This is a genomic window from Tessaracoccus sp. MC1679 (assembly GCF_014164775.1).
Taxonomy (GTDB): domain Bacteria; phylum Actinomycetota; class Actinomycetes; order Propionibacteriales; family Propionibacteriaceae; genus Arachnia.
Genome location: NZ_JACJGB010000005.1, coordinates 1 through 112,939, shown reverse-complemented (window position 1 = coordinate 112,939; position 112,939 = coordinate 1). Strand labels below are relative to the sequence as shown.

The 112,939-nt window shown below is 69.4% G+C and carries 104 protein-coding genes, 1 tRNA gene and 1 pseudogene (1 of these 106 cut by a window edge); 39 read left to right on the top strand and 67 right to left on the bottom strand.

Features of this window, described 5'->3' with window-relative positions; genetic code table 11:
* Window positions 1-267, bottom strand: the 5' portion of a protein-coding gene (locus tag H5398_RS09425) for an ABC transporter substrate-binding protein (protein WP_220489303.1). It extends 1,239 nt beyond the left edge of the window; 267 of the gene's 1,506 nt are visible here — the first part of the coding sequence; its start codon is at window positions 265-267; its stop codon lies off the left edge, out of view.
* Window positions 268-385: 118 nt separating this feature from the next.
* Here H5398_RS09425 and H5398_RS09420 point away from each other — a divergent pair, with 118 nt between their 5' ends.
* Window positions 386-1,552, top strand: a complete 1,167-nt coding sequence (locus H5398_RS09420) for an aromatic acid exporter family protein (RefSeq protein WP_182799823.1) — start codon at window positions 386-388, stop codon at window positions 1,550-1,552.
* Between the two features lie 13 nt (window positions 1,553-1,565).
* Here the strand turns inward: H5398_RS09420 and H5398_RS09415 are convergent, their stop codons facing one another.
* On the bottom strand, window positions 1,566-2,543 hold the full coding sequence (locus H5398_RS09415) for a LacI family DNA-binding transcriptional regulator (protein WP_182799822.1): 978 nt from the start codon (window positions 2,541-2,543) through the stop codon (window positions 1,566-1,568).
* A 532-nt stretch (window positions 2,544-3,075) separates the two neighbouring features.
* Between H5398_RS09415 and H5398_RS09410 the strand changes: the two genes are divergently transcribed.
* On the top strand, window positions 3,076-3,474 hold the full coding sequence (locus H5398_RS09410) for a hypothetical protein (RefSeq protein WP_182799821.1): 399 nt from the start codon (window positions 3,076-3,078) through the stop codon (window positions 3,472-3,474).
* A gap of 687 nt (window positions 3,475-4,161) precedes the next feature.
* On the opposite strand, the gene H5398_RS09405 is transcribed toward H5398_RS09410, so the two are convergent.
* On the bottom strand, window positions 4,162-4,473 hold the full coding sequence (locus tag H5398_RS09405) for a hypothetical protein (protein ID WP_182799820.1): 312 nt from the start codon (window positions 4,471-4,473) through the stop codon (window positions 4,162-4,164).
* A gap of 175 nt (window positions 4,474-4,648) precedes the next feature.
* Here H5398_RS09405 and H5398_RS09400 point away from each other — a divergent pair, with 175 nt between their 5' ends.
* The gene (locus H5398_RS09400) at window positions 4,649-6,067 is read left to right on the top strand and encodes a plasmid pRiA4b ORF-3 family protein (RefSeq protein WP_182799819.1); all 1,419 of its coding nucleotides are present in this window, start codon (window positions 4,649-4,651) and stop codon (window positions 6,065-6,067) included.
* A gap of 10 nt (window positions 6,068-6,077) precedes the next feature.
* On the opposite strand, the gene H5398_RS09395 is transcribed toward H5398_RS09400, so the two are convergent.
* From H5398_RS09395 to H5398_RS09365, 7 genes are all read right to left on the bottom strand, one after another.
* Window positions 6,078-7,229, bottom strand: a complete 1,152-nt coding sequence (locus tag H5398_RS09395; RefSeq protein WP_182799818.1) for a hypothetical protein — start codon at window positions 7,227-7,229, stop codon at window positions 6,078-6,080.
* 162 nt (window positions 7,230-7,391) lie between these two features.
* Window positions 7,392-9,686 carry an ATP-dependent DNA helicase RecQ gene (locus H5398_RS09390; RefSeq protein ID WP_182799817.1) on the bottom strand — a complete coding sequence of 765 codons (2,295 nt, stop codon included), beginning with the start codon at window positions 9,684-9,686 and terminating at the stop codon, window positions 7,392-7,394.
* Between the two features lie 79 nt (window positions 9,687-9,765).
* Window positions 9,766-10,968, bottom strand: a complete 1,203-nt coding sequence (locus H5398_RS09385) for a glycoside-pentoside-hexuronide (GPH):cation symporter (RefSeq protein ID WP_182799816.1) — start codon at window positions 10,966-10,968, stop codon at window positions 9,766-9,768.
* Window positions 10,947-11,141, bottom strand: a complete 195-nt coding sequence (locus H5398_RS09380; protein WP_182799815.1) for an MFS transporter — start codon at window positions 11,139-11,141, stop codon at window positions 10,947-10,949. Before H5398_RS09380 ends, H5398_RS09385 begins: the two co-directional genes overlap by 22 nt.
* An 81-nt stretch (window positions 11,142-11,222) precedes the next feature.
* Complete coding sequence (locus H5398_RS09375; RefSeq protein ID WP_182799814.1) at window positions 11,223-11,855, bottom strand: AAA family ATPase; 633 nt, start codon at window positions 11,853-11,855, stop codon at window positions 11,223-11,225.
* A gap of 271 nt (window positions 11,856-12,126) precedes the next feature.
* Window positions 12,127-12,200: transfer RNA gene (locus tag H5398_RS09370), tRNA-Met, on the bottom strand.
* 63 nt (window positions 12,201-12,263) lie between these two features.
* A complete protein-coding gene (locus tag H5398_RS09365) occupies window positions 12,264-13,265 on the bottom strand; it encodes an aldo/keto reductase family protein (RefSeq protein ID WP_182799813.1) in 1,002 nt (333 codons plus the stop codon).
* Between the two features lie 48 nt (window positions 13,266-13,313).
* Between H5398_RS09365 and H5398_RS09360 the strand changes: the two genes are divergently transcribed.
* Genes H5398_RS09360 through H5398_RS09350 form a run of 3 tightly spaced genes read left to right on the top strand, consistent with a single transcriptional unit; the run spans window position 13,314 to window position 16,520 of the window.
* The gene (locus H5398_RS09360; RefSeq protein ID WP_182799812.1) at window positions 13,314-13,898 is read left to right on the top strand and encodes a DUF1349 domain-containing protein; all 585 of its coding nucleotides are present in this window, start codon (window positions 13,314-13,316) and stop codon (window positions 13,896-13,898) included.
* 31 nt (window positions 13,899-13,929) lie between these two features.
* Complete coding sequence (locus H5398_RS09355) at window positions 13,930-15,201, top strand: pitrilysin family protein (RefSeq protein ID WP_182799811.1); 1,272 nt, start codon at window positions 13,930-13,932, stop codon at window positions 15,199-15,201.
* Window positions 15,198-16,520: a pitrilysin family protein gene (locus tag H5398_RS09350; RefSeq protein WP_182799810.1), complete on the top strand. Its 1,323-nt coding sequence runs from the start codon at window positions 15,198-15,200 to the stop codon at window positions 16,518-16,520. Before H5398_RS09355 ends, H5398_RS09350 begins: the two co-directional genes overlap by 4 nt.
* 9 nt (window positions 16,521-16,529) lie before the next feature.
* Here the strand turns inward: H5398_RS09350 and H5398_RS09345 are convergent, their stop codons facing one another.
* The 3 genes from H5398_RS09345 to H5398_RS09335 are packed head-to-tail and all read right to left on the bottom strand — an operon-like array spanning window position 16,530 to window position 20,969.
* Window positions 16,530-19,403 carry a UPF0182 family protein gene (locus H5398_RS09345; protein ID WP_370586102.1) on the bottom strand — a complete coding sequence of 958 codons (2,874 nt, stop codon included), beginning with the start codon at window positions 19,401-19,403 and terminating at the stop codon, window positions 16,530-16,532.
* The gene (locus H5398_RS09340) at window positions 19,400-19,915 is read right to left on the bottom strand and encodes a PPA1309 family protein (RefSeq protein ID WP_370586101.1); all 516 of its coding nucleotides are present in this window, start codon (window positions 19,913-19,915) and stop codon (window positions 19,400-19,402) included. Before H5398_RS09340 ends, H5398_RS09345 begins: the two co-directional genes overlap by 4 nt.
* The gene (locus H5398_RS09335; protein ID WP_182799809.1) at window positions 19,908-20,969 is read right to left on the bottom strand and encodes a PDZ domain-containing protein; all 1,062 of its coding nucleotides are present in this window, start codon (window positions 20,967-20,969) and stop codon (window positions 19,908-19,910) included. The genes H5398_RS09340 and H5398_RS09335 overlap by 8 nt, the downstream gene beginning before the upstream one ends.
* A gap of 88 nt (window positions 20,970-21,057) precedes the next feature.
* On the opposite strand from H5398_RS09335, the gene H5398_RS09330 reads away from it, so the two are divergent.
* The 3 genes from H5398_RS09330 (at window position 21,058) to H5398_RS09320 (ending at window position 23,498) form a co-directional block, all read left to right on the top strand.
* Window positions 21,058-22,392: a zinc-dependent metalloprotease gene (locus H5398_RS09330; RefSeq protein WP_182799808.1), complete on the top strand. Its 1,335-nt coding sequence runs from the start codon at window positions 21,058-21,060 to the stop codon at window positions 22,390-22,392.
* 206 nt (window positions 22,393-22,598) lie between these two features.
* Window positions 22,599-22,760 carry a DUF5679 domain-containing protein gene (locus H5398_RS09325; RefSeq protein ID WP_182784204.1) on the top strand — a complete coding sequence of 54 codons (162 nt, stop codon included), beginning with the start codon at window positions 22,599-22,601 and terminating at the stop codon, window positions 22,758-22,760.
* A 225-nt stretch (window positions 22,761-22,985) separates the two neighbouring features.
* Window positions 22,986-23,498: a hypothetical protein gene (locus H5398_RS09320; RefSeq protein WP_182799807.1), complete on the top strand. Its 513-nt coding sequence runs from the start codon at window positions 22,986-22,988 to the stop codon at window positions 23,496-23,498.
* On the opposite strand, the gene H5398_RS09315 is transcribed toward H5398_RS09320, so the two are convergent.
* Window positions 23,489-25,513, bottom strand: coding sequence for an ATP-dependent DNA helicase UvrD2 (locus H5398_RS09315; RefSeq protein ID WP_182799806.1), 2,025 nt, complete (start codon window positions 25,511-25,513; stop codon window positions 23,489-23,491). The genes H5398_RS09320 and H5398_RS09315 overlap by 10 nt on opposite strands.
* Before the next feature lie 89 nt (window positions 25,514-25,602).
* Between H5398_RS09315 and H5398_RS09310 the strand changes: the two genes are divergently transcribed.
* Genes H5398_RS09310 through recD form a run of 3 tightly spaced genes read left to right on the top strand, consistent with a single transcriptional unit; the run spans window position 25,603 to window position 33,528 of the window.
* Window positions 25,603-28,653, top strand: coding sequence for an exodeoxyribonuclease V subunit gamma (locus H5398_RS09310; protein WP_182799805.1), 3,051 nt, complete (start codon window positions 25,603-25,605; stop codon window positions 28,651-28,653).
* Complete coding sequence (locus tag H5398_RS09305) at window positions 28,650-31,811, top strand: UvrD-helicase domain-containing protein (protein WP_182799804.1); 3,162 nt, start codon at window positions 28,650-28,652, stop codon at window positions 31,809-31,811. The genes H5398_RS09310 and H5398_RS09305 overlap by 4 nt, the downstream gene beginning before the upstream one ends.
* Window positions 31,804-33,528 carry an exodeoxyribonuclease V subunit alpha gene (gene recD, locus H5398_RS09300; RefSeq protein WP_182799803.1) on the top strand — a complete coding sequence of 575 codons (1,725 nt, stop codon included), beginning with the start codon at window positions 31,804-31,806 and terminating at the stop codon, window positions 33,526-33,528. The genes H5398_RS09305 and recD overlap by 8 nt, the downstream gene beginning before the upstream one ends.
* Before the next feature lie 14 nt (window positions 33,529-33,542).
* Here recD and H5398_RS09295 read toward each other — a convergent pair whose 3' ends face one another.
* Window positions 33,543-34,748 carry an amino acid aminotransferase gene (locus tag H5398_RS09295; protein ID WP_182799802.1) on the bottom strand — a complete coding sequence of 402 codons (1,206 nt, stop codon included), beginning with the start codon at window positions 34,746-34,748 and terminating at the stop codon, window positions 33,543-33,545.
* A 150-nt stretch (window positions 34,749-34,898) separates the two neighbouring features.
* Here H5398_RS09295 and H5398_RS09290 point away from each other — a divergent pair, with 150 nt between their 5' ends.
* Complete coding sequence (locus H5398_RS09290; RefSeq protein ID WP_182784218.1) at window positions 34,899-36,041, top strand: YbdK family carboxylate-amine ligase; 1,143 nt, start codon at window positions 34,899-34,901, stop codon at window positions 36,039-36,041.
* Window positions 36,038-36,772, top strand: a complete 735-nt coding sequence (locus H5398_RS09285; RefSeq protein WP_182799801.1) for a glutamine amidotransferase — start codon at window positions 36,038-36,040, stop codon at window positions 36,770-36,772. The genes H5398_RS09290 and H5398_RS09285 overlap by 4 nt, the downstream gene beginning before the upstream one ends.
* Here H5398_RS09285 and H5398_RS09280 read toward each other — a convergent pair.
* Window positions 36,760-38,160 (bottom strand): RNA polymerase sigma factor, encoded by a 1,401-nt coding sequence (locus H5398_RS09280; protein ID WP_370585803.1) that lies wholly within the window; start codon window positions 38,158-38,160, stop codon window positions 36,760-36,762. The genes H5398_RS09285 and H5398_RS09280 overlap by 13 nt on opposite strands.
* 184 nt (window positions 38,161-38,344) lie before the next feature.
* On the opposite strand from H5398_RS09280, the gene H5398_RS09275 reads away from it, so the two are divergent.
* Window positions 38,345-39,277 carry an RNA polymerase sigma factor RpoD/SigA gene (locus H5398_RS09275; RefSeq protein WP_182784224.1) on the top strand — a complete coding sequence of 311 codons (933 nt, stop codon included), beginning with the start codon at window positions 38,345-38,347 and terminating at the stop codon, window positions 39,275-39,277.
* Between the two features lie 77 nt (window positions 39,278-39,354).
* Here H5398_RS09275 and H5398_RS09270 read toward each other — a convergent pair whose 3' ends face one another.
* The 5 genes from H5398_RS09270 to H5398_RS09250 are packed head-to-tail and all read right to left on the bottom strand — an operon-like array spanning window position 39,355 to window position 46,243.
* Window positions 39,355-40,203, bottom strand: coding sequence for an acyl-CoA thioesterase II (locus H5398_RS09270; RefSeq protein ID WP_220489319.1), 849 nt, complete (start codon window positions 40,201-40,203; stop codon window positions 39,355-39,357).
* Window positions 40,204-40,224: 21 nt separating this feature from the next.
* Window positions 40,225-44,034, bottom strand: coding sequence for an ATP-dependent RNA helicase HrpA (gene hrpA / locus H5398_RS09265; protein ID WP_182799799.1), 3,810 nt, complete (start codon window positions 44,032-44,034; stop codon window positions 40,225-40,227).
* Window positions 44,031-44,903 carry a universal stress protein gene (locus tag H5398_RS09260; RefSeq protein WP_182784230.1) on the bottom strand — a complete coding sequence of 291 codons (873 nt, stop codon included), beginning with the start codon at window positions 44,901-44,903 and terminating at the stop codon, window positions 44,031-44,033. Before H5398_RS09260 ends, hrpA begins: the two co-directional genes overlap by 4 nt.
* A gap of 9 nt (window positions 44,904-44,912) precedes the next feature.
* Entirely contained in the window at window positions 44,913-45,317 is a 405-nt protein-coding gene (locus H5398_RS09255; RefSeq protein ID WP_182784232.1) for a pyridoxamine 5'-phosphate oxidase family protein, read from the bottom strand.
* Between the two features lie 38 nt (window positions 45,318-45,355).
* Entirely contained in the window at window positions 45,356-46,243 is an 888-nt protein-coding gene (locus tag H5398_RS09250; protein ID WP_182784371.1) for a hypothetical protein, read from the bottom strand.
* 73 nt (window positions 46,244-46,316) lie between these two features.
* On the opposite strand from H5398_RS09250, the gene H5398_RS09245 reads away from it, so the two are divergent.
* From H5398_RS09245 to H5398_RS09235, 3 genes are read left to right on the top strand one after another with little or no spacing between them, the layout of a single operon-like run.
* A complete protein-coding gene (locus tag H5398_RS09245) occupies window positions 46,317-47,222 on the top strand; it encodes an AEC family transporter (protein ID WP_182784234.1) in 906 nt (301 codons plus the stop codon).
* A 44-nt stretch (window positions 47,223-47,266) separates the two neighbouring features.
* Entirely contained in the window at window positions 47,267-47,752 is a 486-nt protein-coding gene (locus H5398_RS09240) for a DedA family protein (protein WP_182784236.1), read from the top strand.
* Between the two features lie 35 nt (window positions 47,753-47,787).
* Window positions 47,788-48,930: a magnesium and cobalt transport protein CorA gene (locus H5398_RS09235; protein WP_182784238.1), complete on the top strand. Its 1,143-nt coding sequence runs from the start codon at window positions 47,788-47,790 to the stop codon at window positions 48,928-48,930.
* Window positions 48,931-48,948: 18 nt separating this feature from the next.
* On the opposite strand, the gene ilvD is transcribed toward H5398_RS09235, so the two are convergent.
* The 8 genes from ilvD to H5398_RS09195 form a co-directional block, all read right to left on the bottom strand.
* On the bottom strand, window positions 48,949-50,787 hold the full coding sequence (ilvD, locus tag H5398_RS09230) for a dihydroxy-acid dehydratase (RefSeq protein WP_182784240.1): 1,839 nt from the start codon (window positions 50,785-50,787) through the stop codon (window positions 48,949-48,951).
* A 95-nt stretch (window positions 50,788-50,882) separates the two neighbouring features.
* Window positions 50,883-51,680 carry a sulfurtransferase gene (locus tag H5398_RS17790; protein WP_182799798.1) on the bottom strand — a complete coding sequence of 266 codons (798 nt, stop codon included), beginning with the start codon at window positions 51,678-51,680 and terminating at the stop codon, window positions 50,883-50,885.
* A gap of 77 nt (window positions 51,681-51,757) precedes the next feature.
* Entirely contained in the window at window positions 51,758-52,168 is a 411-nt protein-coding gene (locus H5398_RS09220) for a pilus assembly protein CpaE (RefSeq protein ID WP_182784244.1), read from the bottom strand.
* 28 nt (window positions 52,169-52,196) lie between these two features.
* Window positions 52,197-52,919: an amino acid ABC transporter ATP-binding protein gene (locus H5398_RS09215; protein ID WP_182784375.1), complete on the bottom strand. Its 723-nt coding sequence runs from the start codon at window positions 52,917-52,919 to the stop codon at window positions 52,197-52,199.
* Between the two features lie 17 nt (window positions 52,920-52,936).
* A complete protein-coding gene (locus tag H5398_RS09210) occupies window positions 52,937-55,123 on the bottom strand; it encodes an amino acid ABC transporter substrate-binding protein/permease (RefSeq protein ID WP_370586100.1) in 2,187 nt (728 codons plus the stop codon).
* A 131-nt stretch (window positions 55,124-55,254) separates the two neighbouring features.
* Window positions 55,255-58,113, bottom strand: a complete 2,859-nt coding sequence (locus H5398_RS09205) for a vitamin B12-dependent ribonucleotide reductase (protein ID WP_182799797.1) — start codon at window positions 58,111-58,113, stop codon at window positions 55,255-55,257.
* A 40-nt stretch (window positions 58,114-58,153) separates the two neighbouring features.
* Window positions 58,154-58,669, bottom strand: a complete 516-nt coding sequence (gene nrdR / locus H5398_RS09200) for a transcriptional regulator NrdR (RefSeq protein ID WP_182784377.1) — start codon at window positions 58,667-58,669, stop codon at window positions 58,154-58,156.
* 163 nt (window positions 58,670-58,832) lie between these two features.
* Complete coding sequence (locus H5398_RS09195; RefSeq protein ID WP_182784248.1) at window positions 58,833-59,171, bottom strand: hypothetical protein; 339 nt, start codon at window positions 59,169-59,171, stop codon at window positions 58,833-58,835.
* Window positions 59,172-59,374: 203 nt separating this feature from the next.
* Between H5398_RS09195 and lexA the strand changes: the two genes are divergently transcribed.
* Entirely contained in the window at window positions 59,375-60,112 is a 738-nt protein-coding gene (gene lexA / locus H5398_RS09190) for a transcriptional repressor LexA (protein ID WP_182784250.1), read from the top strand.
* A 16-nt stretch (window positions 60,113-60,128) separates the two neighbouring features.
* Here lexA and H5398_RS09185 read toward each other — a convergent pair whose 3' ends face one another.
* The 4 genes from H5398_RS09185 to miaA all read right to left on the bottom strand — a co-directional run bounded on the left by H5398_RS09185 (window position 60,129) and on the right by miaA (window position 65,362).
* On the bottom strand, window positions 60,129-62,039 hold the full coding sequence (locus tag H5398_RS09185; protein ID WP_182799982.1) for an ATP-dependent DNA helicase: 1,911 nt from the start codon (window positions 62,037-62,039) through the stop codon (window positions 60,129-60,131).
* A gap of 67 nt (window positions 62,040-62,106) precedes the next feature.
* A complete protein-coding gene (hflX, locus tag H5398_RS09180; RefSeq protein WP_255443657.1) occupies window positions 62,107-63,531 on the bottom strand; it encodes a GTPase HflX in 1,425 nt (474 codons plus the stop codon).
* A gap of 75 nt (window positions 63,532-63,606) precedes the next feature.
* Entirely contained in the window at window positions 63,607-64,422 is an 816-nt protein-coding gene (gene dapF, locus H5398_RS09175) for a diaminopimelate epimerase (protein WP_182799795.1), read from the bottom strand.
* Complete coding sequence (gene miaA / locus H5398_RS09170) at window positions 64,361-65,362, bottom strand: tRNA (adenosine(37)-N6)-dimethylallyltransferase MiaA (RefSeq protein ID WP_370586099.1); 1,002 nt, start codon at window positions 65,360-65,362, stop codon at window positions 64,361-64,363. Before miaA ends, dapF begins: the two co-directional genes overlap by 62 nt.
* Before the next feature lie 89 nt (window positions 65,363-65,451).
* On the opposite strand from miaA, the gene H5398_RS09165 reads away from it, so the two are divergent.
* Complete coding sequence (locus tag H5398_RS09165; protein WP_182784258.1) at window positions 65,452-65,649, top strand: antitoxin; 198 nt, start codon at window positions 65,452-65,454, stop codon at window positions 65,647-65,649.
* A gap of 4 nt (window positions 65,650-65,653) precedes the next feature.
* Here H5398_RS09165 and miaB read toward each other — a convergent pair whose 3' ends face one another.
* Complete coding sequence (gene miaB, locus H5398_RS09160) at window positions 65,654-67,144, bottom strand: tRNA (N6-isopentenyl adenosine(37)-C2)-methylthiotransferase MiaB (RefSeq protein ID WP_182799793.1); 1,491 nt, start codon at window positions 67,142-67,144, stop codon at window positions 65,654-65,656.
* A 66-nt stretch (window positions 67,145-67,210) separates the two neighbouring features.
* Here miaB and H5398_RS09155 point away from each other — a divergent pair, with 66 nt between their 5' ends.
* Complete coding sequence (locus H5398_RS09155) at window positions 67,211-68,089, top strand: aldose 1-epimerase family protein (RefSeq protein ID WP_182799792.1); 879 nt, start codon at window positions 67,211-67,213, stop codon at window positions 68,087-68,089.
* Window positions 68,090-68,095: 6 nt separating this feature from the next.
* Here the strand turns inward: H5398_RS09155 and rny are convergent, their stop codons facing one another.
* From rny to H5398_RS17360, 4 genes are all read right to left on the bottom strand, one after another.
* Window positions 68,096-69,703 carry a ribonuclease Y gene (gene rny, locus H5398_RS09150; RefSeq protein ID WP_370585806.1) on the bottom strand — a complete coding sequence of 536 codons (1,608 nt, stop codon included), beginning with the start codon at window positions 69,701-69,703 and terminating at the stop codon, window positions 68,096-68,098.
* A gap of 254 nt (window positions 69,704-69,957) precedes the next feature.
* Window positions 69,958-70,479: a regulatory protein RecX gene (locus tag H5398_RS09145; protein ID WP_182784264.1), complete on the bottom strand. Its 522-nt coding sequence runs from the start codon at window positions 70,477-70,479 to the stop codon at window positions 69,958-69,960.
* Entirely contained in the window at window positions 70,469-71,512 is a 1,044-nt protein-coding gene (gene recA / locus H5398_RS09140) for a recombinase RecA (RefSeq protein ID WP_182799791.1), read from the bottom strand. The genes H5398_RS09145 and recA overlap by 11 nt, the downstream gene beginning before the upstream one ends.
* Before the next feature lie 163 nt (window positions 71,513-71,675).
* Entirely contained in the window at window positions 71,676-71,870 is a 195-nt protein-coding gene (locus H5398_RS17360; protein WP_370585807.1) for a DUF3046 domain-containing protein, read from the bottom strand.
* A 163-nt stretch (window positions 71,871-72,033) separates the two neighbouring features.
* On the opposite strand from H5398_RS17360, the gene H5398_RS09130 reads away from it, so the two are divergent.
* Window positions 72,034-72,792 carry a DeoR/GlpR family DNA-binding transcription regulator gene (locus H5398_RS09130; protein WP_182799981.1) on the top strand — a complete coding sequence of 253 codons (759 nt, stop codon included), beginning with the start codon at window positions 72,034-72,036 and terminating at the stop codon, window positions 72,790-72,792.
* Window positions 72,793-72,805: 13 nt separating this feature from the next.
* Here the strand turns inward: H5398_RS09130 and H5398_RS09125 are convergent, their stop codons facing one another.
* The 10 genes from H5398_RS09125 to H5398_RS09080 all read right to left on the bottom strand — a co-directional run bounded on the left by H5398_RS09125 (window position 72,806) and on the right by H5398_RS09080 (window position 83,013).
* Complete coding sequence (locus H5398_RS09125) at window positions 72,806-73,081, bottom strand: helix-turn-helix domain-containing protein (RefSeq protein WP_370585808.1); 276 nt, start codon at window positions 73,079-73,081, stop codon at window positions 72,806-72,808.
* A gap of 86 nt (window positions 73,082-73,167) precedes the next feature.
* Window positions 73,168-73,647: a CinA family protein gene (locus H5398_RS09120; protein ID WP_182784271.1), complete on the bottom strand. Its 480-nt coding sequence runs from the start codon at window positions 73,645-73,647 to the stop codon at window positions 73,168-73,170.
* A gap of 26 nt (window positions 73,648-73,673) precedes the next feature.
* Entirely contained in the window at window positions 73,674-74,291 is a 618-nt protein-coding gene (pgsA, locus tag H5398_RS09115) for a CDP-diacylglycerol--glycerol-3-phosphate 3-phosphatidyltransferase (RefSeq protein ID WP_182784273.1), read from the bottom strand.
* On the bottom strand, window positions 74,288-75,706 hold the full coding sequence (gene rimO, locus H5398_RS09110; RefSeq protein WP_182784275.1) for a 30S ribosomal protein S12 methylthiotransferase RimO: 1,419 nt from the start codon (window positions 75,704-75,706) through the stop codon (window positions 74,288-74,290). The genes pgsA and rimO overlap by 4 nt, the downstream gene beginning before the upstream one ends.
* 14 nt (window positions 75,707-75,720) lie before the next feature.
* The gene (locus H5398_RS09105; RefSeq protein WP_182784277.1) at window positions 75,721-78,234 is read right to left on the bottom strand and encodes a DNA translocase FtsK; all 2,514 of its coding nucleotides are present in this window, start codon (window positions 78,232-78,234) and stop codon (window positions 75,721-75,723) included.
* A 69-nt stretch (window positions 78,235-78,303) separates the two neighbouring features.
* Window positions 78,304-79,227, bottom strand: a complete 924-nt coding sequence (locus H5398_RS09100) for a thiamine-phosphate kinase (RefSeq protein ID WP_182784279.1) — start codon at window positions 79,225-79,227, stop codon at window positions 78,304-78,306.
* 1 nt (window position 79,228) lies between these two features.
* Window positions 79,229-80,344, bottom strand: a complete 1,116-nt coding sequence (locus tag H5398_RS09095; RefSeq protein ID WP_182799790.1) for a D-alanine--D-alanine ligase family protein — start codon at window positions 80,342-80,344, stop codon at window positions 79,229-79,231.
* 31 nt (window positions 80,345-80,375) lie between these two features.
* Entirely contained in the window at window positions 80,376-81,170 is a 795-nt protein-coding gene (locus tag H5398_RS09090) for a 1-acyl-sn-glycerol-3-phosphate acyltransferase (protein WP_182799789.1), read from the bottom strand.
* Between the two features lie 26 nt (window positions 81,171-81,196).
* Window positions 81,197-82,312, bottom strand: a complete 1,116-nt coding sequence (locus tag H5398_RS09085; protein WP_370585809.1) for a cytochrome P450 — start codon at window positions 82,310-82,312, stop codon at window positions 81,197-81,199.
* Window positions 82,313-82,383: 71 nt separating this feature from the next.
* Complete coding sequence (locus H5398_RS09080) at window positions 82,384-83,013, bottom strand: helix-turn-helix domain-containing protein (protein WP_182799787.1); 630 nt, start codon at window positions 83,011-83,013, stop codon at window positions 82,384-82,386.
* Window positions 83,014-83,081: 68 nt separating this feature from the next.
* Between H5398_RS09080 and H5398_RS09075 the strand changes: the two genes are divergently transcribed.
* Entirely contained in the window at window positions 83,082-84,389 is a 1,308-nt protein-coding gene (locus H5398_RS09075; protein ID WP_182799786.1) for an MFS transporter, read from the top strand.
* 36 nt (window positions 84,390-84,425) lie between these two features.
* Here the strand turns inward: H5398_RS09075 and H5398_RS09070 are convergent, their stop codons facing one another.
* A complete protein-coding gene (locus H5398_RS09070; protein ID WP_182784289.1) occupies window positions 84,426-84,638 on the bottom strand; it encodes a hypothetical protein in 213 nt (70 codons plus the stop codon).
* A gap of 85 nt (window positions 84,639-84,723) precedes the next feature.
* Between H5398_RS09070 and H5398_RS09065 the strand changes: the two genes are divergently transcribed.
* Both H5398_RS09065 and H5398_RS17785 read left to right on the top strand, forming a co-directional pair.
* Window positions 84,724-86,463: a histidine kinase gene (locus H5398_RS09065; protein ID WP_182799785.1), complete on the top strand. Its 1,740-nt coding sequence runs from the start codon at window positions 84,724-84,726 to the stop codon at window positions 86,461-86,463.
* On the top strand, window positions 86,460-87,134 hold the full coding sequence (locus tag H5398_RS17785; RefSeq protein WP_182784292.1) for a response regulator transcription factor: 675 nt from the start codon (window positions 86,460-86,462) through the stop codon (window positions 87,132-87,134). Before H5398_RS09065 ends, H5398_RS17785 begins: the two co-directional genes overlap by 4 nt.
* A 42-nt stretch (window positions 87,135-87,176) precedes the next feature.
* Here the strand turns inward: H5398_RS17785 and H5398_RS09055 are convergent, their stop codons facing one another.
* On the bottom strand, window positions 87,177-87,632 hold the full coding sequence (locus H5398_RS09055) for a MarR family winged helix-turn-helix transcriptional regulator (RefSeq protein WP_182784294.1): 456 nt from the start codon (window positions 87,630-87,632) through the stop codon (window positions 87,177-87,179).
* Between the two features lie 90 nt (window positions 87,633-87,722).
* Between H5398_RS09055 and H5398_RS09050 the strand changes: the two genes are divergently transcribed.
* Together H5398_RS09050 and H5398_RS09045 are read left to right on the top strand one after the other, a co-directional pair.
* Window positions 87,723-88,370, top strand: coding sequence for a maleylpyruvate isomerase family mycothiol-dependent enzyme (locus H5398_RS09050; RefSeq protein WP_182784296.1), 648 nt, complete (start codon window positions 87,723-87,725; stop codon window positions 88,368-88,370).
* 4 nt (window positions 88,371-88,374) lie between these two features.
* Entirely contained in the window at window positions 88,375-89,016 is a 642-nt protein-coding gene (locus H5398_RS09045) for a disulfide bond formation protein DsbA (RefSeq protein WP_182784298.1), read from the top strand.
* Here H5398_RS09045 and H5398_RS09040 read toward each other — a convergent pair.
* From H5398_RS09040 to H5398_RS09030, 3 genes are all read right to left on the bottom strand, one after another.
* The gene (locus H5398_RS09040; protein WP_182799784.1) at window positions 89,010-89,810 is read right to left on the bottom strand and encodes an MOSC domain-containing protein; all 801 of its coding nucleotides are present in this window, start codon (window positions 89,808-89,810) and stop codon (window positions 89,010-89,012) included. The two genes, H5398_RS09045 and H5398_RS09040, sit on opposite strands and share 7 nt — an antisense overlap.
* Before the next feature lie 176 nt (window positions 89,811-89,986).
* Entirely contained in the window at window positions 89,987-90,634 is a 648-nt protein-coding gene (locus tag H5398_RS09035) for a response regulator transcription factor (protein ID WP_182784302.1), read from the bottom strand.
* Entirely contained in the window at window positions 90,631-91,752 is a 1,122-nt protein-coding gene (locus H5398_RS09030; RefSeq protein ID WP_182784304.1) for a sensor histidine kinase, read from the bottom strand. Before H5398_RS09030 ends, H5398_RS09035 begins: the two co-directional genes overlap by 4 nt.
* 129 nt (window positions 91,753-91,881) lie before the next feature.
* Between H5398_RS09030 and H5398_RS09025 the strand changes: the two genes are divergently transcribed.
* Window positions 91,882-92,604: an ABC transporter ATP-binding protein gene (locus tag H5398_RS09025; protein ID WP_182799783.1), complete on the top strand. Its 723-nt coding sequence runs from the start codon at window positions 91,882-91,884 to the stop codon at window positions 92,602-92,604.
* Window positions 92,601-93,464 carry an ABC transporter permease gene (locus H5398_RS09020; RefSeq protein ID WP_182799782.1) on the top strand — a complete coding sequence of 288 codons (864 nt, stop codon included), beginning with the start codon at window positions 92,601-92,603 and terminating at the stop codon, window positions 93,462-93,464. The genes H5398_RS09025 and H5398_RS09020 overlap by 4 nt, the downstream gene beginning before the upstream one ends.
* A gap of 32 nt (window positions 93,465-93,496) precedes the next feature.
* Here the strand turns inward: H5398_RS09020 and H5398_RS09015 are convergent, their stop codons facing one another.
* Entirely contained in the window at window positions 93,497-93,832 is a 336-nt protein-coding gene (locus H5398_RS09015) for a YnfA family protein (protein ID WP_182799781.1), read from the bottom strand.
* A 136-nt stretch (window positions 93,833-93,968) separates the two neighbouring features.
* Here H5398_RS09015 and H5398_RS09010 point away from each other — a divergent pair, with 136 nt between their 5' ends.
* Window positions 93,969-94,499 carry a dihydrofolate reductase family protein gene (locus H5398_RS09010; protein ID WP_182799780.1) on the top strand — a complete coding sequence of 177 codons (531 nt, stop codon included), beginning with the start codon at window positions 93,969-93,971 and terminating at the stop codon, window positions 94,497-94,499.
* 521 nt (window positions 94,500-95,020) lie between these two features.
* Here H5398_RS09010 and H5398_RS09005 read toward each other — a convergent pair.
* The 4 genes from H5398_RS09005 to H5398_RS08990 all read right to left on the bottom strand — a co-directional run bounded on the left by H5398_RS09005 (window position 95,021) and on the right by H5398_RS08990 (window position 98,255).
* A complete protein-coding gene (locus tag H5398_RS09005) occupies window positions 95,021-96,118 on the bottom strand; it encodes an AI-2E family transporter (protein WP_220489302.1) in 1,098 nt (365 codons plus the stop codon).
* A 168-nt stretch (window positions 96,119-96,286) separates the two neighbouring features.
* On the bottom strand, window positions 96,287-96,925 hold the full coding sequence (locus H5398_RS09000; protein WP_182799778.1) for a DUF2461 domain-containing protein: 639 nt from the start codon (window positions 96,923-96,925) through the stop codon (window positions 96,287-96,289).
* 86 nt (window positions 96,926-97,011) lie between these two features.
* Entirely contained in the window at window positions 97,012-97,329 is a 318-nt protein-coding gene (locus tag H5398_RS08995) for a hypothetical protein (protein WP_182799777.1), read from the bottom strand.
* A gap of 275 nt (window positions 97,330-97,604) precedes the next feature.
* Window positions 97,605-98,255 carry a GNAT family N-acetyltransferase gene (locus H5398_RS08990; protein WP_182799776.1) on the bottom strand — a complete coding sequence of 217 codons (651 nt, stop codon included), beginning with the start codon at window positions 98,253-98,255 and terminating at the stop codon, window positions 97,605-97,607.
* Window positions 98,256-98,372: 117 nt separating this feature from the next.
* Between H5398_RS08990 and H5398_RS08985 the strand changes: the two genes are divergently transcribed.
* Together H5398_RS08985 and H5398_RS08980 are read left to right on the top strand one after the other, a co-directional pair.
* Entirely contained in the window at window positions 98,373-98,612 is a 240-nt protein-coding gene (locus H5398_RS08985; protein WP_220489301.1) for a ribbon-helix-helix domain-containing protein, read from the top strand.
* Complete coding sequence (locus H5398_RS08980; RefSeq protein WP_182799775.1) at window positions 98,599-98,946, top strand: type II toxin-antitoxin system PemK/MazF family toxin; 348 nt, start codon at window positions 98,599-98,601, stop codon at window positions 98,944-98,946. The genes H5398_RS08985 and H5398_RS08980 overlap by 14 nt, the downstream gene beginning before the upstream one ends.
* A 52-nt stretch (window positions 98,947-98,998) precedes the next feature.
* Here H5398_RS08980 and H5398_RS08975 read toward each other — a convergent pair whose 3' ends face one another.
* From H5398_RS08975 to H5398_RS08965, 3 genes are all read right to left on the bottom strand, one after another.
* Window positions 98,999-99,883 (bottom strand): alpha/beta fold hydrolase, encoded by an 885-nt coding sequence (locus H5398_RS08975; protein ID WP_182799774.1) that lies wholly within the window; start codon window positions 99,881-99,883, stop codon window positions 98,999-99,001.
* Between the two features lie 126 nt (window positions 99,884-100,009).
* Entirely contained in the window at window positions 100,010-101,143 is a 1,134-nt protein-coding gene (locus H5398_RS08970; RefSeq protein WP_370586098.1) for an ankyrin repeat domain-containing protein, read from the bottom strand.
* Between the two features lie 179 nt (window positions 101,144-101,322).
* Complete coding sequence (locus H5398_RS08965) at window positions 101,323-102,162, bottom strand: gluconolaconase (RefSeq protein WP_220489300.1); 840 nt, start codon at window positions 102,160-102,162, stop codon at window positions 101,323-101,325.
* Window positions 102,163-102,301: 139 nt separating this feature from the next.
* Here H5398_RS08965 and H5398_RS08960 point away from each other — a divergent pair, with 139 nt between their 5' ends.
* The 4 genes from H5398_RS08960 to H5398_RS08945 all read left to right on the top strand — a co-directional run bounded on the left by H5398_RS08960 (window position 102,302) and on the right by H5398_RS08945 (window position 105,283).
* A complete protein-coding gene (locus H5398_RS08960; protein ID WP_182799772.1) occupies window positions 102,302-103,522 on the top strand; it encodes a sensor histidine kinase in 1,221 nt (406 codons plus the stop codon).
* Window positions 103,519-104,145, top strand: coding sequence for a response regulator transcription factor (locus H5398_RS08955; protein WP_182799771.1), 627 nt, complete (start codon window positions 103,519-103,521; stop codon window positions 104,143-104,145). The genes H5398_RS08960 and H5398_RS08955 overlap by 4 nt, the downstream gene beginning before the upstream one ends.
* Before the next feature lie 92 nt (window positions 104,146-104,237).
* Window positions 104,238-104,612 carry a DUF5655 domain-containing protein gene (locus H5398_RS08950; RefSeq protein ID WP_182799770.1) on the top strand — a complete coding sequence of 125 codons (375 nt, stop codon included), beginning with the start codon at window positions 104,238-104,240 and terminating at the stop codon, window positions 104,610-104,612.
* Window positions 104,613-104,749: 137 nt separating this feature from the next.
* Entirely contained in the window at window positions 104,750-105,283 is a 534-nt protein-coding gene (locus tag H5398_RS08945) for a heme-binding protein (RefSeq protein WP_220489299.1), read from the top strand.
* Between the two features lie 73 nt (window positions 105,284-105,356).
* Here H5398_RS08945 and H5398_RS08940 read toward each other — a convergent pair whose 3' ends face one another.
* Complete coding sequence (locus H5398_RS08940) at window positions 105,357-105,872, bottom strand: AAA family ATPase (RefSeq protein ID WP_370586113.1); 516 nt, start codon at window positions 105,870-105,872, stop codon at window positions 105,357-105,359.
* A 133-nt stretch (window positions 105,873-106,005) separates the two neighbouring features.
* Between H5398_RS08940 and H5398_RS08935 the strand changes: the two genes are divergently transcribed.
* Window positions 106,006-106,272, top strand: coding sequence for a hypothetical protein (locus H5398_RS08935; RefSeq protein ID WP_182799769.1), 267 nt, complete (start codon window positions 106,006-106,008; stop codon window positions 106,270-106,272).
* Window positions 106,273-106,663: 391 nt separating this feature from the next.
* On the opposite strand, the gene H5398_RS17780 is transcribed toward H5398_RS08935, so the two are convergent.
* Genes H5398_RS17780 through H5398_RS08915 form a run of 4 tightly spaced genes read right to left on the bottom strand, consistent with a single transcriptional unit; the run spans window position 106,664 to window position 108,829 of the window.
* Window positions 106,664-107,002: a type II toxin-antitoxin system PemK/MazF family toxin gene (locus tag H5398_RS17780; RefSeq protein WP_182799768.1), complete on the bottom strand. Its 339-nt coding sequence runs from the start codon at window positions 107,000-107,002 to the stop codon at window positions 106,664-106,666.
* Window positions 106,986-107,183, bottom strand: coding sequence for a hypothetical protein (locus H5398_RS08925; protein WP_182799767.1), 198 nt, complete (start codon window positions 107,181-107,183; stop codon window positions 106,986-106,988). The genes H5398_RS17780 and H5398_RS08925 overlap by 17 nt, the downstream gene beginning before the upstream one ends.
* 33 nt (window positions 107,184-107,216) lie before the next feature.
* Window positions 107,217-107,822, bottom strand: a complete 606-nt coding sequence (locus H5398_RS08920) for a hypothetical protein (protein WP_182799766.1) — start codon at window positions 107,820-107,822, stop codon at window positions 107,217-107,219.
* A gap of 53 nt (window positions 107,823-107,875) precedes the next feature.
* Entirely contained in the window at window positions 107,876-108,829 is a 954-nt protein-coding gene (locus H5398_RS08915) for a GlxA family transcriptional regulator (protein ID WP_182799765.1), read from the bottom strand.
* Between the two features lie 104 nt (window positions 108,830-108,933).
* Here H5398_RS08915 and H5398_RS08910 point away from each other — a divergent pair, with 104 nt between their 5' ends.
* Together H5398_RS08910 and H5398_RS08905 are read left to right on the top strand one after the other, a co-directional pair.
* Window positions 108,934-109,569 (top strand): isochorismatase family protein, encoded by a 636-nt coding sequence (locus H5398_RS08910; protein WP_182799764.1) that lies wholly within the window; start codon window positions 108,934-108,936, stop codon window positions 109,567-109,569.
* A gap of 299 nt (window positions 109,570-109,868) precedes the next feature.
* A complete protein-coding gene (locus H5398_RS08905) occupies window positions 109,869-111,854 on the top strand; it encodes a VWA domain-containing protein (protein WP_182799763.1) in 1,986 nt (661 codons plus the stop codon).
* A gap of 189 nt (window positions 111,855-112,043) precedes the next feature.
* Here the strand turns inward: H5398_RS08905 and H5398_RS08900 are convergent.
* A pseudogene (locus tag H5398_RS08900) lies at window positions 112,044-112,814 on the bottom strand (transposase); the annotation flags it as partial.
* Between the last annotated feature and the right edge of the window lie 125 nt (window positions 112,815-112,939).

The following is a 112,939-nucleotide window of genomic DNA, read 5'->3' as shown; positions in this document are numbered from 1 at the left end:
GGAGGTGAGCCACTCTGAGGCGAGCAGCGGCCGGATCGTTCCCTCGCCGTCGAGCTTCACCAGGGTCTCGTAGACGTTGTAGAGGAGCACGAAGGGCGTGCCCGCGCCCGAGACGGTGATCATGTCCAGACCGGCGGGCTCACCGGTGGCCCCGATGGTGAGGGTGCGCGCCTCCTCCTCTTCCTCGACGGGCGGGCGGGTGCAGGCCCCCAGTGCCGTCGACAGCAGAAGGACCATGACGATCCCCAGGGTGCGGGCTCGGCGCATTTCTTGGGTTCCCTTCCGGCAACGGTCAACGGCTGGTTCAGTCTACCCACCGGGCACCTCTCACACCCGCGACGCTCTCCACGGGCGCAAACATGGCCGAGACGGCAGGATAGGCGCCATGGCGGAGGAGCAGGGGCACGGGTTCTCGTGGCACGACACGGGGCGCGCGCTGCAACGGGCCTCGATCAGGGCCTTCGACGTGTCGGAGCGCACCGCCAGGCGGGGGTGGCGCTCTCAGCAGCGGCGCGTGGGACGGTGGCGGTCGCGGCTGTTCATGATCCTGCAGATCTCGCTGGCCGCCGGAGCATCGTGGTGGATCGCCCGGCGTCTTCTGGACCATGAGGAACCGTTCCTCGCCACGGTGGCCGCCATCATCTGTCTGGGTTTCTCCTTCGGCCAGCGTCTGGGCCGCGTGGTCGAGGTGGCCGTTGGGGTCACCATCGGGGTGTTCGTGGGCGACGTGTTCGTGCACTACTTCGGCACCGGCGTCTGGCAGATCATCCTGGTGGTGGCCGTAGCGATGTCCATCACCACCTGGCTGGGGGCGCGCACCCTGATGGTGACGCAGTCGGCGGTCCAGGCGGCGGCGGTCCTCACGGTGCTCCCCGGCGTCGACGCCGGCATCTCCCGGTGGCAGGACGCTCTGGTGGGATGCGCCGTGGCGCTCCTGTTCGCCACGGTGGCGCCCACCTCACCGATCGATCGTCCGAGGATGATCGCGGCCAAGGTGCTCCACGAGGCGGCCATCACGGTGCGCGCGATGGTGGGCGCCCTGCAGAGGCACGACGTCGACGCGGCGGAGCAGCTTCTGACCCGGGCACGCGCCACGGAGGGTGAGCTGTCCGCGCTGCTTGCCGCGTCGTCGGAGGGCATGGCCGTGGTCCGCACCTCACCCTTCCTCCGACGGCATCGTGACGCCGCGCTGCAGGTGGCGGACCTCGTCGTCCCGCTGGACCGGTTCATCCGCAACCTGCGGGTGCTGGCGCGCCGGTGTGCGGTGGCCGCGCACCGGGGTGAGACAGTGCCGGAGGAATACCTGGAGCTCTTGGCCGAGTTCGCGCAGGTGATCGACGAGTGTGCGGCCGAGCTGTTCGCCCGCAGGCTCCCCACAGCCAAGCTGGACGCGCTGCGCGAGCTGGCCGAGCGGTCGGCCCACGTGCCGATCCTGCCGAAGCTCTCCTCCACCGTGGTGCTGGCCCAGGTCCGCTCGATGCTGGTGGACCTGTTGGAGCTGTGCGGGGAGGACTACACCGACGCCAGGGACGCCGTCCCTGACATGGACTGACGCAGCCCTCGACTCAGTTCCCGCGGGCCTCCAGGACCGGCTTGACCAACACGCCGGCCGACTCGTCGTCCACCCCTGTCATCTGCGCCAAGGCCTTCTCGAAGACCAGCCGGGCCAGTTCATCCACGGGCTGCCGGAGGCTGGGGATTCCGATGGCCCGCGCCACCGGGCTGTCGTCGAAGCCCACCACATGCGTCCGGGTGACGCCCTGGTTCGCGAGGAAGGCCCCCAGCGCCAACGCGTCTGAGGCGCAGACGGCGGCCGTCGCGCCGCGGGTCAGAAGCTCGGCCATGCCCGCGCCTCCCGCGTCGACCGAATCCTCGCCCTCGACGGTGAGCTGACGGGCGTCGTCGTCGCTCAACGCCATGGCAGCCTGCCAGCCGGCGTGGCGATCGGCCCCCACCGGCGACCCGTCGGACCAGCCGATGAATCCGATCCGCTCGTGCCCGCGGGCCTGCAGGAAGCGCACGGCCTCCCCCGCCCCGGCGCGACCGTCGACGTCCACCCACTGGCCGTGGTCCTCTGCGCCCCACGGCCGCCCGAACGCCACGAAGGCCACACCCGCTTCGGCCAGGCAGGCGGGGCGATCGTCGCCCGTCCAGGTGTCGGTGAGAATCCCCCCGTCGATCGCGAGGGTGGCGCGCAACTCCACAAGCCGCTCCACCTCCTCGTCCCTGGAGTCGGCGGGGAATACGACGACGCGGTAGCCGCGCTCGTCCGCCACCGTGACGAGCGCGCGCAGGAAGTCGTCCATGAAGGCACCGGAGATGCCGTTGCGGGGCGGGCTGAGCCGGATGCCCACCGCCATGGCGCGTTGGTTGCGAAGCGCTCGCGCCGCGGCGGAGGGCCGGTAGCCGGAGTTGTCGATCGCGGCCTGGACCCGGGCCCTGGTTTCGGCCCTGACTCTGTCAGGGAAGTTGATGACGTTCGAGATGGTCTGGCGTGAGACCCTCAGCTCCGCGGCCAGGCTGGCGAGCGTCGGCTTCTTCATTGGGCCTCCGTTGATCGTTCAAGGTGCCGCCATGCTCCAACCCCCGCCGCTCGGGTGTCAACGACAACGACCGAATCGTTACCGTTCTGACACCCACCGACGATGCCATCAGGCACCTGGTCCTGCCACCCCACACTCGCAGTGACCGTCACGCACTGCTGGCCGAGAAGGTGGCGATCAACCGTTGGCTGAGGTGCCGCGAAGGAACTGGAACCCTTCCCGTTGGCTGAGGAGCCGCGCAGCGGCTCGAGCCCTCCCCGACGGCTGAGGTGCCGCGAAGCGGGCTCGAGCCCTCCCCGACGGCTGAGGAGCCGCCGATCGGCGGCGAGGGCATTCACCGTTGGCTGAGGTGCCGCGCAGCGGCCTCGAAGCCTAAGAAACGCTAGCTGGCAAGCCAACTCACCCGACGCATCGAGGCCTCGACACCGTCGCCGCCCCCCCAGCAACCACCAGAAAAACTTCTCAAAGAATTTCTGCCCGGCGCCCCTGCTGGGAGCCAAAAATGTCAGTGGTCGGACATAGCGTGGAACCCATGAAGGACAAGGCGCGTGAGATCGCGGAGCAGTTGCGCTCCGCCGACGAGTTGCGTCGTTTCGCCGAGGCCCAGATCCTGACCCTGCTGTGTGATCTGGCGGACCACTACGAGGTGGACTACGACCAGGTGCTGGAGGTGCTCGCTGAGCGCAGGGTGGTGGTCGGGGGTATCGGGACCCCGGCGGTGTCGGAGTTCATCGGCTTGGAGCTGGCCGGGTTGCTGCGCTGCCCACCGATCGTGGCTGCCTCGAAGCTGGCTGATGCTTTGAGCTTGAAGCATCGTCACCCGCGGCTGTATGGGGCGGTGCAGGAGGGCCGGATCGAGGCGGCCAGGGCCTGTAAGGCGGCCGACCTGTGCCGCGAGCTACCCGCCGAGGGGGCCGACGCCGTCACCTGAGGCAACTGGAGAGGGGACGGCCCTCGCCCGCGTCGCGAAGCAACCGCAGGACGTCTCCAAGGATCGAGAACCCGCGGCCAAACGCAAGGGTGAGGGACGGCAGGGCGGCACCGCGCCGCGGTGCCCAACCCGACGATCACCCCGCTGGCATCCCGCTCAAGCAGACCCAACCCCAACGCCGCCCTTCCGGCCCGCACCCGGACAAGACCACGCCACAGGCACGACGAGTGCGGGGAGACGGGAGACGATGCCCGGTCGGCCTCAACCACCCGACCACGGTGTGACCAGTAGCCCACAACCAGACTCTGGATCACGGCCGACCGGGCATCGTCTCCCGGCTCACCGCACCCGACCACCAGATCCCGTGAAGGTGGTAGTCACGACCCTTCGAGACGGGCCACGCCGCTCCGCGGGCGGCCCTCCTCAGGGACCGGGAAAGGACCGGCCACTAGAAAAGCTGGAGCTCGCCGTCCACCTCCACACCGACGCCCTCGGCCACCTCACCGGCACCGCCCGCACCTGGCGCGCCGACCAACCCAGACCAAAGCCAGCTCCACTGGTCCAGCCCACTGGGCTACCGCTATGAAGTCACCCCCACCGGCACCCGCATGCTCGCCTAACGGCGGGACGACTCGCTCGGCCACGAGCAACCACCAGCACGGCGACGGGGACCACCCGTCGCGTACTTCACACGCCCAGAACCCGCCAGGTGGCGGTGGTGGCCAGGATCATGACCGCTGGGACGATCGGCCACCATTTCCCCAGGCCTCTCCAGGCCAGCCACGCAGGGATCCCAAGACTGCTGGCGATTCCCATGCCCAGAAGGAGCAGATATCCGAGCCGCGGCGCAGTGTCCCGCGGGCGCCCGAGCCCTGTCAGCTCCAGCCTGATGGCCAGTAGGCATGCCGCGACGATTGCCGCGCCCAGCAGAGCTGAGCCGATTGCCGCCACAGCCCACGCGTGACGTCGTGCAGGCGCCATCACCGCTGAATCGTCCATTGCCTTCTCACAAGGCAGCAGCCTACGCACGTGAGTCAGTGCATACCTCGGTTCGTCGGGCGAGACGACCGTCTCCCGATAGGCATCGCGGCCCGGATGAGCCGACGGCGCTGCGGGCGGGTAGTGGCTGCCCTTCCGCATCGGAGGAGCTTCCACGAGCCGCTAGCGTTGAGCCATGACCGGAACCGACCCAGCAGAAGCCGAGTTTCGCCGCCGATTCGAGCAGGCGGTCTCGGGAACCGAGCTGGCCGACCTACGACGGCTCGCCACGGTCCTGACCAGCGATCTCGCCACGCCTGTGCGCCCAGAACTCCGGCGGCCGCCGCTCGCGGGGCCCATGATCTATCACGTCCGCGCCGAGCTTCGCGATTCGAACCCGCCGATCTGGCGAACCATCGCGCTCCGCTCAGATCTGCCTCTTGAGATGGTCCATCACACGCTGCAGATGGCGTTTGTGTGGAGTGGCGCCCACCTGTATCGGTTCTCGCTCGGCGGCGATCCTTTCGATCGCTCGGCCCAGATCTTCCTGTGCGAGTTCGACGTCGAGGAGGAGGATCCGGCCGACGGCGAATCCGCGGCCGCCGCCGACGTCAGGTTGGACGAGGTCCTCCAGCAGCCCGGCGACGTCCTGAACTACGTCTACGACTACGGCGACCACTGGGACATCACCCTCCGCCTGGAGCAGGTTCTGCCGATGCTGCCGGGCGATGCCCCCGCGCTGGTGGTCGACGGTGCGCGAGCAGCCCCGCCCGAGGACTGCGGCGGGCTGCGCGACGCTGAATCGCTGGCCGAGTTCCTCTACGACCCCGAACTCTTCGACGCCGCCGAACTCAACGCCTGGCTGCTCGATCCCGGATTCAGGGCCACGATGACCTCGCTGCCGCACCGATTGGTGATCATGCTGATGAGCTTGTCGCACGACGAGGCGGCGCTTCAATTGCTCGAACGCCTCATCGATCTGCCGGAGATAGACGACGACCCGGTCCCGGTCGAGGCGTTGGCCCCGATCCAGTGGTTCCTCGACGCCGCGGCGGGCAACGGGTTGGAGATGACGAGCGCCGGCTACCTGAAGCCGGCGCGCGTCTCGGAGGCCGCGGCCATGCTTCCCGGCATGAGTGGATGGATCGGTGCGGTGAACCGGGAGGGATCGGCCCTCCCCCTGTTGCGCTTCCGTCTCACGCTGCAGCGCCTGGGGCTGCTAAGGGTGTACAACGGCAGGCTGAAGTCCACGAGGCTGGGGAAGAAGCTTCAGAAGGACCCGGCCGCACTGTGGGCGGGCCTGGCGGGACTGGTCATCCCGTCGGCCGAGGGCTTCGAACGCGACGCGGCCCTCCTCATGTTGGCCTACGCGGCCACCGATGAGAGGGGCGCCGTCCCCGCCGATGAGGTGGCCTCGATGCTGACCCGGCTGGGCTGGCAGCTCGGCGACCATGGACCAATCCTGGGCCACCACCTCTACCAGGAGCTCTCACCGGTGCTGCAGAACCTGGGTGACTCCCCCACGCTCCGTCAGCGCATTTCGGGCCTGGCGACGGGACCCTCAGGTTCCCGGCTCGCCAGGGCGGCCCTCATGGCCGACGGGCGCAAGGAGTGACCCGCCGGGCTCAGTAGCGCAGGATCGCGGCCAACTCGCTGTCCGCCACCACCTCCTGCGACGTGGCGTGGACCATGCCCCCGTACGCGAGCGTGTGCCTGGCCGCGGACTCCACCTCCTCGCACACGGCGAAGCGGTCGTCGGTCCCGAGACGGACGACGGGAGGGTCGCCGCCGTCCTCGACCCGCTCCCAGCACCACGGATCCGAGCGGATGAACAGCGTCTCGACGCGGCCCTGCTCCGCAGCGTCGCTCACGGCATCCACATCGCTGGACACCTGGCCGCCGGTGCCCTGCAGGTCGTGGAAGCGCGAAATGAGCCGGGTCCGGTCGGCTCGAAGTCGGCCCTCGACCAGTGGCCACGCCACCTGGTGCAGCTCGTCGACCGACAGCTCGTCGGGGCTGCGGAGCACGGCCTCGTCAAGCACCTCGGCATAGGTGTTGAGTTCCCGATAGGCCGACACGTTCTGCTCCAGGCCCACGAGCACCAGCGGGGCCGTCTGGCCGGCGAGCACCTCGCGGAGGCCGGCCTCCACCTCGCGGAAGAACCGGATCACGTCGTCCTTCTTCGCCTCGTCCGCGCCGACGCCGTGGCCGTAGAAGACGGCCCTGCCGCCGCGACCGGCGGTCAGAGACCGGGCCATGGAGTCTGAGCGTCCGCTGGGCTCTACGACGTCTGCCAGGCTCGTGGGCACGTCGTCGAGCTCGATCTGACGCACGGGGTGGCGGCTGCCGTCCATGAGCCTCACGGAGCCCTGGCTGATGGCCAGCAGCAGGAAGTGCGCGTCGCCCGAGAGGAGCCGCATGAGCGGGCCGGTCACGAAATGCTCACCGACTGCGGCGAGGGTGGGCAGGGATGCGGGGATGCGGACCATCTGGGAACCGGCCGGGGTGAGGAACATCGCCAGGCCGTCGCTCATGTACTGCCAAGGCAGATTGTTGTTGAGCAGTTCGCGCGCTGGGGCCAGGAGCGCCTCCACATCCGGCCGACGCATCTCCTGGAGCAGCACGGACTCTGCCCCCTGCACGAGGTTCTTCCACTGCAGCTGATCGGCCTGGATTCCACTGCCGAAGCGGTGGGTGGGCAGCATCAACGACACGTGGATTCCGTCGGCCTCGGATGCGGCGAGCGACTGGATGTCCGAGCGGTTGAGTAGGTCCATGGATCCTCCTGAAGTCGGGATTCTTCCAGCCTACGACCATCGCCGAGGCTCCGTTCCGCCCTTGCCAAGTTCACCAGCGTGGGCCCGCGGACGCCCTCCATCCGTCCTCGCGAGCCCCACCCTCGCACCGGTGCGATGGGCGCACCGGATTGTCTCCCTTCGTCAGCCCACCGACCCGAGTGCGAGCGGAAGCACGGCACGGGCCCCTGCCCTGCGAAGGAGTCGTCCGGCCACGGTCATGGTCCAGCGCGAGTCGACGAGGTCGTCCACCAGGAGGATCGGGCCGTCGAGACTCTCGAGGCGCTCCGACATGGCCGGCGGCACGACGAAGCGGTCCCACACATCGCGGACGCGGTACGCGCTGTTGGTGGAACCCCGAACCCGCTGGGCCCCGGGGCTGAGCCCGAGCGGACCGAGGACCTCCAGACGCCCGGCTGCGGCGATGCCCGTGGCGACCGACTCAACCAGACGGGGACGCCCGAGGCTCGGCACCCAGGCCACCGCGACCGGACGCGCGTCCCACCCCCACTCCTTGAGGACGCGGAGACATGCCCTGCCCAACTCGGGCGGCACCTCGGCGTCCACGGGGTTCCCGTCACGGTCGGAGGCGAACAGCTCACGCAGCGGCCCACCCCAGCCCAGGTCGGAGAGACGCGCGACGGCCCGCCCCACCGCGAGCTGCTCCTCGGGAGGGATCTTGCCCTTGACGGGACGACCGTCGATCCAGACGCTCAGCCTGTCGAGCCCCGTGGGCCACAACACTCGGGGCGCCAGCGGGACACCGACCCGATCCAGTGCCGTCTGGGCGCCCTGGCTGGCGGTCAGCGTCACCCCGGTCGGGTACCACGGGCCGGAACAGGAATCGCAGCGACCGCAGGCTGCGGCGTGCGGGTCGTCCAGCTCCGCGGTCAGGAACGCCATGCGGCACTCGTCGAGCTGCTCGTAGGCCAGCATGGCGCGCTGTTCCTGCTGACGGGCGGCGGCGATGCGCCCGTAGCGGTCGGCATCGTAGGTCCACGGGGCCCCCGTCGAGACCCACCCGCCCTTGACCGATTCCACCGCACCGTCGACCGCCAGCACCTTGAGCAGCAGCTCGAGCGGACCCCGCTTGATGTCCACGCGGGCCTCCAGGGCAGCCACTGACAGCGGGCGGTCAGCGTCGGCGAGGGCCGCCAGTGCCGCGTCGGCCTTGCGCTGGGTTGGCATCGCGTTCGTCGCGAAGTAGTGCCAGATCGCCTGATCCTCGGCGCCAGGCAGCAGCAGCACGTCAGCGCTCTCGGTGGCGCGGCCGGCCCGGCCGACCTGTTGGTAGTACGCCACAGGCGAGCTCGGAGCGCCGAGGTGGACGACGAAGCCGAGATCAGGCTTGTCGAAGCCCATCCCGAGGGCCGAGGTGGCGATCAGCGCCTTGACCTCGTTGCGCTTCAACGCCTCCTCGGCGACCAGACGCTCAGCCGGATCCGTCCGACCGGTGTAGGCGAGGACGCGGTGGCCTGCCTTCGCGAGCAGCGCGGCCGTGTCCTCGGCGGCAGCGACGGTGAGGCAGTACACGATCCCGCTCCCCGGGAGCGCCGCGAGATGCTCGCTGAGCCAGGCCAGGCGGCGCCAGGGCGTGCCGAGATCGAGGACGCCGAGCCGCAGCGAGTCGCGGCCCAGCGCGCCACGGAGGGTGAACACCTCCCGCCCACCGGCGGCCATCTGCTCGGCCACATCGTCGACAACCCGGGCGTTGGCTGTCGCGGTGGTGGCAAGGACGGGGACGCCATCGGGCAGGTCGGCGATGAGGTCGCGGATGCGCCGGTAGTCCGGCCTGAAGTCGTGACCCCAGTCGCTGATGCAGTGTGCCTCGTCGATCACCAGAAGGCCACAGGTCGCGACGAGCCGGGGCAGCTGTTCCGCCCGGAAAATCGGGTTGACGAGGCGCTCAGGTGAGACGAAGAGAACGTCGATCGAGTCTGCGGCCAGCAACTCCTCGATGTCGCGCCACTCGGTCACGTTGGCCGAGTTGATCGCCGAGGCTCGGACGCCTGCCCGTTCAGCTGCTGCCACCTGGTCACGCATCAGCGCCAGGAGGGGCGACACGATCAGCGCCGGCCCCGACCCGGCCCTGCGCTGCAGCAGGGCGGAGATGAAGTAGACCGCCGACTTTCCCCATCCCGTGCGCTGGACCACTAAGGCCCGACGGTGATCCGCCACCAGGGCTTCGATCGCCTCGTACTGCCCGGGGTGGAAATCGGCCTCCGCGCTCCCGGTGAGGGCCTTCAGGATCTGCAGAGCCTCGTCACGAAGACCGGCCGCCGATCGTTGCACCGCCCGGGCGGGCTCCCTGCGTCCCGCGTCAGGCCGCCGTCGGGTGGGCGCCACGGGCTCACGCGCCCACGCCTCGTCGAGGTCGTCCGGCGGGAGGGTCTCCGGGTCTGGTGGTGGCTCGTCCAACCATGCGGGCGGCTGCGTCATGCCACCACCCTCCCATCCTGCGCCGACACTTTGCACATGGCTGCTCCCGCAGTGGAGGACGCTCGCCGAGGGGTCAGCCCTACGCGTCGACCCTGGCCGCGCGCCGCGCGGCGATCTCGCCGACGATCTCGAGGTACTTCTTCTCCGTCAACGGATAGAAGAACATCGCGAGCTGGGTCAGGAGGGTGGAGCCGATCAGGAAGACCGCGGCCCACATGCGGATGTTGCCGGCCACCTCGTCGGAGACCTCGCCACCCGCCGCGACCTCGGCTGCGACGAAGCCCGCCCACCCGAGCGCCCAGCCGCCGACGAATCCACCCAGCGCCTGGCCCATCTTGCGGGTGAATGAGAACACCGCGTAGGTGGTGCCCTCGGTGCGCTGCCCGATCTTCCACTCGCCGAACTCCACACAGTCCGCCTCGAGGGCCCACATGAGCGTGTTGACGCCGAACATGGCGATGCCCATAACGAAGAACGCCACCGACCCGAGCCACGGGTAGGTACCGAGGGGGGCGAGCCACAGGATGAGGGCGCCGATGTACATGAAGGACGCGACGACGACGTAGCCCAGGCGCTTGCCCATGGTGCGGACGAGCACGGGGATGATGGGGCCGACAAGGAACAGCGCCGCCACCTGGGCCGTCTGGTTGATGGCGATGTAGTTGGCGTCGTTCTGCACGTAGATCGCGATGTAGGCGCCCAGGGTGCCCATCACGGTGGTCCCGAGCAGGAAGAAGACCGCGGCGACGGAGAGGACCTGCAGCGGACGGTTGACGGCGAGGGAGCCGAAGCTCTCCTTCATCGTCACCGGACGCGGGTCGCGGGCGACCTGCTCCTTCGTCCCCCACACCGTGAACAGGTACAGCCCGGCGCCGATGATCGACAGGATGCCGACGGAGATCGCGATCGAGTTCTGCAGCGCGTCGGCGTTGCCCACGTTCGCCCGGATCTGCGGTGCGATGACCCAGGACAGCGCCAGGATCATGAGGGCCGCGCCGTACATCCGGAAGCTGGCCAGCTTCGCCCGCTCCGTGGGGACCTGCGTCAACGAGGGGGCCATGGAGCCGTACGCGATGTTGACGGCGGTATAGAACACCGAACCCATCAGGATGTAGAAGGCGTACATGTAGATGGTGTAGGCCGTGGTGCTCGCGTCGGGCATGATCCACTTCGCGGCGTAGAGCATCCAGCTCGAGACAAGCAGCGGGACCGAGAACCACAGGATGATCGGACGGAACTTGCCGAGTCTGCCGGGCTTCTTCATGTCGATGATGCGGCCCATGAAGACATCCGTGATGGCGCGTCGATGAAGCGCAGCACCAGGAACATGGTGCCGATGACGCCACCCTCGATACCAACCACGTTGGTGTAGTAGAGGATGAGGAACATGCCCGCCATGGTGAAAGACACGTTGTTGGCCGCGTCACCCGCCGCGTAGGCGAGGTAGTTCTTCATGCTGAGGGGCTGGGCCGTGACAGCCGGCGCCGAGACTGAGCTTGCAGACATGGTGTCGATTCCGTTCTGTTCAGGCGCCGGTCAGGCGGTCTGGTGCTGGATCGCGTCGACGATGGCGTTCACTGCTGCATCGACGGAGACACGGCTGGTGTTGAGCAGCATGTCGTAGCGGTCTGGGAGCGCAGGGTCCCAGCCGTACAGGGTCCTTGACATCTGCCGACGAAGGTCCTCCTCGTGGGCTCGGCGCTTCGCTGACTCGGCCTCCGAGATGCCCAGGCTCTGGGCAGCCCGCTTGACCCGGTCCGCGACGTCGCCGGTGAGCAGGACGTGCAGGGTATTGGGACGGTCGGCCAGGATCACGGTGGCGTTGCGACCCACGATGACTCCGCCCTCCTGGGCGAACTGCTTCACGTTCTGGGTGTTGTCCTCGATGAGCGAGTACTTGTCACCTTGGGTGCGCACGATCTCGCGGTCCTCCAGCGCACTGTAGGCACCCCCGAGGAGGGCGAGCACATTCGCGAGCACCGCACGGTTCTCCTCGTCGTCGCCGGTTGCCTGTCCGGCGATCGCACCGGACGTGAACGCCTGGCCGTGGAACGGCAGGCCGAGTCTCTGGGAGACCCTCTCGCCGATCGTGACGACGCCCGCGCCGTACAACTCGAACATCGTGACGACGGGCGGGTATTCGCTGGCCCTGTTGCTGGCCTCTGACATGAAGTCACCTCTGCTTCTTTGCTGAGATTGTTTCCGCACCTTGCTGGGAGCGGAGCCCTGCCCGACGAGGCATGGAGCGATGGCGCGAGGAAGGAGAAGCCGTGTCCGGTTGCCGCTACTGGCCTTGCCGCCGTCGGCACGCTCACGCCCGGACTCCAGGTCCGTGCCAGCCGGAGGGCGTCTTCGCGTCGCCGGTGGGGAACAAGTAGGGAACAAGCCTGGAAAAGCCAGTGGCCCTGACAGCATTTCTGCTTGTCAGGGCCACTTTTCGTAGCGGGGACAGGATTTGAACCTGTGACCTCTGGGTTATGAGCCCAGCGAGCTACCGAGCTGCTCCACCCCGCGTCGCTCTGATAACTATAGGGATTGTCCGCGGACAATCCAAATCGACGAGCGACGCGGGGGGGATCAGGGGCGCCCCTCCGGCACGGTGGTCTTCGCGGGATCGCGCTCGACGATGCCCTCAAGCGCCTCGTCGATGCGCGCCATCAGCTCATCGGGGATCTCCACCCCGCTGGCCTTGACGTTCTCGGCGATCTGCTCCGGGCGCGAGGCCCCGATGATGGCCGCCGCGACATTGTCGTTCTGCAGCACCCACGCCACAGCCAGTTGCGCCATGGTGAGGCCCAGCTCGTCGGCGATCGGGCTCAGGTTCTGCACCTTGGTCAGCACGTCGTCGCGCATCCAGCGGCTGATCATGCCCTGGCCGCCCTTGGTGTCGGTGGCCCGCGACCCCTCCGGCGCCGGCTGCCCCGGCAGGTACTTGCCGGTGAGCACGCCCTGCGCGACGGGCGACCACACGATCTGCGAGACGCCCACCTCCTCGGATGCGGGCACCACCTGGTCCTCGATCACCCGCCACAGCATGGAGTACTGCGGCTGGTTGGACACGAACGGGATCCTGAGCTCCTTGGCGTAGCGCGCAGCCTCGCGGATCTTGTCAGCCGGCCACTCCGACACGCCGATGTAGAGGGCCTTGCCCTGCCGGACGACGTCGGCGAAGGCCACCATCGTCTCCTCCAGCGGCGTCTCGACGTCGTAGCGATGGGCCTGGTACAGGTCCACGTAGTCCGTCTGCAGCCGTTGCAGCGAGCCGTTGATGCCCTCCATGATGTGCTTGCGTGAGAGCCCGACGTCGTTGGCGCCCTTGGGCCCGACCGGCCAGTAGACCTTGGTGAAGATTTCCAAGGATTCCCGACGCTCACCCTTGAGAGCCTCCCCCAGCACCACCTCGGCGGCGGTGTTGGCGTAGACGTCAGCCGTGTCGAACGACGTGATGCCGTGGTCCAGCGCCGCGCGCACGCAGGCTGTCGCGGTGTCGGCCTCCACCTGCGAGCCGTGGGTCAGCCAGTTCCCGTAGGTGAGTTCGGTGATCTTGAGTCCAGAATTGCCCAGATAGCGATACTTCATACAACAAAACCTACTCCGGTCGGCCAGCCCACCGATAGCGTCATCGCCATGGACACCTTGCCACTGCCGTGGACCTCCGGCACCTGGACCACCCAACCCGTCGACGTCCACGAGGACGGACCCGATCTCGTGGTCACCGCCGAGGAGGGCTCGGATGCGTGGCGTGTCACGTCCTACGGCTTCACCCACGACACGGAGCACGCTCTCGTCGCCCCCTTCCCGACGGACAGCGCCATGGAGGTGGTGTTCACCGCCGGATACTCCGAGCAGTTCGATCAGGCCGGCCTGTTCGTCGTGTCCGCGGCCGACTGCTGGGTCAAGGCGGGCGTCGAGTTCGCCGACGGCCATCCGCAGCTGGGTGCGGTGGTGACCAACCCGCTCTCCGACTGGTCATCCGCCCCCGTCGACGCCTGGCACGGACGCCGGGTCCGGGTGCGCGTCTCGCGCTCCGGCGACGCGCTCACCATCCGCGCCGGCCTCGACGGCGACCCCCTCAGCCTCGTCCGCCTCGCCCCGTTCCCCCGCGACGCACGCGCCGCCGCAGGGCCGTTCACCTGCGCCCCCACGCGTTCCGGGCTTGTCGTCCGATTCCACGAATGGACCACGGGACCAGCCGATTCCACGCTGCACTGACCCCTCGACGGCGTCGGCTACCCTTGCGCGCATGACCGAGGCCCTCCAGTACGAGCTCACCCAAGCGCGCCTCGACAACGGCCTCCAAGTGGTGGTGGCGCCTGATCCGGACGCGCCGGGTGTCGCGGTGAACCTGTGGGTGGAGGTGGGATCGGCCGACGAGGCCCCCGGCCGGACCGGGTTCGCGCACCTCTTCGAACACCTCATGTTCCAGGGCTCGGCCAACCTGGCCAGCGGCGAGCACATGGCCACCGTCGAGTCCCTCGGCGGCACCGTCAACGCCACCACGTCCACGGACCGCACCAACTACTTCGAGACGGTGCCCCGCGGGGCGCTGGAGCTGGCGTTGTGGATGGAGGCGGACCGGTTCTCGTCCCTGGCCATCACGCCTGAGAACTTCGAGGCCCAGCGCCAAGTGGTCAAGGAGGAGAAGCGCCAGCGCTACGACAATCAGCCCTACGGTGACCTCCTGCAGCTGCTCACGGCGCAGCACTTCCCGGAGTCCCACCCCTACGGACATCTCACGATCGGGTCGATGGCGGACCTGGACGCCGCATCACTGGAGGACGTGTCCGGGTTCTTCGACGCCTGGTACCGGGCGTGCAACCTGCGCCTGGTGGTGTGCGGCCCGGTCCGCCCCGACGAGGCGCTCGAGCTTGCCGGGCGGTACTTCGCGGACCTTCCCGCCCTCCCGAAGCCCGAGCGCCGGTCCATGGTTGAGCGCCCCGTCGCGCAGGCCTCGACTGTCGCGGTGAGCCGGCAGGTCCCCCACTCGCTGGCCTATCTCTCCTGGCCCACTCCCCCGGCCTCGGACGCGGATCAGCCCGCGATCGACCTGGCACTGTCGATCCTGGCCGACGGCCACTCCTCCCGGCTCCACCGCGCCCTGGTCAAGCACGCCGACGTGGCCAACGAGGTCCACAGCGCCTCGCTGACCCACCGCTCGGCGGCGTCGATCGCCGCCATCCTGGGACGACCCGCCGACGGAGTCTCGTTGGAGGCCATGTCGTCGGCCATCCTCGACGGGGTGGGCCGTCTCGCGGCCGAGGGCCCCACCGATGCCGAGCTGGCCCGCGCCGTCGCCCAGTACGAGAGCGACTGGCTGTGGGAATTGGCCACCACCAGCGGCCGGGCCGACGCCATCAACGAGGCCTGGCTGATGCACGGATCGCCGCACCAGATCAACACCCACCTCGCGGACGTGCTGGCGCTCACCCCGGAACACATCGCCACCGCCGCCGGACGTTGGCTGGCACCATCGTCGGCCCACCAGCTCCACTACGCAGCCGAGGAAACCCGATGAACCGCCCCGACGTCACCCTCGGCATTCCCTGGCACTTCCCCACCCCCACCGTCAGCACGCTCGGCTCGGGGCTCACGATGTGGCACTTCGAGCTCCCCGGGCAGCACATCGCCACCTTCGAGGTGATGATTCCTGCACCGCTGGCCGCGGAACCCGCCGATCGGGAGGGCGTGGGCACCGTGGCGCTGCACGCCATCGACGAGGGCACCCGCACCCATCCGGACGGCGCCATCGGCGAGCTGCTCGAGGACCAGGGCGCCACCCTGCACGGCACCGCCCGCCAGCGCTACACCACCCTCGGCGGGCAGGCACCATCCCGTCGGCTCCCCCAGGTGCTGCCCCTCTTCACGGAGGTGCTCAGCGAGCCCACCTTCGACGATCGCGACGTGGCCCACCACGTCGAGGCGCAGGTGGCCGGCTACGAGTCCACGCTCGCCTCCCCCTCCTCCGCGGTGAGGATGGCGCTTCGCCGCGAGCTGTTCGGGACCGGGGATCGCGGTGGGCGCCCCGCCGCAGGCACCCCGGCCACCCTCGCCGCCGTGACACCGGCAGATGCCCACGGCTGGCACCGGGCGCACTTCTCCCCCCAAGGGGCGACCCTGGTGGTCGCGGGGAACCTCACGGTGACGCAGGCCGAGGCCGCGCTTGGACCCTGGACGGCTCCGCCACCTCAGCCCACCCTGCTGGCGGCAGCCCCGGCGCGGGAGCCCCGGATCGTCGTGGTGGACCAGCCGGGGGCAGTTCAGGCGACGGTGGTGGTGGGCCGACGGACCGTCACCCGATCCGACCCGCGCTGGGCCTCCCTGCGGCTGGCCGGCCACGCGGTCGCGGGGGCCTTCGCGAGCAGGCTCAATCTCGAACTCCGGGAGCGCCTCGGCTACAGCTACGGCATCGGTGGCGGCTTCTCCCCCGGCCCGGACGAGGGACTCTTCACCGTCGGCGGCAGCGTCCGCACCGAGGTCGCGGCCGACGCCGTCGCCCGACTGCTGGAGGGCGTTGCGCTGCCAGAGGCGTTCGGCGACGACGAGATCGACGACGCGCGCAGGTACCTGATCGGCGTGGCACCCCTTGCCACCGAAACCTCCGCCGACATCGTCGCGCAGGCCTCCGCCCTGGCCGCGGCGGGTCTGGACCCCGGCTACATGAACCGCCACTTCTCAGACCTGGCGGCGGTCACTCCCGCCGACGCGACGGCCGCCTTCAAGGCGCTGGTGTCGCCGCGGAACGTGACTGTCGCGGTGATGGGAGACGCCTCCGCGTTGCTTCCGGCCCTGGCCGCCGTCGGGTTGGTCGCGGAGGTGGTAGACCTGCGCCGCTGAGGCGCCGGCTCAGCCGAGCGCCTCCGCGGCCTCCGCGATCTTCGCCTCCGCGGCCTTGACCTGGGCCTGATAGTCGGCGAGGTCGCCGTCGCGGAGCGCCTGCTCCGCCGCCTCGAACAGGGACTGAGCCTCATCCAGCATATTCCGGGCGCGCTGTTGGACGTCCGCGGGAACCGTCGGTTGTGACGGATCGACGGTGGGTTGCTCCTCCGTGGGCTGTTCACCGGTGTCCGCACCGGCGTCTCCTTGGAAGACCTGATCAAGCGCCGACTGCAACGTCTCGCCGATACCGATCTGCTCACCGAAGCGCACCACGATGAATCGCAGCGCCGGGTAGGCGCCGGTGGTCCCGGTGGTCTGGGTGAAGATGGGCTGCACGTACAGCAGCCCGCCGCCCAGTGGCAGGGTTAGCAGATTGCCGTAAATGGCGGCGGCCGAGGCTCCCTGACGGTTGAAGGGCAACAGCTTGTCCGCGACCAACGGGTTGGTGGCGATGAAGTTGTACGTCTGTCCGGGGCCGGCGATCTGTTCGGCGTCCGAGAGCTTCAGCACCCTCATCCGGCCGTAATCCTCGGTCGTGGCGTCCGCGTTGACCGACATGTAGACGCTGAGGTTCTCGCGGTCCTTCGGCACGAACACGGTGGTGTTGGCGAAGTGGGGTGATTCGTCGCCGGGCCAACGGATCGTGAGGAAGTACGGCGGCTCCTTGAGGCCCTGCTGCCCGGCACGGACCGGGTCGTTGGGCACCTGCCAGATGTCGGTCTGCCGGTACCACGTGTCTGGGCTGATGGTGTGGTAGCGCCCCAGGATCTCGCGCTGCGCCTTGAACAGGTCCTGAGGATAGCGGAGGTGTTCAAGGAGCTCCTGCGAGATCTCCGACTTGGGCGTGACCACACCCGGGTAGACCTTCTCCCAGGTCTTCAGGATGGGATCTGTCTCGTCCCACTCGTACAACGTGACGGTGCCGTCGTAGGCGTCCACGGTGGCCTTGATCGAGTTGCGCACGTAGTTGACCTGCTGACCCATCAGCAGCCTGTCGGCCGAGGTGCGCGAGTCGGAGATGGACTGGGTCCAGTCGCTGCGCATCGAGTTGGGGAAGTTGTCCGTGGTGGTGTAGGCGTCGATGATCCAGACCACCCGCCCGTCGACCACGCTGGGGAAGGGATCCGAATCCACCGTCAGCCACGGCGCAGCCTCCTGGACGCGCTGCACCGGCAGGCGGTCGTAGAGGATCTTCGACTCCTCGTTGACCCGGTCTGAGAGCATGAGGTTGATGTCGCCGAACCGCAGCGCGTAGGCAGCGCGCACCGCGATGTTGCCGATGCCCACGCCTCCGTCGCCGGTGTAGGTGTAGAGCGATTCCGTGCGGCCCTCACCGCCCGACGGGGTGTCCAGCTCAACGGGGTCCATGCCCTCCGGCGCTCCGACCACGACGTAGTAGTCGGTCTTCTCGCCGAAGTAGATGCGGGGTTCGTGCTCCGGCAGCGTCCCCACGGTGGGGATCCCGCCGGAGAAGAACACCGGCTCGCCGTTGGCCTCGCGCTGGTTGCCGTACGCCGCCACCATGCCGTAGCCGTGGGTGTAGACGGTGCGACGGTTGTTCCACGTGTCGCCGGACTCGACGGAGTCGAGGTCCAGTTCCCGGACGGCCACCACCGAGTCCGTTGCCTTGCCGTCGATGACGTAGCGGTCGATATCCAGGGTGTCGGGGAAGGTGTAGTAGCCGCGCACCTGCTGGAGCTGCTCGAACGCTGCCGGCACCACCGCGGGGTCGATGAGGCGGATGGCGGGCAGCGCCTCGGCGTCCTGCCGCAGCTGCCCCGCGCCGGCCGTGGTGGTGGCCTCGTAGTCCTCGATCTCCACGTCCTCGATGCCGTAGGCGTACCTGGTGGCCGCGAGGTTGTTGGCGATGTAGGGGCGCTCCTTCTCCTGCTCGTCCGGGATCACCTCGAAGCTCTGCACGATCCACGGGTACAGCATGGAGAGCAGAAGGGTGGACACCACCAGCAGCGCGATTGAGGCGCCAGGAACACTCCACCTGACCTTCCAGGCGTTGATGAACGCCAGGATCGCCGTGATCACGCAGATGGCGGCGATGATGGCGGCCACAGGCACGCGCGTGGTCACGTCGGTGTAGGAGAGCCCGGTGAAGATCCTGTTGGCGGTGATGCTCAGCGCGTAGCGGTCCAGCAGTGTGCTGGCGGCGATGAGCAGCATGACGATGCCCAGGAGGATGGACAGGTGCCGCTGGGCGCCCAGCCCGGCGGCGGTGTTGCCCCGGCCCCTCAGGGCCGACGAGGTCAGCGCCCCGGTCATGAAGTGCACGGCGGCCGCCGCGACCATCCCGACGATCATGGTGAACAGGAGGAACCCGACCACGAACCCCAGCCAGGGCAGCGTGAAGACGTAGAAGCTGGCGTCCAGATCGAAGTAGGGATCGGCCCATCCGAACGGGGTCGCGTTCCACCAGGCGAGGAACACCTCGATCACGCCGGCGGCCGCCATCCCACCGAGGAGCCCGAGCACCACGGAGGGCACGGCCATGAGGACCTTCGACCTGCGGTCCAACGCGTCCCTCAACTGGATGAGGAACTCCGAGTCCAGGTTCGCCCGCCGCACCTTGGGGCGCAGCCGGTAGGCGATCACCATGTTGAAGAAGACCACCGAGAACATCAGCAGCCCGAACACGGCGAACAAACCGGCCCGCGCCGCAAGTTGGGTGGTGAAAACCGTCTGGAAGTTGATGCTGCGGAACCACAGATAGTCGGTGACGGCCCGGGAGGCGATGACGGCCACCAGCAGTAGGCCGCCCACGATCATGACGGTCCACAGGATGGGCCCGCGCCCGGCCGGGGCCTCGGGGTTGGCGGTGGTGGCGCTCACAACTCACTCCTGAAGGTATTGACGAGGGCGTCTGCCAGGCCGGGGACGAGGTCCTCGGCTGCCAGCAGATCATCGGGGTTGCTCACCAGCCGGGCCAGGCCGTGGCGGGTGCCATCGCGGAGGACCCCGACGACGATGCGTACATCAGTCTTCTCCGGATGGGCGGCCACGAACTCGGCAGCAGCCTCAGGCTCCTGAGGCAGCTCGGCCTCGTGCTCGGGGGGAAGGAAGGCGCGTTCCATCGCCAGCGCGCAGCCCTCGACCGTGTCCGGCCAGAAGATGCCGGCCAGGCGCTCGACGACGTTCTCCGTGGCGTGGAACTCGTCCTGCTCGATGGCGGTGAGCGCGTCTGGGCTGCTCTCCGGCACCCGGCCGCGCAGCTGCGGCTCGACATCGAGCAGCGTGCGGGTGGTGACCAGGGCGAACAGGCGGGCCGGCTGGTCCCACCCTGAAGATGAGACGTGTCGCTCCACGTCCATGAGGGCGGCGATGAGCTTCGACGAGTCAGCCACAGGTGGGCACCTCCGCAGTCTTTCCTTCGTTGATGAGCTGGAGCGCCGCAATGGAGTCCTTCAGGGTGCCTACCCTGACCAGCATGACGTCTGTGGCCAGGTTGCCGACGTCCGAGCAGTTGTCCTCGGGCACGAGGAAGATGGTGGCTCCGTCGCGCTCCGCCCCCTTGATCTTTTCCCGCACGGCCCCGATCCTCGAGACCCGCCCATCGGGATCGATCTCTCCGGTGCCGGCCACCACCCCGTCGGCGATCAGGTGTCCTTCGGTGATCCGGTCATAGAGACCCAACGCGAACACCAGCCCCGCACTGGGGCCGGTGACGCCCTGGTCCACGCCGAAGTCCACCTGGGGCGCGTACTGGAAGCCCGTGTCCAGGGAGATCCCCACCACTGGACGGCGGGCGTCGGTGTTGCTGGCGCTGGAGGTGACGCTCTCTGTGAGTTCCTGCCCGTCGCGGAGCAGCGTGAAGACGATCACGTCGCCGACGGCGTGAGTGGCCACCTGGGCGATCACATTCTCACGGGTCTTCATCTCGATGTCGTCAACGGCGGTGATCAGATCCCCGGGCTGAAGACGGTCGACACTGGGGCCCGAGAGCACCACGCTTTCCACCCGGGGCAGTTCGGTCACGGCTACGCCGGCCGCCCGCAGTGCCGCGACGGTGGCGTTGATGCGCGACTTGTCCATCATCGCCACCGCCTCGTCCTGCACCTGCGACGACGACTTGCCAGGCGGGTAGATGACCTCCCTGGGCATCGCGTCCGAATCGTTGGCTGTGAAAACGAAGACAACCTCGGGAAGGCTGAGAGTGGAGTCCACCCGGGTGGTGGACACGGTGGTCATGAGCAGTTGACCGGCGGTGTCGAACGTGGGAAGGCCGGAGATCTCGATGACGGCGCCACCCTCCTCGGTGGTCTCCAGGACGTCGACGGTCTGCCCCGGGCGCCACGCCACATAGGGGACCGGAATCACGACCAGAGCCGCCGCCAGCATCACGAAAAGCAGGGAGGAAACGATCGCCATTGCGTTGCGCGACACCGAGACTCCCTTCATCGTCTTCCGCTTCACCCTAGCAACCGGCGGCAAGCCGTCGCGCGGCGCTTGCACGATGGGGAAGAATGGGCATCAAGGAGGTCTCCTGATGTCAAACCCTGACCCGTTCGGAGCGTTCGACTTCGAGCAACTACGCAAAATGCTGGAGTCGATGGGATTCGCCGACGCAGACCAGCTGAACCTTGAGGAGTTGCTCGCCCACGTCCAGCGGATGCAGCAGTCGGGATCCGGAATGTTCGGGATGACCAACGCCGATCTGGACCCGGACGCCGCGTGGCGCACCACGTTGACCGCGGCCAAGCAACTCGCGTCGGCCGCCGGCGCTGATCCGCTGCTCAAGCCGGAAGAGAAGGCCGCCATCGTCGATGCCGAGCGGCTCGCCCAGGCGTGGCTCACCCCGCAGACAGCCTTCCCCGAGACCGGTCGGCCTGCGCGTGCCATCACCCGCGGAGCATGGCTCGACGAGACGGGGGACGGGTGGCGAGCGGTGATCGAACCGATCATCGACGGCCTGGCGGAGGCACTCAAGCGCGGCACCGTCGACGACTCGGGCGGTGAGCTGGAACCGATGGGCAAGTTCCTTGCGCCGATGATGAAGCAGTCGGCGTCGCTGATCTACCGGGACCGGCTCAAGCGTGAACTGTCCAAGGTGGCCGGTGACATCCTCACCGGGACCGAGATCGGATTCAACCTGCTGGGCTCGGCTGACGTGGTGATGATTCCCGCCAACGTGGCGCACTTCACCGAGGATCTGGCCGCCGGAGACCGCGATGTGACCCTGTTCCTCCTCCTGCGCGAGGCGGCCAGGCAGCGGCTCTTCCATCACGTCGCCTGGCTCTCTCCCCAGCTCAGCGCACTGCTCGGCCACTTCGCCCGCGAGATCACCATCGACTTCGACGCCATCGCGAGCCAGTTTCAGCCCGAGAACCTGCAGAACCTGTCCATCGAGCAGGTGGTGGCGGTCGGCGAGACGGTGCGGGGCTCGTTCTTCCAGCCTGCGAGCACCCCCACCCAGGTGGAGATCCTGCAGCGCCTCGAGGTCCTGCTTGCCCTGGTGGAAGGGTGGGTGGACCACGTGGTCGGTCGGGCCACGGCCCCATGGATGCCCAACTCCCCTCAGTTGGAGGAGGTCATCCACCGCCGCCGCGCCTCCGCCACTCCGGTCACCAGCGTCTTCGCGGAGCTGCTCGGCCTCGACCTGCGGCCCCGGCTCGTGCGAGACGCGAAGAACCTGTGGGCCGCCGTCGAGCACCACCGCGGGATTGACGGCCGCGACGAGGTCTGGGGCCACCCGGACCTGCTTCCCACTCGGGCGCACCTGGCGGATCCCCTCTCGTTCGCCGCCGGAGTCTCGCCCGCGGAGCCAGTTGAGGACGCCCTTGACGCTGAGCTGCGCAAGCTCCTCGGAGGCTCAGGGGCCTGAGTGTCTCGCCCAACCTTGACGTGGCGGATCCGGTGACGCTTAACTTGCCGGGAGAGTCCCGGTAGCTCGTTACGCAGGGGAAGGCGGATCGAGCTGCCGGGCTCCACCACGTCCGGACGGTGTGTCTCATTGTGAGCGCTCCGGGCGGCGCCTAGAGTGAACGGGGTTGCTGACCGCAGCAACCACCCAAAACAAGGAGGAAAAAAATGACGGCGGAGATCTGGGAAGGCTCTTTCTACTGCGTCAAGTGCAAGGAAAAGCGCGACGCCAAGGGCGAGGTTGTGGTCAACGCCAAGGGCACCAAGATGGCCAAGGGCAAGTGCCCCGAGTGCGGCACCAACCTCAACCGCATCCTCGGCAAGGCCTGAGCAAGGCCGGATCGAGCCCGATGCGGGCACTCAATGGGGCGGCAGCCGTCGGCACCGCCCCATTGTGCTGCCCTCACACCTCCGGGCCCAGGCCCTCCCGAGGTGTTGTCCCGAACGGCCGCGGTGTTGTCCGGAACCGGCCCGGTGTTGTCCGACTCAGACGATGTGTTGTCCGTCGCCCCGCGGTGCCTGCTGCTGAGAAGCCGCGACGGCGAGGCTTGGCCCATGCACACCCAGCAGATCGCCGTCGTGGGGATCCCCACCGCCACCCGTCCACTGGAGGCCGCCCTGCGTCGGGCGCAGCTCCGGAGTATCCCCGTCGAGCCTGCGGCCGCTCTCCGCTCCCCCGGATTGATCTCCGGCTGCGCGCTCACGGTCTTCTGCTCCCCGCCCGGAACGCAGCCCACCCTTGAGGCGGAGGTCTACGCCGCGGAGGTCGGCGCGCTGCATGTCGCCTGGGATGCCTCTGGCGCGCTCGTCGGGCCGTTCGTCGCCCCCGGCCACGGCCCATGCCCGAGCTGCCTGGCCCAGGCCGGCTCACCGGCGGGCGGTGGAACACACCGGGCGCTGGTGAGCTGGGCCAGCTCCCTGGCCGCGCTCCAGGTCCGTGACGTACTCCGCGGCAGCACGGACCTGGTGGGGGTCGGCTGGGTCTGGCGGCTCGAGCACCCGGGGCTGAGCCTCACCGCGTGGACCAGGAAGGCGGGGTGCCCGACGGTGGGCTGCGCTCAGCCCTGATGGCTGCGCACCACCTGCAGCGCGCCGCCCCCGTAGCGCTCAACCTTCACCCGCCCGATGCCGGGAAGACGCAGCAGATCCGCCTCGGTGGCGGGGGCGGCCTCGGCGATGGCTTGCAGTGTGGCGTCGGTGAACACCACGAAAGCCGGCACGGACGCTTCGTCCGCGGCCGCCTTGCGCCAGGCCCGCAGCGCCTCGAACAGACCCTCGTCGTAGCTGACCTCACAGTCCGGGTGCCGGCTCAGCTTCCGTTCCGCGGCGGTATGGAGGTGGAGGCCGCAGACCCGACAGGTCCGGGAGCGGGCCGAGGTGGCCTTCTCCTTGGGCTTCCGGGCGACGGTGGAGGGTCCCGAGACCTGATCGGCGATGAATCGCGATCGGGTGGCGCTTCCCTTCCCGGCGGCCCAGCTGACCCGCAGCTCGCGCTTCGCCCGCGTGAAGCCGACGTAGAGCAACCTTCGTTCCTCGGAGAGGCTCGGCTCCTCCTGGCTCAACACGAACGGGATCATGCCCTCGCGCACGCCGACGATGGCCACACCGTCCCACTCGAGTCCCTTTGCGGCGTGCAGGGTGGCCAACGTCACCGCCTCGGCCACCGGGCCGGCCTGCCAGGCGGAGCGCTCACGCAGCCACTCCGCAGCCTCCGAGGCGGGCCATGTGCCCCTGGCGGCGGCCTCGTCGACGACCATGCCCCTCAGGGCGGACAGCGACTCCCAGCGCTCGCGCTGCCGGCCCTGGCCGGCCGGCGCCTCGGGACGCCACCCCAGCGAGCCGAGCACGGCCTCCAGCACGTCGGGAGCCGCGGCCTCACCCCCACGCTCGACGGCCCTGCCGAACTCCAGCAGCGCCTGGCGCACCTCTGCCCGGTCGTAGAACTTCTCCGTGCCGCGCACCGAGTAGGGAATGGCCCTCTCACTCAGGGCGGCCTCGAGCGCCGGGGACTGCGCGTTGATCCGGTAGAGCACGGCGAGCTCGGACCAGGAGGTGCCGGCCGCGTGCCGCTGCTTGAGCCAGTCCGCCACTGCCGCTGCCTCAGACGCCTCGTCCGGGTGTCCACTGAAGGTGGGCTTCGGTCCGGAGGCGCGCGTCGGGGTCAGCGCGCCCGGGCCGCCGGGCCGCACGCGCAGCACCTTGTTGGCGGAGGAGATGACCTCAGGCGTGGAGCGGTAGTTACGGAACAGCCGGAGCGTCTCGGCGCCCTCGATGCCCGCCGCGAACCCGAGGAGATACGAGGCATCCGCGCCGGCGAAGGAGTGGATGGCCTGGTTGGGATCCCCCACCACACACACGTCCTGCCTGCCGTCGACCCAGAGCGTGATGAGGCGGTGTTGCAGGGCGGAGACGTCCTGGTACTCGTCGACGACGAAGTGGCGGTAGGTCTGGCGGATGGTGGCGCCGATCTCCTCGTGCTCGGTCAGCAGGACCGCGTTGCACATGAGGATGTCGTTGAAGTCGACGCTGCCCTCCGCAACCTTCTGCTTCTCGTAGAGAGCCATGACGGCGGACACCTGGGCGGCGGAGGCGCCCGCCACCGAGCGCCTCTGCGCCACGTCCGGGTACCGGGACGCCGAGACGTTGCTGGTCTTGGCCCAGGAGATTTCGCTGTCCAGGTCCCTGACCAGTGGCGTGTCCGACTTGCCGAGCACCTGATGGGCGGCGCGTGCCACGAGACCGAACGTGTTCTCCGCCACGCGGGGGAACTCCACCCCGTACGCCTGGGGCCAGAAGAACTGGCATTGGCGCAGCGCCGCCGAGTGGATGGTGCGGGCCTGGGCCCCGCGGACCCCCAGCGAGGCGAGCCTGGCTCGCATCTCGCCCGCGGCGCGCGTGGTGAAGGTCACCGCCAGGGTGGCGGAGGGCTGGTAGCGGCCCTGGCTGACGGCGTGCGCGATCCGGTGCGTGATGGCGCGGGTCTTCCCGGTGCCCGCGCCTGCGAGTACCACCACAGGAGCGTCGAGGAGGGTGGCCACGCGGCGCTGCTCCGGGTCCAGGGCTTCGAGGATATGGTCGCGCATCCCCCCATTCTGGCGGGCGCCGCCGACAAACCGCACTTCATCGATGGCGTCGAGGCACCGATCCGGTCTTGTCGGTGGGGCCAGCTAAGGTGACTGGCGAGGTAGATGAGGGGGACTTCAGGATGTCGGTGACGGCGGTGCTGGGCACGCGGTGGGGTGCGCTGATGGACCATCTCGTCGAGACGCTGCACGGTCTGGCGCTCGGCCCGTTCGACGCCGCGCGCGTCCTCGTGGCCACCCATGAGACGGGCCGCCTCGTCGGCCAGGAGGTGGCGGCCCGAGTGGGCATCTCCGCGGGCATCGACTACCTGACGCCAGCGGATCTCACCCGGCAGCTGGCCGACGCCGCGGGGGTTCACCGCGAACGCGGGAGGTGGCTCGGCACGCCGCTTGACCTGGCGGTCCAGAAGGCCCTCGACGAAGTGGCTGACGGGTATCCGCTGCTGCGTGGGGCCCTCGAGGCAGACGCCCGGCGCCCCGGCCGGCGGCGCGCCACCGCCATCCGCCTCGCACGGCTGCTGCGCAGCTACGTCGAGCTGGCGCCGGAGCTCGTCGCCTCGTGGCTCGACGGCGGTGCCACGGGTCCGGGCGGAGCCGAGCTGCCTGAGGTGGCCGCATGGCAGCCTGAGCTGATGCGGGCGGCTGTGGCCCGGCTGGAGCTGGATCCCCTCGCGGTGCTGGCGGCAGTCGGGGACGCGGCGGGTCGCGACACCACGCCCACGATGCTGGTGGGCATCGACCACGTGAGCGCCTCCGAGCTGCGCGTCATCGAATCCCTGGCCTCGCGGCGGGAGGTGCGGCTCATCCAGAAGGCCGGTACCCCCGGGGCTCACTGGGCCGCCTCGCTTGCCACCCGCACGCTGCAACTCCCCGGTGACGAAGCCCCTGCGCCTCTGGTTGCGCTCCACGATTCCCACGGCGAGGCCCGTCAGGTGGAAGTGCTGCGCGACGAGCTCACCCGGTTGTTCGCCGCGGATCCCACGCTGGAGCCTCGGGACGTGGTGGTGGTGTGTCCACAGCCGGAGCGTTTCGCCCCGCTGCTGGATGCCGCCTTCGCGCCCGGCGTGCGGGGCGCGTCCCATCCCGGACGGTCACTCCGCGTCCACTCCGTCGGCCTCACCCCACCCAATCCCCTGGTCCTGCTCCTGGTGGACCTCATGCGGTTGGGGGGCTCGCGCGCCACCGCCAACGGGCTGGTCGAGCTGCTGCTCCGCCCGCCCATCGCCCACCGCTGGCGGCTGACAGACCGGGCCACGATGGTCGAGCTGATCGGCGGCGCCGGCGTCCGGTGGGGTATGGACGCGGCGCACCGCGCGCAGTTCGGGCTCGGCGACGTCAGCCAGAACACGTGGATCCGCGGCCTGGACCGCCTGCTCGTCGGGCTCGCCGTGGCGCCCGGAGAGGACGCAGGCGTGGGTCTCAGCGGCACGGAGGTGGTCACCGCCTCAGACATGGACACGGTGGGGTCCCTCTGCGAGATCGTGTCGCGCCTCCGTCTCCTCGTCGCAGGCACCACAGCTCCGGCCACCATCCCCGGCTGGGTGGCGCGTTGCCGGGCCGCTTTGGACTCGTTGGTGGGCCTCCCGCGCACCGAGGAGTGGCAGCTGACCGCCGCCGCGCGGGCGCTGACGAGGCTGGAAACCAACCACGCGGCAGATGACACCACCTTGACGCGCCACGAATTCTCGCTCCTGCTGGCGGACGACGCGGCCGGCTACCGGCGGCGTCCGGCGGCCGGGAACGGGTCACTGGCGGTGGTTCCGCTCGGGGAGTTGCCACACGTCGAGTTCAGGGTGGTGGCGCTGCTCGGCGTCACCGACGACGCCGTCCCCGGCCGGGCGGGCGCCCCGGCGGACTGCCTGGACCTCGCGGAGGACATGCCTGATCCGCGGGCACAGCGACGCGAGCAACTGCTCAGCCACGCCCGGTCCGCCGAACGCCTCCTCATCGTTCGCCAGGCCCGGTCGGAGCGCACGAACGGCCCGTCCGCCCTGCCGGTGGCCGTCGACTGGCTGCTGGAGCGGGTGGGAACCACCCCGGAGCCGCGGCAGCACCCGCCCACCGCCACCTCGGCCGGCAACTTCGTCACCGAGCCCAGCTTCGACTCAGCCGCCTACGCCGGGGCGTTGGCCCGGCGCCGCCGCCAGCCGCTGCCCCGGCGCCATGAGCGACGGCGAGCTGAGGCCCGCAGCCGGCCCGTCGGCGCCATCCCGGCCCAGGTGAGCCTGACCCAGCTCGCCCGTTTCCTCGCCGACCCGGCGCGCGCCTTCCTCCAGTCGGCGGCGGGGATCAACTTCCGGCAGCCGCCGGAGCTGACCGACGACATCCCGCTGGAGACGCGCGGCCTGGACCGGTGGGGCATCGTCAACAACCTCCTCGACGCCTGGAAATCCGGCCTCAGCGGGGAGTCCGTGGAAGTGGAGCTCAGGCAGCGGGAGCTACACCCGCCGCTGGAGGTCGGTCGCCTCGCGTTCCAAGCCGCCCGGACCGATGCCGCCGCGCTGTGGGCCTGCGCGCAGCAGGACTGGGACGCCGAGCTCACCGAACACGCCATCTCCCTGCCGGTGGACGCCCCCGGCCTGGGCACGCTGCGTCTGGTCGACGAGGTCCGCACCCGCGGCGGGACCGCGGTCACCGTCAGCGCGAGCACCGGCGAGGAACAGGCCATCCGGCCCTGGCTGGAGTCGCTCGCCCTCGCCGCAGCCGGACACACCGCCCCCGCGCGGCTGCACCGCTTGGAGCGAGACTTCGGGCAGCTGAAGCCGCGGTCGCAGGACTTCGCGCCGACGGATCCGGAGGAGGCCCTCGCCCATCTCGGCGTGATCACCGGTGCCTACGTCCTCGGTCAGCAGCGGCTCCTGGCGGTGCCGGCCGCCGCCGCGCTCGCCTACGCCCGGGACGTCCACCAGGGCGCGCTCAAAGACGCCGAATGGGCCGGGCCGTTCCGCAGCTACCACAAGAAGTGGAGCTGGCCGGGGCTGTCCTGGACCCTCTTCTTCGACTCTGACGTGTCCGAGCTGTTCAAGGACCCCCCGCTGCCCCAGGATCCCCCGCTGCCCCAGGATCCCGGCACGCACAACTCGGCCTTCGCCTCATGGGCGCTCGCCCTCTACACCCCTCTCGTGAGGACACAGTCATGAGCGGATCACCCTTCGACCTCACCGGGCCGCTCCCCCGGCGCACCACCTTGCTGGAGGCCAGCGCGGGGACGGGCAAGACCTACGCCATCGCCGCTCTCGCGGCGCGCTACCTCGCTGAGGACGGACTCGACGCGGGGCAGCTGCTCCTCATCACGTTCGGCCGGCACGCCACCGGCGAGCTGCGCTCCCGCGTGTTCGAACGCCTCACCGGCACCGTGCGGGCCCTCGATGAGGTCCTCGCGGGCGGCCGGCTCCCAGACCCGACGGACGCCGTCGCAGCGCACCTGGCCTCCTGGGATGTCGCGCTGCACCGCTCCCGTCTCGCGGATGCAGTCGCGCGGTTCAACGAACTGACCATCCTCACCACCCACTCCTTCTGTCAGGCGATGCTGCACGAGCTCGGCATACTCGGGGACTGGGACCCGGCCGAAGATGTGGGCGCAGACCCGATGGACCTCGTGCGACAGTGCGCGGCAGACACCTACCTGCGGCTGCATCGCACAGATCCGCAGCCCCCGCTGCTCCCCCAGGCTGCGCTGCGGATCGGTGAGGCAGCCTGCACCACCACTCTGGACCTGCTCCCCCCCGAGGGCCCCCACCACCACTTCGCCCAGGCCGTCCGCGGGCTGTACGAGGAGCGCAAGACCGCCGAGGGCGTGTGCACCTACAACGACGTCATCACCCGTCTTCTGCGGCTGACCCGCGCGGAGGGCAGCGGGCAGGCCGTCGTCGCGGAGTTGAGGCGCAGGTTCAGCGTGGTGCTGATCGACGAGTTCCAGGACACGGATCCAGAGCAGTGGGCCATCGTCGAGCAGGCGTTCGTCAGCGATGGCCGCGCCACCATCCTCATCGGGGACCCCAAACAGTCCATCTACGCCTTCCGCGGTGCCGACCTGCAGAGCTATCTCGATGCCAAGGAGGCGGCGGACGTGCACAGCCTGGCGGTCAACCGCCGCAGCGACAAGGCGCTCGTCGACGGCGTCCTTGAGCTGTTCGAGGGGGTCAGCCTGGGTCATGAGTCGGTCGCCGTCGGCCCCGTGAGCGCGCATGAGGCCCAACCCCGGCTCCAGGTGCCCGGACCGCACCGCCTTTGGCTACGCACCGCCACCCCTCGGCAGCTCGGGACGCACTCCTCCGGGGCAGCCATCGACCAGGATCTGGTCGTCACGGTGCAGAACCTGATCTCCCGAGCGGAGTTCACGAGCCGGGCGGAGCCCCGGGTCAGGTACTCCGACATAGCCATCCTCGTGCGCCGCGGGGCACGCGCCCGCGAACTTCGCGCCGTGCTGGAGAATGCCGGGATCCCGGCCGTGTTGACCGGGAGCCAGTCAGTCTGGACCCAGCCCGCGGCCCGCGACTGGGCAGCACTCCTCACCGCTATGTCGGATCCGGCCCAGGCCACGATCCGGCTGGCTGCCCTGACCGCGCTCATCGGCTCGCACCTGGGTGCGCTGCTGGACCCGGCTTCCTCAGAGCCGGCCCGCGTCTCCACCCTGGTGCGCACGCTCGGCCTACGGTTCGCCGAGGGTGGCATCTCGTCGGTGCTGGGCCACCTGCGCACAGCGGAGGGTCTCGACGGGCGTCTCCTGGCCGAGCCGGACGGCGAACGCGAGTTGACTGACCTGCTCCACGTGGCCGAACTACTCGATGCGGAGGGCGCGACGTCGCTCAGTGGCCTCCTGGCGGTATTGGACGAGCGGGCCGCCGATGAGGACTCGGGGGACGCGATTCGGGTGGCCTCCGATGAGGAAGCCGTGCGTGTGATGACCATCCACGCCGCGAAGGGCCTCGAGTTCCCCATCGTTCTCCTGCCGGAGACCGACGGGGTGAAGGCGAGCCGGTCCAAGCCGTTCACGCTCGTGCACGAGGGCCGCCGTCATCTCTACGTCGGCCCGGTGCCCCGCTTCGACGACCCCCTGGCGCGGACCCTGGACGACCAGAGCCTGACGGAGGAGCTACGACTCCTCTACGTCGGCTTCACCAGGGCGCAGCACTTCTGCGTCGCCTGGCATGTCGAGACCTCCGGGAAACAGCGGGGCGGGCCCCTGGGCACTCTGCTGCGGGCCTGGGAACGACGGCGCCGCGGGGCAGTGACGGGCACCGCGGTGTCCCGCACCGACATGGATCTACTGCCGGAGACGCCCCGGTCATCCCCGCCGGCACCGCGCTCTGCGCCTCCCTTGGAGCTTGCGGTGCTCGAGCGCGACATCGACACCACCTGGCGGCGCACGTCCTACTCGGGGCTGACCCAGGGGCTCCACGAGCAGGCGGCGGCGCACGTCCTGATGGATGAGGCTGCTGTGGTCGATGTCGCGCTGCCCACCCCCGCGGGGCAGACGCTCGCCGCCCCCTCGCCCATGAACGGGCTCCCAGCTGGTGCCGCGTTCGGCACGCTGACGCACGAGGCCCTGGAACGCCTGGACTGGGGGCCGGAGTCCCTGGAGTCCTCTGCCGCCGCCGTCGTGGCGGAGCTCGGCCCGCAGCACGCCCTGGACCCGGGGCTGCATGACACGCTCAGCGCCGCTTTGGTGGCGGTGTGCCGCACCCCGCTCCTGCCGCTGAGCGCCGCGGCGCTGGCAAACATCCCCACCGATCGACGGCTCCCCGAGCTGGACTTCGATCTTCCGCTGGCAGACCGGGGCGCGCCCGCCACGCTGCGCATGCTCGCGGACCTCATGGCGGTCCATCTTCCGAACGCGGACCCCCTGGCGGAGTATCCGCAGCGCCTGCGCTCATCAGACGCCGCGGACTCCGTGCTCAACGGGTTCCTCACCGGCTCCATCGACGCCGTCCTCCAGCTCGCCGACGGCCGTTTCCTGGTGGTGGACTACAAGACCAACAGACTCGCACCCGCCGGCGAGGCCGAGGTGACGGTGGGCCACTACGTGGCCCCGGCGATGGCGGAGGCGATGATGCAGGCCCACTATCCGCTGCAGGCCATCCTCTACTGCGTGGCGTTGCACCGCTACCTGTCCACCCGCCTTCCGGGTTACACCCCTGAGCGGCACCTGGGCGGCGTCGGCTACCTGTTCGTGCGTGGCATGGCCGGCCCCACCACCCCTGTGGTGGACGGCACGGCCTGCGGCGTGATGGCGTGGCGACCGTCGGCGGACCTGGTGGTGGCCGCCTCGGAGCTGCTGGGAGGCACCCATGCATGAGGTCCCCGTCGCGGCCACCGGCCTGCTCGCCAGCTTCTGCGCCGCCGGCATGCTCAAACCCATCGACTTCCATCTGGCGCGCCGGCTCGCGACGCTGGCCGGCGAGACCGACCCCGAGGTGCAGCTGGCCTTCGCAATGGCCGCGCGCGAGCTGCGGCTGGGGTCGGTGTGCGTGGATCTGTCCACGGCATCGCTCGCCCTGCTCCCCGAGGCGGACCTCGACGGTCAGGCCACCCCTGGGGATCTCCCCGTGCTGGCCTGGCCCGAACCGGGCGGGTGGGTCACCCGCGTGGCGGCCTCCCCCGCCGTCGGGGTCCCGGAAGCCGAGACGCGCCCGTTCCGGCTGGACGGCTCCCTCCTCTACCTGGACCGGTACTGGAAGCAGGAGCGCCGATTGTCGCGGGCGCTGCGGCTGCGGAGCTCGACGGAGGCCCCCGCGGTCCCCTGTGCCGCAGCTGCGGCGGCGGCCGGCGAAACCCCCGATGAGTACCAGGAGGCGGCCGTCGCGGCCGCCCTCTCCCACGGCACCACTGTGATCACCGGCGGGCCCGGCACCGGCAAGACCAGCATCGTGGCCCGGATCCTGGACTCGCTCGCCCCCTCAGATCCGCGGGTGGCCCTGGCCGCCCCCACCGGCAAGGCTGCGGCCAGGCTGCAGTCGGCCGTCGCGGAGCGGCTCACGGGCAGCCTGCGCCTCTGGGGCGGCACACTGCACAAACTCCTCGGGGCGCGGCCCCGCTCCATGCATCTCGAGTACGGGCCAGCCAGCCCACTGCCGTTCGACGTGGTGGTGGTCGACGAGACCTCGATGGTGTCGCTGGAGCTGATGGGGCACCTGGTGGCGGCACTGGCCCCCGAGACGCGCCTGATCCTGCTGGGAGATCCGCACCAGCTGCGCTCGGTTGAGGCCGGGGCTGTCCTGGCAGACATCGAACAGGCCGGCACGCTGGTGACAGAGCCCGGCGGCCACATCGCCCGCCTGCGCACGAATTTCCGCTCCAACCAGGAGATCAACCGCCTCGCGGAGGCCATTCTCGCCGGCGACCCCGCGGCTGCCCGTCAGGTGATCCAGGAGTCCCACAGCATCGAGCTGATCGGCTTCGATGGCACGGCGGACCCCGTCTCCCTGCCCACCGTGCGCGAGGACGTGCTGGCCACCGCCTCCGGTGTGGTGGCCGCGGCCGTCCGAGGCGAGGCGGTGGGCGCACTCACGGCGCTCGGCGCCCACCGGGTCCTGTGTGGACATCGCGAGGGCCCGTTCGGCGTGGGGCACTGGGCGCGCTCCGCCCGCGCGTGGCTCGCCACCCAGCTGCCGGACTACGGCTTCGACGGCAGGCCCTACGCGGGCCAGCCGTTGCTCATCCAGCGCAACACGGACCTCTACCACAACGGCGACACGGCGGTGGTGCTCCAGGGAGCCGACGGCGACCTCGTGGCCGTGGTGGACCGGCCGGACGGGCCGCTGTGGGTGGCACCGGCCCTGCTGGACGACGCGGCAGACCTGCACGCGATGACCATCCACAAGTCTCAGGGCAGCCAGTTCGGTACGGTGTCGGTGGTGATCCCGCCGTCGGGCTCCGCCCTGCTGACCCGCGAGCTGCTCTACACGGCGGTCACCAGGGCGCGGGGACGGGTCCGCCTCTACGGCAGTTGGGAACGCCTCGAGGAGGCGATCGCCACCCCGGTGCGGCGGGCCAGCGGGCTGGCCCGACACTGACCCGCCTGGACCGATCAGCGCCCGGAGGTGCGCACCGCCGCGATGGCGTCGGCAACGTAGGCGAGGTTGCCGTCGTTGAGCGCGGCCACGCACATGCGCCCGGCGTCGGTGCCGTAGATCCCGTACTCGGAGCGCAGGGCAACCATCTGGGGCTTGGTCAGGCCCGAGTAGCTGAACATGCCGAGCTGTGCCGCGATGAACCCCATGTCGTTGACGCCGCGCGCCTCGAGCGCGCCCACCAGTCCGCGCCGCAGTTGCTTGATGCGGTCCCGCATCCCGGCCAGCTCGTGTTCCCATCCGCGCCGCAGCTCCGGGTCCTCCAGCACGGTGGTGACCAACGCGGCGCCGTGGGTGGCCGGGTTGGAGTAGTTGGTGCGGATGCAGATCTTCAGCTGCGACAGGACCCGGCGGGCCGTGTCCGGCGAGGACGTGATCACCGACAGCGATCCGATCCGCTCTCCGTACAGGCTGAACGACTTCGAGAAGGACGTGGCGAGGAAGAACTCCAACCCCGAGGCCACGAACTTGGCGACGACGGCGCCGTCCTCCTCTATGCCGAAGCCGAAGCCCTGGTACGCCATGTCCAGGAAGGGCATCAGGTTTCGCTCGCGCAGCACCTCGATGACCTGGTCCCACTGCTCCGCTGAGAGGTCGTACCCGGTGGGGTTGTGGCAGCACGCGTGGAGCAACACGACGGTGCCGGGGTCCGCCAGGCGCAGATCGTTCAGCATGCCGTCGAAGTCGATGCCGTGCAGGGCCTCCTCGTAGTAGCGGTAGGAGTCCACCCTGAACCCGGCGCGCGTGAAGAGGGCGCGATGGTTCTCCCAGCTGGGGTTGGAGATCAGGACGGTGGCCGACGGCTCGATCTGCTTGAGGAGATCCGCGCCCACCTTCAACGCGCCCGTCCCGCCCAGGGTCTGCGCGGTGGCGATGCGCCCCTCAGCCACGGCCTCAGCCCCTGGGCCGAACACCAGCGACCTGACGGCCTCGCGGTACGCGGGCATCCCTTCGATCCCCAGGTACCCCTTGGGCTTGGACTCTGCCGCGATCCGCTGCTCGGCTGTGCGCACGCACTCCAGTAGCGGAAGCTTGCCCGTCTCGTCGAGGTAGACACCCACCCCGAGGTTGACCTTCTCCGGGCGCTGATCGGCGACGAAGGCCTCGGTGAGTCCGAGAATGGGGTCAGCGGGGGCAAGTTCGACACGATCGAACAGCTTCATGGTGGGCACCTCTTTCCTCGGTGGCCAGCCTAATGCCAACTGGCCTGCTGTCCAGATCCCCGCACACCGCCCGCCGCGAGGGGGCCCGAGGTGTCAGACTTGGGGCTCTGACTGTCGCTGCAACCAGCGCCTGCAGCGAGGAGGGGCTCAATGAGGATCAAGTTCGGGCAGTCCAAGCAGTCGACGATCGGCATCGAATGGGAGCTCGCCGTCGTCGACGCGCACACGATGGAGCAGGTGCCGGCCGCTGATGTGGTGCTGTCCAAGGTCGAGGACGCGGTCGACGGGCCGATCCGCTCCGAGTACCTCACGAGCATGATCGAGCTGGTCTCGGGAGTGCACGAGACCGTGCCCTCAGCGGTGCGTGAGATGCGCCAGCACCTGGACTTCGCGCTGGAGCTGCTGGAGCCGAAGGGGCTGACGCTCCTGGGCGCGGGTGCGCATCCGTTCGGCGATCCCACCCGCCAACTGCCCGGAGACAAGGCCCAATACCGGCGGGTGACCGAGCGCAACGCGTGGTGGGGCCGGCAGATGGCCATCAACGGGCTCCACATCCACACCGGCATCGACCAGCGGGCCAAGGCGCTGCCCATCGTCTACGGCATGGCACGGTTCGCGCCCTACTTCATCGCGCTGTCCGCCTCGTCGCCGTTCTGGATCGGCGAGGACACCAGGTTCGCGTCCCAGCGCACCATGGTCTTCCAGCAGCTGCCCACCAACGGCCTCCCTTACCACATGAGCGACTGGGAGGAGTTGGAGCGGTACGCCTCGCAGCTCGAGGGTGTGGGCCTCATCCAGAACCCCTCTGAGATCAGGTGGGACGTGCGGCCCTCCACCTGGGGCACTGTCGAGAACCGCACGATGGACTCGGTGCCCACCCTGATGGAGCTCGGCGCGCTGACGGCCTTCAACCAGTGCCTGGTGGAGCGCATGTCCCGGGCCATAGCCTCGGGCGAGCCCATCGACCGCCTGCCGTTCTGGTTCATGCGCGAGAACAAGTGGCGCGCGGCCCGGTACGGCCTTGCGGCAGACATCATCACGCCCCGCAAGGATGAATACCTCATCCACATCAGCGACGGCATCCTGCGCTGGGTGGAGGAGCTGACCCCGATCGCGGACCAGCTGGGTTGCGCCGAGAACCTCGCCCACGTGGCCGACCTGGTCCGTCTCGGCCCGAGCTACCTGCGCCAGCGCCGGGTCGCCGCGGCCAACGGCGGCGACCCTGTGGCCGTGACCCGGGCGGTCATAGAGGAGCTACGCGCCGGCGCTCCCTCATTCAAGGAGCCCACATGAAGCCCTTCCTGCTGCTCAGCACCCGCCCGGAGGACGACGCCGCCCTGGGCGAGTGGGAGGCCATCGCTCGCCTCGCCGGCCTCCGGGATGACCAACTGCTCCAGATCCGCGTGGAGGAAGCCCCGATGGCGCCGCCGAGGCTGGACGAGTTCTCGGGGGTGTTCCTCGGCGGTGGACCCTACAACGCCAGCGACACCGACAAGTCACCGCTGCAGCAGCGCGTCGAGGCAGACCTCAGCCGCGTCATCGCCGAGGTGGTGGAGCGGGACTTCCCCTTCCTCGGCCTCTGCTACGGCGTCGGGGCCATCACCGCGCAGCTGGGCGGCGTGGTGGACCGCAGCGTCGGCGAGGACGTGGGCGTGGTCACCGCGACACTCACCGCCCACGGCCGCGAGGATCCCCTCTTCGAGGGCGTCCCCCACTCCTTTCATGCGTTCACCGCGCACAAGGAGGGTTGCCGGGTCCCGGCTGCGGGATCCACCGTGCTCGCCACCGGCGCGGCGTGCCCGATCCAGGCGTTCCGGATCGGGCGGCGGGTCTATGCCACCCAGTTCCATCCGGAGCTGGATTCGGCCGGCCTGGCCGCCCGGATCCGCATCTACCGCGACGCGGGGTACTTCGACCCGGCCGACACCGAGCAGTTGGTGGCGTTCGCCGAGTCCTCGACGATCACCCACGCCGTGCACGGCATGCTGCGCAACTTCGTGGAGCTGGCGGCTCAGTCCAGGTAGTCCCGGAGGACCTGCGAGCGCGACGGGTGGCGCAGCTTCGACATGGTCTTGGACTCGATCTGGCGGATGCGCTCGCGCGTGACGCCGTAGACCTTGCCGATCTCGTCGAGGGTCTTCGGCTGACCGTCGGTCAGCCCGAAGCGCATCGAGACCACCCCGGCTTCCCGCTCGCTGAGCGTGTCAAGCACGTCGTTGAGCTGCTCCTGGAGCAGCGTGAAGTTGACCGCGTCAGCGGGCACCACGGCCTCGGAGTCCTCGATGAGGTCACCGAACTCCGAGTCCCCGTCCTCGCCCAGGGGCGTGTGCAGGGAGATGGGTTCGCGGCCGTACTTCTGCACCTCGACGACCTTCTCGGGCGTCATGTCCAGCTCGACGGCGAGCTCTTCGGGGGTTGGTTCGCGGCCGAGGTCCTGCAGCATCTGGCGCTGGACGCGCGCCAGCTTATTGATGACCTCCACCATGTGCACCGGGATGCGGATGGTGCGGGCCTGGTCCGCCATGGCCCGGGTGATCGCCTGCTTGATCCACCACGTGGCGTAGGTGGAGAACTTGTAGCCCTTGGTGTAGTCGAACTTCTCGACCGCGCGGATGAGGCCGAGGTTGCCCTCCTGGATGAGGTCCAGGAACAGCATCCCGCGGCCGGTGTAGCGCTTGGCGAGGGAGACGACGAGGCGGAGGTTGGCCTCGAGGAGGTGATTCTTGGCGCGGCGCCCGTCTTCGGCGATCCATTCCAGATCCTCGACGTCTCCGGGGCTGACCTTGGTCTCGGCGGAGTGCAGCCGCTCGTCGGCGAAGAGGCCGGCCTCGATGCGCTTGGCGAGCTCCACCTCCTCGACGGCGTTGAGCAGCGCCACCTTGCCGATCTGCTTGAGGTAGTCCTTGACGGGGTCCGCGGTGGCACCCGCGGACACCACCTGCTGCTCGGGCTCGTCGGCGTCGTCGGAGTCAGAGAGCGCGAAGCCCTCCTCCTCGACGAGTTCCTTGACGAGCGGCGCCTCGCTGGCTTCGTTGAACGTCGAGTCGTCCACCTCGTCGAGGGAACGCTTCTTTCCGCCGACCGTGAGAACCACGTCCTCCCCCTCGCGCTTGAACTGGACCTCGACCTCACCAGTGGAGGCCTGGGCGATGGTGGGCTCCTCGGCCTTCGCGGTCTTGCCGCGGCGAGTAGCGGTCTTGGGTGCGGCCTGGCCCGCGGTGGCCGGCTTGGCGGCCGCCCGTGTGCGACGGGTGGTGGCCGGAACTGCGGACGTCGCGCTTTCGGCGGCCCTGCGTGTGCGGGTAGGCTTGCCGGTTCCTTCAGCGTCCTGGGTCACATTGGTCCTCTCGCGGGCCACTAGGGATTTCAGCGCGTGCGTCGCCCCGCTTTGGTCAAGGGTGACGCGCCCCATTCTTGCACGCGAAAACCGGCCACTCAAACGGATCGGCCAGGGAAACCCCCACCCCTGGTCAGGGTTCGGGGCCGCGCGAGTCAGACCCAGGTCGCAGTTCTTCGTTCGAGTGCCCGCAGCGGGAACCCTCGGGGCCTCTCGCGCGTTGTTCCGGGTGACGACTGTGCGAAAGGTTTCCAGAGATATGATCACGACTGCGCGTACACGAACCAACGACGGCATCGACGGCAAGGATGCGGTGGGCCTCTACCTCGACGCCATCGCCAAGACTCCCCTGCTCAACGCCCTCGAGGAAGTAGACCTGGCCCGCGAGATCGAGGCGGGGCTCTATGCCCAGCAGATCCTCGACGGGGTTGCCACCTCCGAGGTGCAGGCCACCGATGACGAGCTGCAGGAGCTTGCCGTGCTCGGCGAGCGCGCCATGCAGCGCTTCATCCAGGCCAACCTGCGGCTCGTGGTCTCCGTCGCCCGCAAGTACGGGCGCTCCCAGATGCCCATGCTGGACCTTGTCCAGGAGGGAAACACCGGCCTGATCCGTGCTGTGGAGAAGTTCGACTACGCCAAGGGCTTCAAGTTCTCCACCTACGCCACATGGTGGGTGCGTCAGGCCATCTCGCGGGGCATCGCCCAGCAGGGCCGGATCGTGCGGCTTCCCGTGCATGTGGCCGAGCAGGTCAACCAGGTCTCCGCCGTGCGCCGCAACCTCGAACGCCAGTTGGGCCGCGAGCCGGAGCTGGCTGAGATCGCCGATGAGCTGGGCCTCGAGGAGTCCAAGATCGTGGACCTGATCCGCTACTCGCGGGATCACGTCTCCCTCGACGCCCCCGTCGAGGCCGACGGCGACACGGCTCTGGGAGACCTGATCGCCCGCGAGACCTCGCCCGGTCCGGACGAGATGGTGCTGGACGCCGAGGACCGTGCCCGGCTCGAGGGCATGCTCTCCAGCCTCGACGAACGGTCCCAGGATGTGGTGCGCCGCCGCTACGGCCTCCTCGACGGCCGCCAGGCCAAGCTCGCCGACATCGGTGTGCATTGGGGCATCACCGCCGAGCGGGTCCGACAGATCGAGCGGCAGGCGCTGGCCACCCTGCGCGCCGGCCAGGGACTCGCTGCCTGACCCTGCGCTAGCTGGTTCCTCCAGACGCCGTGGCCCGTGCCCCCTCCCCCGGGGTGCGGGCCACGGTTCGTCCGGGCTCAGGAGAGGACCCGGATGAGCCCTTCCTGGGCGCAGGACGCCACCGCCTGGCCGTCCTGGAACAAGCGCCCCATCGCGAAGCCGCGCGCGTGGGACGCAGAGGGCGAGGTCATGTCGTAGAGGAGCCACTCGTCGACCCGCACCGGGCGGTGGAACCACATGGCGTGGTCGATCGAGGCGGCCTGCATCGACGGGGACAGGAACTCCACCGCATGGGGAACGGTCGAGACGCTGAGCAGAGTGATGTCGGAGAGGTAGGCCAGCACCGCCGCGTGCAGCAGCGGATCCTCCGGCATCGGCTCCTTCGTCCGGATCCACGCCTTCATATTGCCGCCGCCCTCAACCAGGTCCGGCCTGGCCGCGAGCCGCACGTCGAGGGCGTCCCACTCGGAGACCAGCCGCACGCTGGCACCGAAGCGACGCTCCAGCACCTCGTGCAGCGAGGGACAGGACTCCGGCACGCCGACGTCGCCGGGCGGGGACGCCGAATGGCTGAGGCCCTCCTCGGGCTTCTGGAACGAGGCGGTCATCTGGAAGATCACCGAATCCCCCTGACGGGTCACCACGCGCCGGTTGCTGAAGGTGCTGCCGTCGCGCATCACCTCCACCTCGAAGTCCAGGGGCTGGTCGATGGCCCCGGGGCGCAGGAAGTAGGCGTTCAGGGAGTGCACGAGTCGGTCCGGCGGCACGGTGTGGGCGGCGGCCACCAGCGTCTGCCCCAGCACCTGTCCACCGAAGAGCCGCTGCAGCAAGGTGGTGGGGTGCGGCCCGCGGAAGCGGTTCTCGCCGATGGTCTGCAGGTCGAACAACGCGATGAGCTCGGCAACGTCCTTAGGCACGGGCACCATCGTGCCACTCATCGGGCCTGATCATCGGGCCTGGCGGATGGCCTGTCTGATGCGCTTGGCGGAGACCGGCACCGCGGTGCGCAGCTGCTGCGCGAACAGGCTCACCCGGAACTCCTCCAGGAGGAAGGCGATCTCCTCCACGGCCGGGGGCAGCGGGCCGCTGGGCAGGGAGCCGGTCAGCTCGGCGTAGGCGTCCTCCACCTCGTCGATCTCCGCCTGGAGCCGCGCGTCGCGCTCAGGTTGCTCAGCCGCCGCTCGCAGCCTGGCGACGGCGGCCTGCGCGTAGCGGGGAAGGTGAGCCAACCAGGGGTCGGGCGTGGCCGAGATGAAGCGGTTGAACAGGAGGTTGTCCAGCTGCGCGGCCACATCGCGGCGCACCGGAGCCTGCTCGGGAAAACCTGGCAGCAGCAGCCTGGCCTGAGTCGCCGCCGCCAGCGCCTGCGCGGCCGTGGAGACCACCTGACGGGTGCGCCCAGGGCACTCCTGACGCACGGCCAGGGCGACCCGCGCGTAGTCCGCCTCGGTCCGGACCTCGACGATGGGGCCCTGCTCCGCGGCGAGCTGCTCCCCCGCCTTCAACCAGGCGTCGGCGAGCAGCTCGGGCACCGTCGGGTAGGCCGAGTCCGCCAGGGACAGCTTCTCCTGCCTGCCGAGGTGTCCCACCACCCACTTCGTGGGGTCAGGATTGGTGAGGGTGAGGAGCCGGCGGACGCCCAGCGTGTGCGAGCGTGCGGCCTTCTGCGGGGAGTCCAGGACCTGCAGCCCCACGGTGGTGCCCTCATCGACGAGGGCCGGGTACCCCACCACCCCCCTCCCCACGGCGGTCTCCTTGGCGATGGCCCCGAAGGTCCAGGCCCGCTGGCCGGTGCTGGCCCGCTCCCCCGCGGAGGCGGTCAGCTTGGCCGCGACCTTGGGTGCCAGCCGGGCCGCCAACGCGTCCAGGTCGTCGCCGCGGGCGACCTCGCGGCCGTTGTCGATCACCACGAACGTGGGGCGCAGGTGGCTGCCGAGCAGCTCCGGGTGGAAGTTCGCGCCGTCGACGACGGTGCCCGTGAGGGCGGTGAGGGCCCGCCCGAGCGCGTCGGTGAAGCTCCCCTGTCCGACCTCCTCGCGTCCGGCGAGCCAGGCCAGCGCCTTGGCCGCGAAGTCCGGGGCGGGCACGAAACTGGTCCGCAGGGCCTTGGGCAGGGAGCGGATCAGCTCGGTGGCCAGCTCCCTTCTCAGTCCGGAGATCTGCCAGCTGAAGCGTGCGCCGTCGAGCTGGTTGAGGAGCTCCAGGCGCACGGTGATGGTGACGCCGTCGCCGCCTGCTCCCGGATCGAAGACGTACTGGATGGGTAGCTTGTGCTGACCGACGGTCCACCTGTCCGGGAAGTCCGATGGCCGAAGCTGGGTGGCGTCCACCACCGCGTCGTCGATCATGAGGGTGGGCCACTGCTCGCGCGGGATCCCCCGCAGCCACTTGTCCAGCGTGGCGCCCGAGACCACGTCTGGCGGGATGCGGGCGTCGTAGAACTCGTAGAGCGCCTCGTCGGAGATGAGGAGATCCGGGCGCCGCATCCTGTCGGTCATCTTCGTGGCCTCGTCCAGGACTGCCCTGTTGGCCGCCACCAGCGGCTGGCGCGTCTCCCAGTCCCCCTCGACCAGGGCGCTGCGCAGGAAGATCTCACGCGCCTCGACCGGGTGCTCGGAGGCGTAGTCCGCGCGACGGCCCGCGACGATCGGCACCCCGAACAGCGTCACCCGCTCGCTGGCCACCACGCTCGCGGAGCGAGAGGACCATCGGGGCTCGGACAGGGTGCGGGTGAGCACGTGCCCGCCCACCTCCTCGATCCACTCCGGCCGCACCTCCGCCACCGTGCGCGCCCAGAGCTGAGACGTCTCCACCAACTCGAAGGCCATCACCAGCGGCGGGGTGGAGCGGGCCAGCGACGAGCCGGGCTGGATGGCGAACCGCGCCCCCCGTGCGCCCTGATACAGCGTGAGCGGGCGGCGCTTGCCCGGCTGCGGCTTGGCCTTCTCCTGCTCCACCAGCCCCACGTTGGACAACAGCCCGGTCAGCAGGCAGGTGAGCACGTCCGGCATCGGGCCCCGGCCTGAGGCGTCCAGGTCCAGCTCCTTGACGGCCTCCCGCAGCTGCGAGACCAGATCCTCCCATTCGCGGAACCGGATGAAGCTGAGGTACTCCTCGCGGCACATCCGCCGGAACGCGTTGCCGGAGAGCTCGTGGCGACGCTTCCTCAAATAGGTCCAGATGTTGAGCAGCACCTCGAAGTCGCCGCCCTCCAGGGTGGGCTTGGCGGGGCTGTCCTTGCGGGTGCCGCTGTGGGCAGTGTGGCGCAGGGGCGCGCCGTCCGTGGCCGGCTGGGCGGCGTCCTCGACGCCCCAGAAACGACGGTGGGACTGGTCCGCCTGCGCCTGGAAGGCCGCGGGACGCTCACGGACGTCCGGGACCGTCAGACCGGCCACCACCACGAGGACCGTGCCGAGGGTGTGGCGCCTGGACCCCTCGATCAGCATCCTGCCCAGCCGCGGGTCCACCGGCAGCCGGGCCAGCATGCGTCCGGTGCGGGTGAGCCGGACGTGGTCGTGGCGTTTGCGGGGGTGCAGCGCGCCCAGTTCGGTGAGCACCCGAACACCGTCGTTGATCTGGGAGACCACCGGCGCCTCGACGAACGGGAACGACTCGACATCGCCCAGACCGGCCTGCGCCATAAGGAGGATGACGGTGGCGAGGTTGGTGCGCAGGATCTCGGGTTCCGAGTACAGCGGCCTCGACTCGTAGTCCTCCTCGCTGTAGAGCCTGATCGCGATGCCCGGGCCGAGGCGTCCGCAGCGGCCGGCGCGCTGGTTGGCGGAGGCCTGCGAGACCGGCTCGATGGGCAGCCGCTGAACCTTCGTGCGCGCGGAGTAGCGCGAGATGCGGGCCGTGCCGACGTCAACCACGTAGCGGATCCCGGGCACCGTGATGGAGGTCTCGGCCACATTGGTGGCGAGCACCACCCGCCGGCCGCTGTGCGGCTGGAACACGCGCTGCTGCTCGGCGGACGAGAGCCGGGCGTACAGCGGCAACACGTCGAGGCCGGTGCCCAGCTTGTCGATGGCCTCGGCGGTGTCGCGGATCTCCCGTTCCCCACTGAGGAAGACGAGGATGTCGCCCACCGCGGACTCGGTGACGATCTCCTCCACAGCGGAGGCGATCGCGTCGATCTCGTCCTGGTCCTCCTCGAGCGGCCGGTAGCGCGTCTCGACAGGGAAGGTGCGCCCCGACACCTCGACCACGGGCGCGCCGTCGAAATGCTCCGAGAAACGGGCCGTGTCGATGGTGGCCGAGGTCACGATGATTCTCAGCTCGGGCCGCCGCGGCAGCAGCTGCTTGAGGTAGCCGAGCAGGAAGTCGATGTTGAGGCTACGCTCGTGGGCCTCGTCGATGATGATCGTGTCGTAGCGGCTGAGGAGGCGGTCGTGGGTGAGCTCCGAGAGCAGGATGCCGTCGGTCATCACCTTGACCCTGGTCTGCGCCGTCACCTTCCGGGTGAAACGCACCTGGTAGCCGACGAAATCGCCCAGCTCGACGCCGCACTCCACCGCGATCCGCTGCGCCACGGTGCGGGCGGCGATCCGCCTCGGCTGGGTGTGGGCGATCCGCTCCCTCCCCGCCAGGAGGCAGATCTTGGGCAGCTGAGTGGTCTTGCCGGAGCCGGTCTCCCCGGCCACCACCACCACCTGATGGTCGCGGATGAGCCCCGCGATGCGTTCGGCCTCCGCCGCGATCGGCAGCGACGCGACGACTTCGATGACGGGCTGGTCCGTGGGTGGCGGCAGCGTCATCGAGTGATGAAGAGCGGGCATTCAGCGTGGGCCATCAGCCCTCGCATCAGCCCACCGAGGCTGAAGCCCGGAATGTGGGACTCCCCCACCCCGAGCACCAGCAGGTCGTAGCCGGCGCTGCGGCTGACGAGCTCGTTGATGGGGCTGTCCGCCGCCACGAGGACCTCGTAGGCGACGCCGGGGTGCTTCTCCGCGACAGTCTTGGCGATGGCCTCGATGCCGCCCTTCGCGAAGCGCACCTGCTCGTCGAGCTGGTTGGGGCTCAGCTTGCGGGCGAACAGGCCGACGGGGGGCTGGACGGCGTGCACGATCTCCAGCTTCGCGCCGAGCCGCTCGGCCTGAAGGAAGCCTGCCTCGAGGATCGTCTCCGAGCCGGGATCCGTCTGCAGGCCCACGCCCACGACTCCCTTACCGCCCACCGGATTCGGGTGGGCCGCTGCCGAGATGACAACGACCGGGCATGCCGCGTTGGCCACCACGGCCACGGAGGTGGAGCCCACGAACATGCGCTCCAGGCCGGTGGCGGCCCGGCGGCCCACCACGACGAGGTCCGCTACCTCGCTCAGCCGCGACATCACGCCGCCCGGCGAGCCCATCACCACCTCGGTCTTGATCTTGTCCTCGGCGAGGCCCATCTCCAGGGCGACATCCTTGGCCTGTTCGTTGGCGGTGGCGCCGGCGGACTGCAGGATCTCCGGGTCGTAGACGACGCCCCAGGCGCCTGCCATCAGGGTGTCGTCGACAGCGTTGACGAGCAGGAGTTCCCCGCCGTAGCGCAGCACGGTGCCGGTGCCGAACCGGACGGCGCGCAGACCGTCGTCGCTTCCGTCGACTCCGACCACCACCAGCGGTGTGGTGCGTTCAGTCATGGTGGACTCCTAACTCTTGAAGGTTCCCGAGACGACGCGGCCGGCGATCGTGCTTGCCGTGATGGCCAGCCCTACGGTCAGGCCGCCCTCGAGCCAGCTGATGCTGGAGACCGCGGCGTCCGCCGGCCCGCTGATCCCGCGCACGAGCACGGACCATCCCGTTGCGGTCTCCTGGTCGATCTCGTCGACCTGGAAGGCCACCTCCGTGGGCGCCGCCAGGCCCGCAAGGAACGACTCGTGCGTGGTGTGGAAGACGATGACGCCCTCGACGACACGGAAGTTGACCGGCACCACGGAGATCCCCTCGGGGGAGCTCCACGCGACGCGCCCGACCACCGCGTCCGAGACCAGCGCCCAGCACTCATCGGCGTCGAGCCGGGAGAAGTAGGTCACTGCCTGGGGGTCCGTCGTCATGACTCCACTCTAGTGCTCACCAGAGGCGGCTGCGGCCGTCAGAACGTGGTGCGGCCACCCAGCTTGGTGGCCAGTTCGTCGTCGATGCCGTCGGCGATCTGACTCAGGGCGGAGAGGGCCTGGTGGAGATGAGCCGGCACGAAGGGTTGGGCCGCCACCGACAGCTGGACGAAGACCCGGTCCCGGTGCAGCGCGAACCGCCCGTACCGGGACTCGACGTTGAGGTCGTTGAGCACCTCGCAGGCCCTCGACCGGCCCGTGACGTCGTGGACCAGCGCCGAGAAGAGGACCAGCTCGGCGCCGTCGGGGGTGGAGCGCAGGAACACCATGGTGGAGCCCACGCGGATGGCCACGTCGCCCAGCTCGTTGCGCAGCGTGGGGTGCCGGTAGGTCCGACGGAGCTCCTCGTCGACCAGCGAGTCCAGCTCCGCCCGCGACCCCGGCATGACGGCGGTCTCCTCCCGCGACAGCTTCCGTGGGGACAGCGGCGCCCATGCGGTGTTGCCCTGAAGGATCTCGGCGAGTTGGTCCGGTTCGAGAAAGACGGGGTGCAGCACCCCGAACACCCCCGTGAGCGTCTGGGTGGCCAGTTCCGCGAGGGTGGAGGACGACTCCTGGTCCGCCTCCGTGTGGTAGCTGTCCGAGCTCTCATCCGGCGCGCCCCAGCCCAGCTCCCGCAGGGCGGCGGCCTCCGCCGGAGAGGGCGCACCGTCGTCTGCGCCGATCACGTAAGCAGTCACCACCAGGGGCGAGGTCATCGAAAAACGCAGGCCGGGGCGCAGCGCGGCGGCGTCGGTGTTGGCCACGGAGATGGTGAGGTCTGCGCTGGCGTCCATCACCGAGAGCACCTCGTCGAGGCGGAGGGTGAACTCCGCCCAGGCGTGCCTCTGGGTGACGTCGAAATCGAAGTCCTGATAGTCGGCCATGGTGGTCACTCCACCTCCTCCTGCGTCAACCTAGCAAACACCAGCGTCCGCGCTGGTGCCTAGGCTGAGCGGCATGTGGGCAGCGCTCGAGGGATTCAGCACGATCGGCCTGGTGATGGCCGTGGGGTTCGTGCTGGCGCGCGCCCGCCTGGTGGGCCGCTCGGCCCAGCGGGCCCTGGGGGACGTGGCGTTCTTCGTGGGCCAGCCCGCCCTGGTGCTGGTCGCGGTCGCGGAGGCTGACCTGGAGCTCCTGTTCGGATGGCACGTGGTGGCGTTCGGCGGGGCCTGCATCGCCACCGGGCTCACGTTCGCGCTTGTCATGGCCCGACGGTGGCGCACGGGCCGCGCCGAAGCCACCATGGGGTACCTCGCCACCAGCTACGTCAACGCGGGCAATCTCGGCATCCCCATCGCCGCCTTCGTCCTGGGCGACCCGGCGTGGGCGGCGCCCGCCATGCTGCTCCAGGTGTTGGTGCTGCAGCCGACCGCCGTGGCCGTGCTGGAGTCATCCCCCTCAGGGCGGGGGCGCTCCGTGGTGCGCAGCTTCGTCACCCATCCACTGGTCCTCGGCGGCGTCGGCGGGCTGGCCCTCAACCTCAGCGGCCTGCAGCCTCCCGCCATGGTGTGGGCGCCCGTGGGCCTGTTGGCCGATCTCGGCATCCCGGCGATGCTTTTGGCGTTCGGCATGTCGCTGCATTCGAGCCCGCTGCCGCGTCAGCTGTCACGCAGAGCGGTGGCGGCGATCCTCACCAAGTCCTTCGTGGTCCCCGCCGTGGCGTTGCTGCTCGGACTCGCCCTCGGGCTGTCTGGCACCCCGCTGCGTGCCGCCGTCGTGTTGGCGGCGCTCCCCACGGCACAGGTGGTCTTCGTGCACGCCGTGCGCTACGGGGTGGGCGTGCGCCTTGTGCAGGCCACGACGCTCTGGTCCATGCTGCTCAGCGTGCCCGTGATCGTCGCGGCCGGGGCCCTCTTGCGGTGAGCCGGTAGACTGGCGGCTCCGCCGGCCATTCTTCTGGGAGCACCATGTTCGATCCCACCACATGGGACGCACCGTTCGCCGTCGTGGTGCTCGCGCTCTTCGTGATCGTGATGCTGCGCGCCAACGGCACCTACTGGTTGGGGCGGGCGCTGGCGGCCGGGGCCCGGCGCAGCCGGTGGGAGAGGCTCCTCGAATCGAGGCACTACGCCACCGGGGCACGGTGGCTCAACAGGTGGGGCGCGCCGGCGGTGTCGCTGTCGTTCCTCACCATCGGCATCCAGACCATGGTCAATCTCGCCGCCGGGGTGGCGCGGATGCCGCTGCGGCGCTACCTTCCCGCCGTCACCGTCGGCTGCATGATGTGGGCCTTCATGTACGGCACCGTGGGGTTCATCGGCTGGCTGGCCGTCGAGGCGCTGTGGGGCCGCTCCCCGGCACTGACGCTCGCAGTGCTGGCCTTGGCCGCTGCCGGCATCGTCTGGGCGGTGTCCCGCCGCGACCGCGTCCCGGCTGCGGTGCCCGCAGAGTAGTCTCACCCCGTCGAACCACTGCGGCAGGAGGCGTCATGGCGGACCAGGGTCGCACGGACCGGCTGCTGCGCTCGCTGCGCCTGCGGCCCACCGTCCCGTCCCCCGCCCGACCCGCCCCGGAGCCCGTCGCCGTCGACACTGTGCCCCGCACGGCGGCCAGCTGCATCGTCGACGCGGGGATCTACGTGGCGGGTCGGCGGATCGCCACGCCGGGCACGTTCGAGGAGGCGTTCCGGCTGCTCGACGAGCATCCCGAGGGATTCGCCTGGATGGGGCTCTACCGCCCGCGACACTCGGACATGTCGCTGCTGGCCGAGGAGTTCCGGCTCAGCCCCCTGGCCGTGGAAGACACCATCACCGCGCATCAGCGGCCCAAGTTCGAGCGCTACGAGGACGTGCTGTTCCTGGTCCTGAGAGCCGCGCAGTACATCGACCGCAGCGAGACGGTGGACTTCGGTGAGGTCCACGCCTTCGTCGGCGACCGGTTCGTGGTCACGGTGCGGCACTCGGAGACCCCGGACCTCACCCGCGTCCGTCAGGAGCTGGAGGGCACGCCGTCGGTGCTGGCCAAAGGTCCCAGCGTGGTGCTGCTCCGGCTGCTGGACGGGATCGTCGACGACTACACCCCCGTCGCGATGGGCATCGAGAACGACATCGACGAGATCGAGACCCAGGTGTTCACGGGCAGCTCGCGGGTGTCGCGGCGCATCTATCAGCTCTCCCGCGAGGTGATCGACTTCCAGCGCGCGGTTCGGCCCCTCAAACAGATCATCGAGGGAGTCCGGGGAGATCGGGTCTTCGCCTCAGCCGGCGAGCGCAGACGCCAGGAGCTCCGCGACATCGAGGACCACGCCATCGCCATGATCGAGCGGATCGACGCCCTCCGCGAGACCCTGAAGGGCACGCTGGACCTCAACATCTCGCTCCAGGCCCAGCGGCAGAACGAGGAGATCAGCAACATGACCGCCGCCAGCCTCAAGCAGGCGGAGGAGACGCGCCGGATCGCCGCCTGGGCGGGTGTGCTCTTCGTGCCGAGCCTGGTCACCGGCACCTACGGCATGAACTTCCACACCATGCCGGAGCTCGCCTGGGTGTGGGGCTACCCGTTCGCCTTGGCGCTGATGCTGGTCACCGGCGTGGGGATGTACACGGTGTTCAAGCTGAAGGGCTGGCTGTAGCGCTCCCCTCCACAGCCCTCAGGAGAGCTTGCGGGCCGCGCCCTTGTCCGCGGACTGCGCCAGCATGCCGTAGATCTTCAGGGCCGTGGAGACCTCGCGTTCGCGGGCCTTCGGCGCCCAACCGGCGGCGTCCTGCGCGGCGCGGCGCGCAACGAGAGTGGCGTCGTCCACGTTGAGCGTGATGGAGCGGTTGGGGATGGAGATGGTGATGGTGTCGCCGTCCTCGATGAGACCGATGGCACCGCCCGAGGCCGCCTCAGGCGACACGTGGCCGATGGACAGGCCCGAGGAGCCTCCTGAGAACCGGCCATCGGTGATCAGGGCGCATTGCGGTCCGAGGCCGAGCGCCTTGAGGTACGCCGTGGGGTAGAGCATCTCCTGCATGCCGGGGCCGCCCTTGGGACCCTCGTACCGGACGATGACGATGTCGCCGGGCTGGATCCGCTTGCCCAGGATGGCCTCCACTGCGTCGTCCTGGGACTCGGTGACGACGGCGCGCCCGGTGAACTCCCACTGGGACTCCGGCACCCCCGCGGTCTTGACGATGGCGCCATCGGGGGCCAGATTGCCCTTGAGTACCGCGAGACCGCCGTCCAGGGTGTAGGGGTGGTCGACGGAGCGGATGCAGCCGCCCTCGGCGTCGGTGTCCAGCGTTTCCCAGCGGTTGGTCGACGAGAATGCCTCGGTGGTGCGGACTCCGCCGGGGGCGGCGTGGAACAGCTCGACCGCCGCGGGGGTGGCCTTGCCGCTGCGGATGTCCCAGCTGCCGAGCCACTCCTCCATGGTGCGGGAGTGGACCGTCGACACTGCGTCGTCCAGTTTGCCTCCCCGGTACAGCTCGCCGAGAATGGCCGGCACTCCACCGGCGCGGTGCACGTCCTCCATGTAGTACTTCGGCGAATTGGGCGCCACCTTGGCCAGGCAGGGCGTGACGCGCGAGATGGCGTCGATGTCGTCCATGGTGAAGTCCACGCCTGCCTCCTGCGCGGCGGCCAGCAGGTGCAGCACCGTGTTGGTGGAGCCACCCATCGCCACATCCAGCTTCATGGCGTTGGAGAAGGCCGCCTTCGTGGCGATGGAGAGCGGAAGGACTGAAGCGTCCTCCTCGTCGTACCAGCGGCGGCACAGCTCGACGATCAGGCGGCCGGCCTCCTGGAACAGGCCCTTGCGGGCCGACGCGGTGGCCAGCGTCGACCCGTTGCCGGGAAGCGCGAGGCCGACCGCCTCCAGAAGGCAGTTCATGGAGTTGGCGGTGAACATGCCGGAGCAGGAACCGCAGGTGGGACAGGCGTTGGCCTCGATCCGGCCCAACTCGTCGTCGGTGACGCTCGGGTCCACGGCCGAGACCATGGCGTCGACGAGGTCCAGCGACTTCACGACGCCGCCCTCCTTGACCACGGCCTTGCCTGCCTCCATGGGGCCGCCAGAGACGAACACGGCGGGGATGTTGAGGCGGAGGGCGGCCAGGAACATGCCGGGGGTGATCTTGTCGCAGTTGGAGATGCACACCAGAGCGTCCGCGCAGTGCGCGTTGGCCATGAACTCCACCGAGTCGGCGATCAGTTCGCGGCTGGGCAGGGAGTAGAGCATGCCCCCGTGGCCCATCGCGATGCCGTCGTCGACGGCGATGGTGTTGAACTCGCGTCCGATGCCGCCCGCCTCGGCGATGGACTCGGAGACCAGCTTGCCCATGTCGCGGAGGTGGACGTGGCCCGGCACGAACTGGGTGAAGGAGTTGGCCACGGCGACGATCGGTTTGCCCCAGTCCGAGTCCGTGATGCCCGTGGCGCGCCAGAGGGCGCGGGCGCCGGCCATGTTGCGGCCGTGGGTGGTGGTGCGGGACCGGAGTGCCGGCATGAGGATCCTCCAAGGGCAGGCTTCGTACCCACCAAGGGTACCCTCCGGCCGTCACCGCGCCCGGTTGGTCCGCGGCCGACCTGGGTCCGCGGCGGCTACTCCCCCGTCGCGAGGGGACGGGACGTGTGGCTGTACTGGGACCAGGAGCCGGGGTAGAGCCGCCCCCTCCCGAGCCCGGCGTATTCCATCGCGATCAGGTTGTGGCAAGCGGTGATGCCCGAGCCGCAGGTGGAGATGACGGCGGCTGCGTCGTCGACGGCGGCGAAGCGCTCGCGCAGCTCCCCGGGGGTCTTGAATCGGCAGCCGTCGGTGAGGTTGCCGGTCATCGGATAGTTGCGCGCCCCGGGGATGTGGCCCGCCCTGGGGTCCAGATGCTCCGCTTCACCGCGGAAGCGTTCGGGTCCGCGGGCGTCGATGACGAACTCACCCGCCGCGGTCTCCTCGATGTCCGCCAGGGCGGAGTCCGGCCAGGACCTCACGGAGAACTCCCCATGGGGTCGCTTCGGCACCTCCGAGGTGAGGGGGCCGTCCCAGGCCTGGATGCCCCCGTCGAGGAGGGCTGCGTCGTGGCCGAGGATGCGCAGCAGCCACACCAGGCGGGCGGCCATCGCCCCGCCCGCGTCGTCGTAGGCCACGATCGTGTCCGTGTCGCTGATGCCCAGGTGGGCCAAGCCTTCGGCGAAGGTGGCCGGGTCCGGGAGCGGGTGACGCCCGCGGGCCTTCGACGGCGGGTCCGCCAACACGTCGTCCATGGCGACGAACACGGCCCCGGGGAGGTGGCCGGCGGCGTAGGCGTCGCGGCCCGAGCGCCCGTCGAGGTAGTGGCGCACGTCTGCGACGATCGCGTCGGGATGGGCGGCGAGCCAGCTCTGGTCAACGACTGGAGGAATCACGCGCCCAGCCTACGACCCCCGCTTCCTGGCTGGGGGCCCGCCCAAGGTCAGGCCGGCCCCGGTAGCAGCCGGGACGGTCAGCGCGCGGCCGACACCAGCGCCAGCAGCGCGGCGGCGTATGCCTCGGCGGGATCGTCGGCGATGAAGGAACGGGCGGGCTGGCTCGGGATCTCGATCACGACGGCATATTCGCCTGTCTGTGACCTGCCGAGCGAACGGAACGTGCCGCCCAGCAGCTCGCGCAACTGGTCCTCGCGCGGCAGCCACAGCGCCTTGTCCGCCGGCACCGAGTCCAACGCCCATTCGGTGGTGCCGTTGAAAGCCAGCAGAGTCCCCGTGGCGTGGTCTCTGGCCTCCACAACCATGTTGGCCAGCGTGAACACTTCGTCCTCGAGGTCGAGCGCCTGAACCAGGAACCGGTCCCCCTCCGCGGGTTTCCAGACCACCCCGGCGCTCGCCAACCGTTCGGCCGTCGAACGTGAAATCATCTCTCTTCTCCTTCGTGCCTGTGGCGGGTCACAGGACCTTGCTCAGGAAGTCCTGCGTCCGTGGTTCCCGTGGGGAGCCGAACAGCTCCGACGGCGGGCCCTCCTCCACAATGCTGCCCTCTGCCATGAACAGGACCCTGTCGCACACCTCGCGGGCGAATCCCATCTCGTGGGTCACGATCACCATGGTCATGCCCTCCGCGGCCAACGTGCGGATGACCGCGAGCACCTCCCCCACCATTTCGGGGTCGAGGGCGCTGGTGGCCTCGTCGAACAGCATCACATCCGGCCGCATCGCCAACGCCCGCGCGATCGCGACGCGCTGCTTCTGCCCACCTGAGAGCTGTGCCGGTCTGGCGTCCACCTTGTCAGCCAGCTGAACGCGGGTGAGGAGCTCGACCGCCCTGTCGTGGGCCTCAGCCTTGGACATCCGCTTGAGCTGGACGGGGGCCAGCATGATGTTCTCCGCGACCGTCATGTGCGGGAACAGGTTGAAGTGTTGGAAGACCATCCCGATCCGTTGACGGACCACGTCGATATCCGTCTTGGGATCGGTGAGGTCCTGACCCTCGAAGACGATGCGGCCGCTCGTGGGCTCCTCGAGCTTGTTCAGGCAGCGCAGGAACGTGGATTTGCCGGAACCGGACGGTCCGATGACGGTGACGACCTCACCCTCTCGGATCGAGACGTCCAGGCCCTTGAGCACCTCAAGCGTGCCGAAGGACTTGCGCAGGTCCTTGACCTCGAGCAGTGGACTGGTCTGCGTGGTCACTTGTTGAACCTCCGGTCGACGGCGTTGGACAGCATGGTCAGGGCCTTGATGACGATGAGATACAGCGCACCCACGATCAGCCAGATCTCCGCGGATCGGAAGTTGTTGGCGATGATCTGCTGACCCTGATAGGTCAGCTCGGCCAGGCCAAGGACCGCCAGCAGCGACGTGTCCTTCAGCGTGATGACGAACTGATTGATGAACGACGGCGTCATGATCTTCACCGCCTGGGGAACCACCACCTTCTTCATGGACGTCATCCACGGAAGGCCGAGTGAACGGGCCGCCTCGAGCTGGCCGGGATCCACCGACTGGATGCCGCCGCGGACGATCTCTGTCATGTACGCGCCCGCGTTGAGGGCCAGCGTCAGGATGCCGGCCACAAGGACGTCGAGTTTCACCCCGGTCAGCGTCGGCAGCCCGAAGTAGATGAAGAACGCCTGAACCAGCAGCGGCGTCCCGCGGAAGATGTCGACGTAGACGCTCGCGATGGCGTTGAGCACCGCGTTTCCGCCGACCTTGAAGAACCCGAGCACCAGACCGAGAATCAGCGCGAACAGCAGGGACAATGCGGTGGCCGCGATGGTCATCAGCATGCCCTTGCTCAGGGCGGGCAGGCTGGTGACGAGAAGGTCGATGAAGCCCAGGCGACCAGTCTCCGTCGGCGCCTGGAGGTAGGTGTCGAGCACGGCCTGGTAGGAGCCGTCGGCCTTCATCTCGGCGAGGCCGGCGTTGAACGCGGCGAGCAGTTCGGGGTTCATCCCCTTGTTCACGGCGAACCCGTACTGGCCTCCGGGCTCCTTGGGCGTCACGGCCTTGAGCCCGTTGCCCTGCTTGATGCCGTAGGCCAATACCGGGTAGTCATCGAAGACGGCGGCCGCGGTGCCGGCGTTGACCTCGGAGTACATGGTGTCTGCCTGGGGCAGCGCCTTGACTGTGAAGCCGTACTGGTCCTTGATCGATTCGGCGAAGGCCAACCCCTCCGAGCCCGTCTTGGCGACGACCGTCTCACCCTCGAGGTCCTCGTACGTTGCGATCGCAGAGTCCCCCTTCACCGCCATCTGGATGCCCGAATCGAAGTACGGATCGGAGAAGTCGAAGATCTCCCTGCGCTCGTCGGTGATCGACATGCCGGCGATGACACCCGCCACCTGGTTGGACTGCAGGGCCTGGAGGGCCGCGTCGAACCCCACCGACTTCACGTCGACCTCGAACCCCTTGCGCTCGGCGATGGCGTAGAGAAGATCGATGTCGATACCGGTCAGCTCACCGCTGGCGTCTCTGAACTCGAAGGGCGCGAACGTGGTGTCCGTGGCGATCGCGTAGGTCTTGCCGGCGACAAGCGGATCGATCCCGGAGGCGGGCTCGCCACCGGCACCGCCCCCGCCGTCGTCCAGGTACTCGTCGAGGATCTGCTGGTAGGTGCCGTCCTCTTTCATCGCAGCCAGCTGCGCGTTGAACTCGGCGAGCAGGGCCCCGTTCTGACCCTTGCTCACCGCGAATCCGTAGGACCCTCCGGGCTCCTTGGCGGTGACGGTCTTGAGTCCGTTGCCCTGCTTGATTCCGTAGGCCAGAACCGGGTAGTCATCGAAAACCGCCGCTGCCGTGCCGGCATTGACCTCGGAGTACATGGTGTCTGCCTGAGGAAGCGCCTTGACCGTGAACCCGTACTCACCCGCGATGGACTGGGCGAACCTCAGGCCCTCCGAGCCGGTCTTGGCGACGACAGTCTGATCGCGGAGGTCCTCGTAGGACGCAATGGTGGAGTCCTGCTTGACCGCCATCTGGATGCCGGACTCGAAGTACGGATCGGAGAAGTCGAACGTCTGTCTGCGCTCGTCGGTGATCGACATGCCCGCAATGACCCCGGCGACCTGCCCGGACTGCAACGACTGCAGGGCGGCGTCAAAGCCCACCGACTTGATGTCTACGGTGAAGCCACCGCGCTCGGCCACCTCGCGGATCAGGTCCATGTCGATGCCGGTCAGCTCGCCGCTGGTGTCGCGGAACTCGAACGGCGCGAAGGTGGTGTCGGTGGCGATCGCGAACGTCTTGCCCACCACATCGGGGTTGGGGGAGGGTGCGGCCTGCGCGACGGGCGCCGCGAGGAAGCCGCCGATCATCAGCACCGCGACCGCCGCGGAAAGCCTGCGCACGTGACCCGACAGATTCAGACTTCTCACAGTGGCGTTCCTCTCCCCGGGCGCCCTCGGTGGGCGCTGGCTGAACGATATCCCCATCAGAGAGGGCCAAGGCCTCGGATCCTGAAAGGGGCGGCCCGGCTCATCGCCGGACCGCCCCTCGCAGACTCAGATCAGCTGCAGCCGCTGGTGGAGCCGCAGCCCTCGCAGACGTAGCAGGACCCGCTGGGCCGCATCTTCGTGCCGCACGTCATGCACAAGGGGGCGTCGACCTCACGGCCGGTCAGCGACTCCATGAGCTCCGCCGTCGTGTGGGCCGTGGTGAAACCGGCCGTCGACGGCGCGTCGATCAGTGAGGGCTGACGAGCCCCGTCGACCTGGAAGTCATCGCCTGCGTCGTTGCGCAGGGAGTCCGCCTCGGACATGGCCGCCTCGTCCTCCTCGGAGAGGTAGGACCCGGTCTCGACGTAGCGCGCGCGCTCCGAGGCGGTGTAGATGCCCAGCTCGGCGCGGTCGTCGAAGCTCAGGTAGTCCAGGGCGAGGCGTCGGAAGATGTAGTCCATGAACGACTGCGCGATCCGGATGTCCGGGTCATCGGTCATGCCTGCGGGCTCGAACTTGAGGTTGGTGAACTTCTGCACGAAGCTCTCCAAGGGCACCCCGTACTGCAGACCGATCGAGACTGCGATGGAGAACGCGTCCATGACGCCGGCCAGGGTGGAGCCCTGCTTGCCGAGCTTGAGGAAGACCTCGCCGATGCGGCCGTTCTCGTAGGCGCTGGAGGTCATGTAGCCCTCGGCCCCGCTGACGGAGAAGCTCGTGGTGCGCGACGCCCGGGACTTCGGGAGGCGCTGGCGCTTCGGCCGGTACTCGATCCGAACCTCGGGCTCGGCCTTCTTCTCCTCCTTGGTCTCCCCGTTGCCCTCGGAGAGGGGTTGGCCGACCTTGCAGTTGTCGCGGTAGACCGCCAGCGCCTTGAGGCCCAGCTTCCAGCCCTGCAGGTAGACGTCCTCGATCTCCTCGACCGTGGCCGTCTCCGGCAGGTTGACGGTCTTGGAGATCGCGCCGGAGAGGAACGGCTGGACGGCCGCCATCATCCGGACGTGGCCCATCGGCTTGATGGAGCGTGCGCCCATGGCGGTGTCGAAGACCTCGTAGTGCTCGGCAGCCAGACCGGGGGCGCCGATGACGTGGCCGTTGGAGCCGATGAACTCGACGATGCCGTCGATCTCCTCGGTGCTGTAGCCGAGGCGCTTGAGGGCGCGCGGGATGGTCTGGTTGACGATCTGCATGGAGCCGCCACCGACGAGCTTCTTGAACTTGACCAGGGAGAAGTCCGGCTCGACGCCGGTGGTGTCGCAGTCCATCATGAAGCCGATGGTCCCGGTGGGGGCCAGCACCGAGGCCTGCGCGTTGCGGAAGCCGTTCTTGGCACCGAGGGTGACCACCCGGTCCCATTCGCGTGCGGCGACGGAGTACAGGTGCCTGTCGTCGATGAGCACCCGCAGGTCGTCGTTGGCGGCCTGGTGCTTGCGCATCACGCGCTGGTGCGCCTCGGCGTTGACGGCGTACCCGTTGTAGGGGCCGACGATGGCGGCGAGCTCAGCCGAGCGTCGGTAGGAGGCCCCCGTCATGACAGACGTGATGGCCGCCGCGGTGGAGCGCCCGCCGTCGGTGTCGTATCCCTTGCCCATGGCCATCAGCAGCGCCCCGAGGTTGGCGTAGCCGATGCCCAGCTGGCGGAAGTTGCGGGTGGTCTCCCCGATGGATTCGGTGGGGAAGTCCGCGAAACAGATGGAGATGTCCATCGCCGTGATGATGAGCTCGACGGCCTTGACGAACAACTCCGCGTCGAACGTGCCATCCGGCTTGAGGAACTTCAGCAGGTTCAGCGAGGCGAGGTTGCACGACGAGTTGTCCAGGCTCATGTACTCCGAGCACGGGTTGGACGCCGTGATGGGGCCGGTGACCGGGTTGGTGTGCCAGTCGTTGATGTGATCGTGGTACTGGATGCCGGGGTCGGCGCACTCCCACGCAGCGGTGGAGATCTTGCGGAAGAGCTCCTTGGCGTCCACCTCTTCGAGGACGGAGCCGTCGGTACGCGAACGCAGCCCGAAGGGGCCACCCTCAACCACTGCCGTCATGAACTCGTCGGTGACCCGCACCGAGTTGTTGGCGTTCTGGTACTGCACGGAGGTGATGTCCTTGCCACCCAGATCCATGTCGAACCCGGCGTCGCGCAGGGCACGGATCTTGTCCTCCTCGCGCGCCTTCGTCTCGACGAACTCGACGATGTCCGGGTGGTCCACGTCCAGGACCACCATCTTGGCGGCGCGCCGGGTGGCACCTCCAGACTTGATGGTGCCCGCCGAGGCGTCCGCGCCGCGCATGAACGACACCGGGCCGGAGGCTGTGCCTCCGGAGCTCAGCAGCTCCTTCGAGGAGCGGATGCGCGACAGGTTGAGCCCGGCGCCGGAGCCGCCCTTGAAGATGAAGCCCTCCTCCTTGTACCAGTTGAGGATGGAGTCCATCGAGTCATCGACGCTGAGGATGAAGCACGCGCTGACCTGCTGCGGCGAGGGGGTGCCGACGTTGAACCAGACGGGTGAGTTGAAGGAGAAGTACTGGTTGAGCAGCATCCAGGTGAGCTCGTGGCCGAAGATCTCGGCGTCCTCCTCCGTGGCGAAGTAGCCGAAGTCCTGACCCGCCTTGGCGTAGGACGTGACCACCCTGTCGATCAGCGTGCGCAGGCTCTCCTCACGCTGAGGGGTGCCCAGCGCGCCACGGAAGTACTTGGTGGTGACGATGGTGGAGGCGTTGACGCTCCAGGAGGACGGGAACTCCACCGCGCGCTGCTCGAAGACGTTCTCCCCGGTCCGCCAGTTGGTCTGCACCACGTCACGGCGGTCCCACTCGACCTCGTCGTAGGGATGCACCCCCTTCTTGGTGAAGACCCGCTCGATGGTGAGTCCCTTGCGCGGCGCTGCGTCCTTGGTACGCGTGGCGCGTGCGGCTGTCGCGGTCATAGTCATTCCCCTCGGTTTCCTGATGTGTAGCGCTGGAAGATGTGTGTTAGCTGATGAGTGGCTGCTGTGCCGAGACGGGCCCGACGACCGCGGCGGCGCGGCTCAGATCCTTCTCGGCCGCGCTCAGGCGCAGCAGATCGATCTCGCGTTGGAAATCGTCCACGGAGTCATAGTTCTTGTAGACGCTGGCGAACCGGAGGTAGGCGACGGAGTCCAGCTCCTCGAGCGGGCCGAGGATGGCCACGCCGATCTGCTCGGCCGGGATCTCGGCCTGGCCGGACGCACGCAGCGACTCCTCGACGCGTTGGGCCAGAGCCGCCAGCTGCGCGGCCGTCACCGGCCTGCCTTTGCACGCCTTGGAGACCCCCATGATGACCTTGTCCCGGTTGAAGGACTCGACCACACCGGAGCGCTTGACGACGGTGAGCACCAACTGCTCGACTGTGGTGAACTTGCGCTCACAGACGGGGCAGACCCGCCTCCGTCGGATGGCTGACCCGTCCTCGGTTGCGCGCGAATCAGACACCTTGGTGTCTGTATTGCGGCAGAACGGGCAGTGCATGACCGGCGGGCCTTCCCTGGTGGACAGCGGAGGCCCTACCTTGCCATGCTGCAGCCGGAACCACAACTTATAGGGGAAAGACACCGCTGTAACTACTAGATGTAGGGACAGCCTAAATCGGGGTCCGCCGGAGGGCAAGGGCGAAACGCCGACGACTTCGCACCTATCGGGAGGCCGTCACATGCGCCCAGGCCGGATCCCCCGCGACGTAGTCCGTCGCCGGATCCACCTGGGCCATGCCCACGAACTGGGCGGCAGACAGGGTGAGCCCGACGGCGGCCAGGATACCGACGAACGCCACCTTCAACGCCAGCAATGGCGACGCCGTGGCCGGGCGGGCCACCTGGCACGAGGAGACAGTGCCCACGCGGCCAGGCGCGGCGGGCCTCGCCGGGCGGGCCAGGGGTCCCGCGAGCTCTGGCCGGCCGGCCGGGGACACGGTGACCACGCGACGCGCGCCGGCATGAACGACCTTGAAGCTGACTGCTTGTGCTGCGGTCATGACAACCTCTTTCCTGACCTAGAACGCCTGTTCGAAATAAACCTTAGCGCCTCCACCGCCGGAATGAAACACTCGTTCTATCCGGCGTGTCGCGGGAGCGATAGATGCAGTCCACACGAGCCCACTGACACTTTTTTCCGGGTCCCTTCGCGACACGCGTCGACATTTCGAACACACGTTCTCGCGAGCGGTAGGCTGCCGGCATGGCTGAAGAGACGAAGCGCCCACGACGAGGCCGCCCCACCAACGCATCCATCGAGGCCGAGCTCGGCAACATCGCCTCCTTCCCGGACGGGCCGGAGGATGTCCACGGGCTGACGAAGCGCCAGGTGGCCATCCTGCAGGTCGTCAAGCAGTCCATCGAAGAGCTGGGCTATCCGCCGAGCATCCGCGAGGTGGCCGCCCGCGCAGGGCTGGCCTCCACGTCGAGCGTGACCTACCAGCTCCGTGTGCTGGAGGAGAAGGGCTTCCTCCGCCGGGATCCCAACCGTCCCCGCGCCGTCGTGGTCACGATGCCCGGCGAGCAGCATCAGCTGGACCCGGCGCAGTCCTACGACGACGTCCCGAAGTCCGTCGCGGTTCCCCTCATCGGCCGCATCGCCGCCGGCGGGCCCATCCTGGCCCAGCAACAGGTGGAGGACGTGTTCGCTCTCCCCCGGCAGCTGGTCGGCGAAGGCCAGGTGTTCCTCCTGGAGGTGCGCGGGGAGTCCATGATCGACGCCGCCATCTGCGACGGCGACTGGGTGGTGGTGCGGCAGCAGTCGGACGCCAACAACGGAGACATCGTCGCGGCCCTGCTGGACGACGAGGCCACCGTCAAAACCTTCAAGCGCAAGGACGGCCAGGTGTGGCTGCTGCCGCACAACCCGGACTACTCCCCCATCGACGGCACCCACGCCCTCATCATGGGCAAGGTGGTCGCGGTGATGCGCAAGCTCTGAGGGCCTGCTTCAGCGGCTACTCCGAGCCGCGGAGGCGACGCAGCGCGCGGACCGCGATGTCGCCGTCGGTGGTCATCCAGAACCCAGGCAGCGAGGACTTGAGGTACTCGCCGTAGCGCTTCGTGACGAGGCGCGGATCGAGTACGGCCACCACGCCCCGGTCCTCCAGGCGGCGGATGAGCCGGCCGGACCCCTGCGCGAGCAGCAGCGCCGCGTGAGTGGCTGCCACCCTCATGAATCCGTTGCCCCCGGCATCGTCCACGGCCTTCTTCCGTGCCTGCATCAGCGGATCGTCTGGGCGCGGGAACGGGATCTTGTCGATGATGACCAGCTGGCAGGTCTCCCCCGGCACATCCACGCCCTGCCAGAGCGACATGGTGCCGAACAGGGAGGTCTTCGGGTCCTCGATGAAGGTGCGGGTCAGCTCGGAGAGCTGCGCATCCCCCTGACACAGCAGCGGCAGGTCCGGAAGCTCCCGGCGACAGTACTCCGCGGCCTGTTCGGCTGCGCGGCGCGAGGAGAACAGCCCCAAGGTGCGCCCCTCGGCCGCCCACATCAGCTGCGCGATCTCTGCGAGCGTCTCGGGGCTCATCCCGTCTCTGCCCGGCGGGGGAAGCCGCTTGGCCACGTAGAGGATCCCCTGGCGGGCGTAGTCGAACGGCGACCCGACGTCCACCCCGCGCCACGCGAAGTTGTCTGCGGGCTCGGCGTCGCCGGTGAGCCTGTCGTTGTAGTTGAGCCCGACGGAGCTGGCCGCCGCCTCGAAGGAGCCCCCGAGCTCGAGGGTGGCTGAGGTGAGCACGGCCGTGGTCTCCCCGAAAACCTGGCTCCGCAGCAGCCCCGCGACATTCAACGGCGCCACGTAGGCGGCGCGGCCCAGGATGTCGGATTCGGTCACCCACACGACGTCCTCCTCGCTGACCTTGGCGATCCGCTCCGCCACGTCGAAGATCTCCTTCACGGCAGACGATGCCTGGGTGCGTTCGGCGTCGTCGGTGACCTTCCCGAGCGCACTGACCACCTTGCGGGTGACGTCGCGCAGCTGCGCGGCGGCGAACGGCAGCGGCGCGGAGGCCGACAGGATGCGCGTCAGATCGGATTCGGCCAGGGCCTCGCGCAGCACGTCCGCCTGGTCCAGGAAGTCCACCCCGAGGTCGTCGTCGAGCCACGGGAGGGCGCGGCGGGCGGTGCGCTCTACGACGCCAGGGGTCAGTTCGTCTGTGGCGGCGGTGGTGATCCGGCTGACCAGCTCGTGGGCCTCGTCGATGATCACCGCGGAGTGTTCCGGCAGCGCGGTGCCCCCGTGCATCGCGTTGATGGCGAGCAGCGCGTGGTTGGTGACCACCAACTGGGCGCTGCGGGCCTCCTCGCGGGAGGCCTCCACGAAACACTCCGAGCCGAAGGGGCAAAGAGCCACCCCTAGGCACTCGCGGGTGGGGATCGAGATCTGCGCCCAGCCCTTGGCGGTGTGCGACGGCGCGTCGTCACGATCCGCCAGGCCCTTCCGCTCGGCCTCCTCCTCCACCCACTCCCTCAGCGCCAGCACCTCGGCGCCGAGCCTGGAGACGTCGTCGGCCTTGCCCGCGGCCTCGGCCAGTGCGGAGCTGCCCAGCAGCGAGTCCTGTTCGGCCGAGCCGCCTGCCCGCGCCCGGTACAGGCAGGCGTAGTTGGTGCGCCCCTTGAGGATGGCGGCCTTGGGCCGGGTTCCCGTCACCTCCTCGACGGCGTCGAGAGCGGTGGGGATGTCCTTGCTGGCCAGCTGCGCCTGGAGCGCGAGGGTGGCGGTGGCGACGATGATGCGCTCGTCGGTGTCCACGCAGCGGGCGAGCGCCGGAGCGAGGTAGCCGAGCGATTTTCCGGTGCCCGTGCCCGCCTGCACCAGCAGGTGGACCCCGCCCTCCAGCGTGTCTGCCACCGCGTCCGCCATCGCCTGCTGGCCCGGGCGGGCCTCGCCGTGGATCTCCCCGACGGCCGCGGCCAGGATGAGGCCGTGATCAGTCACGGACGAAGGCCACCAGCTCGTCGGCCAGGTCCGGGCGGACGCGTGCCGTGATGAGGGTGCCCTCAGCCGTGTGCTCCAGGGAGTCGATCACGGCGGTCTTGTGGACCTTGTCCACCAGGTCTCCCCGCTCATAGGGCACCATCACCGTGAGCTGCACCTCGGGACGCGGCAGCCGTGCGTCCAGCTCCGCGCGCAGCGGCTCAACGCCCAGGCCCGTGCGGGCGGAGACCACCACCGCGTCCGGATGGTTGGCCCGCAGAGCCATGATTGCGGCCTCGTCTGCCGCGTCGGCCTTGTTCAGCACCAGGAGCTCGGGCACCTGGGAGGCGCCGATCTCGTTGAGCACGGTGCGGACCGCGGCGATCTGCCCCTCCGGGTCAGGGTCTGAGGCATCCACGACATGCAGCAGCAGGTCCGCCTGAGCGGACTCCTCCAGCGTGGAGCGGAAGGCCTCGACGAGGTCGTGGGGCAGATGCCTGACGAACCCCACGGTGTCCGTCAGCGTGAAGACGCGGCCGTCGTCCGTCTCGGTGCGCCGCGTGGTGGGATCCAGCGTGGCGAACAGCGCGTCTTCGACCAGGACCCCCGCCCCGGTCAGCCTGTTGAGCAGCGAGGACTTGCCCGCATTGGTGTAGCCGACGATGGCCACCGACGGCACCTGATGGCGCCGCCTCTCGGCGCGCTTTCCCTCCCGCGTGGCGTCCATCTCCCGGAGCCGCCGCCGCAGCACCGCGATCCTGCTGTAGATCCGGCGCCGGTCCGTCTCGATCTTCGTCTCGCCGGGGCCACGGCCTCCGATGCCGGCTCCCCCCGCGGCGCGGCCGCCCGCCTGGCGGGAGAGGTTTCCGCCCCATCCGCGGAGCCGCTGCTTCAGATACTGCAGCTGCGCCAGCTCTACTTGTGCCTTGCCCTCGGCGCTCTTGGCATGTTGGGCGAAGATGTCCAGGATCAGTGCGGTGCGGTCCACCACCTTCACCTTGATCCGGTCTTCCAGGTTGCGCAGCTGCGCGGGCTCCAGCTCGCCGTCGCAGATGACGGTGTCCGCGCCGGTGGAGCGCACCGTTTCCGCGACCTCTTCCACCTTGCCTCGACCCACGTAGGTGGCCGGGTCAGGGTGGCTGCGCCGCTGGACCAGCTCTGCCAACACTTCGGAGCCGGCCGTTTCCGCGAGCAGCCTCAGCTCAGTCATCGCGTTGTCTGCGTCCTCCTGAGTGCCGGAGGTCCAGACGCTCACCAGCACCACCCGCTCGAGGCGCAGCTGGCGGTACTCGACCTCGGTGACGTCTTCCAGCTCGGTGCGCAACCCCGCGACCCTGCGCAGCGAGCGCCGGGCCTCAAGGTCTTCCTGGTCTCCGTCGAGGTCCGGCTCGAGATCGGCGTCGAAGTCAAGCTGCTCGTCAAGTGAATGTTCAGTCATCGTGGGGCCCATTGTCCCAGCCCACAGGCCGTAACCCAAGCTGCGGGAGCCTGGCTGTGGATAACCCTCTGCGGGTCAGATCCAGAACTCGCCGCGACCCACGATCACCGCGGGGCCGGTCAGCCGCGCCTCGCCGTCGACGAACTCGGTCGTCAGCTCCCCGCCGGGCACGGTGACGACGACGGGGCCGGGATGCCCGGAGCTGTTCCGGTAGGCGGCGGCTGCGGCCACCACGCCGGTGCCGCAGCTCATCGTCTCACCCACGCCCCGCTCGTAGACCCTCATCGCCAGCCGGCCGGGGCCCTCGACGTGCACGAACTCGATGTTGGCGCCCTCGGGGTAGGCCGACGCAGGCTCCCAGACCGGTGCATGATGCAGCTCCAGCCCCGGCAGGACCCCTTCGTCGACGAAGACCACGGCGTGCGGGTTGCCCACATCCACCTTCACCGCGGGCCACTCGAGGCCCTCGTGGAGCACCGTGACGGGGGTGTCGAGGACTGCGACGCGCCCGATGTCCGTGCTGATCAGGCCGTGCCGGGCGACATCGATGTGCTTGACTCCGGCGCGGGTGGCGACGTCGAAGGACCCGCTGTCCACCAGCTGTTCGTTGATGAGGTGCCGGGCGAAGACGCGAAGCCCGTTGCCACACATCTCCGCCACGGAGCCGTCGGCGTTGTAGTAGTCCATGAACCACAGACCGGGCTCGCCCTCCCAGTCGCGCACGCTACCGGCGCGGACCACCCGGATCACGCCGTCGGCGCCGATGCCCGAACGCCTGTCGCACACCACCTGGATGAACTGGGGATGCATCTCATGCATGCCGTAGGAATCATCGAGGATGATGAAGTCGTTCTTGGTGCCGTGACCCTTGTGGAAGCTGAAGCGCCGCATCGTGACCCTCTCCCGCGTGATCGGCCAATCCTAGCGCGGCAAGCACCGTCGCGACGTTGCTGGTGGCGGTTGCGTCCAGCCAGACGATGCGCGGGTCCCTGTGGTACCACCCGAGCTGCCTGCGGAAGAACCTGCGGGTGGCCGCCTTGACCGCCGCGCGCGCCTCCTCTGCGGTGCTCAGTCCGTCCAGGTGGTCCACCACCTGCCGGTAGCCGATGGCGCGCACCGCCGTCACCCCTTCGCGCAGCCCGACGTCCAGTAGCCGCCGCACCTCGTCGACGAGCCCCTGGTCGAACATTGCATCGACCCGTTGCTCGATGCGCGCGTCCAGGGCCGCGCGCTCCAAGCTGAGGCCGAACTGGTGCACGTCGGGTAGCTCGTAGGTCCACTCCGGCAGGCTCGGCCGGTGGCCCCCGGTCAGCTCCGCCACCTCCAGCGCCCGCACGGTCCGGCGTCCGTTGCCCGGCTCGATCTTGGCCGCGGACTCCGGCGCGAGCAGGGCGAGCCGACGGTGCAGCTCCGGCGCCCCGACCCGGTCCAGCTCGGCCTCCCACCGGGCCCGGATCTCCGCGTCCGAGCCGGGAAAATCGAAGTGGTCCACGATGGCCCGGGTGTACAGGGGCGAACCGCCCACCATGATGGGCACCACCCCCCGGGCACGCAGCTCGGCGATGACCGACCGCGCCGCCGCCTGAAACTCGGCCACGGAGGCCCGTTCGGTGACCTCAGCGGTGTCGATCAGATGATGCGGCACCCCGGCCCGCTCCTCGCGGGTCGGCTTGGCCGTTCCGATGTCCATGCCGCGGTAGACCAGCATCGAGTCCGCGTTGACGATCTCGGCGGGACGGCCGGAGGCGATCAGGCTGAGGGCCAGGTCGACGGCGAGTCGGGACTTGCCCGTCGCCGTCGGGCCCACGAGCACGATGAGCGGCAGGGACACGCACGCCAGTGTGCCACGCTGCCCGCGTTCGGTTTGCGCGCCGGGCATGATGGAGGCGTTCTATTCACCTACCCCAGAAGGAGCACAACATGGGACTTTTCGACAACATCGGAGACCTCGCCAAGCAGCACGAGGAGCAGATCGAGGCGGGCATCGAGCAGGCCGGTGACCTGATCGACGAGAAGACCGGCGGCAAGTACGCTGGCCAGGTCGATCAGGCGCAGGCGTTCGCCAACGAGAAGCTCGACTCTGTCACGGGCGACCAGGCGCCCCCCGCCGGGTCCTGACGGGTCAGGCGCAGCCGGCGCTCACCGTTTCGGGCGCCGGCTCGCCCACCGCAGGCATCCCCAGCCCGATGCCCACGGGCTTCGGCTGAGCGGTGGCCGCCTCCCAGGCGTCGCCGCCCCGGGTTCGCCGCAGGTTCCTCAGGGGCTCGTCGGAGTTGAGGTGATGGGGCGCCGCGTGGGTGACCCGCACCGTCGCGATGTCCCCGGGGCGCGGGCGTAGCGCGGGCTCCGAGGGCACAGCCACGTGCACGAGGCGGTTGTCGCGGCCTCGGCCGCTCATCCGGTGTGTCTCCGCATCCTTGCGGCCCTCGCCGGTGGCGAACATCACCTCGATGTCGCTGCCTGCCAGGCGGCGGTTCTCCTCCCAGGCCAGGTCGTTGACGAGCTCCACCAGCCTCTCGTAGCGCTCCTGCGTGACCGCCTTCGGCACCTGGTCCGGCATGGTCGCGGCGGGGGTCCCGGGCCGGATGGAGTACTGGAACGTGTAGGCGGCGGAGAACCGGGCGCGGCGGACCACGTCCATCGTGGCCAGGAAGTCCGTCTCCGTCTCGCCGGGGAAGCCGACGATGATGTCGGTGGTGATGGCGGCCTCCGGCATGGCTGAGCGCACGCGGTCCAGGATCCCGAGGAACCGTTCGGACCGGTAGGAGCGGCGCATGGACTTCAGAATCCGGTCTGATCCGGACTGCAGCGGCATATGCAGCTGGGGCATCACGTTGTGGGTCTCCGCCATGGCGTCGATCACGTCGTCGGTGAAGTCCTTGGGGTGGGGTGAGGTGAACCTCACCCGCTCAAGGCCCTTCACCTCCCCGCAGGCCCTGAGCAGCTTCGCGAACGCCTGCCGGTCCCCGAACTCCACGCCGTAGGCGTTGACGTTCTGGCCCAGCAGGGTGATCTCCTGCACGCCCTGCTCCACCAGCATCTCGATCTCGGCGAGGATGTCGCCCGGGCGCCGGTCAGCCTCCTTGCCGCGCAGCGCCGGCACGATGCAGAACGTGCAGGTGTTGTTGCAGCCCACGGAGATCGACACCCACGCGGAGTACGGCGACTCCCGACGGGTGGGCAGGTTGCTGGGGAACGTCTCCAGCGCCTCCTTGATCTCGATCTGCGCCTCGCGCTCCACGCGTGCCCGCTCGAGGAGCGTGGGGAGGGAGCCGACGTTGTGGGTGCCGAACACCACGTCCACCCAGGGCGCCTTCGCGAGGATGAGGTCCCGGTCCTTCTGGGCCATGCAGCCGCCCACGGCGATCTGCAGGCCCGGATGACGGGCCTTCACGCTGGCCATGTGGCCCAGGTTGCCGTAGAGCCGGTTGTCCGCGTTCTCCCGCACCGCGCACGTGTTGAACACCACGACGTCGGCTCCGGCGCCGAGCCCGTCGCCTGCCTGCGCGCGGGACAGGCCGGCCGATTCCAGCAACCCGCTGATCCGCTCCGAGTCGTGGACGTTCATCTGACACCCGTAGGTGATGACGTGGTAGGTGCGTGGGTCAGCCATGGTTCCACCATGCTAATCGCCCGCCTGAGGGCCACCCAATCATGGGCCTGCCGTAGGCTCGGCCCCATGACGCTCAACCCCACCGGCACCCAGTTCACCATCACTCACGGCCGCTTCGCCGCCGTCGTCACGGAGGTCGGAGCCACGCTGCGCAGCCTGACCTTTGACGGCCAGGAGGTGCTCTGGACCTTCGCCGAGAACGAGGCCCCCTCCGGCTCGATGGGGCGCCAGCTCCTCCCCTGGCCCAACCGGATCCGCGACGGCCGTTACACCTTCGACGGGGAGAGCTACCAGCTGCCGATCACCGAGGTGCCGCGCACCACAGCCCTGCACGGGCTCAACGACGGCGTCGCCTGGCAGCTCGTCAGCCACACGGCCGACGAGGTGATCCTCACGTCGCGCTACTACCCGCAACGCGGGTGGAACGCGGTGCTGGAGGCCACCATCGGGCACCGCGTCGGCGACGACGGGCTGACGGTGAGCGTCGAGGTGACCAACGTGGGCGCCACGCGCGCCCCCTACGGCTACGGCGCGCACCCCTACCTGGCGGCGGACCTCGCCACGGCGGAGCTCACCCTCCCCTTCGCGCAGGAGCTGCTGGTGGACCCGGAGCGGCTGCTGCCGATCTCCATCGCCGAGGTCACAGCGGAGCACGACTTCCGCGAGACGCGCGTCATCGGCGACACCGAGTTCGACACGGCTTTGACCGGCGTCGACGGCGCGTGGGAGCTGACGCTCACCACGCTCGGGCGCACCGTCACCCTGTGGGCCGACGAGACGCTCCCCTGGGGGCAGGTGTTCACGCAGCCTCAGCGCAAGGCTCTGGCCGTCGAACCCATGACCTGCGGCCCGGACGCGTTCAACGAGGGCCCCACCCACGAGGGTCTGATCGTGCTGGAGCCGGGGGCGTCGTCGCGCTCGGTGTGGGGCTTCCGGGTCAGCTGACCGGCGTCAGTGGGCGGTCTCCGTGGCGCGCGATTCGCGCACCACGGTGATCCTGATCTGCCCCGGATAGCTCAGGTTCCGCTCCACCTCCGCGGCGATGTCACGCGCCAGCGAGTGCGCCTGTGCGTCGTCGACGCTCTCCGGGGCCACCATGATCCGCACCTCGCGGCCTGCCTGCATGGCGTACGCGCGCACGACCCCCTCGTGCGCCATCGCGATGCCCTCGAGGTTCTCCATCCGCTCGACGTAGGCCTCGAGTGATTCGCGCCGGGCGCCGGGACGCGAGCCTGAGATGGCGTCCGCGGCCTGGGTGAGCACCGCCTCGACGGTACGGGGCTCCACCTCGTTGTGGTGGGCCTCGACGGCGTGGACGATGTCCTCGTGCTCGCCGTGCTTGCGCAGCAGCTCCGCGCCGATGAGGGCGTGGGGGCCCTCCACCTCGTGCGTGAGCGCCTTGCCGATGTCGTGGAGGAAGGCGGCCCGCTTGCACACCGCCACGTCCAGCCCGAGCTCCGCCGCCATCACCCCGGCGAGGTGCGCGCACTCGACCAGGTGGCGCAGCACGTTCTGTCCGTAGGAGGTGCGGTAGGCCAGCGAGCCGAGGATCGGGATGAGGTCCGGATGCAGATCCACGATGCCCACCTCGGCGAGAGCATCCTCGGCCTCCCGTTCGATCCGCTCGTGGATGCGGCGCTGGCTGCGCTCGAAGACCTCCTCGATGCGGGCGGGGTGGATGCGGCCGTCCGCCACCAGGTCCGTCAGCGTGAGCCTGGCCGTCTCCCGCCGGACCGGATCGAAGCTGCTCAGCAGTACCGACTCGGGAGTGTCGTCGATGAGGACGTTGACGCCGGTGATCTGCTCGAAGGCACGGATGTTGCGGCCCTCACGCCCGATGATGCGGCCCTTCATGTCGTCGCTCGGGAGATCCACCGTCGAGACCACGGACTCGCTGGTCTGCTCGGAGGCCACCCGTTGGATGGCGGTGATGACGATCGAGCGTGCCAGCCGATCCGCCTCCCGCTTTGCGGTGGCCTCGATGTCGCGGGCCAGCGATGTGGCGGTGAGCTTGGCCTGCCGCTCCGCCTCGACGATGATCTCCGCCTTCGCCTCGGCCACCGTCAGGCCGGCCACGCGTTCCAACTCAGCATTGGCCTGCTCCCGCTCCTCGCGCAGGGCCTCACGCTGCTCGCGCAGCTGGGCACGCTGCGCCTCCATCCGTTGGGCGCGGGACTCGAGGCCCTCTGCGTCTGCAGCCACCCGGTCCTCGCGCTCGTGAAGGCGTGACTCGCGTCTCTCCTGGGTGGCTCGGATCTCCCGCAGCTCGGCGCGCTGCGCGGCGAGCGAGATCTCCATCTCCGCACGCCGTCGCTCCACGTCCTCCATGGCTTCCCGGGCCCGGTCCTGGGCCTTCGCCAGCATCCGCTCCGCGTCTTCGCGCAGCGAGTTGGCGGCCACCTGGGCCGACTCCCGCATCGAGGCCATGTCGTCCCGGGAACGCCGCTCCCAGGAGTCACGCTCCGCCCGTGACCGCGCGGCTGATCGCCACAGGAACCACATCAGGACGAGGACGCCAACCAGGAGAAGGCCTGCAACGATCCAACCGAGCTCGCGCACGGCGCCTCCTTCGCTAGAACCACATGGTTCGCGGGCACCGCACATCTCCGGGCAGACACGCCCGACCTCATGGGTCGGGAAAAGGTTCGGAGCGCGCCAGCGCACTCCGAGGGTGGGCGTCATGCGGTGGCCGAGGCCACCGAGTGGTGTCGTTTCAGATTCACCGGCCGAAGCAGGCGAGAGTTTATGCGGGGTCCTGGAACCTTGCCCCCGAGCCTATTCCTGACCTGTGGAAAACTCAACAGTTGGCACGATCAAAAATCATCATCCGCGACGCCGGTCTCCTCGGACTCCCCCATCACCTCATCGACGACCGAGGCCACCACGCCCCCGTCGAACCCGCGACGGGCGAGTGCACCGTAGAGCCGGCGGCGCGCGACCGCCGGCTCCAGCGCAGCCATCGACCGCAGCCTGCGACGGGCCAGCGTGAGTGCGGCACGGCGCTCGTCGTCCCTGCTGAGCCCTGCCAACGCCTCATCGGCGACGTGACGCTCGATGCCCTTGGTCTGCAGCTCCTGCCTGATCCGCATCCGTCCTCGAAGACCGAACCCCGACCTGGACGCGGTGAGCGCTGCAGCGAACGACGCGTCGTCGATCAGGCCGACATCCGTGAAGCGCTCGAGTATCTCGTCTGCCACATCCTCAGGAACGTTGCGCCGCGCCATGGCGCTGCGCAACTCCTTCTCGGAGCGCTGGCGCACAGCCAGCTGGTCCAGCGCGATCTTGCGGGCCACCTCGAGCTGGGTGGCCCGCTCCGTGGGAACCTCAGAAGTCAACTTCGCCTGTCTCCGGGTTGATCCCCTCAGGGACCCCTTCCTTGTCCACCCCGAGGTGGAGGCGGATGCGGCGCTCGATCTCGGCCGCCACGTCGGGGTGGTTCCTGAGGAAGTTGCGGGCGTTCTCCTTGCCCTGCCCCAGCTGATCCGCGTCGTAGGTGAACCAGGCTCCGGCCTTGCGGATGATGCCGGCTTCCACGCCCATGTCGATCAGGCTGCCCTCACGGGAGATTCCCTCGCCGTAGATGATGTCGAACTCGGCCTGCTTGAAGGGCGGTGCCACCTTGTTCTTGACCACCTTGACGCGGGTGCGGTTGCCCACGCTCTCTGTGCCGTCCTTGAGGGTCTCGATGCGGCGGACGTCCAGGCGCACGGAGGAGTAGAACTTCAGGGCGCGACCACCGGTGGTGGTCTCCGGGCTGCCGAACATGACGCCGATCTTCTCGCGCAGCTGGTTGATGAAGATGGCGGTGGTGTTGGTGGTCTTCAGGGCGCCCGTCATCTTGCGCAGCGCCTGCGACATGAGGCGAGCCTGGAGGCCGACGTGCGAGTCTCCCATCTCGCCTTCGATCTCCGCGCGCGGGGTGAGGGCGGCCACCGAGTCGATCACGATGAGCGCGATCGCCCCGGACCGCACGAGCGTGTCCGCGATCTCCAGGGCCTGCTCGCCGTTGTCCGGCTGGGAGACCAGCAGCTCATCGGTGTTGACGCCGAGCTTCTGCGCGTAGTCGGGATCCAGCGCGTGCTCCGCGTCGATGAACGCGCAGATGCCGCCGCCGCGCTGGGCGTTGGCGATGGCATGCAAAGCCACGGTCGTCTTTCCGCTGGACTCCGGGCCGAAGACCTCGACCACCCGGCCGCGCGGAAGACCCCCGATGCCGAGCGCCACGTCCAGCGCCACGGAACCGGTGGGGATGATGTCGATGGGCTGACGGTTGTCCTCCCCCAGGCGCATCACGGATCCCTTTCCGTGGGCCTTCTCGATCTGGGCGAGGGCTGCTTCTAGCGCCTTGTTGCGGTCCGCTACGGCCATGGGATGAATCCTCTCGAGGACTGGACCGCGAACGGCCAGCTGCTGTGTGGTGTTGTCACTCTAGGAAACGGCTCGGACACTTTTTCAGCCGAGCCACCGCCTGTGGAGAACTGTTGTGGAACCCAGCCTAGGCGAACACTCGTTCGAATGCCGCGCGACACGCTCAACGCTGCGTGTCATCCAGTTCGAGGTGCAGCCATACGGCCCGCCAGATGCGCTTGCAGGGCAGCCCCGCCTCGAGCGCCTCCCGGACCGTGCGGCCCCCGAGTTCCGCGAGCACCACCTGATCCGCCCACACGGCGGCGTACCCGGAGGGCAGCACGGTGCCCATTCGCAGCCACAACTCCACCTCACGCACACCGCCACCGTAGCCGCCCACGCAACCCGCGTTCGACTCACGCGAGAGCGATGAGCGAGGGATGTAGACTCGCTCAGAAAGTTGAGCACAACGCTCAACCGGTGCGAAGGAGCCCGCTCGGATGAATGCGCCTGGACTGACCTCCCACAAGCGCTCAGACCGCATGGTGGCGCTGCTGGCGATGCTCAACGAGAACGGGCCGCTGGCTCTGTCGGACCTGGCCTCGACACTCGGCGCGTCGGCCGCCACCATCCGCCGCGACGTGGCCCTCCTCGCCGCACAGGGACTGCTGGAGCGCACGCACGGCGGCGCGCGGGCGGTCAAGGGCAGGGAACTGCCGGTGCGGCTGCGGGATGGGCGCAATCAGGACGCCAAGCGCCGCATCGCCCGCACCGTCGTCGGGCTCCTCCCTCCGGGACGGCACGCCATCGGCCTCACCGGGGGCACGACGACGGCGGAGGTGCTGCGCGCACTGCACCACCGCAGCGATCTGACGATCATCACCAACTCGATCAGCATCGGCCTCGAGGCCGCCGAGCAGGGCCAGGCCCGGATCCTGATCGCCGGCGGCGTCCTCCGTCCGAGCTCACTGGAGCTGGTCGGCTCCCTGGCTGAATCCACCATGAAGCTGGTCAACGTGGGCACAGCCGTGGTGGGGGTCGACGGGGTCAGCGCCTCAGGTGGGCTGACCACACACGACGAGATCGAGGCGCGCACCAACTACGCGATGATCGAGCGCGCCGAGCGGGTGGTGGTGGTGGTGGACTCGACGAAGGTGGGTCACGTGACCCTGGCCAAGATGGCCGACATCACAGAGATCCACGCCCTCGTCACGGATGCGGGAGCGCCCGAAGACGAGCTGCAACGCATCCGCGACGCGGGCGTCGAGGTCTACGTGGTGGAGGGACCACCCAGCCACTGAGCGGGCCCTCTGCTCAGGCGGCCACCGGCACGCGACGCATCCGCTGCGCCTCGAGGGCGGCCAACTTGCCGCTGATGGCGATCATCAGATCCGACAGCGACAGGTCCAGAGCGGTCGCGATGGCGAAGAGCACCTCGCTGGAGGCCTCCTTGTGGCCCCGCTCGATCTCCGAAAGGTAGCCGAGCGAGACCATGCTCGCCAGCGACACTTCACGCAGGGTCATGCCGGTGGACATCCGCTTTTCCCGGAGCGTCTCACCCATCACCTTACGAATCAGAATCGTCTTCACGGCTACCTACCCAACTGGAGGGCTCACTGCCCGTCCTCGGAGGGTGAAACCACGGCAGCTGCCGGTTTGTTCCCGATTGTTTGGATCTACAGAACGCGCAGCAGCATCTCGAAGGCGTGCTCGACCGCGGCGGCACGCACGGCCTCACGGTCTCCGTCGAACACCCTGAGCTCCGTGTACTGGGGAGCCGGCGACATCCCCACCCTGGGGCCGACGACGGCGAACCACACGGTGCCCACCTTGGCGCCGTCTGTCTCCGTGGGACCGGCCACGCCCGTGGTGGCGATGGCCCAGTCCGCATCGCAGCGTGCTTTGGCGCCCACCGCCATCTGGAGGGCGGTGAGCTCGTTGACGACCCCCTCGGAGTCGATCAGCTCCGGATCCACCCCGGCCAGGCGGGCCTTGAGGTCTCTGGCGTAGGTGATGAGGCCGCCGCGGTAGACGACCGAGGCGCCGGGCACCGAGGTGAGGGCCGCACCGATGCCGCCGCCGGTGAGCGACTCGCAGGTGGCGAGCGTCACGGACCGGTGGGTCATCTTCTTGATCACATCTTCTGCCGTGGTCACCAGGCCCCCTCGTCGCGTCCGTCCGGTCAGCCTACCTGGCCCGCCCTGCCCTGCTTGCGGATGTTCCAGGCGTGGCGGAGGTAGTCCGCGCCTGTGACGACCGTGAGGATCAGCGCGGCCCACATGAGCGCCCAGGCGATGAACTGGACGGCGCTCGGAAGGAACTGCAGCCCGACGCTGAAGACGATCAGCGCAAGGGTCTGGGTGAGCGTCTTGGCCTTGCCACCCTTGTTCGCGGCCATGATCCCGTACTTGGCGATGGCGGCGCGCACCCAGGTGATGCCCCACTCGCGCACCAGGATGATGATGGTGAAGAACCACGGCAGGCCCACCTGGCCGGGAAAGGAGTCCAGGATGGACAACGAGACGAAGGCGGCGCCGGTCAGCGCCTTGTCCGCGACCGGGTCCCAGAGCTTGCCGAAGTCCGTGACGAGGTTGTATCGGCGCGCAATGTAGCCGTCGGCCAGATCCGTCAACATGGCGACCACGAACACGGCGGTGGCGGCGAGGCGCCAGCCGAGATCATCCGGGGCGATGAACATGAGCACCACGTAGACGGGCACCAGCAGGATGCGGATCACCGTCAGCACGTTGGGGACGTTCAGGTTGCTCGGTTTCCCGACGGCCCGCTTGGGTTGGCTCATGTCGCCTCCGCGATCAGATCGATTCCGGCCGAATCCACCACGTGCGCGGCCACCAGATCGCCGACCGAAGCCTCGCGATCGAGCGTGACCACACCGTCGGTCTCAGGGCCCTGGTGCATCGCGCGCCCGACGATCTCATCGTCGATGCTCTCCACAAGGACGACGATATCCTCACCAACCCGGTCCGCGGCGCGCGCCTCGCAGACTTCGAGGGCCAGATCGGCCAGGTGGGCGCGCCGCGCCTCGATCTCGTCCTCGGGGAGGTGCCCTGGCAGCCCGACGCCCTCGGTGCCCTCCTCGTCGGAGTAGCCGAAGACGCCCATGACGTCGAGGTTCGCCTCGACGATGAACCCTCTCAGGATCTCGAGGTCCGCCTCGGTCTCCCCCGGGAACCCCGCGATGACGTTGCTGCGGATGCCGGCCGCGGGGGCATGCGCCCGGATCCTGCCGATGAGGTCCAGGAAGCTGTCCGCATCGCCGAAACGGCGCATGGCGCGGAGGACGGAGCGTGAGGCGTGCTGGAAGCTGAGATCGAAGTAGGGCACCACCTTCTCCGTGGTGAGCATGGCGTCCAGCATCCCGGGGCGGATCTCCGCCGGCTGCAGGTACGACACCCGGATCCAGTCCAGCCCGTCCACCCGGCTCAGCCGCGACAGTAGCGTCTCCAGCCGGTGCTCCGTCCCGAGGTCCTTGCCGTAGGAGGAGGTGTTCTCCGAGACGAGGAAGACCTCCTTGACGCCCTGCTCGACGAGCCAGCGTGCCTCCGCCTCGATCTCGTCGACGGGGCGCGACAGGTAGCTGCCGCGGAAGGCGGGGATGGCGCAGAACGCGCATCGACGGTCGCACCCGGAGGCGATCTTCAGGGACGCGGACGGCCCCCCGGCGAGGCGGCGGCGCAGCGTGCGGGGCCCCGAGGCCGGGGCCACACCGTCGGGCAGCGGGGAGTGCCCCGGCACCGCGACACCTCCAGCCGCGGCGGGACGGGCCGACGGCGTCAGCGGGAGCAGCAGGCGGCGGTCGCGGGGGACGTGCGAGGTGTGGTGCTCGCCGTCGAGGATGCCTCGGAGCCGGTCGGCGATGTCGGCGTAGTCGTCGAACCCGAGGACGGCGTCGGCCTCCGGCAGCTCGTCGGCGAGCTGGACGCCGTACCGCTCGGCCATGCACCCGACAGCGACGACGGCGCGCACCGTTCCGGCGTCCTTCAGCTCCGCGGCCTCCAGGAGGGTGTTGATGGAGTCCTGCTTGGCCTGCTCGACGAAGCCGCACGTGTTGACCACCACCGTCTCCGCGGCGCCCGGGTCGTCGACGAGAAGGAACCCACCCACCTCGAGGCGCGCGGCCAGCTCCTCGGAGTCGACGTCGTTGCGGGCGCAGCCGAGGGAGGCGATGTGGACGGAGTGGGTGGCTGTCTTCACCGGGCCATTATCCGCTACCCGGCCGCGAGGTTGGCCAGCACGTCGTCCAGGTCATCGGGCTTGACCAGCACGTCGCGGGCCTTGGAGCCCTCGGACGGGCCCACCACTCCCCTGCTCTCGAGGATGTCCATCAGCCGTCCGGCCTTGGCGAACCCCACCCGCAGCTTGCGCTGCAGCATCGAGGTGGACCCCAGCTGGAGCTCCACGACGAGGCGGCAGGCGTCCAGGACCAGGTCCATGTCGTCGCCGATGTCGTCGACCACCTTCTTCTCGCCCCCGCCCGCGACCGTCACGTCGTCGCGGTAGTTGGGCTGAAGCTGCGTGGAGACGAAGGACACCACATCCCGGATCTCGGACTCGTTGACCCACGCGCCCTGGACGCGGACGGGCTTGCCCGCGCCCATCGGCAGGAAGAGCCCGTCGCCCTTGCCGACGAGCTTCTCGGCCCCGGGCTGGTCCAGGATGACGCGCGAATCGGTCATCGACGACGTGGCGAAGGCCAGCCGGGAGGGCACGTTGGCCTTGATCAGGCCGGTGACGACGTCCGTGGAGGGGCGCTGCGTGGCGAGCACGAGGTGGATGCCTGCGGCGCGGGCGAGCTGCGTGATGCGCACCACGGACTCCTCCACATCGCGCGGCGCCACCATCATGAGGTCGGCGAGCTCGTCGACCACGATCAGCAGGTAGGGGTACGGCGCCAGGACGCGCTCCGAGCCCTCGGGCAACTTGACCTGCCCGGCGCGCACGGCCTTGTTGAAGTCGTCGACGTGCCGGAACCCGAAGGCCGCCAGGTCGTCGTAGCGCAGGTCCATCTCGCGCACTGCCCAGGCGAGGGCCTCGGCGGCCTTCTTCGGGTTGGTGATGATGGGCGTGACCAGGTGCGGGATGCCCTCGTAGTGGTTGAGCTCCACCCGCTTCGGGTCCACCAGGAGGAGGCGAACCTCGTCCGGGGTGGCGCGCATCATGATGGAGGTGATCAGCGAGTTGATGAAGCTGGACTTGCCGGAGCCGGTGGCGCCGGCCACCAGGAGGTGCGGCATCTTGGCCATGTTGGCCACCACGAAGCCACCCTCGACGTCCTTGCCGAGCGCCACGGTGAGCGGGTGGTGGTCGTTCTTCGCCTTCGGGGAGCGCAGCACGTCGCCGAGCGAGACCACCTCCTTGTCCAGGTTGGGGATCTCGATGCCGATGGCGGACTTGCCGGGGATGGGGGTGAGGATCCGGATCTCGTTGGATCCCACCGCGTAGGCGATGTTGTCCGCCAGGCCCGTGACCTTGCTGACCTTGATGGCCGAGCCGAGCTCCACCTCGTAGCGGGTGACGGTGGGGCCGCGGGTGTAGCCGGTGACGCGCGCGTCGATCTCGAACTCGCGCAGCACGTCCCCGAGCTGGCGGACCACCTTGTCCGAGGCCTCCGTGCGCGACTTCGGCTTGGAGCCGGTGGCCAGCGTCCGGTCGTCGGGGAGCGTGTAGACCATGTCTCCGCCGAGCTGCAGCTGCTCGGCCTTGGCCGGCGGGGGCGTGTGCGGCGGCGGATCGAGCTCGCGGTGCGCCTCGGTCTTGGGCCGGCCGGGAGCGGGCCTGACCTCGGGTTCGGCGGGGAGGAGATAGCCCTCGTCGTCGATGTCGTAGACGGCCTCCTCGGAGGGTTCGTCGGCGGGATCGGCCACCAGCGGCGTGTCGTAGGGCACGTCGACGCCCAGCTTCAGCTTCGGGCGCGACTCGTCGGCGTCGCCGTCGGTCTCGACGAGGGCGCTGACAAGGCCCTTCGCCCCGGCAGCCAGCTCATGCAGCGGGCGCCCGATCACCACGAGCACGCCGAAGAGGGTGACCAGCACCAGGATCGGCACCGTGACCCAGACGGTCAGCAGTTCCACCAGCAGGCTGGAGGCCACGTGGCCGACGATGCCCCCGGCCTCACGCAGCGCGGTCATGTCGCTGGGCTGGGGCATCCCACGGTTGATGTGCACCAACCCGAGGACGCCGATGGTGATGAGGACCCAGCCGAGTCCCGTGCGCGGCGCGGCATCCACATCACGCGGATGGCGCAGCACCCGCCACGAGCCGTAGAGCAGCACCGCGGGGACCACCACCGAGAGCGAACCGAATACCGTCGAGATGCCGTCCCCCAGGCCCTGGCCCACCGGGCCGGGCAGGAGGAACCAGAACCGGGCCGCCACCACGATGCCGAGCGCCAGCAGGAACAGGCCCCAGCCGTCGCGGCGGAGCTTGGGGTCCACGTCCTGGGCGGCACCGCCGAAGCTGCGCGCGATCCAGCCGACGCCCCCGGCGAGCCCGCGGAACGTGGCGCCGATGCCGCGGGCCAGGGCCCGCATGGCGCGGCTGAAGCCGCCGGGGCCCTGGGGTGGCGCCGCCTTCGCGGGCGCCGGACGGCGCGACGAAGAGCCGGACCTCGACGGGGAGGCCGGCTTCTTGGTTGCCGTTGTCTTGCTGGAACGCGCAGCACTGGTCGAAGAGCTCGACTTCGTGCTGGCGCTCCGCGTGGGGGAAGAGCCGCGGGACGCCATGCGTCCCAACCTAGCCCAGGCCCGCCGCGTGGCCCGTATTTGCCCCGGCCGTTCGGCGGATCCGGCGGGTCAGGCGAAGTGGTCCCAGCCGAGGCTGCCGTCGAAGTGGGCGCCGTCGACGAGCACGCCCCGGCCCTCACGGACCACCCCGACCCTGCGCCATCCGACGGGGAGGGGGGCTCCGGGCGGGAATGTCGCGGCGAGTGCGTGGTCCTCTCCCCCGGCCATCACGAAGCCCAGCCCGGGCTTGCCTGTGGCCGCGGCCACCCGCTGGACCGCCTCGGGAACGGCGAGTGAGGAGGTGTCGACGTCGATGAGCACGTGGCTGGCCTCGGCGATGTGGCCGAGATCCGCCAGGAGTCCGTCTGAGACGTCGAGCATCGCGGTGGCCCCCGCCAGGGCGGCCGCGATCCCCTGCCCGTACGGCACGGTGGGGGTCAGCTGCTCCGCGACCAGCTCCTTGGGTGAGCCGAAGCCGCGCTGCAGCACCGCGAGCCCTGCACCCGCCCAGCCGAGGCGCCCGCAGACCGCCACCACGTCTCCGACCCGGGCACCGGCCCTGGTCACGGCAGGCCTGCCACCGAGGTCTCCGAGGGCCGTGACGCAGATGGCGATGTGCGCCGACGACGACAGGTCTCCGCCCACCAGGCTCACGCCCGCCTTGGCGCACTCCTCCTTGGCGCCCTCCTCGAACTCGGCCACCCAGTCCTGGTCCAGGTCCTTGGGAAAGGCCAGCGCCACCACCACGGAGCTGGGCCGTGCCCCCATCGCCTCCACGTCGGAGACGTTGACCGCCACCGCCTTGCGTCCCACCGCGCGGGCGGGCGACCACTGGCGCTTGAAGTGGACGTTCTCGATCAGCATGTCGGTGGTGACGACCACATGGCCGGCCAGGTCCAGGACCGCGGCGTCGTCGCCCACCGAGAGCACCACGTCGTCGCCGACGACGAGCCCCGAGGTGATCCGTTCGATCAGCTCGAACTCACCCGCCACGTCAGCGCAGCCCCACCGGGCGCGCCAGCGCCAGGTCGATCAGGCGACCCACCAGCTCGGGATAGGTCATGCCCGTCTCCTGCCACAGGGTGGGATACATGGAGATCTGCGTGAAGCCGGGCATCGTGTTGACCTCGTTGATCCACGCGCCCTGATCCGTGACGAAGAAGTCCGCGCGGACGAGGCCCTCGGCGTCGACGGCGGCGTAGGCACGCTTGGCCAGGGCCTGGAGGCGTGCGGTGAGTTCCGGGGGGATGTCCGCGGAGGCGTCCAGCGCGGCGCCGTTCTCGTCGATGTACTTGGCCTCGAAGTCGTAGAAGCCGTCGGCCGCCTGGACCCTGATCTCACCGACGCCGGAGGCGCGGCAGCCCTCTGCGTCCTCCGGGTCTCCCAGCACCGCGACCTCGAGCTCCCGCGCCCCGGTGAAGCCCTGCTCCACCACGATCTTCGGGTCGAAGCGCTGGGCCTCGTCGATGGCCGCGTCGAGCTGGTCCGGGCCGGTGACCCGCGAGATGCCCAGCGATGATCCGCCGCGGGCGGGCTTGACGAACAGCGGGTAGGTGAGGTTCTCGTTGATCTCCCGGACGACGGCGGCCCGGTCGTGCCGGAGGCGGTGGCCCGACGCGGCCACGTAGGGCCACACCGGGAGCCCTGCGGCCTCGAAGGCCACCTTCATGAAGTGCTTGTCCATGCCGACGGCCGACGCAGTGACGCCGCTGCCGACGTACTTGATGCCCATCAGCTCGAACATGCCCTGGATGGTGCCGTCCTCGCCGAAGGGGCCGTGCAGGAGTGCGAAGGCCACGTCCACCCCGTTGATGTCGACCAGCTTCTCGCCGGAGCGGGTGGCCACCTCGCAGCCGTGCTCGCCCACCATCCACACCGCGTCGTGCTCGGGGTCCGCCACCTCGGGGACCTTGCCGTCGACGATCCGGTAGCCGGCGATCACCTCGAGCGGGACCTGCGTCCACCGGCCGTTGCGGCTGATGCCCACGCCCACCACGTCGAAGCGACTACGGTCGATGGCCTTGAGGACGCCGGAGGCCGTCAGGCACGAGATGCCGTGCTCCGATGACTGGCCGCCGAAGATCAACGCCACGCGGATGCGGTCGCTCACTGGTCCTCCTAGGGGTGATGCGAGCGGCAGTCTACTCGGAGGGTCGCGGCTTCTTCGGCACGCGCCTGCCCACCCTGATGTCGAAGCGGTCCGTGGGCGGCTCCTCCCCGCGGAGCTTGCCCACCATGTCCGTCAGTACGTCGAGGATCTCGTCGGTCACCGCGTCGAGCACGTCCGGGGTGGGCTTCATGCCCATGTAGCGGCTCAGATCGATGGGCGGGCCGGCCATGATGGCCACGTCCTTGCGGCGGCCGAAGATCCGCCGGAACTCGAGCTTCTTCTGGCCGAGGATCAGGTTGGCCCCGATCTGTGCGATGGGGACGACGGGCGCCCCGGAGGAGAGCGCCAGGCGCGCGGCCCCCCGTCGGCCGGTCATGGGCCACACGTCCGGGTCTGCCGTGATGGTGCCCTCGGGGTAGATGGCCACGGCCTGCCCCTTCTCCAGGGCTTTCGCCGCGTGGGAGAGCGAGTCCCCCGCACGGTAGGTGCCGCGATGCACGGGGATCTGCTCGCACTGGGTGGCCACCCAGCCGAGCACCGGCACCTTCCAGATGTCCGACTTGCCCAGGAATCGCGGCCACCGGCCGCTCCAGATCACGAACCCGCCCAGCACGATGGGGTCGAAGTTGGAGATGTGGTTGGCCACGAGGATGACGCCGCCGGTGGGCGGGATGTTTTCCTGCCCGGCCCAGGTCTGGCGGGCGAAGATCGGCACCCCGGACCGGGCGAGGTGCCCGATCAGGTGGTAGACCCAGGGAGCGGGCTCATGGTTGACCTTGCGCAGCGGGCGACGCCAAGGCTTCGCGACGGTGACCGGTTTCGTCATTGGGTCATCATGGCAGGTGGCCGCCCTCAGCCGTCGATCCTGAGCCGGAAACCGCGCAGCCAATATCCGGCGATGAGGTCGTCCCAGCCCACGTCGGGCTCCCGTAGGATCCGCGGCCGGCGTCGGAGGAGGCGGGTGAGGAGCACGTCGGATTCGAGGATCGCCAGCGGCTGTCCGGGGCACTTGTGGGCGCCGTCGCCGAAGCTGAGCCCGGCCTCGTTGACGCCGGCGGCGGTGTCGCGGTGGGGGCAGAGGTGGAGCGGGTCCTCGCCGACTGCGTCCGGGTCCGCGTTCGCGGTGCGCACGAAGATGTCCACCAGGTCTCCAGCGGCCATGGTGCAGGTCTCGCCGCGGTCGGTCACCTCGATGGGCTCCTGGACGCGGCGGTAGAGGTGCCCGACGACAGGCTCCAACCGGATGATCTCGTTGAGAATGGCGTGCCGCTCCGGCTGACCCGCCACCAGGTACCGCTCCCGAAGGGCGTCGTCGCCCAGCAGGTGCAGAGCGGCCATGCAGATGAACTCCCGGGTGGTCACCATCCCGGCGGTGCCGTACGTGACGCACTCGACGAGGATCTCGATGTCCGAGTAGTCCTCCGCGATGAGGTGGCTGATGATGTCGTCCTGGGGCTCCTTGCGCCGGGCGCGGATGGCGGGGCGGGCGTCCTGGAGGTGGAAGCGGGCGATGGGCAGGAGCCCGTTGAAGGCCGCCTTCGCCCATTGCAGATTGGTGCGGCCGAGGCCGGGCTTGGTGATGTCGAACGGGGGCTGGTTGAAGAAGCTAACCAGCCGCTTGGCCATCTTCTTCGGCGGCGCTGCCGTGAGCCCGACCACCTCGGCGGTCACTTCGACGGTGTAGTGGAGCGCGAGCTCGTCGAGCGTGATCTCCGGGCCCGCCTCGTCGAGCAGCCTGTCCGCGCAGTCCTCCATCTGCGTCTCGTAGCGTCTGGTGACCACCACGGGGGCGAAGAACCGGGCAACCTTCTTGCGCTGCTCGTCGTGCATCGGCCCGTCAGACATGAGGATGGGGTGGTGTGTGAGGTAGCCCTTGGGGATGGCCTCGGCGGTGAATCCGGCCTGGGTGGTGGCGTGCCGGGCGCGGAGCACCTGTTGGGCGGCGGCGAGCGACCTGATGCGCCACACTCTCTCGGTCCGCTCGACGCGCGGCCCGTCGGGCTCTCCGGGTCGCTCGACCCGGCGGTGTGCCCCCCGGCTCATCGCCCGGCCCCGATCGCCGCGGCGTCTCCGGGTACAGACGGCAGCGGGACGGCGCTGACGTAGACCCGCACCCGGCGCTCATCCGGACGGGCGGCCAGGTGGGCTGGGGTGGGGCCCGCGGCCTCGCGCAGGCCCTTCGCCTCCTCGGTGTGCCGCTCGACGACGGCCAGCAGTTCGTCGCTGAGCGCCTCGAGTTCGTCTCGGGTGAGCCACGCGCTGGTGGATCCCAGCACGCTGGCGTCCCGCCAGCCCTCAGGGTCGTCCTCCAGCGCCTCGACGGCGGCGTGCAGCGTGTCTGCCTGGTTGTCGATCATCCACCGGTTGAGGGTCCGCACGGTGTGGGTATCCGGGTCTGCCACCTTGTCGTAGGAGAAGCCGACGGCGCGCCACCAGCGCTCGCGCCCTGTCCCCTCGCCCGCGACCTCCTCGACGAAGCCGAACTTCGCGAGCTGCCGGAGGTGGTAGCTGGTCTGGCCGCTGCTCTCCCCCGTCTCGCGCGCGAGGACGCTCGCGGTGGCCTGCCCCTGGTCGCTGAGAAGGCGATAGAGCTGCATGCGCAGGGGGTGCGCGAACGCCTTGATCTGCTGGGCCGTGGCCGGCCGGGAATGGGTCTTGCGCTCGGACATGATGCAGAGGTACCTTTGCAGAGAAATCTTTGCATAGCTTCTTCTGCATCAGTCTACTGGAGGGTCTCATGGCCGTGCGTCCCCTGGATCGACGATTCCGCGTCCACCTGTCCACCGTCGCGCTGGCGAACCTGGCCGACGGCGTGGTCGCCACCGGCGTGCCGCTGCTGGCCGTCACCCTGACCCGCTCCCCGGCGCTCATCGGGCTGCTCACCGCGGCCGTCTGGCTGCCATGGCTGCTGGCCGGCATCCCGGCGGGGGTGCTGGTGGACCGATGGGACCGCCGTCGCACGATGCTGGTGGCGCTGACTGTGCGCGCACTCCTCCTCGCCTCGGTCGCGGTGGTGGGCGCCGCGGGCGGGCTGAGCATCTGGTGGCTGGTCGGCTTCGCGCTGGCGTACGGGTTCACAGAGGTGTTCACGGACCTGGCCGCCCAGGCGCAGGTGCCCGCACTGGTCGGCCGGGACGGAGCGACGCTGCGGAGCGCGAACTCGCGGCTGCTCGCCGTCGAGCAGGCCGCCGGCGGGTTCGTGGCCCCGCCGGTGGCAGGACTGTTGGTCGCCGTCGGCGCGGCGTGGGTGACCGGGGTGCCGGCGCTCATCGTCGTCGGGGCGGTGGTTGTGCTGGCGCTGGGGCTCCGGGGCCGGTTCACCGCCCCTCGCCCGGCCGTCGACGGCGAGGGTGAGGCCGGCGCCGCAGCAAGGGCCGGGTCGCTCCGCCGCGAGCTCGGGGAGGGCCTCAGCGTCCTGTGGCGGCATCGGGTGCTGCGCCCACTGCTCATCGCCGCGGGCCTGTGGAACTTCGCCTCGACCGCGCTGTCCGCCGTCATCGTGCTGTGGATGGTGGGTCCGGGCTCGGCCGGCGGGCTGACGCCGCAGGAGTGGTCGCTGATCCTGGTGGCCATGCCCGTCGGCGGGCTGTTCGGCAGCGTGGTCGCGGGGCCACTCACGTCTCGATGGCCGGAGATGCGGGTGCTGGTGGCCTGCTGGGGATCCGCCGGCCTGATCAACCTGCTCCCCCTGCTGTGGCCGGCCGCCTGGTCCTTCGCCCTCTTCCTCATCTGCGCGGGAGTGTTCGGCGTCGTCGGCAACGTCGTCAGCGGGTCGCTCCGGCCGCGGATGGTCGAGGAGCGCCTCCTGGGCCGCGTGCACGGCGCCGCCCGCGTGATCGGCTTCGGCACCATGCCGCTGGGGGCCGTCGTGGGCGGGCAGGTGGCGCAGTGGTTCGGGATCCCTGCGGTGTTCGTCGCGGTGGTGGCGCTGATGCTGGTCTCGACGGCGATTGTCGCGGTGCGGGTCCCGCAGCCCGTCGTCGACCGGTGGGAGCTGCGGCCGACCCATGTCGGGGCTGGCGCACCCGACCACGTCGCCGCCTGATCGGATCTCGGGCCTGGATAGCCACCCGCCGGTCTGTCACTCGTGCGGGGCCGGCGGTGCGGCCTGCGCGCTGGGTCTGGGGGTCCCTGTCCCCGGAACGGAAGGATCGAGAGGGCCCAGTGTGGACACGGCGATGACGACGCCCGCCAGGAAGGCCATCGCCAGGACGACCACCAGGGCGAGCAGGCCGTCCCGAACGGCGTCGAGGAGCCGGAGGGAGGCACCGGTGGGAATCCGCATCGTGGTCATGCCCCAAGGGTCCGGCGCGCCGGACCTGAGATCATCCGTGCCAGCACGGATTCCCATCAGCAGCCGGGCGGCGCACACTTTTCCTATGGTGACTCTGCGTCGAGTGGCCGGCGCCGCAGTCCTCGCGGCTGCCACCCTCAGCTTCATCCCTCCAGTCCTGAGCGTGCAGGACGAGGGATGGCAAGCGGTGCCCACCCTCGTCCTGCAACTCCTGACGGCCGCCGCCGCCCTGCTGCTGATGCGCATCCCGGAACACCGCCCGGACGGCTGGTGGATGGCCGGCGCCACGACGTTCATCGGGTTGAGTGCGATCGACCAGGAGGCCTTCCACTGGGGGTACTGGATCCAGATCGTCTTCATGGTGAAGTACGGCGCGGCGGCCTGTCTGATCGTCCCCTTCCTGCGATTTCCGGATCACCCGGCATCACCGCGCAGTGTCCGCCGGCTGGGCCGCGCAGCATGGCTCGTGTTGGTCGGGCTGATGGTTCTGGCCGCGCCGCTCTGGAGCCCGTCCATGAACGCCTACCAGGGACCACCGATCGGGTGGCTGACGCTCTACCCCTGGGAGGCTGCCGCTCGATTCCTGCCTGCGGCAGTGCCGTGGCTCCTCCTCCCCGTCGTGGTCGCGTTCACGGTCCTCCAGTGGCGTCGGCAGCGGACGGCCGGCGGGCCCAACGGCCGCGTGGTTCGGCTCCTGGCGGTACTGACGACACTCATGGCGTGGGGCTACCTGGTGACGATCGTCCTCGAGCAGCGCGAGGCTGCATGGGAGGTGCAGAACGTGGCACGCGTGGGCCACACGACGTTCACCGCAGCCGCTCTCCTGACCATCCTTCTGGTTGCCGTCACCGTCACACTCCGCCGGGCGACGTTCCTCGACGATCTGTTGGCCACCGCCGGCCAGGCGCCAGCACTCGAGACCGTGCTCAGGAGGCATACGGCAGACCCCACCCTGCGGCTCAGGTTCCTGACCGACGACGGCTGGACGGACGCCACCGGACACCTGGTGGGGGACGAGCCTGCTCCCCCGGGCCGCGTGCTGCATCCGGTCGTGATGGAGGCGGGCCGGCCCGTCGTCGAGGCAGAGCTGGATGATCGGCTCGACCCGCGGCACCGATCCGTCGGGTCTCTGCTCGACGCGGCGGGGGTGGTGCTGACGCAATCACGGCTGTCCGTCCAGCAGGCCGCGCAGACGATCGAGCTGCGAGACTCGAGGGCGCGGATCCTGGACTCCGGCGTCCGGCAGCGGCGGCAACTGGAGCGAGACCTGCACGACGGCGCCCAGCAACATCTCCTTGCGGCCCAGGCGGCCCTGTCCCGCGCCGAACTGCTGCAGGGACCCGGCGCGGCCACTCAGGCGCTGGAGGAGGTGCGTGAACGTCTCACATCCACGATGGCGGAGCTGCGAGGACTCGCGCGAGGTCTCCACCCGGCCATTCTGAGCCAGGCGGGCTTGGGGGCCGCCCTGGATTCACTGACCGAAATGTCCGACAGGGTGAGCGTGGAGGTGGCGCCGGAGCTGAAGGGGCGCCGATTCGCGCCGGTGGTCGAGGCCACAGCCTGGTTCGTGGCGTCCGAGGCGGTGGTCAACGCGCTCAAGCACGCTGACGGCACCGTGCGCCTCCGGGCCGTGGTGGACGGCGAGGAGCTGGTCTGCCAGGTGACGGACCAGGGTCCAGGTGGCGCGGTCATCGTGCCGGGCGGAGGGCTCGCCGGGCTGCACGACCGTGTCCGGGCAGCAGGGGGATCCTTCCACGTGGCGAGCAGCCCCAGCGGAACCGACGTGACAGCCCGGCTCCCCGCCACCCCGATCGGGCCGCAGTGAACCGGCCGCTCACCGTCGCGCTCTGCGACGACTCGGGCATCTTCCGTCAGGGGTTGGCGCTGCTGCTGGACGCCGCCGGGGTCACCGTGGTCGCGTCCGTCGCGTCCGGCGACGAGCTCTTGGCGACCCTCCGGCGAGCTCGGACCGACGCGGTGCTGGTGGACGTCCGCATGCCGCCGACTCACACGGACGAGGGGATCCGCCTTGCGGCACAGCTGCGCCGGGAGTACCACGACCTGGGGATCCTGGTCCTGTCGACCTACGCGGAACCCGTCTGGGCCATCCGGCTCCTGGAGAGCGTTCCCTCCGGGGTCGGCTACTTCCTCAAGGACCGCGTCGCGGACGCGCGCGCTCTCGTGGACGGCCTAGTTCGGGTGGCAGCGGGCTCGGTGGCACTCGAACCGCTGGTGGTCTCGGCCATGATGGGCGCCGCCAGTCACGCGGATCCCCTCATCCGGCTCTCGGACCAGGAGAGGCGCGTGTTGGCGCTGCTCGCCCAGGGGCACTCGAACGAATCCATCGCGCAGCAGATTCACGTCTCCGAGAGAACGGTGGAATCCCATGTCGCGGCGATCTTCCGTTCACTGGATCTGGCCCCAGACACAGCCGTCAACCGTCGCGTCCAGGCGACGGTGGCGTTCCTGGAGGCCAGCCGCAGCCAGGGACGCTGAGGGAGGCCTCACCGGCATGGCCGTCTCCAGCCGTCCAGGAGCTCAGCGCTGAAGCCCCGCAGGGTCCTGGTAGGGGTCGGTGATCTCGCGGAGCCGGGTGAGCGCCTCCCGGAGCTGGGCCATCCGTCGTCGCCCGAGGTGGGCGGTCCATTCGGCCTCGATGGCGGCTTCCTCGGCCCGAGCGATCGGGGCCGCCTCGCGTCCGCGGGGGCCGATCCTGACGAGGCGGACGCGGGCGTCGGCGGGGTCGGCGACGCGCTCGACATACCCGGCACGCTCAAGCCTGTCGATCAGTGCGGTCGCGGTCTGCTTGGCGACCTGCGCCTGGTCCGCCAGGTCGGAGATCCGGGTGCCGTCAGGTCCGATCCGCGCGGCGATCCGGGCCTGTGCGGCCGTGATATCGGTGTACCCGGCCCGATGCATAGCGGCGAGAATCCTGGTCTCGGCCGCACGGTGGGCGATGAACATCAACACCCCGACATGGAGTTCCTCGGTCATTTCCGACCCCTTGATCTGATCCCATCAACGAACTATCGTTGATTCCAACATCGTACTATATTCGGCCACCCCCAACAGAGAGACACGACGATGGACGACGACACGCTCTGGGAGAGGATCGACACCCAGCGGCTGCGGACCGCGGACCTGCTTGAGCAACTCACCGACGCCGAGTGGCGGCATCCCTCACTGTGCGGGGGGTGGACGGTCCGCGACGTCGCAGCCCACCTGACCCTGCAACAGATGGGGCTCGGTGATCTGTTGCGGATGCTGCCGAAGTACCGCGGTGGCGGCATGAACCGGCTCATCGACGAGTCCGCCCGCGCCAAGGCGGCCGCGCCGGTGGACCTGCTGATCGCCGACATCCGGGCCATGGTCGGCTCCCGCCGCCACAACCTCGGCGTGACGAGCCGCGACACCCTGATCGACATCATCGTCCACGGCCAGGACATCGCTCTCCCCCTCGGCCTGGACCTTTCGGTTCCGGTGGACGCGGCCGCCGAGGCTGCCACGCGGGTATCCACCCTCGGCACACGGATGGCGTCGGTGTTCCGTCCGGTGCCGTGGCGAGGCTTCCGGTTCACAGCCACCGACACCCACTGGTCAGTCGGCGAGGGCCCCGAGATCACCGGTCCCATCCTGGCCATCCTGTTGCTCCTCACCGGACGCCCCGTCGCGCTGCCCCGGCTGGAGGGCGAGGGTCTCGCTTCACTGCGCCAGAGCCTGGGGAGCGGCTGACCCCATGACCGGCCACACCGACCGGGTCACGGTCATCGACGTCTACGCCGATCCGGTCTGCCCCTACGCATGGATCGTGTCCCGCTGGCTCGAAGAGGTTGCCCCCTCTCGGCCTGTTGAACTGCGACACCATGTGATGAGCCTGCGCATCCTCAACGAGGGGCATCATCAGGGCACCGCCTACCAGGCCAACGTCACCCGGACCGCCGGACCGTCGCGGGTGTTCACGGCTGCTGCCGTCCACGTCGGCGAGGGGATCCTCCGTGATCTGTACACCGCCTTCGGCACGAGGTGGTTCGCCCGATGGAGGCGTCCAGACCCCGACGCGCTCCGCGGCACCCTGGAAGCCGCCCTCACTGATGTGGGGCTACCCGCCTGGCTTGTCGAGGCAGCCGACACCGACACCTACGACGGGGCGCTGGCGGACAGCCACGCGGACGCCGTGCGAGGTCTCGGCCGCGGCGCCGGCACCCCGATCCTCCACCTCGACGGCATGCCCTGGTTCGGACCCGTGCTCGACGCGATCCCCGACGGGCAGGAGGCCCTCGACCTCTACGACGCCCTCCTGACGCTCACGAGGCACGAAGCCTTCTCCGAGCTCCGGCGAGCCCGCTCCCGACCACCACGGCTCCCGAGCAGTCATTGAGGACCTCTGACCGGCCTGACGGTATCGCCCACGTGGACGCGACCTGCCTTCGTCACGACGCCGTCCACCCCGAACACGAGCTCGTTGCCCTGGCGGCGATAGTCCGCCAGGGCCTTCAACCCCTCGGTGCGACCCCTGCCCGTGTCGGGATCCAGGTCGATCACCCGGCAGCGAGCGATCGCGCGGCGCACCTCGACCTCGGCCTCTCCCAGGGCAATCCGACGCCCGATCCAGCCGTCTTCGAGGTGCGGCGCGTCCGTGTGCACGGTGAACGTGGCCCGCAGCTGCGCGTCGAGGACCGGCATCCCGGCCCTCCGGGAGAGTTCGACCACCGAACCGCTGGTGATCAGGCTGACGCTGGCTCCGTAGACCACGTCGCCCCCTCCTGCACGCGCCAGCACCACGTCGCGGCCCAGGAACGAGGAGTAAGCCTCGGCCCAAGGCCCGTCGACGATCTCGAGCGTCACCCGACGCCCCCAGTAGTCGACAGCGCGGGTCTCGCCTGTGAACCCCGGCGCTCCCTCCACCACCGCCCCGGGCAGCGTGGCGGTCAACAGACCGTCGGCCCAGGTGGCGGTGGTCTGCATGAGGGTGGGGTTCTCGACGGTGCGGATCACCCTGCCGCGCACAGGGTCCACGAGGCAGAACACCCGGTCTCCCACCGGCCCGGCCAACGTCAGGTCCACGAATGGCCGCGGCACGTGGCGGGCCCCCTTCAGCGAGGTGAAGCCGATCCGGGAGACGTTCACGTGCGCCTCAGGCCGCCTGGCCTGCAGCGTCCGCTCATCTGTCACGCAACGATTGTGCCGCAGTTCACCGGTTGCGCCCGACCTCAGGCCGGGAGAACGAGTTGCCGGGCCGGGTGGATGTCGTAGTCGGCCATGTAGTCGAACACGCCTCGCAGTTCGATGCGAGCAGCGTCCTGGTAGTAGGGGCCCTGCGCCCCGCAGGCAATCCGCGACTCCGATCCTCAGCCCTCGAGGAGGCCCAACTCCAGCGCCCGCAGCACCGCCCTGGTCCGGTCCCGTACCCCGAGCTTGAGGAACACGCTGGACAGGTGGTTCTTCACGGTCCCCGAGGCCAGGTGCAGGGCGGCCGCGATCTCCGCGTTCGAGTAGCCCGCCGCCGCTAGACGCAGCACGTCGGTCTCGCGCGCCGTCAGCGGCTCGGGGCGTTCGTAGGCCTCGACACCGGCGGGGTGCGCCGCGGCCGCGCGGAACAATCGATCCGTCAGGCCGGGCTGTAGCAGCGTCCCGCCGGCCGCCAGAGTGCGGATCGCTCCTACGAGCTGGTCGAGGGTGACGTCCTTGAGCAGGTAGCCGCGGGCCCCAGCGCGAAGTGCCCGCAGGACGAGCTCGTCGTCATCGAACGTGGTGAGCACCAGCACCGGCACGGTCGAGCCGCGCTCCGCCAGCGCCTCCAGGGTGGCGATGCCGTCGCGGCGAGGCATGCGAAGGTCGAGGAGGAGCACATCGACATCGGTGTCGGCCAGGAGCGCGAGGGCCGCGTCGCCGTCCTCCCCCTCGCCCACCACCTCGATCTCGTCACTCAGCCCCAGCAGGCTGCGGATCCCCTGCCGAACCAGCGTCTGGTCGTCGACGAGGCCCACCCGAATCATGGAGCCGGCACCCGGGCGGTCACCGTGAAGCCATGCCCCGGCGTGGACTCCAGTTCGAGCTCCCCGCCGAGTGCCTCGAACCTCTCCGCCATCCCGGTCAACCCGTGGCCGCGCTCGATGCGGCGCACCCCGGCTCCATCGTCATGGGCACGCAGCCTCAGCCCGTCGTCGTCGGACACCACCTCCACCTCGAGTTTCGTGCCGCCCGAGTGCCTCACCGTATTGGTGGCGATCTCCTGGACCGCCCGGACGACAGCGAGCCTGCGCGCGTCGTCGAGGGGCGACCGCTCCTCCACGCGCAGGTCGACGGAGAGGCCGAGCCGCTCCATCACGTCGCGCAGGGTGGGCTCGAGCCCGGTCCGGGTGTCGCGCAGCTCGCCGACGGTTGTCCGCACGTCCCCGAGGAGGTCCTTCGCGATGGTCCGGGCGCGGAGGACGTGTTCCCGCCCGGCCCCGCTCACCTGGTGGGTGGCCACCTCGAGCTCCAGGGCGAGGGCGGTGAGCTGGTGGCCGAGCACGTCGTGGAGGTCACGCGCGATGCGGAGCCGTTCCGCCTCCCGGCTCGAGGTGGCGAGCAAGGCGGTAGCGGCGTGGAGGTCTGCGTGCGCGGCGGCGAGCTGGGCTCGCGCAGTGGCCTCCCGCCGGGCGGTGGTGACCACGAGCGCGGCGAACACCTGGAACGCCAGATACGCGAGCGTCTGGAACACCACATCGCTCGGTTCCCACCCAGCAAGCACCCCACCGACGGGGATGACGAGGGTCTGCGCGGCGACCAGTGCCACGACGGCCCTTGACTGCAGGTCGAACGCCGCGACCGCCGTCGTCACCACTGACAACAGCGCGGTCCAGCCGAGGTGCGGCGCGAGGAGCCACATGGAGGAAGCCGTGAGGAACAGCACCGCGACCGTCACGCCGGCCGGCCACGGCGGCCGGCGGCGGATCAGTTCGGCACCCACCAGGAACACGCCGAGGTAGATGAGGTAGGCCGCCCACCAGGCGGCGATGATCACCGGGTCGACGCTGATCTCCGCGCGCGCGGCGAGCACGGCCACGCCCACCACCAGCACCGCCACGAGGCCGGCGCCTGCGCTGAGGACCTCCTCCGCCTTGTTCGCCACATCCCGATGCTACGAGAGCCGGGCGCGCCGGGGGACCTGCCATTGGTCATGGGTGCATCTGGTGCCATCCGGCACATCCGCCCTCCCCCACCCCGTCCCTAGCGTGGTGGATGACGAAAGGAGCGCATCATGACAGTCCTCGAGATGGAGGCGGTGCGGAAGGAGTACGGAGAGGTGACCGCCCTCGACGGGATGGATCTCGCCGTGGAGCAGGGCGAGATCGTGGCGGTGCTCGGCCCCAACGGGGCGGGCAAGACCACCACGTTTGAGCTTCTGCTCGGGCTGATCCGCCCGTCCGCCGGCTCGGTGCGGGTCCTGGGCGAGGAGCCCGGGCCCCGGGTGCGCGGCCGGATCGGGGCGATGCTGCAATCGGCCGGGCTCCCCGAGCAGGTGACGGTGCGCGAGCTCGTCCGGCTGATCGGGCGGAGTTACCCGCAGATGCTCGACGTCGACGACGTGCTCGGCCGCACCGGCCTGACCAAGCGCGCCCGCCGCACCGTCACCACCCTCTCGGGAGGCGAGCGCCAACGCCTGCTCCTGGCTCTGGCCCTGGTGGGGGCGCCCGAGCTCCTCCTGCTCGACGAGCCCACCGCGGCCATGGACGTGGCGGCGAAGCGCACGTTCTGGGAGCAGGCCCGGGCGCTGGACGGCGCCACCATCGTGTTCGCCACCCACGACCTCGCGGAGGCGGCCGCGGTGGCGGATCGCGTGCTGGTGGTTTCCCAGGGCCGGCTCGTCGCGGACACCACCGCCGACACACTCACCAACCACGGCAACGAGGACCTCGAAGAGGTCTTCCTCGCCCTCACCGCGGAGCGATCCTCCGCCCTCGACGACGGAGACGACCGATGACCACCAACCATTCACCCTCACGCCAGGGCGCCCCGACTGCGCCCACCCGTCGCGCCGCGCGACCCAACGGCAGCCTCGCCGGTCTCGCCCTCCTGGCGGCGGCCACCGAGCTGCGCGCCAGCCTGCGAACGCCTGAGTTCGCCGCCGGGGCCATCGCGATCCCCGTCATCCTGTACGCGATGTTCGGGCTACCCAACGCCGACGGCGTCCTGCCGGGCGGCACCGTCGTCGGCCTCGTGATGGCAGTGTCGATGTGCGCCTACGGCGTGGTGTCGCTGGCCATCTTCACCTTCGGCGAGGACGTCGCCAAGGAACGCGGCCGGGGCTGGACGCGGACCCTGTCCGCCACGCCGTTGCCCACCTGGGTGTATCTCGTGGGCAAGCTCGCCAATGCGCTGGTGCTCGGCACCGTCATCGTTGCGGCCATCGCCTCGCTCGCGTTCCTCCTGGGCGGGGCCGACCTCCCATTCGGCACCTGGGTGCAGGTGTGGCTGCTCATGTTGGCCGGCGTGCTGGCGTTCAGCACTCTCGGCTTCGCGATCGCCTTCGTCGCGCGGCCACGCGCCGCGGCCATGATCGCCAACCTCGTGTTCCTGCCGTTGGCCTTCGCGTCCGGGTTCTTCGTGCCCATGAACCAGCTGCCTCAGGTCCTCCGCGACATCGCGGCCTTCCTACCCACCTTCCACTTCGGCCAGCTGGCCCACCACCTGGTGATGCCCGCCTCGGACGTCGCGTTCTGGACCGGCGCCGAGACCCGCCCGCTGTGGGTGCACGTGGTGTGGGTGGCGGGATCCGCCGTCGCCCTCGGAACGGTCGCCCTCATGGCGTCGCGCCGCGAGGCCGTCACCCGTCGTGGGTGACTGCAACCCGCCGGTTGGCGTCGCGACGCGATTCAGGCGGCTCTGGGCGCATACATGATGACCGCCACCCCGACGAGGCACACGAGCGCGCCCACCACGTCGTATCGGTCCGGCCGGAATCCGTCGATCACCATCCCCCAGGCCAGAGAACCGGCGACGAACACCCCGCCGTATGCGGCGAGGATGCGGCCGAAGTTCGCGTCAGGCTGGAGGGTCGCGACGAACCCGTACAGGCCGAGCGCGACCACCCCTGCCCCCATCCAGACCCAGCCCTTGTGCTCCCGGACCCCCTGCCAGATCAGCCACGCGCCGCCGATCTCGGCGACGGCGGCGAGGACGAACAGCACGACGGACCTCAGGGTGACCATGCGTTGATGCTGCCATAGGCGAGCCTCGGCAGCATCGCGCTCGGCAGGTGGATCAAGGTGGCTCTGGTCGGAGCTCGGATAGCCAGCCATAGTTGTGGATGTGGGCGCCAGAGGGGCACTAGGGAAGGATCAGAGCATGGGCAAGCTTGTCTTCGGGATGAACCAGTCGCTTGACGGCTATGTGGACCACGACAGGTTCGCCCCCGGCCCCGTGCTCTTCCGGCACTTCATCGAGGAGGCCAAGGCCGAGGCGGCTTCGCTCTACGGCCGACGCATCTACGAGATCATGAGCTATTGGGACGACGATGATCCTTCCTGGGGCGACGACGAGCGTGCCTTCGCGACGGCGTGGCGAAGCCAGCCGAAGTGGGTCGTCTCCCGCACCCTCACCTCGGCCGGCCCCAACGCACGTTTGGTCGAGGGGGATCTGGAGGTCGCGGTCCGGCGCTTGAAGGCGGACTACGACGGCGAGATCGCAGTGGCCGGCCCACGGCTGGCCGGAAGCCTGACCGACCTGGGGCTGATCGACGAATACCGCATCTATCTCCACCCCGTCGTGCTCGGCCATGGGGATCCGTACTTCGCCGGGCCTCGGCCGCCGTTGCACCTGGTGAGCGCCGACCGCATCGACGGTGACGTCCTCCGGCTGAGCTACGTCCCCGCTTGAGCTTGCAGCTCACGAGCTGGTCAGGCCGACGGCGTGCTGCATCTCGGGCCCGGCCTGCAACTTGCTATCCAGAGCGCGGCTTCTGTGCATATATGCAGAAACCGCGCTCCACGTAGAATCCTGCAGCTGAGGAGAGGCCTCACCCAGCGTTTGCCCACCATCCCCGGCGACTCCAGCGCCTCCCTCCGAGAACAGAACGAAGGCCGAGCACTTTTCAATGCTCGGCCTTCGCACATTGTTCGGGGGAGGACGGCTCCCGGACTCGAGTGGCTCTGAGACCTGCCCGTCCGTCTCGGCGGGCGTCGGCGATGTAGATCGTCGGCAATCCATCTGGAAACCACTCGACCGCTCATTCCATCTTCAGCTTCTCCCGAGGGTTGTGCTTGTCGATGGCCTTTCGCGTACAGACCATTGAACGCCTGTCTGGCAGCCAGCACAAGACCCTGAAACGAAGAATCTCCTGAGAATTCCCCAGACTCCGGCCGCGTCGCTTGACAGTCACAGCGTCGCCATCCGGCTCATCAGATTGCCGGCGCCGCCTCATGATCTGGAGAGGGGAGCCCGGTGCCTGCCATCGCCTTACGCTCCCGGACGACGGCGACGGACTTGGTGGCCGCCGCGACGAGCGGCGGCGCGAGGACCATGCCGAGGAGGCCCGCGACAGTGCCGCCGATCAGGGTGGACAGCAGGACCACCAGCGGATGTATGCGCAGGGCCGAGCCGAGCGCCCACGAACTGACCGCGCTCTGAATGGTGCCGTTGGAGATCACGAACGTGATGGCGATGATGGCAGCGGTGGAGGCTCCCCCGGATCCGAAGGCGATCAGCACCGCGAAGGCGCCCGTGATCCAGGCGCCGAGGAATGGGATGAAAGAGAGGACGAAGTACAGGATGAAGATCGAGCCGGCCAACGGCACGTTCAGCAGCAGCAGCGGCACGATGAAGATGGGTGCCGTCAGCAGCGTGGTGATGGAGATGCCCTTGAAGTAGCCGCGAAGCGACTGCTGCACCACGGTGGCCACGTCGGCGGTGAGTCCGGCGTCCCACGACGCGACCCGCGAGAGCCAGCCCGGAAAGTCGCGGCCGTCCCGCAGCACGAAGAAGAGGAAGAAGAGGGCGAAGAAGGTGCCCATGCCGAACGCCAGCGCCCCGGAGAAGGTGCCGGACGCCAGGCCGACGACGCCCTGGGCCAAGCGCGGTGCGTACTCCTCGAGGTTGGCCCTGATCCGTTCGAGCATCAGCGGGTCCAGGTCGAGGGTCCGCCCCCAGGCCACGAACGAGTTCCAGCCAGCCCACAGCTGCTGGTAGATCTGGGGCAACTCAGTGAGGAAGCCGCGCACGACGACCGTGACCGTCGCCGCGGCCAGCGCGATGGCCACGAACAGGCCGACGACAGCGGCGAGAAGCCGGCTGAGGCCTCGGCGCTCCAGCCGCGACACGAGCGGCTCCAGGACCACCCCGATGATGAAGGCGACGATGAGCGGCACGACGATTCCGTTGATGGCTCCGAGCGCCGCCGACAGGATCACCAGCAGCACGATGGCGCCGACAGCCGCCCAGCTCGCCCTCCCGACCCGGAGGAGGCTGGCCATCTGGGCCCGCTGCGGGGTGTCACTCACGATGCCTCGATTCGTCGTCGTGCGCTTGCCCCGGCGGGCGATGCCGACGTCACCAACTCGGGTACGAAGGGCAGTCGGGGACGCCCCACGCATGCGGCGAACATTAGCAGTCGCTGGTTCAGCGTCGTTCCCCAGCTGATCGAGCTTGCCGGAAGGCCGTCGGGCGATTCAGCCCTCGCCGACGTGCTCGCCGAGCCAGGCCATCAGCGGGCGGTAGGCCCGCCAGTCCACGGCGACGCGATCCAACATCTCCGGCGTGGGCAACCACCCCGGGGCTCCGTGTTGGCGTTCAGCCGTCAGCGTCCGGTGGCGCAGCAGTTCGACCAACGGGTGGTCTTCTGCGACACCGCGCGGCCGTGTCTTCAGACGGTCGCCGTCGATGACGTAACCATCCTCCCGAAGCCCGTCGACAATCCGCTGCAGCTCCTCCCCCGAGTCCTCGTCGTCGACGGCGCCGCGGTAGCGAGCGACCTGGCCGGCCGTGCCCGCATACCACCCGGCCGCGGTCATCAGGCCCGCCGAGCTGATCTGCACGTACCAGCCCATCCGGGAGGCCGTCGCGACGACGATGCCCTGGTGGGTCTTGTACGGGGACTTGTCCTGCGAGAAGCGGACGTCGCGATTGGGGCGGAACAGCTTCGCAGGGCCGAACTCGTCCTCCAGGGCGGCGGCGAGCCCTTCCATCGGAGCCCTCACGACGGTGTCGTACAGCTGACGGTGAACGGCCCACCACTCGCGGGAGTTGTTGAGCTCCAACTCCTCGTAGAAGTCCACCGCCTCGAATGGGACCCCCTCGAATGAACTCATGCGGCCCACGGTAGACGGTGTGTGGTTCCATCGCAGCTGCACGGAGGCCGGCGAGAGGAGGGGCGCTGGCGGCTGTCGTCGGTGATTCACCTGTGGTGAGAATGCAGGCGTCGGCGCCGTCGCCGGTCGGACACCTGGCGGAGGGCGCCAGATCCCGTGGAGAACGAGTCGAACACGAGCCAGATCCCGAGTGCTGCAATGCTCATGTACACCACGTACGGGATCAGGGCGCCGGGAACGAGGTTCACCCTCGAGTTCTCGAAGATCTCCTCGAGCGGATTCGCGGCAGTGAGGGTCCACGCAAGCCACAAGGCGGCCGCTCCGGCCGGCACTTCGAGAAGGGCGAGGAGTATGCGTTTGGGCCCGAAGTTCTTCGTCAGGGCTTTGGGTCGGCTGGTGGCCATGGCCACATCACTTCCTTACGCGGCGCTCCTACCGCCTGAACAGATCTCTGACGATCCGCTCTCCAAGCCCTTCCGGGACGAATCGTGCCCAAGGACGGCGACAGCCGGAGCTCCGCCGGCACCTGGAGCCAAGGCGTCATCGATGTGGCGATCACCCTGTGGGCTCTGAGCCTCATGGGCGGGTCTGTCGCCCAAGGGGTCAAGCGCCGGTCCGGACTGCGTACCGGCTCACGGTTGCCGCCGACTGCTGCGTAGTCGCCTGGATGGCGATCACGTCAGGCAAGGCCCAGGAAGACCCTGAGTTCGGCGGCGCCATCGACGTGGACCGGGTCTCCACGCACGAACGTGCCGGGAGTGAGGAGCAGCCGCTCCTGCTCGGCGGCCTCCCCCCGCCGCGACACCCACTGGCGCCCGTTCGGCCGGTAACCCACCTTGTGGCTCACGGCCAGAGACGCAGGGTTGTCGAGAAACGCGGAGGACGTGATGCGCTCGGCACCGAGATGGTCGAACGCTAAGGCGCACACGGCCTGACGCATCCGGGTGCCGATGCCTTGGCCATGGAAGCGGCCGGCGAGCCACGACCCGGTCTCGAGAGTCCGGGTCACGGGGAAGCCCTCCCCTTCAAGCGCCTGGATCCCGAGCACCTGACCCGCCCGTCGGACCACCAGCTGAAGGGTGATCGTCTCGGGGGTCTGACCGGCCAGGGTGCGCCCGAAGTAGCGCACGTAGTTGGCGGGCAGCAGGTCTGCTGGCGCATCGGTCCACGGGAAGAGGAAGGGCATCTGAGTCGGGTCGTGGATGCCGTCCAGGACGAGTTCGATGAGCTCCGGCAGATCACCCTCGCGGATCACGGTGAGCAGAAGGTCTCCGGCCGTTATCCGAAGCGCGAACGGTGGCCAGATCTGCTCCAGGGACAAACGAGACATGTGCCCAGTGTGGCGCCAACCCTCCCGATCTCACCGACAACGGAGCTCGCAGCGATCCGGAAGGCGACAGGACTCTACGACTCACCCGGGCGCTACTCCTGATGCTACCGTGGTGGCATGAGTCAGGTGAAACTGAGCGTGAGTCTCTCTGAGGATGACGTCGCGGCTCTGGACAAGTACGCCAAGGCGGCAGGGCTGCGGTCCCGGTCTGCGGCGATCCAGCAGGCCATCCGGTTGCTGGGAGACCAGGAACTCGAAGAGGCGTACGCCGCCGCATGGCAGGAGTGGGAAGCGTCCGGGGACGCGCGCGACTGGGACTCCACCTCGGCGGACGGGCTGACCGATGCTCCGCGGTGAGATCCGGCTGGCGGACCTCGATCCTGCCCGTGCCGGCGAGGCTGACAAGCGTCGCCCAGCCGTCGTGGTGAGCAACGACCACGCCAACACAGTCGCCGCGAGGCTCGGACGAGGCGTGGTCACGGTAGTCCCCCTCGCGAGCAACACCGCCCACGTCTACCCCTTCCAAGCGCTTCTGCCAGCTGAGGACACAGGCACCCGAGTGGACTCCAAGGCACAGGCTGAGCAGGTTCGGTCAGTCTCGATCGACCGACTCGGCCCTGTCATCGGCCGGGTCCCCGTTCACCTGATGGCCGAGCTCGACGACGCCCTCAGGCTGCACCTCCACCTGTAGGTCGCTGCCCCCTCCATCAGGCGAAGGCCAAGTAGCCCAAGGGTCGGCGTCCTCAGCTGGTCTGTGAGTCCAGGACCTCCCGGAGCTTGGCGGCGAACGCCTCTGGCTGCCCGGGCCAGCCGAACTCCGGGCCGACGAACCCGCCGTGGTGGCTGGGGAACATGGTCAGGGGCAGCCCCAGCCTCTCCGCCAAAGCCTCGGCGGACCGCCCGGTCACCTGCCGCGCCGACTCCTCCCCCGCGGCGATCACCAACCTCACGCCGGACGACTCGAGTGCATCGAGGCCCGGCGTCCACGCGACGACGCCGTCGGAGTCGCCGGACAGCAACGGGTCGTCGCGGGAGCCGTCATCCTCAGAGGGGAGGCCGAAGGCTGCGGGATCCGGGGCGGGGCCGTCGAAGAACTCGTCGGTGAGCTCACCCTCCCAGGAGGTGTAGGCGATGAACCGGGCCATTCCGTGGCCGAAGCCGCCCTCCCGGTAGGCCCGATTGACGTCCTGCTCGGCGCGAAGCACCGCGTCCGCATCCGGCAGCAGATGGGTCAGCGGCGGCTCGTGCGCGACGAGCAGGCGGACGTCCTCAGGGTGGACGGCGACCAGCGCCAACCCGTCGACCGCTCCCCCGCTGCTGCCGAAGACCTCCACCGCACCGGCGCCCAGAGCTTGAATCAGGTGATGCAGGTCGTCGGCGTGCTGCAGCGGGTCGTTGTCGGTGCGGCCGTCGCTACGGGTACTGCGGGCCAGCCCCCGCGGGTCGTAGGTGACGACGGTGCGGTCCGGAAAGTGCGACGCCAGAGTGGCGAAGCCGGTGGCGTCCATGGGCTGCCCGATCAGCAGGAGCGGGGGCCGCCCGTCGACGGTGGGCAGCGGCCCGCGCACGTCGTAGACGATGGTGGCCCCGGGAACTTCGACGGTGTGGGTAACGGCCTCGACGGTCATGGCGATCCTCCGGTTTCCGTGGTGTCCTCGACGCGATCCTAGGCGCGCCCGGAGTCCGCGGGGGCCCGACGCGGGCGTCTGCGATCCACGGAGGGTGAGCTCGGGTTGTGCGGACCGTTCGCTGGCTCAGCTGGTGCTGCCGCGCAGGATGGAAGCGATGCGGTCGTAGCCGCGTCGCTCGGCGTGCTGCAGCGGCGTCACGCCGTCACGGTCGGCGATCGTGGGGTCGGCGCCGGCGTCGAGCAGGATCTGCACGATCTCCTGATGCCGGGGTCCGCCGTCGCCGAGGACGACCGCCTCGAGCATCGCGGTCCAGCCGAGGTTGTTGACGTGGTCGATGTCGACGCCGGTCTGCACCACGCGACGCACGTACTCGACGTGGCCGCGCTCGCTGGCAGGAATCGGCGACAATCCGCCGAAGCGGTTGCGGATGGTCAGATCGGGGTTCGCCGGCAGCAGCGCCTCGAGCATCGCGACGCTGCCCGTCACCCCCGTGACCAGCCAGGGCGTGTCGTGGCGGTCGTCCAGCGCGTCGGGATCGGCACCCATCGCGACGAGGACCTCCGCCACCGCGACATGGTCGAAGGTCGCGGCCAGGAGCAGTGCGGTGCGGTCACGCTCGTCGCGCGCCTCGATGTCTGCGCCTGCTCGCAGCGCAACGGCGACAGCGTCGGCGTCCCCAGCTTCGGCCCCCTGCAGCAGCGCGGCGTCCGGGTCTGCGGGGCTATCGGCGGCCGTCACCGCCCGTAGGATCCGCTCCAGGCCCGCGAAACCCCGCTCCACGGCCATCTCCAGCGGCGTCAGCCCCGCCGACGGCGAGGTGAGGTCCAGCTGGACGCCGCCCGCCGCGAGCACCCGCACTGTGGTGGCGTAGGTCGGGGTGTCCTCGCCCAGCCAGATGGCCTCGTGGATGGCCTGGTAGCCGATCCGGTTGATGTGATCGCGGTCGATGCCGGCCTGCAGCAGCTCCCCGACCACCAGTCCGTGCCCGCGCTCGGCGGCACGGATCAGACCGGTGCCGTTCCAGCTGTCCTTGTTGTCCACAAGCGCTCCGTTGGCGAGCGTCAGGCGCAGCAGGTCGAGGTATCCCTCGCTGGTAGCGACGAGGTAGGCAGACTGCTCGGTCTCGTCCTTGGCGTTCACATCCGCGCCCGCCTCGACGAGTCGTCGGGCGAGCGCGACGTCGTTGGCCCACGCTGCATCCCGCAGCTGCTCGTCGAGGGTTGCCTGCTCCTGGGCGTTGAGAGAGGGCTCGGGCACGGGGTCGTCCTTCCTGGGTGAAGCACTAGGGGCGACGCTGGGTGTCGGTTCGGGCGTCGCGCTACTGCTCGACCGGTCTGAGGGCACGGTACTGGGGGACGCCGTTGGTTCGCCAGACCCGCACGCGCTCAGGAGGAGCGCGATCGGGACGGCGGCGATGGCGGTGCGGGTGATGCGCCTCATCGGGTGGGGTCTGTCAGGATCTCGTAGGGGCCAGTGGCGACTGGCTCGTCGAACTTGCTGTCGAGGTAGAGGATGCGTCCGCGCAGCCCCTTCGCAGTCGTCAGCACCCGGTCGGCCGCAGTGGCCTCCTGGTCCAGGAGGACCGCCCGGGAGCCGTCGGCCGACAGGCGCAGAGTGGCGATCATCCGGCTGAAGTTGCGCACGACGGTGAGCTGGTTGCCGCGCAGGACGAGGCCGTCGAGGTTGAACCCGGCGAGCCGCTCGACCCGGTCGGTGGCATCGGCCCAGAGGCTCGCCTGCCAGCCTGCACCGTCGTCGGCGACGCGGAAGACCTGGGCGTCGTTGGAGTTGGTGAAGCAGGCCGCGCCGTCCGGCCCGAGCGCGACATCGTTGAGGAAGACGCCGACGCCGGGCGCGCGGAGGGCGGCCAGCAGCGTGCCGTCGGCCTCGTACACCCACAGGTCAGGGCGGCCGGTGCCGATGCCGTTGGGGCCACCGGCGATGTCGACGCGACCCTGCTCGTCGACGGTGATGCCCCTCGCGGTGAAGCGGCCGTCGGTCCCGTCGCCGTCCAGCCACTCCACGGTCTCGTCTGAGTGAGCGGAGCCGCGGTGGATCTCCCCGCCGGTGACCTCGCTGACGTAGAACAGACCCCGCCGCTCGTCCGCGCCGATTCCCTCGAACTTGGAGCCGGTGGTGGAGTCAACGTCGCCCGTCAGCTGGTAGGTCGTGGGGCGGGGGCCGTCGGCCACAGCCGGAGCCGCGCCGACGGCCAGGCCGAGGGTGGCGAGCAGCGCGACGGCGAACGTGATGGTCGGGCGTGTGTGGCGAGTCACTGTGATCTCCTCGAACTGGGGTCTGCGAACTAGTCCAGTCTGCGTGCGCGGCCGGCGCGGCGCGTCGGTGGAACGGCCACCGCTGGGTAGCCGATTGGTTGATGCGGCTCGCCGGGGTTCTCCATACGATGAGGACACCATGAGCACCCCCACGGACGTCCGAGACCGCGCCTCGGGTGTGCACGGCATCCTGGCCCCCGCCGTCCGGCTCGACCGCTGGCTCCTCGTGGTGCTCATCGTGCTGCTGGTCACCTCCGCGGTCCGCTACGTGGATCGGCACGGGCTCGACCCGGCCGGCGTCGCGGTGCTGGCCGGAGCGGCGCTGCTCGGACTCGCCTACGCCACCCGTGGCCTCATGTCGTCGCGCCCGTGGTGGCCCGCGGCGTGGGTGGTGGGGATGGTCGTCCTGTGGGGGGCACTCACCGCCGCCGCGCCGTCCTTCGCGTGGTGCGCCGTCCCGGTGGCCTTCGCCGTCCTGCGGGTGCTGCCGTTCGGGTGGGCGGTGGGGACGGTGGTGGCGATGATGCTGCTGCTGACCGCGGCCTGGCAGCGGATTGTGGAGGACTTCGACCCGGTGCAGGTCGTCGGCCCCGTCGGGGTGGCGCTGGTCACTGTGATGGCCTTCCGTGCCCTCGATCTGGAGTCGCGGGCCCGCCAGGACCTGCTTGATCAGCTGATCGATGCGCAGGAGGACCTGGCCGACGAGCAGCAGCGCGCCGGCGCCCTCGCCGAGCGAACCCGCCTGTCCCGCGACATCCACGACTCAGTTGGCCAGGGGCTCTCCAGCATCAACCTGCTGCTCCAGGCCGCGGACCAGGACTGGGACAGCCACCCCGGGCGCGCGCGTCACCACGCCCGGACCGCGGCCGCGACCGCCCGCGACAGCCTGGAGGACGTGCGCCGAGTGGTGCGCGACCTCGCGCCCACGGACCTCGAAGGCGACGACCCTCGCGGCAGACTCCCGGCCGCCCTGCACCGGGTCGCGGAACAGTTCGGACCTGGGATGGAGGTCGAGGTGCGAGTCGACGGAGAGCCTGAGGCGCTTCCCACGGACGTCGCGGCGGCCCTGGTGCGAACCGCGCGGGGCGCCCTGGCCAATGTGCGGGAGCACGCCCAAGCGGATCGCGTCGCCCTGACCCTGACCTATCACTCCGACGAGGTGGTCCTGGACGTGCGCGACGACGGACGCGGCTTCGACCCCGCCCAGGCGCGAGTCCGGGGTGCACGTGGACGGGGGCTGGCGGGGATCCGGGAGCGGGCCGTCTCGCTCGGCGGCGCCGCGTACGTTGAGAGCGCGCCCGGCGAGGGCACCACCATCTCGGTTCACCTTCCGATCCGCCCACCACTGGAGACCCCGTGATCCGCATCGTTCTGGTGGACGACCATCCCGTGGTCCGCGCCGGCCTGCGCGCGCTCCTCGACGGCCAGGACGATCTCGAGGTGATCGCCGACGTCGACGGGCTCGAAGCCGCGGTCGCCGTCGTGACCGACGAGCGGCCCGACGTGGTGCTGGTCGACCTCAACCTCGGGGACCGCAGACCCGGAGGAGCGGAGGTCACGACGGCGCTTCGCGGCCTCGTCGCCCCGCCGGAGGTGCTCGTGCTCACCACCTACGACACCGAGGCAGACGTACTGCGCGCACTCGACGCGGGCGCGCGCGGCTACCTACTGAAAGACGCCCCACCCTACGAACTGTTCGCCGGCATCCGGGCCACTGCCCGCGGCCAGACCGTGCTGGCGCCGTCGGTGGCCGCCACTCTGGTGCGGCGCGCCACCCCCGGGGCCGTCACCATCACCGAGCGCGAGGTGGAGGTCCTGGAGTTGCTCTCCCGCGGATTGGGAAACAAGGAGATGGCGCGCGAGCTCTTCGTGTCGGAGGCCACCGTCAAATCCCACCTCTCCCACATCTACACCAAGCTCGGCGTGGACACGCGTGCCGGCGCGGTGGCGGCTGCCATTGAGCGCCGGATCATTCGCACCTGAGCAGGCGCGACGGACTGTGGCATGCGGAACCAGGGTCGCGCCTGGGCGCGTCGGGCAGGTACGCGCACCCTGGGGTGGCTACGATGGGAGCCATGGGGACGGGCGAGCCCGAGCGCACCCCGGAGGGGTTCTTCGACGGCTCTCCGGTTGGGTTGAGACTGTACGCGGCAGTGGAGCAGGCGGTTCGTGACATCGGCGAGGCGTCCGTACACGTGACGAAGAGCCAGATCGCCTTCAGGCGGAGCAAGGGTTTCCTGTACCTCTGGCGTCCCGGGCAGTACGTCAAGAGCGACGTGCCGGCCGTACTGTCCGTGGTCCTGCCTCACGAGTTGATCTCCCCCCGGTTCAAGCAGGTCGCCCACCCGTCCAGCACCATGTGGATGCACCACATCGAACTCCGCCGGATCGAAGAGGTCGACGATGAGGTCCGCGGCTGGATGGTCGAGGCCTTCCGCAACGCGGGCTGAGCAGCTTGGTCCCACTGCCCCACATCTCACGGGCCGGATGTGTGAGTTCCGGGTGGGCCGCCCGCCCAGGGGTGTCACGCTGGTGGCATGACGGAACAGCAGCCGTACGACGTCGTCACGCGATCCCCCACTTCGAGGTGCGCCGCTACCCAGCACACCTCGTGGCGGAGGTGGAGGTGGACGCCTCGTTCACCCGCGCGGGCAACGAGGCGTTCGGGGTGCTGGTGGGCTTCATCTCGGGCCGCAACAGCACCCGAGGCAAGGTCGCCATGACCGCGCCGGTGCTGCAGGAGCAGGCGCCCACCACGATCGAGATGACCTCACCCGTGGTCCAGCAGCCAGGAGCCGAGTCAGGCCGACAGGCGGTGGCCTTCGTGATGCCCTCTCACTTCACGCTGGAGACGCTGCCGACACCGTCCGACCCGCGCATCTCCGTCCGGCAGGTGCCTGTCCAGGTGGCCGCGGTCAAGAGCTTCACCGGACGCTGGAAGGAGCACATCTACCAGAAGCAGTTGGGCGACCTCCGCGCCGCTGTTGAGCAGGCTGGCCTCGAGGCTAGTGGGGTCCCGCGGTTCGCCCGCTTCGACCCTCCCTGGACGCCGTGGTTCCGCCGTCGCAACGAGGTGGTGCTGCCCGTCCTCTGGCCCCCGCAGGTGCCTCACGAGGACTAAGAGTCAGACCTGAGTACCGATGACGGCATCAGAACCACCAATGAGCCGCGTCTACGCTCGGTGCGCCGCTGCCTCAGCGCGACGACGCAGCGAGCGGTCCGGCGAGCCATGCGCGCGCCTCCCGGTGCGAGAGCAGGCGGACAACGGGCAGTTCGGGGCGTTCCCCCATCAGAGCGACGACCCGCTCAGCCGTCCGGCGACGGGTCTTCCAGGCCCAGCGGATGATGTGGTCAGGGTCGGTGAACGCGGTCCAGAGGGACGGTTCACGATTGCCGTTCCAGAGGACTTCGCGTCGCAGCCGACGGCGCATCGTCCTCACCGTGACCTGACGCATCACAGTGGCGACGGGCAAGTCGAGCCAGACCACCAGATCGGCTCGGGCAGCCAGGACAGCGCGGGCACTGCTGTACTGCCATTCCGTCACCCACTTGTCCTCCTCCACGAGAGCAGACACGTCGTCCATGAACGACTCCCGAGGAGTCCAGTTCGGACCGTGATAGAGCGCGTCGATCTCGACGTGAGGGATGCCCAGCTGGCGTGCGATCCGAGACGCCAAGGTCGTCTTCCCAGACCCGGAGGTCCCAGCCACCAAGACGCGGCGCGGGCACGCCTGAAGTGACTGAGTGGAGGTGAGCAGAGGCACGCCGCCAGCTTGGCACACGACCCAGTTCCCACAGCGCGCGATGGCTCCGGCACGACGACAAAGTCAGGGGCCACAGCCGATGTTCGACGAGGGACAGCATGGGATGATCGGGCTCGTCCTGCCTCACGTCGAACGCACTCCAACCGGCGAGCTTGTCGTGCACACACTCACCCGCAGCCACGCGGTCACGAGTGCCACCGGCGCAGGTATCTCCGCCGGACCGGTCCTGACCCGGCTGATCGGCGTCCCGGTCACCTGCCGCGGAATCCCCACGATGCAGCGACTCGTCGCGCGCCTGAGCATCCTCACCGAGCGCGCGAGACAGACTCCCGGACACATCAAGTGAGACCGAGGGTTGCCGGCGTGAGTGAGATCGGCCAGGGCTGCTCTGTCGTAGCCTGGGGCGCACACCGGGATCAGACCGCCGACGGGCGCGGAATCGTCGGTCCGGCGGGTCCCAGGTCTGCAAGCTGCTACCCATACAGCGGCATCTGCGCACATATGCAGATGCCGCTGTATGGGTAGCGAGTTGCAGTCTCTTCGCCGTCACCGACAGCATTCCGGCGGCATCCGCCCTCAAGTCACGCCTGAGTGGGGGCAGGCGGAGCTGAGCGAACTTGAGGATGTCGGCGACCAGCCTCTCCGGCTGCTCCCAGATGGCCACATGCCCGGTGTCCTCGTACTCGATCCACCTCGCCCGACGACACAAGGCCGGCTAGGCTCGCCTGTCAGAGCGGCTACAGGTCCAGCAGCAACCCCAGGATCTCGCGCACCTCGCTCAGGGCTGCTGGCCCAACATTGCCAGTGCGCCGATGAATCCGAGTCACGGCCACGGAGCGCACATGCTGGCACTGCGCCGACGATGGGGCCGCGAGTCGGTTGTCGTCATCGGGCTCAATGACCACCTCGGTACTGCTCTCACGAAGGATCCGGGTCAACGGCACAACCTGGATAACGTTCGGCCCGCCCCTCAGGACCCGCCTCGCGGTCACGACGATGGCCGGCCGAAGAAGTCCGGCCTCGTGTCCAGCGGGCACTCCGAAGTCGAGTTCGACGACGTCACCCGGCGTCAGCATCGAGCCATTCAGTCTCGTCGTCGGTCAGCTTCACGCGGAGATCCTGCGCCATGGCGTCCTGGCGGAGCGTGCGGATGGCCTTGCTCACCGTCTCATCGATCGTTTCGTGGCGTTCGGCTGCCAATCGGGTCACCTGCGCATGCGTGACCCTGCTGATGCGGATCGTCGTTGTCTCGGACATGAACCAACTCTACCCGATTGTAGACCGATCAGTCTACAGCTGCCGTCTCGTGGCAAGCTGGTCTGGGCTCAGCCTCCAGCCGCGGCACCACGCTGCGATGGCGATGACAACGCCGATCGCCAACAGCACGAAGCTGGCCGCCAGTGTGAGCCACTTCCCGGCGGTGAAGAACGGCGCCAGCTCCGCGAGCACCGGCGTCCGGGCCGGATAGCGTGCCATCACCGTCGCGGCGCAGATGTTCTCGGCGTAGTCCAGCGCCACCGTGACGACCGGCAGCAGGGCCACCCATCGCCACCGACTCCCGGGAGCTGTCCCTCGCGCCCAGACCCAGGCGAGCGTCGTCAGCAGGAACGCCCCGTACACCAGCGGCCAGATGACATCGAACGTCACACGCGCGCGGACATAGGCGGCTCGACCATCCGGCCCCCACGCCTCTGCCGCTGCGTACAGGTCGTCCGGGGAGTACCACAGGGATGTGTCCGGGGCTGGGTAGCGGTCCGTGTAGAAAGCCCCGGCCTCAGCCTGGGCTGGCAACACCGTGGCGGTGAACACCGCGAACAGCACCACCGCGGCAACGGCCATCCACCCGCGCACTCCGCGCGCCAGGCCCGCGGCCACTCGGTCCACCACCTTCATCACACCCCATTCCTCTGATGCTGCGATGCTATGCGGCTTTCACGGTCCTGAGCGCGTCACGTCGAGGAAGCCGAGAATCGCTGGCGGTAGGAGGTGGGCGTGGTGGCGTAGGTGGCGGTGAAGTTCTGCCTGAACGTCACGACGCTGGTAAAGCCGCAGGCCGTGGCGATGCGCGTGACCGGCCACGCCGTCGTCTCCAGGAGGCGCCGGGCCTCGTCGAGTCGGCGGGCCAAGACCCAGCGCGCGGGGGTGGTGCCCGTGGCCTCTGCGAACCGGCGGGTGAAGTTGCGGCGGCTCATGCGCGCGTGGGCCGCGAGGTCGTCGACCGTGAGTTCGTGGTCGAGGTGGGCCAGGGCCCAGTCGATGGTTGGTCCGAGGTGCCCCACTCCCCCGGGCTGTGGGATCGGGCGATCGATGTACTGGGCCTGGTCGCCGTCGCGGTGGGGTGCGACGACGAGGCTGCGGGCGACGGTGGCTGCGGCGGCGGAGCCCAGGTGGGATCGGACAATGTGCAGGCAGGCGTCGATGGCCGACGCTGTGCCGGCCGAGGTGAGGACATCCCCGTGGTCGACGTAGAGCGCGGCGGGCTGGACCTTCACCTCGGGTCGACGGCGTGCGAGCACGTCGGCTGAGCCCCAGTGGGTCACGGCCTCGCGGCCGTCGAGCAGGCCGCTGTCGACCACCGGGAAGGCCCCCAGGCACAGGCCGGCGATCCGGCTTCCGCGTGCGTGCGCGGCGCGGATCCTGGCTGTGAGGGGCTCGTCGGTCATGGGCAGATCGATCGGCCAGGATGGCAGGACCACCAGGTCGGCGTCCTCCACCGCGTCTGGGCCCCTGACGTCCTCGATGCGGGGGCCTTCGGCTGTCCGGATGCCGCGACCGTCGCGGGTCCACACGACCGGATCCCACCCCGCGGCCATGCCCTGACGGCCGACCTCACCGAAGACCAGCAAGGGGGCAGCCAGGTGGAACATCGTGATGTCGTCGAAGGCATGAACGGCAATGCGCATGATTGGCCTGATTCCATCGAAGAAGGTCTTTTGTGCCACTCACGATAACCCATCGCCCCTGGCGATGATGGATCAAGACAGTCCCGACAGCAGTAGGAGAAACCATGACCGCCCCCCGCCGAGCACTCATCGTCGTCGACGTCCAGCAGGAGTACTTCACCGGGATCCTGCAGATCCAGGCCCCGCCGCGCGACCAGACGCTCGCCAACATCGTGGCCGCACTCGGGGTCGCGGAGCAGCAGGAACTGCCCGTTGTCGTCGTGCAGCACGAGCTGCCGCAGGGCGCACCCGTCTTCGCCGTCGGCAGCGACAGCTGGGCGCTGCACCCCGAGATCGAGGAGCGCCTGAACCCCTCCTGGAAGCGAGTCAGCAAGGACAAGGGCAGCGTCTTCGCCGGCACCGACGTGGCCCAGTGGCTGGCCGAACGTGAGGTCGACACCGTCACGATCGTCGGCTACATGACCAACAACTGCGACATCGCCACGGCCGTGGGCGCCGAGGAGCTCGGCCTGGCGGCAGAGATCCTCTCCGATGCCACCGGCGCCATCCACCTGGCCAACGAGGCCGGCCAGGTCTCCGCGGACCAGCTCCACGAGACCCTGCTCGTACTCCTGCACTCCAACTTCGCCGCCGTCGCAACCACTCAGGCATGGACTACGGCCGTCACCGCCGGCGATGCGCTCCCCAAGAGCGATCTGGGTACCTCCGCCACACAGGGTCGCGCTGCCTTCTCCGCCTGATGACCGCCTGCAACGGCGGGGGTGTCCAGAGGTGGCTCGGGCGGCCTATCCAGGAGGTGTCGGCGCGCCTAGCGTCTTGGCATTAACCACCGGCGGCGGAGTTGGATATTCCCGGCGGTTAGCTCAGGAGGAACCTGAGGCGCTGCGCCGGCTGCTCGCTGCTCACTCGACAGTCGAGCACCGGCGTGCGCCGAGTGGTGGGCTCGCCCGTGAGTCGGCTGTCGCTGCAAGGCTTGGTCTTTCCTCACACATCCACTATCTTTGCAACTGCAAACATTTCCGATGAGAGGAGCGGGTTGATGACTCGTCGTCGCATTTTCTCCGCCACGGCCGCAGCCTTCGCGCTCGCCGCTGCGGGGGTCGCACCCGTTGTGGCCGATGAATCACCGGCAACCGAGCAGACCAAGGTCGTGTTGGTGCTTGACGCCTCCGGCTCTATGAACGAGCCCGACCCTTCCGGCGTGACCAAGCTGGAGGCGGCCAAGACCGCGCTCATCGGGGCGCTGGGCTCACTGCCGGAGGACGCCGACGTGGGCCTGCGGGTCTACGGGGCCACCGTCGACGGTCCCGGGCGGACGCCCGCGGAGTGTGCCGACTCACAGCTCGTTCACCCGATCGAACCCCTTGACGAGCAGGGCCTCACTGCCGCAATCCGGTCCTTCGACGCCATCGGCGAGACCCCCATCGCCTATTCGCTGCAGGAGGCGGCCAAGGACCTCGGAGCGGACGGGAAGAGACACATCATCCTGGTTTCCGACGGCGAGGAGCGCTGCGTGCCGGACCCGTGCGTGGCGGTGCAGGACATCATCGACGCCGGGATCGGGGTCCAGATCGACACCGTCGGCTTCGGCGTCGGCGACGTGGCGCGCCAGCAGTTGACGTGCATCGCTGAAGCGGGCGGCGGAACGTACTACGACGCCGCTGACGCCGGGACATTGACCACCACTCTGAACACGCTCTCCACGCGCACCGCTCGCCCGTTCACCATCGAAGGAACCCCGGTCGAAGGCAGCCCGACCCCAGAGGGAGCTCCGCTCCTCGACGCGGGGCAGTACGTCGACTCCGTCGCCTCCTCCTCCCAGGGCATGACGACCAAGTACTACCGGGTCCCGCGCACGCAGCCCGGCTCCACCATCCGGGTGAGCATGGTGGGCCGCATGCCCGCCGCACCCGACGGGCTGAACCGAGGACGGTGGGATTGGCGGCTCTCGACGCCGGACGGCCTCGAGTGCTCGAGCCGGTGGGCACTCGCCAGTGACACGCAGCGACAGGGAGTGATCGCCGCCGGGACCGTCATGGCCGTGCAACTGGATCCCCGCGCCCAGCAGCCCGATGCCCGCGCACAAGCCTGCGCCGAGGCCGACGAACTGGTCTACGAGGTGAAGCGTGGCAACGCCAGAACCGCGGTGACCACCGACGTGGAGATCCGGGTCATGGAGGAGGCTCCCGCAGCCGATGCCGAGTCGCTTCCCGACGGCGTCGCCTCGGTGCCGCGGGACAACTCCGACCAGTTGACCTCCCCGGCCTCGGGGGCGCCGGTGAGCGTCGTCGGCGGGGCCAGCTTCAACGATGCCTTGGCGATCGAGCCGGGCACCTACGTCACCGATTTGGTGCCGGGAGAAGTGGTCCTCTTCAAGACGCGTGTCGACTGGGGGCAGGAGGCCATCTTCGCGATCGACGGGCCGGACCCGGCGTTCGCACCGTTGCAGGGCTTGCACAGCCTGGACTGGCTGAACGTTCCCGGAAACGTCTACGCCCCCGACTTCAGCCAGATGGACTCCCAGGAACTGCTGCGCGCGGGGATGTACCGCATGGTCAACGGCCGGCTCGAGCTCACGAGCCGCCCCGACATCAACCAGGTTCCCCAGGTCAACTTCCGCAACCGGTGGGATTCGCCCCGAATGTACTTCTCAAATAGCAACGGCTTCTCAATGGCAGGTGACTACTACTTCGCCGTTGGCCTCGGCGAGCTCCGCGACGGAATTCTCCGTGGCGTTCCGGTGCCGATCAGGTTCTCGATCGCGGTCAACGGCGAGGTGAAGGGGGCCCCCGAGTACGTCGAGGCCGACGCCGAGCTAAGCCTCTCCCCCACCGCTGGGGCGACACCTGAGCCGTCGGATCTGTCCCCAGCGACGGAAATCCCGGCTGAGACGGGCGACGATGCCACCGACGTGCCCCCCACCGAAGCGGATCCCGCTGGTTCTGCGTTGCCTCTCGTGGGTGGAGCGCTGCTCGTCGTCGGGGCCGTGGGGGCCGGCGTCTACGCGGCTGTCCGCCGCCGCTAGGAGCCTGCTGAAGAACGCACAATCTGGCGGTGTCGGCGGGGATGTTGATGGCTGGGCCGCTGCTCGAGCGAGGTCAGTCGGGATGGGTTCGGGCGGGACGCTGCCGGGGATCGGGGGCCTGTGGGGCCCTCAGGGTGCTCGTGGGGTTGGGTGAGGTCGGTATCGGCGTGAGCCGTTGGCTCCGGGGGCCTATCCCAGGACCCAGCCGCCGTTGTGGTTGAGTCCCAGGGCGAGGAGGCGACGGAGGTTGACCGCGGCGACGCGGTGGTGGAGCCACGTGTTGTTCTTGACGACACCGCGGTAGGGAACTCGTCGGTTGCCGCGGGTCAACCAGGCCAGGGTGCGTTCGACCATGGGCCGGTGCCGGCGGTAGACCTTCTGGAATCCCTCGTCGGTGGCGCGTTGTCGGTGCTCACGCTGCAACTGGTGGTGCTCACCCAGGGTGAGGCTGCGACCGTCACGGGCGGTGGTGCACTGCTCGCGGAGCGGGCAGCCGCGGCAGGCGGCACCGAAGGTGACGCTGCCCTTCGCGCTGATCGGGCGAGTTACCCCGGCCGGGCAGGTGAGCGTGACGGCCACGGGGTCGTGGGTGAAGTCATCGAGGGTGAACCCGCCGGGAATGGCGGGCCGGATCGGCCAGGGCTTGACCAGCGGGGTCCACTGCTTTCCCGACAACGTGGCCAGCATGGTGCCGCTGGCATAGGCGGAATCACCGAGGACCTCCACCGGCGCCCCGGCGCCGAGGGTGGGGTCTGCCACGACGAGCGTCGCACCGACCGTGGCGTCGGAGTTGTCCGGCCCGTTGGTCTTGGTCAACCTGGCCATCGTGGTCAGGCCGGTGTCGGGTTCGACGACCACATGGGCCTTGAATCCATCCTGGCGGCGTTCCACGGTCTTGTGAGCATGCCGGGTGTCCGGGTCGACGGTCGAGATCATCCGGTCCGGCGCGACCCGGCGAGAGCTTGTCAAGTTGTTTGTGTAAGGAGTTCGGTCTCCGGGTGGGTTAGAGGTAGGGGTTGATCCGGTCGGGGTAGGCGATCGCGAGTTGGGCGAGGGCCTGTTTCCAGTTCGTGGTGACCTGCCCC

Bases quoted from the DNA above. Each gene is read 5' to 3' on its own strand.
- H5398_RS09420 (WP_182799823.1), top strand. From the start codon at position 386: ATGGCGGAGGAGCAGGGGCACGGGTTCTCGTGGCACGACACGGGGCGC.
- H5398_RS09415 (WP_182799822.1), bottom strand. From the start codon at position 2,543: ATGAAGAAGCCGACGCTCGCCAGCCTGGCCGCGGAGCTGAGGGTCTCA.
- H5398_RS09410 (WP_182799821.1), top strand. From the start codon at position 3,076: ATGAAGGACAAGGCGCGTGAGATCGCGGAGCAGTTGCGCTCCGCCGAC.
- H5398_RS09405 (WP_182799820.1), bottom strand. From the start codon at position 4,473: ATGGACGATTCAGCGGTGATGGCGCCTGCACGACGTCACGCGTGGGCT.
- H5398_RS09400 (WP_182799819.1), top strand. From the start codon at position 4,649: ATGACCGGAACCGACCCAGCAGAAGCCGAGTTTCGCCGCCGATTCGAG.
- H5398_RS09395 (WP_182799818.1), bottom strand. From the start codon at position 7,229: ATGGACCTACTCAACCGCTCGGACATCCAGTCGCTCGCCGCATCCGAG.
- H5398_RS09390 (WP_182799817.1), bottom strand. From the start codon at position 9,686: ATGACGCAGCCGCCCGCATGGTTGGACGAGCCACCACCAGACCCGGAG.
- H5398_RS09385 (WP_182799816.1), bottom strand. From the start codon at position 10,968: ATGGGCCGCATCATCGACATGAAGAAGCCCGGCAGACTCGGCAAGTTC.
- H5398_RS09380 (WP_182799815.1), bottom strand. From the start codon at position 11,141: ATGAAGAACTACCTCGCCTACGCGGCGGGTGACGCGGCCAACAACGTG.
- H5398_RS09375 (WP_182799814.1), bottom strand. From the start codon at position 11,855: ATGTCAGAGGCCAGCAACAGGGCCAGCGAATACCCGCCCGTCGTCACG.
- H5398_RS09365 (WP_182799813.1), bottom strand. From the start codon at position 13,265: ATGAAGTATCGCTATCTGGGCAATTCTGGACTCAAGATCACCGAACTC.
- H5398_RS09360 (WP_182799812.1), top strand. From the start codon at position 13,314: ATGGACACCTTGCCACTGCCGTGGACCTCCGGCACCTGGACCACCCAA.
- H5398_RS09355 (WP_182799811.1), top strand. From the start codon at position 13,930: ATGACCGAGGCCCTCCAGTACGAGCTCACCCAAGCGCGCCTCGACAAC.
- H5398_RS09350 (WP_182799810.1), top strand. From the start codon at position 15,198: ATGAACCGCCCCGACGTCACCCTCGGCATTCCCTGGCACTTCCCCACC.
- H5398_RS09335 (WP_182799809.1), bottom strand. From the start codon at position 20,969: ATGAAGGGAGTCTCGGTGTCGCGCAACGCAATGGCGATCGTTTCCTCC.
- H5398_RS09330 (WP_182799808.1), top strand. From the start codon at position 21,058: ATGTCAAACCCTGACCCGTTCGGAGCGTTCGACTTCGAGCAACTACGC.
- H5398_RS09325 (WP_182784204.1), top strand. From the start codon at position 22,599: ATGACGGCGGAGATCTGGGAAGGCTCTTTCTACTGCGTCAAGTGCAAG.
- H5398_RS09320 (WP_182799807.1), top strand. From the start codon at position 22,986: ATGCACACCCAGCAGATCGCCGTCGTGGGGATCCCCACCGCCACCCGT.
- H5398_RS09315 (WP_182799806.1), bottom strand. From the start codon at position 25,513: ATGCGCGACCATATCCTCGAAGCCCTGGACCCGGAGCAGCGCCGCGTG.
- H5398_RS09305 (WP_182799804.1), top strand. From the start codon at position 28,650: ATGAGCGGATCACCCTTCGACCTCACCGGGCCGCTCCCCCGGCGCACC.
- recD (WP_182799803.1), top strand. From the start codon at position 31,804: ATGCATGAGGTCCCCGTCGCGGCCACCGGCCTGCTCGCCAGCTTCTGC.
- H5398_RS09295 (WP_182799802.1), bottom strand. From the start codon at position 34,748: ATGAAGCTGTTCGATCGTGTCGAACTTGCCCCCGCTGACCCCATTCTC.
- H5398_RS09290 (WP_182784218.1), top strand. From the start codon at position 34,899: ATGAGGATCAAGTTCGGGCAGTCCAAGCAGTCGACGATCGGCATCGAA.
- H5398_RS09285 (WP_182799801.1), top strand. From the start codon at position 36,038: ATGAAGCCCTTCCTGCTGCTCAGCACCCGCCCGGAGGACGACGCCGCC.
- H5398_RS09280 (WP_370585803.1), bottom strand. From the start codon at position 38,160: ATGGGGCGCGTCACCCTTGACCAAAGCGGGGCGACGCACGCGCTGAAA.
- H5398_RS09275 (WP_182784224.1), top strand. From the start codon at position 38,345: ATGATCACGACTGCGCGTACACGAACCAACGACGGCATCGACGGCAAG.
- H5398_RS09270 (WP_220489319.1), bottom strand. From the start codon at position 40,203: ATGGTGCCCGTGCCTAAGGACGTTGCCGAGCTCATCGCGTTGTTCGAC.
- hrpA (WP_182799799.1), bottom strand. From the start codon at position 44,034: ATGACGCTGCCGCCACCCACGGACCAGCCCGTCATCGAAGTCGTCGCG.
- H5398_RS09260 (WP_182784230.1), bottom strand. From the start codon at position 44,903: ATGACTGAACGCACCACACCGCTGGTGGTGGTCGGAGTCGACGGAAGC.
- H5398_RS09255 (WP_182784232.1), bottom strand. From the start codon at position 45,317: ATGACGACGGACCCCCAGGCAGTGACCTACTTCTCCCGGCTCGACGCC.
- H5398_RS09250 (WP_182784371.1), bottom strand. From the start codon at position 46,243: ATGGCCGACTATCAGGACTTCGATTTCGACGTCACCCAGAGGCACGCC.
- H5398_RS09245 (WP_182784234.1), top strand. From the start codon at position 46,317: ATGTGGGCAGCGCTCGAGGGATTCAGCACGATCGGCCTGGTGATGGCC.
- H5398_RS09240 (WP_182784236.1), top strand. From the start codon at position 47,267: ATGTTCGATCCCACCACATGGGACGCACCGTTCGCCGTCGTGGTGCTC.
- H5398_RS09235 (WP_182784238.1), top strand. From the start codon at position 47,788: ATGGCGGACCAGGGTCGCACGGACCGGCTGCTGCGCTCGCTGCGCCTG.
- ilvD (WP_182784240.1), bottom strand. From the start codon at position 50,787: ATGCCGGCACTCCGGTCCCGCACCACCACCCACGGCCGCAACATGGCC.
- H5398_RS09220 (WP_182784244.1), bottom strand. From the start codon at position 52,168: ATGATTTCACGTTCGACGGCCGAACGGTTGGCGAGCGCCGGGGTGGTC.
- H5398_RS09205 (WP_182799797.1), bottom strand. From the start codon at position 58,113: ATGACTATGACCGCGACAGCCGCACGCGCCACGCGTACCAAGGACGCA.
- nrdR (WP_182784377.1), bottom strand. From the start codon at position 58,669: ATGCACTGCCCGTTCTGCCGCAATACAGACACCAAGGTGTCTGATTCG.
- H5398_RS09195 (WP_182784248.1), bottom strand. From the start codon at position 59,171: ATGACCGCAGCACAAGCAGTCAGCTTCAAGGTCGTTCATGCCGGCGCG.
- lexA (WP_182784250.1), top strand. From the start codon at position 59,375: ATGGCTGAAGAGACGAAGCGCCCACGACGAGGCCGCCCCACCAACGCA.
- H5398_RS09185 (WP_182799982.1), bottom strand. From the start codon at position 62,039: ATGGCGGACGCGGTGGCAGACACGCTGGAGGGCGGGGTCCACCTGCTG.
- hflX (WP_255443657.1), bottom strand. From the start codon at position 63,531: ATGACTGAACATTCACTTGACGAGCAGCTTGACTTCGACGCCGATCTC.
- dapF (WP_182799795.1), bottom strand. From the start codon at position 64,422: ATGCGGCGCTTCAGCTTCCACAAGGGTCACGGCACCAAGAACGACTTC.
- H5398_RS09165 (WP_182784258.1), top strand. From the start codon at position 65,452: ATGGGACTTTTCGACAACATCGGAGACCTCGCCAAGCAGCACGAGGAG.
- miaB (WP_182799793.1), bottom strand. From the start codon at position 67,144: ATGGCTGACCCACGCACCTACCACGTCATCACCTACGGGTGTCAGATG.
- H5398_RS09155 (WP_182799792.1), top strand. From the start codon at position 67,211: ATGACGCTCAACCCCACCGGCACCCAGTTCACCATCACTCACGGCCGC.
- recA (WP_182799791.1), bottom strand. From the start codon at position 71,512: ATGGCCGTAGCGGACCGCAACAAGGCGCTAGAAGCAGCCCTCGCCCAG.
- H5398_RS09130 (WP_182799981.1), top strand. From the start codon at position 72,034: ATGGTGGCGCTGCTGGCGATGCTCAACGAGAACGGGCCGCTGGCTCTG.
- pgsA (WP_182784273.1), bottom strand. From the start codon at position 74,291: ATGAGCCAACCCAAGCGGGCCGTCGGGAAACCGAGCAACCTGAACGTC.
- H5398_RS09105 (WP_182784277.1), bottom strand. From the start codon at position 78,234: ATGGCGTCCCGCGGCTCTTCCCCCACGCGGAGCGCCAGCACGAAGTCG.
- H5398_RS09090 (WP_182799789.1), bottom strand. From the start codon at position 81,170: ATGACGAAACCGGTCACCGTCGCGAAGCCTTGGCGTCGCCCGCTGCGC.
- H5398_RS09080 (WP_182799787.1), bottom strand. From the start codon at position 83,013: ATGTCCGAGCGCAAGACCCATTCCCGGCCGGCCACGGCCCAGCAGATC.
- H5398_RS09075 (WP_182799786.1), top strand. From the start codon at position 83,082: ATGGCCGTGCGTCCCCTGGATCGACGATTCCGCGTCCACCTGTCCACC.
- H5398_RS09070 (WP_182784289.1), bottom strand. From the start codon at position 84,638: ATGACCACGATGCGGATTCCCACCGGTGCCTCCCTCCGGCTCCTCGAC.
- H5398_RS09065 (WP_182799785.1), top strand. From the start codon at position 84,724: ATGGTGACTCTGCGTCGAGTGGCCGGCGCCGCAGTCCTCGCGGCTGCC.
- H5398_RS09055 (WP_182784294.1), bottom strand. From the start codon at position 87,632: ATGACCGAGGAACTCCATGTCGGGGTGTTGATGTTCATCGCCCACCGT.
- H5398_RS09050 (WP_182784296.1), top strand. From the start codon at position 87,723: ATGGACGACGACACGCTCTGGGAGAGGATCGACACCCAGCGGCTGCGG.
- H5398_RS09045 (WP_182784298.1), top strand. From the start codon at position 88,375: ATGACCGGCCACACCGACCGGGTCACGGTCATCGACGTCTACGCCGAT.
- H5398_RS09035 (WP_182784302.1), bottom strand. From the start codon at position 90,634: ATGATTCGGGTGGGCCTCGTCGACGACCAGACGCTGGTTCGGCAGGGG.
- H5398_RS09025 (WP_182799783.1), top strand. From the start codon at position 91,882: ATGACAGTCCTCGAGATGGAGGCGGTGCGGAAGGAGTACGGAGAGGTG.
- H5398_RS09020 (WP_182799782.1), top strand. From the start codon at position 92,601: ATGACCACCAACCATTCACCCTCACGCCAGGGCGCCCCGACTGCGCCC.
- H5398_RS09015 (WP_182799781.1), bottom strand. From the start codon at position 93,832: ATGGTCACCCTGAGGTCCGTCGTGCTGTTCGTCCTCGCCGCCGTCGCC.
- H5398_RS09010 (WP_182799780.1), top strand. From the start codon at position 93,969: ATGGGCAAGCTTGTCTTCGGGATGAACCAGTCGCTTGACGGCTATGTG.
- H5398_RS09000 (WP_182799778.1), bottom strand. From the start codon at position 96,925: ATGAGTTCATTCGAGGGGGTCCCATTCGAGGCGGTGGACTTCTACGAG.
- H5398_RS08995 (WP_182799777.1), bottom strand. From the start codon at position 97,329: ATGGCCACCAGCCGACCCAAAGCCCTGACGAAGAACTTCGGGCCCAAA.
- H5398_RS08990 (WP_182799776.1), bottom strand. From the start codon at position 98,255: ATGTCTCGTTTGTCCCTGGAGCAGATCTGGCCACCGTTCGCGCTTCGG.
- H5398_RS08985 (WP_220489301.1), top strand. From the start codon at position 98,373: ATGAGTCAGGTGAAACTGAGCGTGAGTCTCTCTGAGGATGACGTCGCG.
- H5398_RS08980 (WP_182799775.1), top strand. From the start codon at position 98,599: ATGCTCCGCGGTGAGATCCGGCTGGCGGACCTCGATCCTGCCCGTGCC.
- H5398_RS08975 (WP_182799774.1), bottom strand. From the start codon at position 99,883: ATGACCGTCGAGGCCGTTACCCACACCGTCGAAGTTCCCGGGGCCACC.
- H5398_RS08960 (WP_182799772.1), top strand. From the start codon at position 102,302: ATGAGCACCCCCACGGACGTCCGAGACCGCGCCTCGGGTGTGCACGGC.
- H5398_RS08950 (WP_182799770.1), top strand. From the start codon at position 104,238: ATGGGGACGGGCGAGCCCGAGCGCACCCCGGAGGGGTTCTTCGACGGC.
- H5398_RS08935 (WP_182799769.1), top strand. From the start codon at position 106,006: ATGTTCGACGAGGGACAGCATGGGATGATCGGGCTCGTCCTGCCTCAC.
- H5398_RS17780 (WP_182799768.1), bottom strand. From the start codon at position 107,002: ATGCTGACGCCGGGTGACGTCGTCGAACTCGACTTCGGAGTGCCCGCT.
- H5398_RS08925 (WP_182799767.1), bottom strand. From the start codon at position 107,183: ATGTCCGAGACAACGACGATCCGCATCAGCAGGGTCACGCATGCGCAG.
- H5398_RS08915 (WP_182799765.1), bottom strand. From the start codon at position 108,829: ATGCGCATTGCCGTTCATGCCTTCGACGACATCACGATGTTCCACCTG.
- H5398_RS08910 (WP_182799764.1), top strand. From the start codon at position 108,934: ATGACCGCCCCCCGCCGAGCACTCATCGTCGTCGACGTCCAGCAGGAG.
- H5398_RS08905 (WP_182799763.1), top strand. From the start codon at position 109,869: ATGACTCGTCGTCGCATTTTCTCCGCCACGGCCGCAGCCTTCGCGCTC.